Genomic DNA, 115,343 nt, shown 5'->3' with positions numbered 1-115,343 from the left:
AAAAAAAATATTCAGCGAACAGCATCTGGATCAGCATGAGGAGAGCCTAAGACCCGTCTACAGAAACGCAAAGCGCTTGCTGAGCCTCGTCGACCAGCTTCTCATCTTCCGCAAGGCCGAAGACGGTGCCGCGCAGTTGCAGCGGAGCCATTTCGATCTTCAGGCCTTTACGCGCGAAATCTACCTTTACTTTTCGGGACAGGCCCGACTCCAGCAGATCAACTACCAGCTGGAAAGTGACGGCAGCCCCCTTCTTGTTGATGCCGACAAAGAGAAAATAGAAATTATCTTATGCAACCTGATTTCCAATGCATTTAAATTTACACCTGACTATGGCACGGTATGTCTCCGGTTACAACAGCAGGAGAATAACGTCGTTATTGAGCTGCAGGATTCTGGTCCGGGGATCCCACCCGGCATTGGCGACCGCATTTTTGACAAGTATTTTTCAAGCTCGAGCCCCGGGCAGCGTGTTCTCACGGGGTTCGGCATCGGCATGTTTCTGGTCAGGACCTTCGTGGAAATGCATCAGGGCAGTATAACCTACGAGAGTTCGGCACAGCAGGGCACCATATTTCATATCCGCATGCCGATCCTTCTCCATTCCACCGATACCCTGAAAAGCAATTCTGAGCTCGAAAGTCCGGGATTCCTACAGGCATTATTCAGTAACCCGCCCACAGATCAGTTGACTTCGCCGTCCATTTCATTGAGTCCGATCAGCAATCATACAACGAGCCTGCTTCTCGTGGACGACGACATTCAGCTGCGCAGTTACCTTCATGAAATGTTTCAGGCAGACTACCAGGTTTACCTTGCCGCAAACGGAGCCGAAGCCCTGCAGATCATACGCAACAAACAGCCGGATCTGGTGATCAGCGACATCATGATGGATCAAATGGATGGGCTGAGCCTGTGCAAGACCGTGAAATCAGATCCGCAGGTCAATCATATTCCTTTTATTTTATTGACATCGAGTACCTCGGGACATAATCAGCTTACCGGCATTCAGTCTGGGGCCGACGATTATATCCTGAAACCCTTTGATGCTGATATTCTCCGCCTTAAGGTCAACACCTTGCTGCAGAACCGGAAAAATCTACAGGAATTTTTGTTTCATACGATCACTCATCAATCGCACGACGTCAAAATTACCGCACAGGACAAGGTGCTGATCGAACGTTGCATCCATGAAATCGAAGCTCATCTGCTGGAAGAATTTAATGTCCGGACACTGGCCGATAAAATTGGCATGAGCCATTCGGCACTCTATAAAAAGATCAAGGCCATTTCGGGTAAATCACTCAACGAATTTATCCGTTCAGTACGCCTCAAAAAAGCAGCTGAACTGCTGCTGCATTCCGACTTAAAAATCAACGAAGTCGCCCACCGGACAGGGTTTGACGACATCAAATATTTCCGCGAACAGTTCAACAAGCTGTTTGGTCTCAACCCGTCTACCTATGTCAAAAAATACCGAAAAGTCTTTCAGCACGACTACCGGATCGATAAGGACTAAAAAGACTTTGGCTGCCCTGCTATGCTGGGCAGCCAAAGTAATCAGGCCTAGCTGATGTAGATGTGCTAATCTGTTTCCAGGTATTTCAGGCGGATTCCTTCCGCTTTCCAGTATTGTCCGTTGCTGGCACTTCCGACCAGTGTGCACACAAATCCCATCGAAACCTGCTGTTCCTTGTCCAGCTTAAACTTGATCGAAGATACCCCCGATTTACCGGTAAAAGAGACATAGCCGATGGCCTCCTGCGCCAGATTCCCGATATCGGGCAGGGAGTTGCCAACTGCTGCTGCAAGATAAAAGCTGCCTGTGGAGCCTACAGAATTTACCGTGACCTCCAGTTCGTACTCGCCCGCCGGTAGCACAGGGCTCTGGTACATCTTTCCGTTGGTGATCGAAAGCAGCGTAGTGCTCCAGCCGGCCTCCATACTCAGGCGATAGCCTTGGTTAGCATCAACACCACCGTAACTGATGCCGTTCACGGTAAAATTTCGGGCCGCGGCATTCAATGTCCAGCCTGCCGGCGTACACCAGCGGGAACCGCTACATGCAGATGTAGCGAAAGGAAAAGCCGTATTTTCCAAGTACAAATCCGTTACATACCTCCTGACATTGATCCGGCTGTATTCGGTATAAAATGTGTCAATAGCCAAGGTATCAGGCAAGTATTTTGTCCGGTAGGCCAACGCAGTTCCAATCTTATAATCACTGGGCAGCTGCAGAGAAGCCTGCGATAGCGGAAGGCTGACCACGGCTTCGCCACCAGTGATCTTGGTATATTTGATTTCGGTGGACTGGGCACCGCTATTGGCATCCAGACTCGAAAACGAAATACTGGTGAGTCCGTTGCTGCCGGTATTGGCTTCCAGCGCCGGTCTGTTCAGCAAAGAAAGTTGATAATTTTCACCATACGAACGCCCAATAGCATACACACGCACCGATTTATTCTTCTGCTGATCGAAGGTGACAATTTCAAAATTGTAGACTCCATCCCCCAGATTATTGATATAAGCCTTTAAGGTATCCACACCAGCGCTCCGCTTGACCGGCACAACCAGCGAGTCTTGCCTGCTGTTCCAGTAGATGCGGACTTCCACAATCTTGGGGTCAGACACCAGCAGCCCCTTGATCATGACCCTGTTTTCTCCCGGATACACTTTCACGGAATCTACTTTTCCGGTGTACGTGATGACAGGACGATCGGCTATATATTTCTTATAGTCATCCATTTTTTTACAGGCCGCAGCAAGCACCATTACCAACAGCGCCACATACATAAAACTATATGTCCATTTTTTCATTGTTCGATTTATTTAAATTAACCTATCTCGGATCGCCATATGCCTGGATCTCGGCGATTGCCATATAAGACGAGCCATCCCAGTTTTTCTTACTCTTTATCCGGATATAACGGACCTTGGGTGCATTGATATCAAACTCCCAGCTAAAGCCGCTGTTGGCGGTCTGATAGTCTTCATCCGACTGCTGGCCGAACGGCAGCCCCGAAGGTTTCACCGCTACATACGAGCCTAGCAGGTGCCAGTTGTTCCAGGAGCCGTCTTCCGGCGGACTGTCCGAGCCCCAGATTTCAAATTCCTTCAGGTTACCCTTATAATAGTAAGTACGCCCATTATAGTATTCCGGATAATCCCAGATTACCAGCCGGCTCAAACGGGCTTTTACACCCAGGTCTACTGTGGTCGTGTGCACCCCCGAGACCGCAGCCTGCGTCATATAGATTCTTGGCCAGTCAATAATATTGCCGTCCCACATCCCCGCATGGGCGGTGGAGGTGTGATTGGGCGCATCGCCCGGCAACCGAAAACCACGGTATCCCGATTGCGGAATCTTGGTTTCAAACAGCGGGCTGATTGTTTGATATAGCGTATCGGTATAGTTTAACCATCTATCCCGGACGACAAAGGCAAAATCCCGCGCGGTCGTGTCCAGTCCCCGTTTTGAAGCTTTGATCTTATCCGTGGAGGTATAGATGCTGTTTGGATCTGCAACCCACTCACCATATTCGTTTTTCTGCATGATCAGGATCGCAATGTTGGCACGCTCTCTATTTTCCGCCGTCACCTGGATCCCACCGAAAGATGCATTGACCTTCATTGACCGATAGATATCCCAGATTGGCGATTCTTTGGGATGTATCGTGACCTCGACCGGCGCAGATACCGCCTCCGAACGATTTACGGCATAAAGCTTCACTGTATAATCGCCCGGCTGCGAAAATCCGTCCACAGTCAGCTGGTTGGAATAATAGGAGGCTTTGACCGTCCGCATTTTGCCATTGGGCAACATGTATTCAGCTTTGATATACGAGAGATCATCGTCTGAGGGGACCGTATAGGTCAGTACAGCACCGCCGTTCTTGTTTTCCACAGTCACATGACTTACCGTGCCCGGAGCTGTGCTGTTGGACTCCAGGGGCCTGAGCATATTCTCCTCCCGGCAGGCAGCAACCAGCGTTACCATACCTGTCAGAATGCTCAGCTTTTTCATTATTTTTTTCATCTGCATACGTATATTAATGAGTGTTAACATTACCAGCCATAGTTTTGGACGAGATTCAGATTCTGGATCACCGTATTCTCACTGATCGGCCAGAAATAATCCCGCGGTGCAATAAATCGCTGATTGAATACCGTACGAATCACATAGTACGCTGCGGTGGTTTCACCCTGCATATTCCATCCTGTAATCGGTTCGTTCAGATGGACAGCCGCAGTTTTCCAGCGGCGCAAGTCCCAAAACCGCTGCCCTTCGAAAGCAAGCTCAATGAGTCTCTCGCGGTGGATGATATCCCGAAACCCCTCCTTGGTCGTAAATTTTCCCGGATTTTTTGCGTAAGTCGTCCAGGACTCTTTCACCCCTTTCAATCCAGCCCGCGCCCGTACCCGGTCAATGTATTGGAATGCCGTTTCATTGGCCGGTCCATACGCCTCATTCAGGGCCTCAGCATACATCAGGTACAAGTCTGCCAGCCGGATCTTAGGCCAGGGATAATCTTTGTAGGTCACTCCTGTGGTCGTAGTCACCTGATTCCAGTCCACCAGTTTTTTGATAAAATAGCCCGTTTCATTAAAATGGAACGCATGTGTACTACCCGCATAGTCAGGACGTTTGCTGCGGACGACTTTTGAATTTTCATCACTATATCCCGGCGTGTCGTATTTAAACCAGCGCGCGCCGTCAAACGCCAATGAAGAATAGAAACGGGGTTCACGGTCAAAATGGAGCCGCGCGGTCGTAAATCCCGGCTCGATGTAAAAGCGTTCCTGACCTGTTGCCGTACGCAGTTCAGTATCGTTTGTAAAGCTCAGGGTTTTGTCTTCCGTGATCGGCACACCGTTTTTGGTGTAAAACATCTTCGCAATCTTCAGCGGTGGAGACAGGATCTTCCGGTTGTAATTGTGGTTTTCATCAGCGGTCAGGGGCGGCATGGCATTCTGCTGTATCGTCCACGAGCGGCTGTTGGGATCTGCCCAGATATGCTCCTCATTAAATTTTTCACAAACTGCCTGACGCAGCTTCAGCTCCAGCAAGGTTGTGTCTGAAATCGCCAGATTCCCAGCCTGTCTGAACGTAAAAAGTGCGTGCGTATTCGCTTCGGCCACCTCGATGGCCTCACGTGCTGCCGTGGCTGCCAGTTCCCATTTTTTGGTGTCGGCAGTCGGATTGAAAAGCGCTTTGCCATCCTTATTTTTCAGGCTTGAAAAATCGGCATTGCCGTTAAACAGCGGACTTGCAGCCAGTAGGAGCACCTGAGCCTTGACCGCCTTGGCAATAGGTATGGTGATCCTTCCCAGTTCCCGCTGCCGGTCAACGATCTGCGGCGGCAGGTCCGCAGCAGCCTGATCCAGCAGTCCGACAATATATTCCACACATTCATCCACTGTATTACGGGGCACATCCATCACTTCTTTGGGTTCACTCACGTCAATATCGTCATCCATGATCGGAACCGGCCCATACATGCGCAACAGATAGAAATGAAAATAAGCTTTTAAAAACCGGGCCTCCGCAATCCATCGTGCGCGTTCGCTGGCGGTGATATCAGGCACCAGCGCCGGGTTGGACATATTGTCAATAAAAATATTGCAGTGCCGGATTCCCTGATAGAGGCCGCGATTCGCGTCCTGGTCACCGTACCAGTAATTGACGTAAGGTTTGGAGATCTGCTGATTGCCGCGGGCGATCTCAAAAGCAAGCGGCGAGATGCTGGTCTGGTAAGGTATCCAGATTTCATCACCACCCAGAAAAGCTGGATTATTCCACAACGATCCCTCACTGGGCAGATAGTTGTATAAAGTAAACAGATATTTTTCCGCTTCCACTCGTAGCCGGAAGGCGTATTCGATCGTAGCCACGTTATCGGGCACGATATCCAGAAATTTCTTGCAGGATACCGACGACGACGCCAGTACTACACTCAGGGCTCCCAGAGCCATATATCTTTTGATTGCTTTCATGTCTAAAAATTCACTTGAATACCAAAATTATAGGTCCTCTGAATCGGATATCCGAGGCCATTCCCTCCCATTTCCACATCCCACATCTTGAAGTTGCTTATCGTGAACACATTCATCATGTTGAAGTACAGACGTAGCGATTTCAATTTGTAATGGTCTGCGACCGAACGGGGCAGATTATAGCCCAGTTCAATATTTTTGAGGCGTAGAAATTCGCCATTGCGCATCCACCAAGTAGACTGCCTATTATTATTATGGACAAAATAGTCGCTCAGCCTTGGAAAAAAGGCATAAATATTTCTGTTCTCTTCCGACCAGTAATCATTGGCTATCGCTGTCAGCAGGCCGTTCTGCGCCCCGCCGTTACGCACAAAAGGTGTAATGTTTTCGGGATTGATAAAAAACGAGGACTTGCCGGACCCCTGGAAAAAGAAAGAGAAGTCAAAGCCTTTATATCCGGTGGTACCACCAAATCCGTAGATGAGTTCGGGCGAAGTCGGATATCCGATCGGAACAGCATCGTTATCAGTGATGAGTTCATCTCCATTCATATCACGATATTTGATATCGCCCGCCATGTAGTCTCCAAACTGCTGGGCCGGAGCGTTGGCAACGTCATACTCATCGATAAACAGGCGTTCGGCGATCAGACCAAAAGACTGCGCCACCGAGTGTCCTACCTGATAGCGGTAGCTCATATTTTCCGGATACAGCAGTTCATCCCGCTTGGTGATCTTGGACTGTGCAAAGGTCACATTTCCGCGATACTGAAAAGACCAGCCAGTCGCCAGGCTTTTATTGAACGTCAGCGCCAGATCAAAGCCTTTCTTTTCCGCTTTGCCCGTATTGGCCATAGGTGTGGCCTGCAGACCAATAGTCGAACCAATGTAAGAGCGGCTCTCCAGAATATGCGACTTGTAATCCTTATAAAAATCGGCGATCAGCCCTATAGAATTGTTTAAAAATGAAAGGTCAAATCCGATATTCACCTGCCTGGACTGCTCCCAGGAAATCTGATGATTGGCGTAGCGGCTCACACTGACTCCGGGGCGGTAGTACCCATAGTCTTCGCCGAATGTCGAACCATAATCTGTATTGCCGATGTTGACTTCGGAGAGGTAAAAGAAGCGGTCCGAATCACTCCCGATGGCATCGTTACCGATAATTCCGTAAGTCGCCCGCAATTTAAAGTCCGACACCACCGAAGACAGCGGTTTGAAAAACCGTTCGTTCGACACCCGGTAGGCCAGGCCAAAAGAAGGGAAGAAACCAAATCGATTAGACTCGTGAAAGCGTTCGGAGCCGTTGTATCCGAAATTAAACTCCGCGAGGTAGCGGTTGTCATAACCGTAGGTAAAGCGGCCCGAAAGGCCATTATTTCGTTTTGGCAGCCCTAACTGCAGGGTCGTGATGTTGTCACGCGATATTTTATAATCCTGAAACAGCGTGATCAGCATAGCCGACACATCATGTTTGCCGAAGGTTCGTGCATAATTGGCCGACGCTTCAAAATACAAGGTTGAGTTGATATCCGATCCCGATGTACCATAGCTCAGAAACTCCTGTCCGGGTGTGCCCACCGAACCGGTGGATCCATCATTGATGACACTGAGCTGAATGGAATTGTCCGAAGGGTCCAGCCGTCCAGAATAATAAAATGGGTTATAAGACCTTGCAGTCTGCCCATAAGAATACCGCTTGGCGTAACCCATCATCCGGAAGTTGAGTCCTTGGGTCAGGAAATCAAGATTTTGTTTTAATTCAATCTGCGGCATCAGCGTGGAACGGTTGTACTGCTGGTATCCACGGACCAGATTGGCATATGGATTGGTCAGTAGAACGCCCTGCGGTGCACTGTCGTCCGTGACCACATATCCGCCAAAAAGCGGATGCTGAATATAAGGCAGATACTCCTGGGGGTATACGGCCGGAAACTGAACAGGATTGGACCATAGTGCTGCGCGGAAATGGTCGGCTCCCGAGCCGATAGGACCGTTGTAATCATCAAACTGTCCATATAGTTTGACACTGGCCTGCGTCGATTTGGTGAGCTGCAGATCCACATTTGACCGCAGCGAATAATTGATCAGCTTAATATTGTTATTAAAATTGTTGGTTCCCAGCTTTTTCAGTATGCCGTTATCAATATTGTAAGTTCCCGACACGTAGAACCGTGCCCGCTCTCCGCCACCGCTGGCGCTCAGATTAAAGCCCTGATTGAATGTATAATCTTTGATCAGCATATCGATCCAATCATTGTCCGGATACAGATACGGATTTGTGCGGCGGATGGTGTTTTCGATTTTGGATTGGGTGTAGGGTGTTGGTTTGGATAGTCCCCGCGTCAGTACCGCTTCGTTCGCCAGATTCATATAGGTGATGTTGTCTGTCAGTTCGATGCTTCTGGCGTTGGTGGAAATCTTTCCTTCCGCCCGGGCCATAAACTGCGTCTTCCCTGCCGAGCCGACTTTAGTGGTAATCAGAAGGACACCATTGGCGCCACGTGCCCCATACACCGCGGCAGCCGTGGCATCCTTTAGCACCGAAAAGCTGGCAATATCATCGGGCTGCAGCCGGGCCAGATCAGTCTGCGTGGACTCCACGCCGTCAATCAGAATCAGCGGATCGGTTTTTCCGGAACCAAAAGACCCCAGTCCCCGTACAAAAAAGGAGGCATTGTCGGCCCCTGGCTCACCCGAACGCTGATACGCGATCATACCCGGTATACGTCCCGCAAGCATAGTCGTCAGGTTGGAAGTCGGTCCTTTCAGCTCCTTCGGGTTGACCGCAGCAATCGAACTCACCAGTGAGGCCTTCTTCTGTGTACCGAAGCCCACGACCACCACCTCATCCAGGGAACTCTCACCGACAGGCTCAAGCCGGACCTCAAGCTGGAATACACCGGTAGCATCCGGTGAATAGTCCTTGAGCAAAAGCTCCTTTTCTTTAAATCCTATATATTTAAAAACCAGTGTGGCGCGCGCCGCCACCTCAAATTTAAACTCACCCTTTTCGTCGCTCGTGCCCAGTGCTTTGCCGTTTTTGACAGCTATCGTCACTCCGGCAATAGGGGTATCATTGGCAGACACGGTACCCCGGACTTTTTGTACACCCTCTTGAGCGAAGCCCACCATATTTGACAAAAACAGCAGCATAAGCGACCAGATCCACTTTTTAAAGTGTCTGCGTAATCTACATTCAGTATTCATAATTAATCAGTAATCGGTTAGCAATTTTATTCTCCCTCCTTGCCGCCATTCCTTGAATGCGACCGGATTTTATTCCATAGTTAGGGGTTAGTTCAACAGAAAAGCAGCTGCTTCATAATACATCAAGTTTTAATAATCGGTTTAATACATTTCATCGGTCCCACACTTCCGGATTCCCAAAGACATTCCGGACAGCAGGCTTGCCTTCGTCCCGGACCAGCGGGTTAGCGGCCGGCCACGGGGCATATAGATGCCCCAATCGAATGAGGTGAAATTAGGTATTGGACCAAACAACAGAGGGGGGAAAAACAATCTTTTTTGAGGGGTGAATTCGTCAGCGAAGGCATTCAGCTGATATTTTCCAGGCAATTGTACACATTTGGGCTGCGGCAATTGTCACTGTCCTCGACTTCGAAAAGAAAAAGGCCTGCCACAGTGTTGTCGGACAGGCCTTTTTGAATAATTTCCTTAGCGGCTTCTGCAGCGCAATAAAGGGATTGTAAGATTCGGATCAGTCAAAAACAGTCAGACTCCACTCCGGTTTCCAGGAGATGCTGACCTTTCCTTCCTGCATTTGTACAGGTAGCCAGATGTACCGGCTGTCCATTAAATTTTTGGGATTCCAGCGATCTGCCATAAAGATAAAGGCATCCTTTTTGCCTGCTACGGGTAATACGAAGGTCGACTGCCCGCCAAATGTCAATGCGGATTCCGGCCCTGACATCGGGTCCCCCAAGGAGGTCCATGGGCCAAAGGGAGCCGTGGCGCGGTGCAGTTCGGCCCTGTTGGGAGCCCATCCCGTGCATCCGCTGGTGATAAGATAATAATATTTACCCTGCTTAAACATGGCCGGAGCTTCCCGATGATTCCGGAAAAGCAGTGAATCCCTACGGGTTGGCTGTAAGAAATCGTCGGTCAGCTGTACCAGACGCAAGGCATAATTTTCATCTGAAGAATAAATCTGGTAAGCATGGCCATCCTCATCCACAAAGAGCCCCATATCACGGGACATATTTCCATTGGGCCGGAAGCTATGTACAAACTGAAAAGGTCCTATGGGCGAATCGCTCACGGCCACTGCAGCGCGGGCTGCCGCATAACCTTTACCCTTCAGCTCCAGATGGAACCACATCACATATTTTTTAGAACTGGCGTTATAGATAACCTTGGGTCTCTCCATCAGGCAGCCGCGGGCGATATCGCTTTGGTCGTCGTCGACCGGTGACAGCGCCAGATTTTCGAATGTCCAATGGTAGAGATCTTTGGAAGAGTACACATTCACTCCCTGTGATTCTTCGCGACCGCGCTTTTCGCCGTACCAATAATAGGTCCCCTGATCGTATAAAATGCCACCACCATGTGCATTGATCATCTGGCCTGCTTCATCGTACCAGCGTTCACCGGGCTTGAAAGCCGTCCGTTCGGTTTTCTGTTTTTTCTGGTAAACCCGCACATAATCTATTTCATACTTTGCAGGCAGCAGAGCCGGATCAATAGGTCCGCCATTCATACCGCCCAGAGCAAGGTTGAGCAATAGATAATGTGGTTGTCTGAACGGATTGAAGCCCGAGCCATCGCGGTTGTACAGCTGGTCCATTGGTACACGGTTGAGCAACATATCGTCCACATACAGGGCTATGCCCTGTTCGTCCCAGAGCATGCGCCAGGTATGAAATTCACGGGCCCAGGAGGCGCCCCCCAGATCGGCAACAGCTTTGCGCTGGCCAAACCAGTGTGCTTTCCAGCGCTGGTCTGTGCCTGTGGCAATATTGGCCAGGATGTCGCCCTTATAATATTCCATAATGTCAATTTCGCCGTTCGATGGCCACTCTTTATCCACTCCGAGGGTCCAGAAAGCCGGCCAGAGTCCACTGCCCACCGGTATCCGCGCCCGCATCTCAAACAAGCCAAACTGCCAGCTATGCTTGCCTGAGGTGTTGATCGATGCCGAGCTGTACCTGATTTTCCTGTCCGCATGCGGCCACTGTGTACGGCCGGCAACATATTGCGGATTAGGCCTATTTTCTTTTCTTGCCTCAATGACCAGCAGTCCATCCTTACAGTAGGCATTCTGCTTTTGATACCACTGCGCTTCCTGGTTACGTTTAAATCCTTCTTCAAAGTTCCAGTTGTCTTCACTGACCGCACCATCAATATTGAATTCGTCGGTCCAGACCAAGGTGTAGTCCGCGGGAACCGGACTTTGGCTCAGGACGTTCTGCGGAAGCAGGAAAAGATAAATGAGCAAACAGGTAAAGAGATTATTTTTCATTATTCAACAGCATTTAATGGATGATATCATTTTAGTTTTTACAAAACTATCTGCATCCACAAAAGAAATGGCGGGAGATATTCCGCAAAAAAAGGGGGTATTTTCGTATTTACGTCATTTTGCTTTTACAAATACCGCCTGTACCAGCCATCTGGTTGTCGCTTTATCAGTTGCTGCTCCACTGCCGTTATTTTTTCCTTGTCATCCAGCCAACATATATGGACGACTGAAAAAATCTGACAGGCTGTTCCAGGCCAGCTTCTTCACATAACTCAGAAAGACGACCCTCCGAAACATACTTTAGTTCATGGGTGATTCTATGCATCCTGTGCTGGATTTGTGCCTCTTCGAGACCATCAGGCAGCAAAAGCCTCAAGATCTTGAGATTCGCATCTATCTGATCCCCATCGCCTGTGATATCCAATAAGACAAGCGGAGCTTGTGGTAAAAGCCTCGTAGCGATATCACGAAGCAAAGTCAGTTTGTCACCGTTGTCTTCCAAAAAATGCAGCACCAGCAGTAATGTGGCAGCACCATATCGATTGCTAGACTCCAGGTCGCTCACCAAGCCTTCAAAAAAGGTCACATGATGATAGGTGTGGAATTTTTGCGTAGCCTGTCTGATCATGTCTGGAGAAGGGTCCACGCCAGTTATCTTCCATGAAGGCTCTACCCCGACAAAGCGACGGATTTCATTTCCTGTTCCACAGCCCACGATCAACAGTTGCTGCGAGACGGCCGTGCGCAGTAGTTTAGGCAGCTGGTCGAGGAAAATATGATAATTGGGTATCCACGTCTCTACAAATTGATCGTAGCCGAGCGCACGCTCATTTTCGAATAGTTCTACTTTACTCATGTCTGATAAATCTGTCTATTATAGCAATACCGATATTTAAAATACACGGCACGTTATGCCAGATCGTTGTCCGGATCAAGTTAATCCGGTGGCGACCAGCATACACAAATATATCCTTTCATTTTCGTTATTTAAAACAATTCTAAATAAAATACGATAAATAAGACAGCCCCACGCCTGTCCAGCATGTCGCCTGTCATTTTCCGAAGGGCTAATTAAGGTACCGCTGTTGTGCTGACGACCAGCCTACCCGATCTTAAGCCACCGCTTTTTGCTTTTATTGCAATCTTGCCAGCCTGTTGTCCTGACTGCACAATCAGCGTCAGCTGTCCACGAAACAGATGCATCTGCGGCAGATGAAAAGCCTCCAGATTGGTGGGATCACCATTGGCTACGGCCCTGAATGTACCGGCTCCGTCCACCTCAAACTGTACTTCGGCATCGGCATCCGGACATAAGTTGCCCTGTCTGTCCACTGCTCTGACACGGATGTAGGCTAGGCTACGGCCATCAGCAAGGATAGAATCCTGCATAGCTTCCAGCTCAATTTCATAGGGTTTGTCTGCCGTACGTACAATTTTCTCTGCCGCAGGTTTGCCCTTCTGGTCATAGGCTACGACTTTAATCTCTCCGGGTTCATAAACCGCATCCATCCACATCAGGCGGTACCGCTGTTGCAGGGAAGCATTACTTTTGTGCTGCCTGCCCTGGCTCTTCCCGTTGATAAACAGTTCGGCACTGGGATAATCCGTATATACGAATACAGGTGTCTGCTTTCCAACGCGGTCAGGCCAGGTCCAGTGTGGCAGTATATGCAGGGTATGTTCCTTTTTATTCCATTGGCTCCGGTATAGGTAGTATCGATCCTTGGGAATACTGGCTAGATCGATGATGCCAAACATCGAGCTATGGTTGGGCCAGGCATCCGTATCATAAGGAGACGGTTCACCGAGGTAGTCAAATCCGGTCCACACAAACTGTCCCATGGTCCAGTGGTGGTCGTCTGCCAGTGCAAAATCTTCATCCGGCAGGTTGGACCAGGAACAATATTCCATATCATAAGACGATGATTGATGATCAGCATAGCGCATGTCGCCCTTTTTTACGACGGGAAACTTATACACGCCGCGCGAACTCACGGTGGAGGCTGTTTCTGATCCGAGCACAACATTCTGTGGCAACTGAGTGTAGGCTTCTGCATAACGGTGGGTGCGGTAGTTGAGTCCCGGTACATCCAGGAGACTGGCGAAGCCGTTTTCCAGCACACAGCTGACTTGGTCCATACCGCAGGTGACCGGCCGTGTAGGATCCTCCCGATGGCAGATATCCTGCAAAAACGAAGCTACTTTGTACCCGTCCGGACTGCATTGTGTAGGCACTTCGTTGCCGATACTCCACATCACCACCGAGGGATGGTTTCTAAAGTGATGGATCATATTGACCATATCGCGCTCTGCCCATTCGGCAAAGAAGCGGTGATAGCCGTTTTTGCATTTGGCAATGTCCCATTCGTCAAATGGCTCGATCATCATCATCAGCCCCAGTTCATCGCAGAGTGCCACCAGTTCCGGCGCCGGCATATTGTGTGCCGTACGTATGGCATCACAGCCCATGTCTTTAAGCAGCTCCAGCTGATACCTTAAGGCTGAGACATTGATTGCTGCCCCTAGAGGCCCAAGGTCGTGGTGGTTGCACACCCCCTGAAACTTGCGGATCTGACCATTTAGCATAAACCCTTTATCCGCAATGATACGCACCTCGCGAATGCCAAAGCGGGTCTCGAAATTGTCTGTCAGTCTGCCGTCGACAAACACCTGCGTCAACGCCCGGTAGAGCGCCGGATGTTCAGGACTCCAGAGTGCAGGATTGCTGACCTCAAGATGCTGAACGAAAGGCTTACCATAATTTAATTTTTGCTGATTTTCCTTCTGTGCCACTACACGCCCCTCCCCATCCACTATTTCCGTCACCATACGTACAAGCTTCCCCTCCGCATGGCTGAGGCTGGTCTCCAACCGGACAGAGGCCATGCTGTCGGACACAAAAGGCGTGGTGACATAAGTCCCCCAGACCGGCACATGCACCTTTTCGGTCACAATGACATGCACATTGCGGTACAGTCCGGCCCCCGGGTACCAGCGCGAAGACTGAGGTTTATTTTCCAGTCGCACAGCAATTTTGTTGCCCATGCCGTCTGCATGCAGCAGTTTGGTCACGTCGCAGTGGAAAGCATTGTAGCCATAAGGCCAGAAACAGGCCTCCTTTCCGTTGACATAGACCCGGGCCTCGCTCATGGCGCCGTCAAATTTGAGCACGACGCGCTTACGCTCAGCGTCAAAATGAGGTATATCAAAGCTGTTTCGGTACCAGCCCACACCGACATAAGGCAGGCCGCCGGTACGTCCCGTTTTGACCGATGCTTTTTTTTCGCCGTTTTGCGTGATGGCGACATCCTGCAGATCATGCGCACGATCAAAAGGCCCATAGATTGCCCAGTCGTGCGGCACGGTTACCTTTTTCCAGGCCCTGTCATTCAGGTCAGTAGCCTGCCCTTGAGCCACATCTCCCTGATAAAAGCGCCAATTTTTCTCCAGCAGAAAGGCCTGTCGTAGTGTCTGCCCCCGCAGGCTGCAGGGCAGCCCCGAATACAGCAGACAGAAAATTATGGTCACATGCAGTAGTCTTTTCATCCGTTCAGGTGTTATTCGTTTCATCATTCAATGTTGTGCATCTCCCTGTAAGCCTCTAAATATACTATTATTTAAATGCATTCAATGCTTTTGTCGGCCGCCCATTAGTGTCAAAGGCACCTAGCGTGTAGCCGTTCCACCCATTATAAGCGAGCGGTTCCCAATAGAATATGCCGAGCACCTTCTGATCGGGGATGGCCCTGGCCGAGCGGAAAAGATCGTTGAGCCACTGCTCGGCAGCGTCGGCCTCATCCCAGCTCATACCCACTTCACAGATCATCACTTCGGAGCTGTAGCGCGCGATCATATCCTTGATGTTACTGATGCAGGCGGTGTTGCGCTCCTGCCAGTTGTCCTTGTCCGGATACAGCGACATACCGATGACGTCCCATTTCGCACCGTGGTTTTTGAGGCCATCAAACAGCCAGCGGAACAATGCGTTGTCATAGCCGTTGTGCAGATGGATGATCACTTTGGCCGCCGGAAAAACAGCTTTCACGGCATCATATCCTGCATTGCTCAGCGCCGCGTAACCCGCCATATTGGAGGAGGCTTTGCCCTCGTCCCAGAGCATGCCATTTCCGGTTTCATTGCCCACCTGTACCCATTCGGGAGCAATCCCATTGTCTTTCAGCAACTGAAGGACTTCCTGTGTATGCTGGCCCACAGCCGACTTCAGTTCATTCAGCGACATCCCTGTCCATGCCGCGGGCTTGCTCTGCTGTCCCGGATCCGCCCAGGTGTCACTGTAATGGAAGTCAATCAGCAGGCGCATACCCAAGTGATGGGCCCGCCGGGCTTTGACCAGTACATCATTTTTGTTGCACCAGCCACGCGCAGGATTTACCCAGACCCGCAGGCGTACAGCGTCCATCCCCAGTCCGTGCAACAGCTTCAGACCGTCCACTGCCGTTCCTCCCGCGTTATAAAACTGCACGCCGGCAGCTTCCATTTCCGTGATCCAGCTTACATCCGCTCCCCTAGCCAGAAGTATTGGCCCAGCCGCCGGTCCGAGGCTATCCTTGTCACTGCAGCCCGACAGATAGAGTCCGATCAGGCAGAGCAACATTCCTATATTCCATTTTTTCATCTGATATTATCGTTATAGAGCTCCCATTTTTATCTTTATACCTATTCTTAATTGCCCTTACTCCACGCGATACTTGAATGCTTTCGGATCGCTCAGATCCAGCACCAGCGTATGCGTACCCACCTGATTGTAGGCAAATCCATTACCGTCGGCCGTGTACAGGGCACAGCTGCCTTCGCTTTCGGAGGCTCCAAAAAACCAGGTCCAGCTGCCATTTATCAGCACTTTGATGCCCCATTTTTCGACTGCAGTGGTTGTGATCGTAGCTTTCCACACCTTGGTGCTCTGGTCATACTGCATCGGAGTCGCTGTGGCGCTCCAGCCATTAAAATCTCCGGCTACCGTCAGGGACTCCACAGCAGTTTCCTTCCATGTCATCTTGTTGACATCCGCACTGATATAGAGGTAACCGCCCTTGCTGGTCCAGCAGTTCCAGCGGTCGGCTCCACTGTACAGGATATACTGGCTACCATCAAGCGGATACGATCCATATATGACCGGAGCACTCGCACTTTCCTCATTGGTCAGATAGAAGTTATACCACTGATCCAGTTTGGCAAAGCCATCGTAAAAGCCGTCCTCTTTTCTTGAGCATAATTTCCAGGGAAACTGGGTCAGGTCTTTATTGGCGATATAGAGATAAGCCACTTCCTGAACAGGCTCATAGGGAGTAACCGCCACGGCCACCACATTGCTGTAGACCCAGTCCACGTTGGCCCCGAGGCGCGAAGCGATGCGCACATAGATATTTTTCTTTTCTCCCGGCACAAATCCCATTCCCAACACCAGGCTGTTCAATTGTTCGTGCGTATAGCTAAGGGAAGCTGCGACCTGCTCCGTGCTTTTTGCAATGGCCGCAAAAGAAGCGTCCGCAGCGATCTCCACTTTATTTTTTAAGGCCGACTGTGCCATTGGCAGCGCACTTTCAGGGCTAGCCTCGTCCCATATCAGCTGCAGGGCCAGCCCTTTGCGGTCATCCGGCCGCAGGCTGACCTCTGTCGCACTGCTATGCAATACTGCCGGAGCCATACCAGTCACAGCAGGTAGACCGCCCTCCTTTTTGCAGGCAAAAAAGAACAGGGCGAGGATATATAATGTCAGTTGTTTCATCATCGGTTGGTTATTTAAACGTTCAGCAATCAATATCCGGGGTTCTGTATCAGATTCGGGTTGGCGCTCATGTCCGTTGTCGGGATCGGATACAGGTTAAATTTGGCATCCACACTGCGGCCGTCCATGACCCCGCCCTTCCATTGCCACGTATAGGCATTTCCGGTAAAACGTCCAAACCGGATCAGGTCAGTACGGCGGGTACATTCCCAGAACAGCTCCCGTCCGCGCTCAGCGAGAATAAAGTCAAGTGTCAGCTGAGCCTGCGTGATGGCCCCCGAATCATTCCCATAAGCACGTCTACGGATACCGTTGACCAGCGTTATGGCTTCCTGTACCGAGCCGCCACCGCCCCGCAATACAGCCTCAGCATACATCAGATAGACATCCGCCAGACGGATCATCGGAAAGTCCGTACTGACCAGACCTTCGTCGGTTTTATAACTGCCGTCATCCTTCAGGTTGGTAAATTTGACCACGCCATAACCCTGGCTCGATACTGAGGGATCTTCCACATCCAGCGACTGCCCATCTGTCCAGAAATCACCCCTGCTGTCGGTCCCATCAAATAGCGCTACAAATTCACGCAGCGTCCGAAAGCTATTCCAGCCTGATACCACCCCGTAATCCGAGGATTTCATGCTGCCCACAATAGGTCCGTTGACAAGGTAAGTTGTAGCGCCCCATGTCGTTGTATGATCCACATCCGCCTGGATGGGAAATATAATTTCACTGCTGCGTTTATCGTTGTCCGCATTAAACAGCTGCTTATAATCTGCATGCAGGGTATATCCTGCATCGATAATTTTTCGTGCATAGTTGACACAGTCCCCATAACGGGCCGTGTCTGTATACACCTGTGCATTCAGGTAGTTTTTGGCCAGCAGGGCCCAGGCTGCAGCACGGCTTACCCGGCCATATTCATTCTGCCGGGCTTCGGGCAGCAGCTCCGCGATCTGGGTCAGTTCCTGTTCGATAAAAGCAAAAAGATCGCTGCGGCTTATGCGCGGTGGAAAAAATGCCTTTACCGGATCTTTTTCCGTCACAAAAGGTACATGACCATACAGGTCCATGGCATGGCTGTAGGCCAGTGCACGCAGAAAACGGGCTTCGGCCGCAAAAGCTGCGATCTGCGCCTGCTCGGCCGGACCAAATGTCGCTATTTTTTCTGCTGTGGCATTGCGCAAAAATTCGTTGCACAGGGCCACTGTGTAATAAATACGGTAATACATCGCATTGACCCAGGTATCTGACGCACCCCAGGTCATGTACTGTATGTCAGTCATGTTGTCACCACCCGCCCAGGTGTAAACCACTTCGTCAGTAGGTACTTCCTGTAGATTAAAATACACCCTGAGGTATCCCCAGGAAGCGGTGCTGCCCGCCATATCGGGATCAGCATCCCCCCTGCCATTGCCGGCGACCGCAAAAGACGCATATAGTTTGGCCAGCACCGACCGGTAGCCTTCCAGCGAGGTATACACCGATTCGGAAGTCGTCTCCACCGTAGGATACTGATTCAGGTCTTTTGTGCAGGACTGCCACAGCAACATCAGGCTCAGCAGTCCGAAACAATATCTCTTTATATTTTTCATTTCTATATCGTATTAAAAATCCATATTGACGCTTAGGGAGAAGGTTCTTGAGCGGGGATAAAACGAGCTGTCAAAGCCGTTTGGCACCTCTGGATCCACTCCGCTGTAGTTGCTGATGATAAAGACATTCTGGGCCACGGCACCCACCCGGAGGCTGGAAATCCTGCCGACCTTGCCAAAGCTGTAATTCAGCGTCAGATTCTCCATGCGCAGGAATGACGCATTTTCAACATAGTAATCCGAATAATACTGCCGGCTCTGAAAACCGGTATGAAAGTAGTCGCGGTGCAGGTTGTTGATCGCCGGATCCACATATTGGAGCGTTTCCCAGGCACTCAGGTTCATTTTTGTATTATTGAATACGTAATTGCCGAGGTTGGCGCGCAATGTGGTCGCTGCCGTCCATTTTTTGTAGGTCAGCTGTGTATTGAAGCCAAAAATCCATTTGGGTGCCGGCGACTGGTAGCGGTAGAGATCTTTTTCATCGATAGCACCGTCGCCGTTCAGGTCCGCATACACGCCTTCCAGCGGTTTGCCTGCTTCGTTGTACAGCTGCTTGTAGACATAAAACATATAAGGCTGATAGCCCGTAGTCAGGATCTGGATACCCCTACCGCTGACATTCGGTCCCACATAGCTGCCGACAGCAGTAGCGTCCTGCACCAGCGCAATATTGGTGACTTTCATATGTTGGTTGGTGGCATTGAAATTCACTTCCCAGCGCAGGTTGTCCTTCTGGATGGGCACGGTATTCAGCTGAAATTCAAAACCACGGCTTTCCACATTCCCCACATTGATGGTCGCGTTCTGATCAAAGTTGGTTCCCGCCGCCACCGGCACATTGGCCAGCAGGTCATGGGTCTTTCTACTGTAGTACTCAACAGCACCAGATACCCTATTTTTCCATAAAGCGAAATCCACACCGTAGTTAAAGGCTTTGGTCGTCTCCCAGCGCAGGTCCCGGTTGTACACCATGGGGCGGTACACCAGATGGTACTGTTCTCCAAAACGGTATTGTGCATAGGCCGTTCCCTGATTATACACAGGCAGATATCCGTAGTTGCCGATCCCCTCCTGCTGCCCCGTGACGCCATAACTGGCGCGGAGTTTCAGATCATCCAGAAAAGCGATGCTCTGCATAAAAGGCTCCTGTGAAAGCCGCCATGCCAGGGCTACCGAAGGAAATGTGCCCCAGCGGTTTTCCGGGCTAAAGCGAGAGGTGCCATCCCTACGGACGGTGGCTGTCAGCAGGTAACGGCTGTCGTAGTTGTAATTGAGGCGCCCGTACCAGGAGATCAGTGTGTGCCGCTCGTCCGATGCAATGGCTGTGGAGCGCACATCTCCAGCATCGTTGTAGTACACAATGGGCGGACGACGGGCGCTCCAGAATTGATAATCATGGCCCACCGTCAGGTCAAAGGTGCTCTTGATATCGGCAAACAGCTTATTGTAGTTCAGGTAGCCAGTAAACAGTTTGTTTTTGAGTGTCTGCTCATAGCTGTCATAGGCACCACCGATCGAAAAGTTGCTCGCGGCACTTGCCGGAATATGATTGTATCCGTCCCCCTTGGCATAGTCGTAGCCCAGGGTGAGGTGCGCTTTCAGTTCGGGGAGCACATGTAATTTGTAGTCAAGGTCAAGGTTTCCGACTGCACGGTTGACCGTGCTGCGGTGCTTTTCCTGGTTTAGCAGGCCCAGGGGATTGAGGTTGGCGCCCGTTGCCGGCAGGCCGGCGTTGTCCAGACTCTCGTAGTATCCACCATAGACATCTTTGCCCGAATAGATGGGCTGCGTCGGATTGAATGCCACTGCCGACCAGATGGCATCCGTGTTGGCAAAACGATTGTTGTTACGAGCTCCTTTGACATTCAAGCTAACGCTCAGGTGTTTATCGAAAAACGTAGGGCTAAGCACCAGGGCACCGGTCATGCGATCCGTTCTGTCGGTACGCAACGTCCCCTGCTGGTTATAATAGCCCACCGAAGCACGAAAGGGCAAAGCGGTGCCGATCTTGCCCTGCAGGCTCAGGTTGTTGTCGGTACCTATGGCATCCTGAAAAACCTCAGACAGCCAGTCCGTGGAAGCGTTGCCCAGCAGCGCCTTCTGCGCAGCAGTCCCCTTACTATTGATCAGTCCGGCGAATTCGTCCCGTGACATCATATCGGCTACACCCAGGGCCTGCTGCAGCGATACGATCGATGAGAACGAAAGCCGTAGTGCATCGCCTTTCCCTTTCTTTGTGGTGATCAGCAAGACCCCGTTGGATGCCCGGGACCCATAGATGGCCGTCGATGAGGCGTCTTTGAGCACGGTCATGCTTTCAATATCGTTGGGGTTGATCAGGCTCAGAAAATTGCCGCTGTTGCCACTGATTCCGCCTGTTTCCAACGGCACCCCATCGAGGACGATCAAAGGGTCATTGCTGGCACTTAGCGAAGCCCCCCCACGGATGCGGATCGTGCTGCCCGATGAGGGCGATCCACTGTTGGCCATCACTTGTACACCAGCAGTTTTTCCATTGATCAGCTGCTCCGGGGAGCCCACCAGTCCACCATTAAAATCCTTGCTGCTCACCGTATTGACAGCTCCAGTCAGGTCTTTTTTCGTGGTGCTACCATAGCCTACGACCACCAGCTCATCCAGCACCGTTCCCGCCTGCGCCATGCTGACATCCAGTGTGGAGCCTGTGACAGTCAATGTCTGGCTGCTGTAGCCGACCATCGAAAACTGGAGCTGTGTTTTACCTTTGGGGATTGCGATACGGTATGATCCGTCGGCAGCCGTGGATGTTCCGATGGTTGTGCCGGCCACCAGCACGGTGACACCTGCGATGCCCTGCCCCTGTTCGTTGCGTACCACACCGCGGACATCCTGTTGCTGCACCAGCCCTATCCACCGGCTATCCCCGCCCGGTGCTGCCTGCAGATGAGCAGTCCCCAGGCAGGATAGCAATGACAAGCCCAATACACTTGTTTTAAATGCCAAACCCTTCATATTTATCAGATTTATTCGTTTATAACTGTATTCTTTTTCCCTTTATATGTTGATTACACGCTGCGCATATACCGTGCAGCTTAGCGAAGCTCAGACAGCCCCGTTCTTCGCAGCTATTGCATCACTCCAGCCAGATGGCACCTACGCCCAACGATACGCTTTCCATGTCTGTCGCCGAAAGGATCAGCTTTTCGATGGTGCCCGGGACAAACTGCGGCCCAGCTTCCGGATGAAAAAAGCGGTCGAGAAACACCGGATAAGGTGCTGGCAGCAAGGGCGTGGGCATCAGTCGCAAATCCGCCAGAGGGATGCGCAGCACGGTTTCCGCCTGCGGCGCTGCTGTCACTCTGCTGGCATAGGTATACCCTTGGCTTGTCACAAAACCTATATTGAGCTTCGGATGACCGCTGCTGCTTTTCAGCTGTACACACAGCTGTGTGGCAGCTGCCACACCAGCGGGCCTGCCGAGGATAGTCTGTTTGATGTCCCTTACCCAGAAGTACTGCGCCCCTTTGTCTCTGGTACCGATCTTATAGGTCCAGTACGGTAACTGCCCCGGGCTGCGTTCTGCAACAGCCTGCACATGGGCAGTTTCCAGAATCGCATAGGTCTCCAGCACAGCTTCTCTGGCGACAGGATCAAACAAAGAAATTGCCGCTTTAGGCTCATACAAATCCACTGTCCAATAGTCTCCCACCCGGTAATCCCAGTCCAGAGGATTGCCTGCACGATTGTCGGGATAAGTATACCGTTGCCCGTCGATAAATACCGTCGCCGTATACTTCAGCTCACTGCCCTTCAGCATGGAAGCCGGCAGCTCCGCCGTGTAGCTGTAACCAGCATTGGGCATTAATTTAATATAGGGATTGTGCGCATTCCAGAAGGAGACCTCGTCCGTCTGCAGAATGATGGAATCAGGCTGCCTGTCAAAGACGAAGCGAAACTGCAGGGTGACTGGGTTTCCTTTTTCCAGCACCTCAGGCTTCTGGTGCACAAGGATAGGCTGCTGTAACCGCTGTACATGCGGTGCATGGTACTCACCCAGCAGGACATTGTTCCAGACGGTGGACGCTGTCCACCGATTTTTAGGTTGAAGACCCTTACGCTTCAGTAGGTAAACGCCGGGCGAGAGGGTGAGTTTGGTACCGTCTGCCGTGGCTGTGCCAGCCTCTCCGTCCTTTACCCCTAGCGGCTCCACGGTAAATGCACTGCCCAGGTCCGGAACACGAACATCCATATCCTGTCGCCGGTACAGGATATGTACCACTTCACGTCCGAGTGAAGGTTTGGCGAAAGGATCCGCAATTTTTTCCGCATCCGGCATGAGCTCAAGGCGCCATACGCCCGTCTCCAGGCGGTCCAGAAAGTAAGCCCCGGAGCCTGTATAACTGACTACCGGAGACCTGCCATGCCCTGCAATATGCTGCAGTCTGCGCGCGTCGACAGGATTTACATCCGTATGATTGCTATAATAATAGCGCTCGGCGGTATTCATCAATGACAAGTCCCGGCCGTAGCTGACCGTAAAGTCGCCAAAGACGGTATCCTGCGGGTAACGGCCAAATTTCTCATTACGCGGCACCCTATAGGCGACTTCCGCTGCGATCATCGTGCTCAGTGCCTTAGCAGGGGTGTAGGCCAGATTGAGGTAATGCGTCTGATATTCCGTATTGTACGCTGCAATATCCATCGGATCATAGGCAAACTGTGTGATCCACTGAAATCCTGCCGAACGAAAGGTGCGGCTCATGGCCGGATGCATATAACTGTAGAGGTTGTCTGCAGGATCATATTCATACACTGCCCGGGCCTTATTGTCAAAACCCTTCACATCTGAAAAAGGAATGCTGTACTGATCAATGTAAGGCAGAAAGTTGCCGTGGCGTTCCTTGCCGGCGACCAGCCCGACCGGGTACCATTGATAAGTAGTCCCCTGGATCGCCGAATCAAAGTACGCCCCCACATGATCCATGTTATGGCTGACATTGTAAAATATGGGCTTCTTATTCCCACTTTTCTTCATGGCAGCAACCATGCGGGCGATATAGGCTGACGTAGTCTGTACTGTACCCATGTGGCAAGGCTCATTGTTGATCTCAAAACCGATCACATAGGGATCGTCCTGATACGCATAACCTGTATAAGGGTTGACATGACGGAGCAGCTGACCGATATACCGTTCCTGTGCGGCAATAGCCTTCGGGTCGGCATGTACCTGACATTTATCATAATGATAGCTGAAAGCATCTGTATTTTCATTTTTTTCGGGATAGCCATTTCCGAAATTAGTCATCCCCGTGATCAGCATACGGATTCCTTTTTGCTGTAGCTTAAAAAATAGGTAATCAAGCAGATCCAGATGCACATTATTGATCAGATTGCCCTGCCGGTCTGATATCTCGACATCCCAGATATGGATACGGTAGGCATTATAGCCCAGACGGGCGAAGTGATAGACATCGCGGTCGATGGCCTGCTTATGGTCGATTCCCTTGTAGGCGAGTGCCCTGTATGCATGGGCAAACGGTACCGTATAATTGACGCCGTAGAAAGAAGCTTCGGCTCCTGAGTCCGACCAGCGCATCACACCCCGTTGGTCCACATATACTGTGGGTATCTTTTTACTGGCTTTCACCTGTGCCAGTAGATGGCCATAGCCAAAAAGAGCAAAGCAGCATAAAATAATTGCACGCATGGATTATCGATTTATAATTTTTGGTTATTCCTACCGCAAACCTATTCATCGACAACCTTTTTTAGCGCCACATATCGGACAAACAACAACACAAAATAGACATTTCGACCTATCCAATTTGGACATAGCAATATAAAACCCTAAATACCAACAAACTACCGATAGGTATCCATATACGATTTGGGAGACATGTCAAATTGTGCCTGAAAACATTTGGAAAAATAGGAGGCATTGGAAAAACCGACCATATACATCACTTCGGCTACGGTAAACTTCCGCTGCTGCAGTAGGAGAGCGGCCTTTTTGATCCGGATACTACGGATGTATTCCACCGGCGTATGTCCGGTGAGTTGTTTTATTTTTCTGTAGAGCTGTTTCGGGGCCACATCTGTCAGCTCGCTCAGGCGCTGTACCGAAAATTCTGAATCATCAATATTGTCTTCGATCAGCTGAGTCACCCGTGCGAGAAATTTTTCGTCGGGCGACTGTACCGGAACAGGCGTCGCAGGCTGGCTGATCTGGTCTATACGCAATTGGGCTGCGAGTCTCTCTTTTCGGTCGAGCAGCTGCAGCAGCTGCATATGGAGCAGCGCCATGTCGAAAGGTTTACTCATATATGCATCTATTCCGGCCGCTACCCACTCACGCTGGATCAGCTCATCATTTTGTGCTGTCAGCAGCATGATCGGTATGGTGGCGGTGGCCGTTTGCTGCCGGAGTTTCCGGACCATTTCAATTCCGCCCATATGGGGCATCATGGCATCCGTGATGATGATGTCCGGCACAAAAGCGTGTCCCTCTATCAATCGCAAGGCTTCACGGCCATCGCCCACGACGACGCAATCATATGTATCCTGCAGTGTATTGCGCAAGAAATCGGCAAGCTCAGCATTGTCTTCGACGATCAGCAGCTTACGTTTGTCGTTGCTACCGCCATCATCGGCCCGATCCGTTTCAGCCATGGTGCCCAGTTTCAGCTGCAACGTTACCTCTGTACCTTCAGGACTACTGTTGAGGCTGATCGGCCAGCCCAGCTGGTCGCAGTAGCTTTTGACGAGGTAGAGCCCCACCCCCGTGCCCTGTACTTCACTGACCTCCCTGACAGCAGAACGGTAAAATTTACTGAACACATAAGGCAGGTCATCCGGTGCGATGCCAACACCCGTATCCCGCACTGTCAGCTCCACCCCGCCTGCCGCGCTCCTGAGGATCAGCTCCACTCGTCCCCCCGGACGGTTATATTTACAGGCATTGACCAGCAGGTTGTTGACGATCGAGTCCAGCTTGGCCACATCCGTCTGTACAAACACATGTTCCAGTTCACTCACCAAGCAGATGCTGAGGTTATCGTATTCTGGGATCTGCCGCCAGTCGTGCACGATCTGCCGTACGTGGGCGACCAGATCGATCTGCGAGATCAGCAGTCCCTGCAACGGCATTTCACGCCCCTCGGTCTGATCAAAAGTCATCAGCTCATGAATCAAACTACTGATTTTTAACGCGTTGCGATGCACCCCATCTAGCTGTTTCTTCTTTTCGCTGTTTTTGGTCTGCCGCATCAGCTGACTTACCGGCGCCAGAATCAGGCTCAGCGGTGTTTTAATTTCATGCGATATCGCTGCCAGGAAATCCATTTTCATCTTGGTGAGCTCCATCACCTTCCGTCGCTCACGACGTTCCCATTTCAAGGTGTTGCGCACCCTAAAAAAGTTGATTATCCAAAGCAAAAGACATAAGGCACTCAGCGCATATAGGCTTTTGGCCCAATAGGAGGCATACCAGGGATGGCGGATCGTAATGTGATATTCGTGAATGTCGGACACCACATGCCCGGCTATATCCACTTTGGCCAGCTGCAGGTCGTAGCTACCGGGGTTCAAATTGGATAGCAGCACCTTATTGTCGCCACGTTCAAGCGGAATCCACGTCTCATTTTTGCCCTTAAAAGCATAGGCCAGGCGGTAGCCCAGCTGGTTCCCATAATCGAGTCCCGAAAACTCCAGCCGCAGGTTGTTCTGGTTGTGATCCAGGCTGATGGTATTGCGGTATCGCAGTCCATAGCCGTAGTCTCCAAACAGTGCGTTGTTGACATACATGGCGGTAAGGACGATCTTTTTTGCACGACCGTCTTCGGCCGGTGGCGTTCGGGCGGGCAGGACAACCAGTTCATCAATACCGCCCAAGATCACTTCATTCTGCGCTAGATCGTAGTACATCGACGAAATCCGCTGCCCATAGCGCAGCAATTCGGCTTTCAGACTCTGTTTAGCGATCTGCCATACCCCCGCGCTGGTGGCCACCCAGATATGGTCATCTACCTCTACCATGGCCGTCACCTCCCCTTTCCCTACGGGGTCAAACCGTATCATTCTGCTGCTCCCATCGGCAGAAAGGCGCCTGAGCCCACCATGTTCTCCGACCCATATGGTCTGCTGCTTGTCTTTGAGCATAAAGGTAGCCTGCCGTAGTGGCTGGCCGGCGCTATCTTTGAGTTCCATGACCCTTCCGGTGGCTGCGTCGATGCTGCTGATGCCCTTGTTGTAAAACAGCGCCAGGATCCTCCCTCTACCATTGTCGACAATCTGGTTGGCAAAATCTTCCAGTAGTCCATCCGCTTTACTGTAATTGCGCGCGGCCGTCACTGGACCGGACGACCCCAGCAGCGTATTCCGGTTTACGACAAAGATGCCCCCCATATAGGAGGCCACCCAGAGGTTGTCCTCAGCATCCTGCAGAATATCGTAGGCCCATTTTGCATTGCGTCTGCCGGAAGCATCGACGATCACAAAGTTGCGGAACTGCCGCGACCGCTCGTCAAAGACATTGACGCCCCCGTCGGAAGCAATCCATACCAGCCCCTTGTCGTCCATATAGATATCGCGGATGCGGTTGTGCGTCAGACGGTAGTTTCCGGCATCCATCCGGTACCAGTAGCTTTCCATATTTTTTTTATCCAGCCCATGCACGCGGATCAAGCCGTTGTCGCCGCCCAGCCAGTACCATCCGTTCCTGTCACTTGCTATTTTATAAAAACGGTTGCCGTCGCTGCTGCCCGTCAGCTGGTAAATCGGCCATATTTTTTCTGTCTGCCAGTGCGACCACAGAGAAAAGCCGAGGTCCGTGCCCAGCCAGATGTTTTGCGAACGGTCTTTGAAGATGCTCCAAACGATATTGTTGGCCAGGGAATTCCTATTGCGCGAATCGTGTTTGACCCGCGTGACCAGCTGCTGGTCGGGCTGATAGATAAAAAGACCATCGTCGGTGCCTACCAGCAGCGTATTCTGATCCGTGGAAGCGATGGACTTGATGGGATGGTTGAGCAGCACGGGTGCCCTCCGCAATTTACGGTTTCGGCTATCGTACAGATACAGTCCATATTCCGTGCCGATATATGTGATGGCGATGGCTGGGATCGTCAACATGGAATTCACAAACTGGTTGCTGCCCGGCTTGTAGTCAGGAAGCTGGAGCTGCACAAGCTTCTTTGCCGCGGGATCCAGTTCAAAAAGGCCGTTGTAAGCACCGATCAGGAGCCTATCCCCCACCCGGTCAAGCGCGTATACAACTAAGCTGGCCTTACGCTGCAGGGTAGACTGACCATAATCCGTCAATTTACCGGTTCTGATATCGTAGCAGTAAAGGCCGGCGATGGCACCTATCCACAACTTGTCGCCCAGGAGCAACATCGCCCTGACATCAGACGGCCCGCCCTCCGGAAAGGGTTCAAAACGATCAGCCCGATAATTATAGATCCGCACACCTTGACCCGTACCCAGCGCAAAGCGTTTGCTATCAATCAGTGTGATGCAGTATATAAAAGTCTGAAAAGGAGAACCGGCATCGGTAACAGCCTGCAACGAATAGCCATCGTAATTAAACAGACCATTGTTGCTACCGACCCACAACATGCCCAGGCTATCCTGCGCAAAGGAGTGTACCGTATTCGCGCTGGTCCCTAGGGAAATATTGCGAAAACGGGAATAGTCCGCAGATTGTCCAAAGACAGTACCGCTGAGCAGCGAACATAGCAACAAACAATAGAAATAGACAGATTGCATCATATACCGGTATGGTACAAACTTAATTATTTCCATTGACATACACACACCCGCCTGCCCTTTACAGATCATGCGCTAGCTTCGCCGGATGCCGTGGTGGCTCTCTGCGTCAGCTCCTGCATCCAGTTATTGAAATCTGCATCCGAGGGGATTACCAATTTCTTGCGTAGTCTATTTTTCCGCACCTGTACCGCCCTGACGGTCACGAAGGTATATTCGGCGATATTTTTGGTCGTAAAATTTAGAAAAGCCATGGCGCAGAACTCCAGTTCGGTACTTCTGATACTTGGATCCAAAGTTTTCAGGGCCTGTATAAACTCGGGATAAAGTTCAGTAAATAAAGCCAGGAACTGCGGATTATTGCTTTTGGCCAGCTCGAGCAGGGTGGCGAATTTGTTTTCCCCGATCTGTTCGCTCAGCTCCCTGTTGATCGTTTCCGTTTCCTGCAGGGCCTCTTCCTTTTGGCCCAGCAACTTGCGGTTGTGTCTGACACGCCAGACAAAAAATGAGATCGCCACGACAAGCGATACCAGTGCAATGATTGAAATGGTAAGTGATTTAGTAACTTTCGTGGCAGATTCCTGATCTTTTAATTTCAGGATCTGGTTGAGCACCATATCCACGACCTGCCTATTTTCATTTTCCAGCGAATCATTGAGGCGGCTAAAAGCCAGTTCATATTCATTCGCTTTACCTTTATCCAACTTATTGGTGCGGTAAAAATCCGCTAACTGCCTGTAAGAATTCTTCATCCCATTTCTGCTGCCCATTTCCCGTTTACTTGCCAGGCTCTTTTCGTAAAAGGTTGCAGCTTTTTCTAAATTTCCTTTCTTTTCTTCCAAGTTACCCAACAAACTATACGTATTCAGAACAACTGGGATGTTATATTTCTTAACGAGGGCTAAGGACTTATCGAGATATTGTTGTGCCTGCTCAAAATCACCCCGCTTAATATACAACCGGCCCAGGTTATCATACACCACCAAATAGCGGAAGACTTCCTTCTTTTCGTCATCCCCCCGCAACAGGTCCAGCTGAAGGCGGTTATATTTCTCTACGGAATCAAGCTGTCCGATCTGATCAAAAACAGTACTAAGATTTTCATAGGTAAACTGATAGGATTTTTTTTGCTTTTCGCCTGTCAGATTCCTGATCAGTCCTAGTTGCAAGCGAAACTCCCGAATTGCCTGCTGATACAACTTGAGCTCACCGTAGGCTCTACCCCGCACCCGGTGTACTTCGGATTGCGCGAGAATATTTTCCCTGTAATATCTGGTGGTTTCAGTACGTTCAAGATGTTTCAGTCCCTCCTTAAACAGGCCCACATGCACCAGGCCTTCTGCAATCCAGGAATGCGCTTTTGCTTTACCAGCGTCATAGTTAGCTTCCTCGGACAAATTAAGGGCTTTAATGGCCGTCTCAATATATGGTAACAGCTGGCCAGCATTAAATAGTTCTCTGGTTTTATTCAAAAGTGAGTCCACCTCATGCTGCCTGCTGTCCACTGCGGAAGCCTTGATCGCAAATAAGAATAGAATAAAAAATAGAAATTGCTTTTTCATCGATTTCGTTAGGCTAATCCCGTCGGGTTGTTTTTATCAGAATATCCCAGCCGGTTATCTCAGCTTCAAAAATAGCGATTTTTCTGTCTAGTGCATGCAGTTTTACTATTTTAAACCCTTATAAAAAATATCAGCTGGACGGCAACAGGAGCAGGCTTTAAGGATTGGCTTTGCAGAGCAGCCGAGTGACCATTAAGCGCCTAGCTTTCACTGGACGATGGGCTATTTTTCTGCGCCAGCTCCTGCATCCAGTTATTGAAATCCGCATCCGAAGGGATTCCCAGTTTCTTTCGCAGTCTATTTTTCCGCACCTGTACTGCCCTGACGGTCACAAAGGTATATTCGGCAATATTTTTGGCCGTAAAATTCAGAAAAGCCATGGCGCAAAACTCCAGTTCTGTACTTCTGATACTTGGATCCAAAGTTTTCAGGGCCTGTATAAACTCGGGATACAGTTCAGTAAATAAAGCCAGGAACTCCGGATTATTGCTTTTTGCCAGCTCGAGCAGAGTAGCGAATTTATTTTCTCCGATCTGCTCGCTCAGTTCCCTGTTGATCGTTTCCGTTTCCTGCAGGGCCTCTTCCTTTTGGCCCAGCAGCTTGCGGTTGCGTCTGACACGCCATACAAAAAAGATGGTAACCGCCACCAATAGAGCAAAAATAACGATTGAAATATTTACGGAACTTGTGATCTTTTTCGCAGATACCTTTTCGTTGGCTTTCACCAATTGGATCATCACACTGTCGATTACCGCCTTATCTTGCTTTTCCAGAGAATCTCTAAGCCAGGCATGTTCGAGCTCATACTCACGGGCTTGCTCGTCCCCAAGCTTGTAGTATCGATAAAAATAGGCTAAATATTTATATTTTCTACTCACCGCCCCCCAAGCTCCGACTTCCCTCATATTCGCTAAGCTCCTTTGATTCCACATTACGGATTTTTTAATGTTTCCTTTCTCCTGCTCCAAACTCGACAAATAGGTCATGGTATTAAAGAATATCGGAACTTTATATCGCTCAATCAAATCCAGCGATTTGTTAAGGTAGTATTCTGCTTTTACAAGATCAGCTTTTTTGATATAAAAACTACCGAGATGATCGTAAAGACCCACGTACATTAATACATTTTCTTTTTCATCCAGATCCCGAAGTCCTTCCAATTCTAGCTGCAGATACTTTTGCACAGAATCTAATTTTCCTAGCCTATCGTACACAGTACTTAAATTCCCAAAGGCGTACATATACGACTTCTTTTGGTTTTCCCCCTTTAGCTTGGCCGTACAGGCCAACTGCAAACGATATTCCGCTATTGCCTGCTGATATAATTCGAGCCCTTGGTATCCCCTGCCTTTCTCCCGGTGCGTCTCGGATTGCATTTCTATATCATCGTCATGGTATTTTGTATTTTCGAGACCTTCGATATGTTTGAACCCTTCCTTAAACAGCCCTAAGCTAAATAGTGCATCTGCCGCCCAATAATGTGCTCGTGCCTTGCCTTCATCATAGTTATAAGTATCGGATAGATCAAGCGCTTTCAGTGCAGATTCCAGCTGTGCCGATATTTTGACCGTGCGCTGGAGTTCCCTAGTTTTGTCCAGGATGGTATCTATCTCTTTCTTCTTACTATCCCAGGCGATTGTCTTAATCGCAAAAAACAACAGGAGTAGAAGCAGGAATGAGATGGCGATAAGAAGTTTTTTTTTCATCTAAGGGATTTTTTTATTGAACACGTTCACTACTACGATTGACGGCCGTTTTCTAAGAGAGAAAGATTCGGCGGACTAAAATTAGGAATATTTCATAGCACAGACAAAAAAAAAGATAGCTATCAGTCGCCACTGATAACTATCCCATTTACTATTATTTATCCAAATAATCTGCAATTACATCAGACTGTCGTTATTTGCTTCTCATACACCGTATACCGACCTGGTTGTTTTGGTGTATTGGCATCACGTAGACGTCAGAAGCAGTTAAAATAACGGCAGGTTTGGCAGTCTCCTGAACAGTGCCGTCAGTCCAATAAACCCCGACAGCATCCGTCGGAATAGGAGTACTGGTATTTCCTGATCCCCTTCTTACGACCACTGACATGTTATCCGGCAAAAACATATAGTGTCCAGATTGTCGTAGGCAGTGTCGATGTACACAATTAGGGATATCCAACGTTAATGGTAGCACAAAGATGCTTTTTTATCAAAACCACACAAAAAAACAGGGTATCACATTGCTATCACACTTATCCACACCATACCATAATCTACTTATTTCAACTATTTAAACCGTAAACGAATCATTAAACACGATTACAGACCTTAAAAAGAAAACATACTATTATTAACTAATGAATTAAATCCCGCATGTTTCTGAAGGAGAGGCTGCCCTTAAGTAGATAAACATGGCTTCTGTGGATCTTTGGCGTGCTCGGTACCTAAAATATGGGTAACCGGCAGCGATTGCTTACAGGAAGTACAAAATAACGTATATTAGAGCAGGAGAAATACACGCTTAAAATTGGAACACCAAAACATGGACAAACGCGTAAAATTTGATTTTGAAATATCCTTTACTAATGGTGGATGCATCAAGGGGGAAGACTTTAGGCTCGACATCGCAGGCGACAGTATCTCGGATAAAGAACTTGCAGACTATATTGTTGCCGATATGAGGCTTCTGATGGTGGGGCAGACCAAAATTACGAACAAAGTGATCTTTACGGAACCCCACAAACGCAAGCCGATCAACCTATCCCCAACCCGCGATCTATTTGTCGATCTCAGTCATACCATCGAGGATGGACTGGTGACCTACAAAGGTCTCCCCGCACCAATCATCTGTGATTACCTGAGCAGGGAAAACTCCAGGCAATTTTATGCGGAGGGAACCGAGTTTCAAATCGGTAAAATCGAGATGGTCTCTAACACTGGAACGTATATTGACTGTTCTTTTCACCGTTTCGAGGACGGCAAAGACCTTTCCGAAATCGGACTCGAGTGTTTTGCAGACCTAGAAGCGACTGTGATACGTATCCCCTATTCGAGCAGCCTTGAAATTACACGGGAGCATTTGATCAACCACGAGATCCGAAACAAAGCCGTATTAATCCATACCGGCTGGGATCAATTCTGGAATAGCGAGCAGTATTATGAGAATCATCCGTATCTGACAGAGGATGCAGCGCTATTTCTGAAAGAGTGCGCTGTCAAATTGGTCGGCATCGATTCGCATAACATCGACAGCACCTCGGGCAAGACGCGACCTGTCCATACGACGCTTTTAGGTGCCGGGATTCTGATTGTGGAACATCTCTGCAACCTGTACCTTTTGCCAGAAGATGGATTTACCTTTAGCGCTGTGCCGCCCAAGTTTAAGGGGGTGGGAACATTCCCCGTGCGCGCGATGGCGAAAATACCACAACCTGATTGAACCGTGTTCACCGCAGATAGCGTAAAAAAAGGCTGAGCCCATTACCTGACCCAGCCTTAAAAACTACCCATTACCTATGTTTTAACTAACCTATGATTACAATCAATTAAAAAACAATTTTTAAGCAAAATAGTTTTGACTTTTTCAGACAAAAATCAAAACACTTTCTCCACCCTCCGATCCGGTAAAAAAACAGCAACCACCCCTATGAGTGGTAAGAATGCACATATACGATAGACAAGGTCTATACCAGAACTGTCGGCGATTTTTCCCAATACAGCTGATCCAATCCCTGCCATTCCGAAAGAGAGTCCAAAAAAGAGTCCCGACACCATTCCCACGTTTCCGGGTAAAAGCTCCTGTGCATACACCACGATTGCTGAAAAGGCCGACGCTATAATTAAACCAATGATGACAGTTAATATGACCGTGCAGATTAAATTTGAATGGGGTAAAACTAACGTAAAGGGCGATGCCCCGAATATTGAAAATAAAATAACATTCTTTCGGCCTATCCGGTCGGCCAAGACTCCTCCAATCATCGTACCGACGGCTAGCGCCAATAAGTAAACGAACAGATAAACCTGAGATTCCCTCACTGAAAGCGCAAATTTATCCATCAGGTAAAATGTGTAGTAGCTCGACAGGCTTGCCGAATAAAAATACTTTGAGAAGATCAATAGCAACAAAATAGCCAGGGGAACAACAATCCTCTTTCCCCGGCTCTCTACCATTTCAGTATACTGCGATCCATTTTTGTCCTCCGTAGGCGCCGTTCTGCTCTTTGGTTTGTACCAAGATGCTATTCGGTACAATATCCCCATTGCCAGCAATGCTACCGGCAACAGCCACAGTACATTTTTTTTACCATATGGAGCGATCAACACCGCAGCAAGTATAGGGCCCATTGCCGTTCCGACATTACCGCCGAGCTGAAAAAGAGACTGGGCAAACCCGCGTTTTGCTCCTGATGCCACATACGCAATTCTCGATGCTACTGGATGAAAAATAGCGGATCCTGCACCGACTGTCACCACAGCCATAAGTAACCAGCCATAACTGCTGGCCAAAGCCAACGTGACTAAGCCCAGGAGACTAAACAGCATACTCACCGGAAATAGATATGGATAAGGTTTCCTATCGGTGATAAATCCGATCAGCGGCTGCATGATCGAGGAAGATAGCTGGAAGACAAAGACAATCAGCCCGATCTGAGAAAAATTCAGTTGAAATGATTCTTTGACGACCGGATGGATCGCTGGTATGAGCGATTGAATGGTATCGTTAAACAAGTGGCAGCAACTCAACATAAAGAGAATGGGATAGGCTGTCCCGTTCCCCTGGTTGAAGAGACTTATCTTTCGGTCCAGTGCATCCTTTTTCAAACTTGTCATGTTTAGCCGTCAGAAAGGTTATCTTCCATGAAATATTCGCCAGCCGTGCGCTCAATGGCTAAACCCTGCTTATACCGGTTCATAAAAACAGTGAAACCTTCTACATCTCTGGGCTCCGGAGCAATAATCTGTTCTTCTAACCGTACAAAAACGCGGTCAGACAAGTAGCTAGATAATGTTTCCGCATCCTTTCTGTTGACCATAAAGGATGCCAGAACTGCCATCCCCCAAGCGCCCGCCTCTCCGGCCGTAGCCATCACCGAAACGGGTGTATCGAGTGCCGCCGCGCATATTTTTTGCGCGGGAAGACGGGTTTTGAACAGACCGCCATGTGCTTTAATCTGTTCGATCCGGATGTGCTCTCCATTTGTTAAAATATCCATTCCCAAGCGGAGTGCAGCAAAAGCAGAAAATAGATGTGTGCGCATAAAGTTGGATAAATTAAAGCGGCTTTCAGGGCACCGGACAAAAAGCGGCCGGCCGACATCGACACCGGTGATACTTTCTGCGGAATAATAGCCGTAGCTCAACAATGCTCCTCCGTCGGGTTCTGCATCCATAGCTTTGTTAAATAGCGTTTCATAAATCCTATCCATGTCCGGCGCGAGTCCCATCGCCTGATAAAACTCACGGAATAAATTTACCCATGCGTTGATATCGCCGGAGCAGTTATTGGCAAGGATGATACCGACCGGCTTCCCATCTGGGGTTGCCATGATATCAATCTCAGGATATATCTTAAACAGTTCTTTTTCCAGTACAAACTGGGCAAAAATGGATGTACCTACAGAGATATTCCCCGCGCGTATATTCACGCTATTTGTAGCCACAGTCCCGGTACCACCATCTCCTTCCGGAGGACACATCGGAATACCCGCCTCCAGCGTGCCAGAAGGATCCAATAACTGGGCTCCTTCGACACTAAGGTGCCCCGCAGATTCACCTGCAACGCGAATAGTAGGCAAGATATCGATCAGGTTCCAGGAATATTCCCTTTGGGCAATCAGGTTATCAAAAACCGCTAACTTATTCTCATCAAACTTTCTTTTAGTCAGGTCAACAGGAAACATACCGGAAGCATCACCAATTCCCAAGTACCTTTCTCCGGTGAGGCGCCAGTGGATATAGCCAGCCAGTGTCGTTACATAATCTATCTGAGCAACATGCTCCTCCCGGTTCAGAACGGCCTGAAACAGATGAGCTATGCTCCACCTCTGCGGGATTTTAAACTGGAAGCGCTCAGTCAGCTGCGCTGCCGCGGCTGCTGTGGTCATATTCCTCCAGGTGCGGAACGGCACCAGCAGTTTTCCGGTTTTGTCGACAGCAATATAGCCCTGCATCATCGCCGAACAGCCTATGGCCGCCACCCGTGTTAATAACACACCGTAGCGATTTTTGACTTCCATAGCCAATCTCGCATACGCTTTTTGAAGTCCGTTAACTATCTCGTCCTGGCTATATGTCCAATACCCAGCTATCAGCTGATTTTCCCAATCATATAGGCCTGACGCTAGCTGTTCACATGTATCATTAACCAATACAGCTTTAATTCTCGTCGAACCCAATTCTATGCCAAGATAAGTTCTGCCCTGAATTATCGCCGCCTTCATGTTATTATCCATATTTTGTAAAACAAATTTCCACGGTTAAAAAATCACCAGCTGTCGGTCCGGAACGGAGAGGCCAGCAGCTGTTGCCTGTTGATCAGATTAGCATCCTCCGGATTATCACTCCAGGCATAGCGTACCGCCACGGGGTGGGCTATATCCCTATGACTGACCACGACGGTATTGCCCTTAACAACAGCGTCCGCCCAGACAAACTGGCGGTCCTGCCCAGCGATGGCAAAGTGTCTCAATGGCTGCCCGTCCCTGCTTGCCAGTCCAGTGCCGACCTCCTTAAAAAAGAGCACGATCCTGCTGTCCTTGATTTCCATACGCTCATAGACGGGTCCTGAGCTTACCAGCTTTTCACCGTACACCAGTTTGCGGGCAGCCAGCAGCAACCGTGCAGCAAGGTCTTTTTTATTCAGAGGATGAATATCGTTCCACTCGCCAATATCATAGTTGACCGTCAACGCTGTATAGGGAACGTCACGGGATACCTTAAACTGCGCTTCCCGTACACCCGCCCATCCCGATGCAGACGGACGCTCCTGTTTGCGCATATAATTAGGTAGCTGCACCAGCAAAAAAGGCAGCTGCGGGCGCTCCAACGTCAGGCGCCAGTCTTTGATCAGCAGACGCAGATACTGTTCGTAGGTCTGCGGACTGCCCGTATTGGCCTCCCCCTGGTACCAGATCACGCCGCTCACGGCCACATCTTTTATCGGATAGATCATGCCGTTATAGAGCTTTGATCCCACTTCATTTACATTTTGAAGTCGCGGCAGATAGCTTTTGGCAAGATCGGGATCCATGCCTACCTGATATTTCCAGGGTCCAGCCAGATTGATCTCCTGGTCATTCACCAGCAGCTTATAAGCCTTGCCTTCCACAAATCCCCCATTACCTGTAGTAGACCGCAGGCGTACCGTCACGGTATTGTGCCCAGCGCGCAGGATACCTGCCCGTACGGGGTACTTGCGGGGCGGATACATATAGCCGGTGGCACCCACAAAGTGGCCATTGACAAATACCGAATCACTGTCGATCAGGGTCCCCAGGTACAACATGCCATACCGCCCCGCCAGCTCGCCCGGCAATTCAAATGATTTTCTAAAATAGACCACTCCCTTGTTATGCAGTTGCTGGTCCCGCCACCATCCCGGCACGGTAAAGGTAGGCCAGCTTCTGTCGTTCCAGTCTGGCTTTATCCAGTCCCGGATACCGCGGTCCTGCTGCGCCAGATGCATGCTGTCCAGTGCGGGGCGGTCGAGCAGCAGCCGCGGAAATTCTTTTAGCTGATCCTGGCTGATCCAGCTTTCTATATTCGAGCCGCCGAGGCTCGACACGAGCATGCCCACGGGTACACCGGTATGAGCATAGCTCTGCTGTGCATAGAAATAGGCCAATGCCGTCCAGTTCATCACTTCTGAGGCTACAGCGGAGTACCAGCGACCGCCGGTTATTTCGCTGCGGCGGTCCAGTGCACTCTGTGTCGGCACCTTAAAATAACGGATCATATGGTTATTGGATTCATTGATCTCCGGAAAGCGTTCTACCAGCCTTTCTATCGGTGTCTCCATATTGGACTGCCCCGAGCAAAGCCATACATCGCCGATCAGGACATCTCGGATAGCGATCTCATTCACCTGCAGCAGATAGGGACCTCCGGCTTTCTGTGCCGGTAGCCTGATGGCCCAGTTACCTGCCGCATCCGCCTCAGTCAGGTAGCTTTGGCCACGAAAACGTACGGTTATTTTTTCACCGCTGTCGGCCCAGCCCCAGATTTTCAGTTCGGTATCACGCTGCAGCACCATACGATCTGCTATCAGCGCAGGCAGCCGCACCGCTGCGGACGACAATCCAGCATACAGCAGACCAAAGGTCAGCACAAGAAAATAATGTAATCTTCTTTTCATTTTCATAAAGTAACTCATGTTTACTAAATCAGGGACTAAGCATACTTAACCAACGAATCGTTTAAAGCGGACATTGTCCTCCTCAGAGAGACCGTCCCGGAGGATAGAGAATGGTTAAAATTGCCCTGTCCATATGCATGTTTATAATGTAGTCGCCCGTCGCCCTGCCGTAAATTAGACGGCGTTCAAAGGGCTCAGAACCCAAGTTAGCTAATCTGACAACATATAGATTTGGCCCTTAGGCTGAAATAAATAAATTAATATAATTTCATATGAATCAGACAACTATTGAAACAATTTGAAATTGATTTGCAACTACAGTTCCAGGTGTCCGTAACAAAATTAAGAGTAACACGACAGTGCTTCTTACAGCACAAAAAGGAAACTTTTCATTCTGTATAACAAGACGTTAAACAAGATGTAACAAAAAATAATCATAATGTAACAGCAAAATTTCCGGCGGAAATACCTTATCACGACCTTTGATTCCAATAGCCGGCTATTGCCAGATCGACTGCGTGCGCAAGCATTCGGTCTTATAACCAATTTATAAATTCTATACAGTTCAAATTATGAAAAACACCCTATCAGGATTAAGCAATCCTATCCACGAATCAATACCTTACGATGTGCTGATCACGCGGGCGGCCTTCCGACAGTTTACAAGTCAGTACTCGTTGACCTGTCTTTTATGCGCGGCAGCGTCTCATGCCCTATAAACAGAACAATAAATAAACGCCGATTATAATACTTGGTAAAAATCGGCTCAATACGTTAACCTATATCAACTATGAGAATTCAACTAGTCATCATTCTCTTTCTCTCCAATTGTATATACGCATTTGGACAAACCACACAGGTCGACGGCTCCGTTAAGAACATAACGGGAGAACCGCTCGTCGGCGTTACTGTGGGAATAGACAATTCCAGCACGGTAACCAAGACAAATAAAGATGGATTTTATACGATCAAAGTGCCCAAAAATGCAAACCTGAGCTTTTCGAGCGTAGGATATATAACGGTCACTGTAGCGACTTCCAATCGGAAAACCATAGACATCATCCTACAGGAAGACACCAAAAAGATCGAAGAAGTGGTTGTGAACGTCGGTTATGGCACGATGAAAAAAAGCGACCTGACCGGAGCAGTATCCTCCATCACCTCTGAAAGTATTCAGCAATCTGTCCCGACGACTATAGACCAGGTCTTTCAGGGGCGTATTGCCGGCCTACAGATGGCCTCCAATTCGGGACTGCCGGGTGGAGGTAGTTCCATTCAGATCCGCGGTATAAACTCCATCAACGCCACCAACGAACCTATTTATGTGGTCGATGGAGTCATTATGAGCGGACAGACCGGCAACAACGATGTCAATGCCCTCGCCGGCATCAATCCCAATGACATCGAAAGCATTGAGGTGCTTAAAGATGCTTCCGCATCAGCAATCTATGGAGCCCAAGGGGCAAATGGAGTCATTATCATCACGATGAAAAAAGGCAAAAACGCTCGGCCGATCATTAATTTCAACACCAAATATGGTTTAGAAGAGCTCCCTAAACAGATAAAAATGATGAACCTGCGGGAGTATGCCGTACACCACAACGCCTTTTCGGATGTGCTGGGCTACGGGCACAGAGCAGACTTCGCACATCCCGAATATCTGGGCGAAGGTACAAACTGGCAGGACGAGCTCTACCGGGTGGGTGCTCTACAGACCTATGATGTAGCTGTGAGAGGCGGAAACAAGGTTTCCAACTATGCGGTCTCCGCCGGTTACCTAAATCAAAACGGTATGATCTATGGATCTGGATTTAAACGGTTTACCTTGCGGTTAAACCAGGAGACCGAACTGCGTCCCTGGTTAAAAATGGGGGCGGTGATCAATGGAAATTACACCAAGCAGGCCACGGCAGTCTCATCATGGAGCGTGGTCGGGAGCTCCCTCCTGCAGACACCGTCCATTCCCGTCCGCAATGCGGATGGCTCATTTGGAGGACCTTCATCCGAATACGATGCCAACAATCTCGGTTTTTCAAATCCCCTGGCGATTGCACAGCTCAACCAGCGTAACCGCGCACAGTTTGGAGGAAGAGGTAATTTTTATCTGGAATTTAAACCCACTTCCTGGATGAACTTCAGATCGGAAGTCACCGGCGAAGGGAACACAAATAACTATCAGCAGTTTTTACCGGCTTATGCCTTTGGAGCATCCATCAAATCCAACGCCGAAACCAGACATGAAAAATCCTTCAACACCTTCTGGTCGCTTAAAAACCTTCTGAATTTCAACAAAGATTTTGGTAAAAAACACAAAACCACACTCATGCTCGGTCATGAACTAATCGCGACCCGATATGAATTTTTAATGGGTGAACGACAATATGGATCCAGCGAGCTTCCCGGGCTTGATGCCGGGGATGCGGAGTACGATTCGAATGCAGGTAATTCCAGTGAGACCAAACGGGTCTCGTTTCTGGCACGGGGTACCTATAATTACGATGACCGTTACCTGTTTACTGCAACATTCCGGCGCGACGGATCGCACAACTTCGCAAGAGGCCATCGATGGGGAAATTTCCCTTCCGCAGCTCTTGCATGGCGGGTATCCCAGGAACGATTTTTCTCACCTTTGAAAAATGCCATAGACGATCTGAAATTTAGAGTCAGCTACGGTGCCGTAGGTAATGCCAACGTGGACGCTTTTGCTTATCAGGCTATCCTGTCCAATGCCCTGACCAATAACTGGGGTGTGGCTTATTCGACCTCCAATATTCCCAACGAGAATATCACCTGGGAGACGACCAGGTCATGGAACATCGGTTTTGACCTCAGTTTCTTGAAACGGCGTGTCGAATTGGTTTTTGATGCCTACCATAAGGTTACCGATGATCTCCTGCTCCGCCTGTCACTGCCTTCATTCACAGGTACACGTGGCAATACACCCGGCTCGGCGGCTCCCCCTTATTATAATATCGGCGCCATTGAAAATAAAGGAATTGAATTTTCCCTCAATACGCATAACATCAAAAAACCGGATTTTAACTGGCGGAGCGGGCTTGTGTTTACACTCAACCGGAATAAGGTGACCCGGATGAATACCAGCACCGCGACCATTCAGCAGATTGACTACTCCAATGGGACCAATATCATTACGCAGACCATGCAGGGCCAGCCTATCTCGCAGTTCTATGGCTACAAACAGATCGGCCGCATCAACAGCGCTGCCGATTACCTGAAAGATAACGGCGACGGAACCAGCACCGTCATCACAGCAACTTTTAAAAATAGAATTGGCGACGTCGTCAATAACGATGGCCTCGCGACATCCACCTATGTCGGTGATCTATTATACGCAGACCTCAATAATGACGGCATCATCAACGACGCCGACATGACATTGATCGGCAGTCCGCTACCCAAATTTACCTTTGGTCTGAACAATACGTTCAACTATAAAAACTTTGATCTCACGGTCTTCCTGAACGGCTCTTTCGGCCATAAGATCTTTAATATTTTCAGGACCAGACTGGATAATCCCAGGACGTTCAGCAATGTCCGTAAAGAAGTGGCCAATTACGCAAAAATCGGATATTACGACGGTGATGCAACCAACACCAACGTGTGGAATGCTTATGTACTGCCCGGATCAGATCCTGAACTGGGCCGCATATCGGTCAGAGATGCACAAAACAGTATCTTCAGTGACCGCTTTGTAGAAGATGGCAGCTTCCTGAGAGTACAGAATATCGCGCTGGGATACCGTTTTCCGACAAAATTTCTGTCCCGATATAATATCAGCAATATTCGCGTGTATTCGAATTTACAGAATGTCTTCATCTTCAGTAAATATAAGGGCTACACGCCTGAAGTAGGTTCCAGTTCGGGACAAAGTATGCTCCGTTACGGTGTTGACGGCGGTTTTGTCCCCTCACCACGTACTTACACCTTAGGTTTAGATATTACTTTTTAACGATCCGATCATGAAAAAAACATTCTATTATATCCCTTTGATCTGCGCGATGTTTGGTCTTTCCAGCTGTGAAAAATACCTTACCGTGACCTCCGATACACAGAAGGAGGCGACACAATCATTTAAAAATATTGCAGACCTGCGTGGTGCGACAGCATTTCTTTACTGTCGTCCCTGGTACACGACCAACACGGCTGTACGCGAAATCACTGAAGCAAGGGCCGGAAATTTATACGTCGACGGCGTCACAGGCGAACTGATCACCACGGCGCTGTTCGCTGAGGTGGCCAATTACAATAATATCGCCAACTCATGGGCATCACTGTATCTTGTCATCACACAGGCCGATTACATCATCAATGACTATGTAAAAATAGCCATCGGCAACGGAGTGGATGAAACCGAGGCTAAGGCATGTGAAGCTGAAGCGCGTTTTATGCGTGCCACAGCATACTGGTACCTGGCGAATCTCTGGCATGACGTACCCATTATTGACGACCCAAGAAACCATACCTTAAATCCGCTTACGCCCCCACATCGCTTTGAAGACGTCGTGCAATACGCCATCAACGATCTTATTTTTGCAACGGAAAATCTGAAGGACACAGATACAAAAGGGCGTGTTACCAAAGATAGTGCCCGCGGGATGCTGGCACGGCTTTATCTGATGGCGGCAAATTACGCGATGGGCGATCGCTTCTCTGCCGAATATATCAGCAGGAACAACGCCGGTAGCAACAGCGCGTTGGCAGACAGCTATTTCACGCAGGTGAAGAAACTTTGTCAGCAGATCGTCGAGGGAGGCTATTACTCCATGTTACCTGACTTCGAACAACTATGGCGCACTCAAAACAACAATAACGCCGAATGTCTGTTTGGCATACAGTTCATTCCGGGCATCACCGAATGGGGATATACCAGCCCCCTGAATGATCTGGCGTACAACCGCGAACTTACCGGCAATTTAAATGGTGGTGGAACGATCTTCGTATCCTACGATATGCTGAAATCGTTTGTTGATGATGGCGCACTGGCACGGATGCGGGGAAGTGTGGCGGTACCGGGACAAAATTACAATTATATCGGCACGCATTTAAGTGCGGGCAGCTGGACTGTGCCCAGTGGAAAGACCAAGGTGAATCTAAAAAAATTCGTCGTTGGCAGCAGCAAAGATACCGATGGCGCAGCTGTTCAGGGCAATACCGGACTCGTGTCACCGATGTTGCGGATGTCGGAAATCTATCTCATGTATGCCGAGGCTGCGATGGGAAAACAACAGCAGACCGCAGATGCGGTCGCCCTGGCTTACTTTAATAAAGTAAGGGAAAGGGCGTTCAGCAAAAACCTCCAGAACTACGTGCCGGCAACTGTCATCACCCGTAACCAGCTTTTTATAGAGAGGAGACTAGAGTTTTTCTACGAGACCCTCTACTGGACTGATCTCAAAAGACGTTCATTTTATGATATGGATTGGGTGCTTAACTTCCTGAATAATAAACTAAAAGATAGCGACGCGGAGACACCATTCACCAATTATGCTTCCTGGGCCTACACTTATGATCCGCTGCTTTATCCTGCAGGTAAAGGCTGGACCAACTCGCCCCGCGCACAGAGCGGTTACAAACCACAGGCCGTGGTACACAATGTGCCGGCAGGGTCCTATGTACACGCCGTGGGAGCATCATCCAATATCTGGTGTCTCCCCTACCCATCTGCGGATGTCACTACTGACCCTGAACTGACCTCAGCTCCGATAAATTATGACTTTAAATAATCTGAAATGAAAAATTTGAGAATTCCATATGTATTTATTTTAGCACTGCTGATGTACAGTCTCTTTTCCTGCAAAAAAGATGCATCCAGCAGTACGATACAAATAACGGGGCTCTGGTCCCATAGCAGAGACGCGGAAAGCATCCAGATATCGTCTGTTTTTTTCAACAACTGGATCCGTATTCACGGCACTGGCTTTACGGGACTGCAGCGTGTTTATTTTAACGGAACGCAGGTGCCCTTTATACCAATTTATGTGACCGACAACGACATCATCATCAATGTGCCGGCCACGGTGCCGACAGGCAGTGACGTGACGGACCAAAGTCTGCTGAACACCATACAGCTTGTTACCACAACGGGCCAGACCAGCTTTGCGGGATTCATTTTCCGGGACCCTAACAAGATTCCATCCGTCAGCGCTGTTTCCTACACCATGCCGTTTGCCGGAGACCTTATTGAAATCTACGGTAAAAATCTGAAAGAAACCAGTACCGTCACTTTTCCAGATTCTACAAAAGGCACTATAAAATCGGCCAATGATTCGATCTTACAGGTGATTGTCCCTGCCAGCATCGATAGACACAAACACGGACGCATCACCATTGAGGTCAATGACGAGAAATATTCTTCGGCTCCTTACATGTTTTTTCAGGATGGAACATTTCTAAAAACTTTTGCGGAAGAGGCCATGGTCCCCGGAGGAAACAACGGGATCAAAATATACGCCAACCCCGCGGACATTAAAGCATTGACAGGTTTGCCGAACAATCCCGAATATGTGCTTGCTATTCCGGCCATCAAAACCGATATCCCCGTGGCAACAGGCAATGGCATAAGTGGCAATTTCTTTAAATTTTATGCCTATAAAGCCTTTAATACGCTGATTGAAAAAAATGGTAGCATAAAAGGCACAACCTCGATAGAAAATCTGGCCATCCAATTTGATCTCTATATGCCAACGCCATGGATATCAGGTGCCATTCCTTTTAAAATGAATAAAAATAGAAGCGGCGTCAACTACGCCTATCTGTATAATATCACGCCATGGGAATGGAAAAAAAACAGCTCCGGCGGACTGGAATTAAGTCCATTTAGATTCGACAACGGATGGAAAACCATCACATTAAAGTTTAGTGATTTCCCGACACTGGCGATGAGCTCGCTACAGGAGTATGCGGCATCGCTGCAAACAAATGCCTTTGAATCTTTGGTCGGCTATGCGAATTACGATCTCAATGAAGATGGCCATACGCCGCAGGCCGTTAACAATTTCCAGATGTACCTGGCAAACTTCAGGCTTGTGCCGCTGACAAATTTAGAATAAAGAACAAGATACGTTTATCCCTTCCTTACAATCAATTCATTCCGCCCAGAATTAGCCCTAATTCCTGGGCGGATTACTTTAGCTCCCTTTCTTCTTCTATCTGTACTGATCAAATATAGTTCAGCATATACATAAATTATAAACATCCACTTGGCCGGATCAATAGATTTTATCGCAGATCCCGCTGTGGCGAACGGGATCTAGCTTCAGCATGAACAGGATCAGCGACAGAATATCCCTAGATACCTATAAAAAGAGCGAACCAGCAAAGACCACTAAACGATCTTGCTGGTTCGCTTTTAAGAATGCCTTCCGGCCGGATGATAGCGCTTAGTTATATCCGGGATTCTGGTAGGCTGCTTTTTCGGCTGCCGACATATCCATGGCATCCAGCTGTCCTTGCGGGATAGGCCGCAGGTAGTGGAAGGGTTGTATTGACCGAGTGAAGGTTGCTGCCGTGTGGTCACCTACATTCGAACCGGCAATACGATAGGTTTTAGCGATGTCGGACCAAGTCTGTGTACGCACGAGGTCATACCAGCGGTAGCCCTCACCATAATACTCACGCGAACGTTCGGCCAAGATGTAATTGAGCGTAATCTGAGCCGGCGTCGCAGCCAGCATTTCGGCACGGCGGTTGGCTTCCTTGGCCGTGTTGCCGTTGTTGTCCCAGCGCCATACCCCCGCGCGGCCGCGGATTACGTTGACCAGGTCGCGTGCGCTCTTGCCGGCTTTGGCCGTCGCACCCTTCACTGCCGCCTCGGCAGCGATAAAGTACAGCTCGGAAAACTTGGCAATATTGAACGGCCGGGTGCTGCCCGCATTGGGTTGTCCCAAGCCATTGCCGTTGTCGGTGCGGTAAGGGCCCAGCTTCCACAGTCCAGGATAGACACGGCGGCTGATGCCCTCCGGAGAGATCACATAGTCGGCCCTGCCGGGGAGTACCCCCGCCCCGATACTGCTCTTATAGGTTTTGTTGTCATAGTTGATCGGCGTCTGTGGCTCCTCATTCAAGAAAGTGAGAATGGCCTCTCCCGGTTTGACGGGCATGTTATTGGCGTTAAACAACGAAGGGTCGCTGATATTTGCCTTGTTCCAGTTGCCGCGGTACACCGTCGTGAAGGTACCGTCGTAGCGCGAGTCGTTGGTTTTGTCGGCAAAGGTTTCGGTCACCACGTTGATCGTCGGTGCCATCCGTGTCCATGGGCGCCCCAGTGCCTGGGCGGCCTCCCGCTGCACCGAATTCACCAGATCGGCGGTATTCCAGGCCGTTGTTTTGGAGCTCGTGATCGACGTGTAATTCCAGGTCATCATCCAGCCCGCAAAGTTGTCGGGTGCACCGCCACTGCCATAGCTCAGACTACCGCCATTATACAGCTCGCTGTCTTCGGTATGGTCAGCAAAGAGCAGGATCTCGTTGTTGCGGTCATTAGTCCCGACGTTGACATCGTAAAAGGTGGGCTGCAGGCCATACGGTCCCGGGTTTTCAATAGCAGCCACGGCTATGTCGTAAGCCTGCTGGAAATACCAGGCGCTGGTCTTGCCATCAGGATCCGTCCGTGCGGTCTCCGGATAAGTCGGTATATTTTTCGGATTTTCCAGCCACCAGGCGTAGGTCAGGTAGGCCTTTGCCAAATATAAGCGGGCCACCGTCTTGCTCACGGCCCCCTTTAAGCGCGGTGCATCGGGCAGATCGCTAATGGCCTTAGTCAGGTCCGGGAAAATAGCTCGTGTATACACTTCAGCCACGGTATTGCGTTTGGATTTACGCTCCACAGAAGTGCTGTATTTGAGTTCGCCCCCACCCAGGTCTAGCGGCACGCCACCAAAAGTCTGTACCAGCAGGAAATAATCAAATGCCCGGAAAAAGTGTGCTTCGGCGATGATCGCGGGCGAGGTGCCCACTGCCGGTGCATTCTCGATGATGCCCGAGGCCATGTTGATGTTGGGCAGGGCGGCCTGCCATGCCACATCCGCCCTGCTATTTACAGCCGTCATCGTACTGAGACCTGTAAAGTCCATCACCTGAAAGTTTTCGTCCGCACTCTGCGCATAGGTCACCTCATCGGTCCCCGTCAGGCAGGCATTGTAATAATAGGCCTGTCCATAGATATAGCGCAGGTGGGCATAGAGTCCCACAATACTGTTGTTGATACCGTTTGGTGTCTTAAAATCCCCCGGCGTAAAGATTCCTCTGGGCTGTTCATCCAAAAATTTGGAGCAGCTGTTCATGCCGAGCATCAGTGAACCAAGGCAGAGCCCTATGATAAGTTTTGAATTGAAAGTTTTCATGCCTGAATGTTTTAAAATGAAAGATTGAGCCCCAGAATATAACTTCTCATTGCCGGTGTATTTGTACCGACCACCAGTATCCGTCTCAGGCCACCCACGGCGACGTTCTCGTCGCCATAGGAGTTTGGTTCCGGATCACCGCCTGATTCCTTGTGGTAGGGCGAGAAGAGGACGAATGGATTTTCCACCGTCGCATAGAGGCGCAGGCGGCCAATACCCATGCGTTCCACCCACTTCTGTTTAAAGTTGTATCCCATCGTAATCGTACGCACCTTTAGATACGACGCATCGAAATAGCCCAGCGTACTGCCATATTTGGGATTATCACCACTCTGTATGCCTCCCGGTTTCGGATATTTGGCATCCGTACGGTCTTCACGCCAGTATTCGACGCTCACGTTGTTGCCCGCGCGGGTATTCAGCTGGTTGAGGTAGCCGGTACTTCCGTAGAGCGAACTGATCAGCGTACCGCCATTCTGGAAGGTACCTACCACATTCAGGTCGACATTTTTGTAGGCCAGACGCGTATTGAAGCCTCCCAGAAAATTGGGCTGGATATTGATGATCTGCCGGTCCGCAGCACCGATCGCCCGTGTAGGCACACCATTTGCGTCGTACTCTCCGGTATATTCCACTTTGATCATTCCCACGTTACCTCCCGGCTCCAGGATATCCCGATAGGGGTCATCGGCCTGCCACAAGCCAATTTTCTTGTAGTCATAGATCACATCGATCGGATGGCCGACAAACCATTGATTACCTTCATCACGCTGGCTTCCGGAGGTCAGTTCAACGAGCTTATTGCGGTTGGCATAGAGGTTGACTCCCACATCCCATTTCCAGCCGTTTTCATTGTCGATCACCGCGCCGTTGAGGGAGAGTTCAAAGCCTTTGTTCTGCGTCTTTCCGATATTGGCCATGTAGCTGCCGCCACCGTTTGTCGGTGGCAGTCCCACGCGCAGCAATATATTGTCGGTATTCTGCACATAGTATTCCATAGTACCGCTGACCCTGTTGTTGAAGAGACCGAAGTCCAGACCGTAGTTGTAGGTCTTGGAAAACTCCCAGCCCAGCGAAGGATTGGGCAATTCGGACATGTAGTAGCCGGTCAGGAACTGCGTATCGAAATTATACGGTCTTGTACTCAGCAAGCCCAGGGTCTTGTACGGATCGACCGCCTGATTGGACGTCTGACCGTAGCCCAGGCGCAGCTTAAGCTGGTTTATCCATGGCACGGCTGACATGAACTTCTCGTTGTGGATATTCCATCCTGCCGAAATCGCCGGATAGGCATGCCACTTGTGCCCCGGTGCCAGTCGCGAGGAGCCGTCGCGGCGCATGGTCATCGTCAGCATGTAGCGGTTGTCAAAGGTATACATGGCGCGGCCCATAAAAGACATCAGGCTGCTTTTGGCATAGCCCTGCTGGTCAGGGTTGACAATGATCTCCCCCTGGGCGCGGCCGATGTTATAGAACTGGAACGCATCGATCGGAATATCGCGGGCCGATATCAGCGTGCTGTTGGTGGTGTTCTGCTCCGCCGAATAAAGAGCCACCAAATTGAGGTTATGTTTTTGCGCAAAGGTACGATCGTAAGTCAGCAGATTTTCCATTACCCATTGTACCGTTCTGCCGTTTGCGACCGAAGCTGTGGACACATTGTCCGGGGTGCCACTGAATACACCCTGTCCAGTATAGCTGCCATCATTGTTCTGACGGAAGTTGAGTCCAAGGTTGGTGCGGTAGGTCAGGCCCTCCACGCCGGGAATCCGGATCTCGCCGTACATGTTGTTGTACGAACCGAATACGCGCTGCTGATTAATATAGCTGTCCCCCAGCGCCTCATAGGACTCGCGGGTATGCACCCATTGCTGACCCGATGTCTGCTGCTGGATACGGGATTTGAGTGTGCCATCCGCATTAAAGGGATTGGCTATCGGCGAGGCGCTCAGCACGCCGTACAGGCCTAGGTTGTTGCCATTGGTGATGCTGTAGCTCTGATTGAGGTTGAACCCAAATTTAAATATCTTGCCCACCTGCTGGTCGAGTGCAGCACGCAGATTGTAGCGGGTATAGTTCTGCAGGGGAACCACGCCCTCATCGCGGAAGTAACCGGCGCCGAAGTTGTAGTTTCCTTTCTCTGCCCCACCGTTGACGCTGATATCGTGGCTGTTGACCATTCCATTTTTGTAGAAAAGGTCCTGCCAGTCTGTATTGGTATCGTCTGACTCGTCGAGGGTGTTCTGAAACTGTCCCACATAGCGGCGCATTTCGGCAAACTCCGGACCGGACATCATTGGATATTTGGCAAATACGGTACGCAATCCGGTAAAACCGTTGTACGCCAGCTGTGCCTGCTGCCCCATGCGCCCCTTGTTGGTGGTCACGAGAATCACGCCGTTGGCACCACGCGAACCGTAGATTGCCGTTGCCGAAGCATCTTTGAGCACATCCACACTCTTGATGTCCGCGGGATTGATATCCGAGATGGAACCCGCAAACGGAATTCCGTCGAGCACGATCAGCGGATTGTTGTCGGCGGTCAGGGAGCGTGTACCGCGGATCCGGATCTGCATCGGAGAGCCCGGCTTAGACGAATTCTGCTGCATATTGACCCCTGCAATACGGCCCTGCAGGGCACGGCTGATGTTGGCTGCAGGCACTTCGTTCATCGTCGTACCGCTTACCGAGGCCACCGAACCCGTCACAGCTTCTTTGCGCTGCGTACCATAACCGATGACCACCACCTCTTCCATGGCAATATCATCGGATTGCAGCGTCACCTGCACGCTGTTATTGGCGCCCACCGGCACTTCGGCTGTTTTGTAGCCTACATTGGTGAAGACCAGCACAGCGCCGTTGCCGGCCTCAATGGTAAATGTGCCCTTACTGTCTGTTGTCGTGCTCCTGGTGCCGCCCTTGACGGATACGGTCACCCCTTCAATGGGCTGTTTCTGCTGGTCTGAGACCAGCCCCTTGACCAGTTTATCCTGTGCAAAGGCCAGCTGTAGAGCTGCCAGCAAAAAGAGCAAGGGCAGTATTCCATACTGTAGCCATCGTTGTCGTTGCACAGGAATCGTAAACTTCATCATTCTCATAACTTAGGGATTTAAGAAAATTTTGTTTTCAGTTCTGTTTATAATCGTCATTTCAATATTCTTTACACATTCAGCACAGTTTATCTGATCCTGTTCGCTGTGGTGCTGTACAGGCCGATCAGCGCGCCCGTGAATCCACCGGCTACGTCCGTCGATAGGATGTCGCCCGACACGGTGTTGCCGATATTGCGGAAGGCTCCTTTCCCCACGGCATAAGCAAACTGGTAGGCGTCGCCGGCTGCTTTAACCTGCAGCTGCACCTTGGCGTTCAGATGGATTTTCTCTTTGGCCAGGATCCGCGTGCTGCCGTTTTCGCTTCTGGCAAGGACGATATGGTCCTCGTTATCCAGCTTGGTGACACCCAGCACGTAATGGTATTTTTCACTTTGCAGACAGGTGATGCCCGCCAGGTGTGAATCCGAGGCCGGCACGTAGTCCAGCGATACACTGCTCTCAAAATTTTTGTGCTGCTGCCGATAAAATAAGGCCGAAATTGGTTTTTGCTCACTGATATCCACGGCGTACGGCCTGAAGACCATGCCCTTGTCCGTGGCCTGCAAAAATTTCTCACGGGCACCGCGCAGGGCGACCCAGCGGTGATCCAGCGCTGCGGCGGTCAGCGGATCGGTGAACGTAAAATTGCCGTTGGGAAAGTAGCCCCGAGCATGGGTCTTGTTGTTGACGCCCGCAGGCATTCGCACGCTGGGTTTGAGGGCCTTCATTCCCCCTTCAAAGACCGGCCATTCACCCGACCAGTCGACCGGCAGGATAAAAGTTTCGCGGCCCGTGTTGACCCGTTTTACTTCATTGGGCCTGACACCCAGAAACACGCCATACCAGGATCCGTCCGGACCTTCGACCAGATCCGCGTGTCCAGCCCATTCCACTGGGTTGGGCCTATTTTTGTCCAGATGGCGCTGGGAGAGTATCGGATTTTTGGTCGCAGGGCTGTAAGGTCCTGCGACATGGTCGCTCGAGAAGATCACTTCACTGTGATCGCTGCCCGTGCCGCCCTCGGCACACATCAGGTAGTACTTGCCATCTTTTTTGTAAATATGCGGTCCTTCGATCCAGATGGGATTTTCAGCCGGATGCACGCCACCGTCCACCAGGATCCGGTCACTTCCCGGGATGACCTGATCCTTTTCGGTATCATATGCCCAGAGTTTGATCACGCGGTGGCCCTCATAGCGCTGTTTGCCTTTATCCGGCGCATCGTTATGCACGACATAAGCTTTGCCGTCATCATCAAAAAACAGGGCCGGATCAATGCCGTCAAAATCCAGCTTGACCGGATCGGACCAGTTTCCCGCTTTGGGGTCTTTGGTCTTGACAACCATATTCCCGATGCCCGAGGCGATCTGTGTCGTGATCATGTAAAACGCGTCGTTGTGCCGGTTGTACACGATATCTGGCGCGTATATTCCGGCACTGATGCCTGCCGTCTGCACTTTCAGCTGCGATTCACGGTCCAGGACATGGCCCAGCTGCGTCCAGTTGACCAGATCCACAGAGTGGAAAATAGGCACCCCCGGAAACATCGAAAAGGATGAATTCACCAGGTAATAGTCATTACCTTTGCGTGTAATGCTCGGATCGGGATAACATCCCTGTAAAATGGGCGAATAGAACTGCCCCGGTTTTAATGGATTTTCGTTGTAAACTGCATCTTCGCCTTTATAGACAAAATCCGAAAATACAGGTTCAGAGAGGCGATCTCCCTGCAACTTTCGTTTATGCTGTTTTGTATTGAATGCTGTTAATGTAGCCAGTATCACTACAGACATGCCCAGCATCGTTTTCCCCTTCCGCTTTAACATGATTGGTTTATTTATAATTTGGTGTATTTGCCTACAAACATAGTTTGAAGTGTATAGGCAACAATTAAAATTTGTAACAAAAACATTTCAATTTGTTACCACATCCTTTCTTCTTTCTCCATTGCGCTTTAACGGCCCTCTGGACCCTCTCGCAGTAAAAAAAATTGCGCCCCGGTCCTGCTAATTATGATGCTTGAGATCCAGCCTGATTTTTTTCAGTTCGTCCAGTTCATGTACAGGGCGTTCCAGTGCAGCCGGAATCGGCCTCTTGGAAAAGGTCTGAAAATACAGCAGGCAGGCATCGCGCCACCATACCGCGTCCCGCGCCTGAATTTTTAGTTTGGACTGCACCTCTTTGAAGCGCTGTGTATCCATCTTTCCTTCCAGGCTATCCCATACTCGCTGAAAACCCCGCACCTGATCCACACCCTGCTGATACGCATAGCAGAGGTTGTCCCATAGGGATCGTCCGTTTTTCATGCGTTGGCTCCAGGGAACATGGTGAAACCAGAGCAGGTATTGTTCGGGGCAGCTGCCGATCTGGCCAAACTGCTCGCGGAGGGGGCTGTGGTATTGTGCCACGGCATTGCTCCCTGTGGCCGTCCGGTCAAATCCGATTCCCAGCGAATCCGCGTTATGATAGTACCAGGGCATCCAGTCCGGCCTGCCGCCGGGAATATCGCCCCAAGGCTCCGGTCCATAATGATGCTCAAAAGCAAAAATATGGTGCAGACCCAGCGGCATCATATAGTTGACCACGGCCTCACGCGATTCCACCATCAGCTCCGACATCGGATTGACTAGGGCGGGATCCGGCGAGAAGGTCATCGAAAGCCACTCCCGCGCCAGGCTATCGCTGGACAGGTCAGTATTCCAGGCCAGCCTTCCAAAGGCGTACCAGTTGGCCTGGGCAAAATGATGGCCGCACCAGTTGCGGTCCTCGCCGATATTGGCCACCCCCGCAATGGCCGATATCGGATGCGGCCCCCGCTGCGTTATTCCCGCTACTGTGCCTGCCTCGGCGCGGGTATAGGTCTGGGCATCCAGTGTTTCCTTAAACAGGGGTGCCAGGTACACCAGGTGGTTGGAGAAGCCCAGGTATTCCTGCGTAATCTGGAATTCGACCATCTGGCTGGTTTTGGGCATTGCGCCAAACAGCGGGTTGAACGGTTCACGCGGCTGGAAATCGATGGGCCCATTTTTGATCTGAAGGATCACGTTGTCGTCAAACTGGCCATCCAGGGGTACAAACTCCTGATACGCCTGTTTGGCCCGGTCCTCCGCCGTGGGGTTGTATACAAACGCCCGCCATAGCACGAGGCCCCGGTGCGGTCGGAGTGCTGCGGCCAGCATATTGGCTCCATCGGCATGCGTACGGCCATAGTCCTGCGGTCCGGGCTGCCCCTCCGAGTTGGCTTTGACCAGAAAGCCGCCAAAGTCCGGTATCAACCGGTAGATCTCGTCGGCCTTGTCCTTCCACCAGCCTGCCACCACAGGACGGAGCGGATCCGAATCCGGCAGATTTCCCAGCAGTGCGGGAGCGGAAAAATTAATGGACAGAAACACGCGGATCCCGTAGGGCCGGAAAATATCGGCCAGAGTCTTTACCTTTTCCAGGTAGTCGGCACGCAGGATCAGCGGTGATGCATTGACATTGTTGAGCACAACGGCGTTGATCCCGATCGAGGCATTTGCCCGTGCATACTCGCGGTACCGCGGTGAAATTACACCGGGGAGCTCTTGCCATTTCCAGAGCGAATGCCCTGCATACCCACGCTCGACCGTGCCATCCAGATTATCCCAGTGGTTGAGCATCCGTAGTGCATAGCTGGGCTTTTCGCTGATGTCGAGTCCCTGCAGCGCCACGTCCTGCTGCTGTAGCCGCAGCAGGTGAAAAGCCCCGTACAGGAGCCCAGTGCTGCTGCCCGCACTGATCACCGTTTTGCTGCCCAGCGAGCGGATCCGGTATCCGTCCGGCTGGCACTTTGGCCACTTTTTGTCCAGCTGCAGATCCACATCTCCCCGGCGCCAGTAGTCCTGCAGCTCCGCCGCTGCCGTACTGGCCACCGCATCCCTGTACGGGCAGTGGATCTTGCGGAGTGCGGCCTCACTGGTGGTTACCCTGGCATAGCGCAGCCACAGCTGGCTGCCGTCCTCGGCTTGGCACAGCTGATGGCAGAGGACCCCCAGTAGACATACGATATACCAGACGACATTCCCCATCAGCTGCCCTCCACGGTTAGGATACGACCATCCGCATCGTAGTCGATCTCCACCACTTTCATGCTGCGCAGCCATGTCCGCCCGCCCGAAGGCACCGAATCGTGGTGAAACAGATACCAGCGTCCCTCAAATTCGAGGATACTGTGGTGTGTGGTCCAGCCCACTACCGGCGTCAGAATGACGCCCTGATAGGTAAAAGGGCCATAAGGGTTGTCCCCTATCGCGTAGCACAGCAGGTGGCTGTCGCCCGTAGAATAAGAAAAATAGTATTTACCCTGATAGCAGTGCATCCACGAAGCCTCAAAAAAACGGCGGTCGATATCACCCTGCAACAGGGGCTGGCCCTTTTCGTCGAGGATCAGCAGGTCCCGCGGCTCCTCGGCAAACTGCAGCATATCGTCCGACAGGCGCACGACCTTGGGACATAGCGCCGGTTGCCCTGCCTCCGGTAGTTGCCCGGGCATGGTCAGCTTGTTGTTGCGGTAATTCTGCAGCTGGCCACCCCAAATGCCGCCAAAGTACAGATAGTGCTGTCCATTGTCCTCAAAAGCGCAGGGATCGATACTATAGCTGCCGCGGATGGGATCCGGGCAAGGCACAAATGGTCCCTCCGGCCGATCGCTGACGGCCACGCCAAGGCGGAAGATATCATTTTTGTCTTTTAGCGAAAAGTAGAGGTAGTACTTTCCGTCCTTATGGGCCACATCCGAATCCCAGAGCTGCCTTCCGCCCCAAGGGATGTCGTCCACGGACAGTATACGCCCATGGTCCGTCGCTTCGGCATCTACCGAGCTCAGTGAAAAGGCATGGTAATCCTGCATGTCAAAATGGTCGCCATTATCGTTTTCGGCGATGCCACTTTCACGGTCGTGGGACGGATAAATATAGATTTTACCCTCAAATACATGCGCTGACGGGTCAGCCATATAATCTTTAGGAAATAAGTAACGTGCTTGCTTTTTCATGTTTATATCTGTTCAGTTCATTTATATTTATTTGGTGGCCATATCCATCAAGTCCTGCACAAAAGGCTTGGGCTGATAGCTGCGGTCAAACAACAAGGGATAGTCCGTACGTCCGGGCACCGGCCAGTTATTTTTCCAGGAGTCGCCATCTGTGACACCCCAGACCGTGACGCGGTCGATTTTGTCTCGGTGTTTGAGAAACAGCGCAAAGAAGTCCTTGTAGCGCTGCGCCAGCTGCTGTTCCTTATCCGCGGGTAATCCCTTGGCGTATGGGTTCAGCTGTTTGTCGTATTTGAAATGGGTGCTGACCTCGGCTCCCATGGTCTGCCGCGGCGAGGGAAGCACCGAGATATCCATTTCGGTGATCATGACCTTCACACCGAGGGCGGCAAAAGCCAGGAGGCTATCTTCAAAGTCCGACACCTTGGGATGATCGATATTCAGATGGCCCTGCATGCCGATGCCATCGACCCTGACCCCTTGCTGCTGCAGCTGGCGAACCATGCTGACCACGCCTTTCCGCTTTCCTTCCAGGAACATGGAGTAATCGTTGTAATAGAGCTGTGCCTGAGGGTCTGCCTCACGGGCAAACTGGAAGGCCAGGCGCACAAAGTCCTCGCCGATGATGTCATAAAACTTGCTCCTACGCCATTCGCCGTTGTCGAGAATAGCCTCGTTGACCACATCCCAGCCTTTGATCCGTCCCTTGTAGCGGGACACGACGGTATGGATATGCTTGCGCATACGTTCGATCAGCACCTCGCGGGATACGTCCCGACCGTCTTTGCCTTTAAAAAACCAGGCCGGTGCCTGCGAATGCCAGATCAGCGTATGACCGATCAGGCGCATGCCATGTTTTTCGCCATATTCCACAAAGCGGTCGGCATCCTTGAAGTTAAACTCGCCCTCACGGGGCTGCAGGTACATGGCTTTCATGCAATTTTCGGCGGTGAGCGCGTTAAACTGACTTTCGATCAGTGGCCTGGCCTTCTTGTCCCGCTCATAAATCTGTTTGAGGCTGAGCGCTGTGCCGATGTCAAACTTGTCTGCAAAAGCAGCTTTTAACGTTCCGCGCTGCACGGCCTGCTGTGCCAACAGGCCCGGGCCCGACAGCAGCATACATCCCGCGATCAGCATCGCCAGCTTTTTTGTTGTATTCATACGTAAATTAGCTATTTGATCAGGTGTCCGCTTTCTAGTGTATTCATGAAACGTCCACCTTGTTATTCAATTCAGTTCATTTCAAATGATTTTCCGGGCGCATAGTCCAGCTATTTTTTTAAGATTGTTCAGGGCTTTTGCTGGCTGATGTGCGCCGCAGGTGGAGCTCCGCCTGTAAATCTTCATTAACCTGCTTGGTGATCGGATAAAACAACAGGGCCACCACCCCGACCAGAAAAGTCAGTGCCGGAATCACGCTGGCACTCAACCGGATGCCCAGTATCGCCTGTTCATTCTGAACCGTGTTTGCCACAAAACCGAATGCGTCGATAAACGAGCCACAGAGCGCCCCGCCGATACCCAGTCCGGCTTTTAACGCAAAGACAATTCCGGCAAACACGAATCCCGTTGCCCGGCGGTGGTTTTTCCATTCCGAGAAATCCGCCACGTCCCCCATCATCGCCCAGAGCAGTGGTATGGTCGGTGCATAGGCCAAGCTTTTCAGGATATTGATCACAAACAGGCTGCCGATAGCATCCGCAGGCACCAGAAAGAGCATAGCCGTAAAAACGGCGGTCAATGCCAGGCAGACAATAAAGACATTGCGCTTACCGAAGATACCCGACAGCCAGCGGGACAAGAAGATCACGCCCAGCAGCGTGACCAGCTGGCCCACCATATTGAAAAAGCTAAAGCCTACAGCAAATACCTGCTCTGGACTATAAACAATCAACCCGAAGGCATCCAATATGCGGTGTCCAAGCCCCGTTTCAGCCGCCGCATCCCTGGCCAGGCCAAACTGTGCCATAAAGGCAAACAGCGCTTCCTTATCCACATAATAATTGAAGAAATAAGACATGCTGCTTCCCCATAGCGCCAGGGTGATGAACAGGAATAAAGTCAGCACAAACATCGCTTTCCAGGGGCGGCAGGAGAAGATGTCGCGAAAGTCCTGACGGACCGAACTCGTCTGTCCCACCGGTGGGGTGATGCGTTCGCGTGCCGACAAAAAGGCCACCAGCAGCAGGACGAAGGCCACAGCTGCATAGATCATGATGGTATACATCCAGCCACTGGCCGCGTCGCCATTACCGAGCTTGGCCACCAGGGGCAGGGTGAGTCCCTGGACCACAAAGGTCGCGATGGTCGCCGTCACAAAACGTATGGACGATATGCTCGTACGCTCCTTGATGTCGCTGGTCATTACGCCACCCAGCGAAGCATACGGCGTGTTGTTGAACGAATAGATCGACATCAGCAGCGTGTAGGTAATACCCGCATACCATATTTTTCCACGTTCCTCCAAGTCAGGTGTTGTAAAAGAAAGGACAAAAAACACCGCAAAAGGCAGCGCAGTCCAGAGCACCCAGGGACGGTACTTGCCCCAGCGGGTATGCGTACGGTCGGCGAGAATACCCGCCAGAGGGTCCACAAAGGCATCGAAGACCCTTGCAAACAGCAGTATAAAACCAGCTGTGGTCGCTTTTATGCCGAATACATCGGTATAAAAGAACAGCTGAAACATCATCATCATCTGGAAGACGAGGTTGGCCGAGCCGTCCCCCATGCTGTAACCTACCTTTTCCCAGAAACCAACCTTTTGTGTTTTTGCATTCATATATTAAATCATGTGTATAATCATTCATTTTTTGGCAGGCATTTTCGCTGCCTGTGCTGTTTATCCCTATCGGTCCCTAGTTCGCGGGACTTTGCGCCGCACTCTGCCGCGGCCCCAGGTACGAAGGCTTGAGCCCGCCCAGGTCGATGAGGATGCGCTGCAGGACAATGCCCTGATCCAGAAAGCGGATTTTAAGCGTATGCTCCCCCGGCAGCAGGCTGTGGACCGAAACACTTTCGATGATGCGGCGTGCCTGCCACTGGCCCAGTTCCCCTTTGTAGTGGCCGTTAAAGTTGACCAGCGTTTCGGGACCGCCGTCTATGGATATGGCATAGCGCAGCCCGCGGTTTCCATTGAAGTTCAGCGTGGGCGACAGCAGTGCGATGATTTTCGCTTCGCGCTTTTCCTTCACGAGAATCCTGTATTCCAAAGCCGTATTGTCCCCCAAGCTGGCTGTGACCGGCAGCGTTGTCATGGCCGACACGGTCTTTCCGAGGTCAGGGATTTCCGTCCATTGAATGCCCGGAGCGCTGCTTGCTGCCGCATAGCTTGCCGCTTCCATGGCGATATAGCCGTCTGCCTCGACAAATACCCTTGATACAGAAGCAGTAGCGGGTTCCGGCAGATAGCGAACCGCGGGCATGATCGCCCGTGGTGGCTCGTTCCAGCTGCTGTAGCCGATACGCACCTGATCCATCATGTGCTGCCATTTGCCGCCGGCGATCTTATGGTTGTAGTGGTCGCTGAACAGTGAATCACGCCGGAAGCAGGCTTTTACCTTGTCGGCCCAGTCATTTGCCTTACGGTCATTTCTTGCGTAGCAGTACTCGTTCATGGCTTTGGCATGGTACATTTCATACAGGTTGGCGCAGGCATTGATCGGAAATACCACGAGCTGGTCGAACGCATCCTTCAGCGAATCCGGCAGCAGGTAATAAAGGCGCGAGGCTTCCATGGCCAGCGTTTTATAGTCGTTGACGACGCTGTCAAACTCGTTATAATGTGTGAGACTAAATGTCTTTTCGTTCAGCAGTTCGGGTGTGACCCGATGGTTATATTTGCTGTAGCGGTTGATCAGTCCGGCGGCATCGGCCGCATAAGCCTCGCCAAACTGCTGCCGGCACCACTGCTCGGTATACGCCATCAGGTTGCCGGCATCAAAGCGGTCCGGATCCCAGGCCATATCCAGAAAAAATGAGATAGGAAATTCCATCGGCTTGAGATCGCCGACATTGACGATCCAGATCCGGTCCACGCCGTGCCGGTAGGTCAGGTTCATCTGCTCCCAGACACGCTGTATCTGCGACACATTGATCCATTTGGAATTGCGGGGGCCGCCTACATAGTCAAAGTGGTAGTACATACCATAACCGCCCGGGCGTGGCTTAGCGTCCCGTTCGGGTAGCTTGCGGACATTGCCCCAGTTGTCGTCACAGAGCAGCAGCGTCACATCGTCCGGTACGCGCATTCCCTTATCATAATAGTCTTGCACTTCTTTGTAGAGAGCCCATAGTTGCGGTGTTTCAGCAGCCGGCCGGCCCGTTGCCTTGCCGATCAGGCGGCGCTGGTCTCTGACGATCTGCTCGAGCAGCCCGACATTCTGCTCTTCGCTCATGGGCTCATCTCCGTCGCCGCGCATGGCGATGGTAATGATGGACTCCCAGGCCCGCGCGCGCTGCATGCCGCCGTGCCAGAATTCCTGCAGCCCCGCTTTATTCTTGGTATAATCCCAGCTGCCCCCATTTCCGTAGCGTTTCCATTCGGCCTGGGCCCTTGCCATCGGTTCGTGATGCGAGGTTCCCATCACGATGCCCATTTCATCTGCTAGCGGCCCATTGCGGGGATCATCATCGTAAAAGGCGCTCCCCCACATGGCCGGCCAGAGGTAATTGGCCTTGAGCCGTAGCAGCAGTTCGAACACCTTTTCATAGAAATCCGCGTTAAACCCACCGAAAGTCGCTTTGGACCAGCCACTCAGCGCCGGAGCCTCATCGTTAAGGAAAATACCGCGGTACCTGACCTTCGGCTCCCCCTGTGTATAGACGCCGGGCTTGACATACAGCTGTGCCGCTTTGCGGACCGGCACATCCGCCCAGTAATACCAGGGCGACACGCCGATCTGGGCCGACAGTTCGTAAATGCCGTAGATGGTGCCGCGCTTGTCGCTGCCGGCGATGACCAGGGCCGATTCAAGCCCATCCAAGGGCTGCCTGACCACCGTCATGACAAACTTTTCCCGCTTTCCAGCCAGCTCTTTACTGTCCAGAAGACCTTTACGGACAAGGCTGTCGATCAGCGCCGATGTGCCATAGGTACCGATAATTATTTTGGAGCGGCTCTGTTGCTGCTGGCCTGGATTATGGCCCGTGACGCGCACAAAGTCTTTTTTTAGATTATCGAAGGCCCGAAGTACCCCCTTATAGTCCTGAGGATCGACGAGCATGGGCAGCGGCAGGCCATCTTTGACCAGCGGCAGATAACCCGGCTGGGCATCTTGGACCACCAAGCCCGTCTTTACCGTATCCACTGCGTTGTAGGACACAGCCCGGGTATTGCCTGCACAACAAAGTAGCACCGTCGCAGCCAGCAGCGCCTTGCCGTAGCGGTACCCGGTCAAAAGACCGGTACAGATCCGTGTAGCGGATAACTCCATTTTATTCAATAATAACATGATGACCTTATTTACAATTGGTATTTTTCCCTTTCCCGGGCTCAGCACATACAGCAACCTATCCCTGCGCAAGGCGGGCCCCTAGGCTGCGGTACATTCCCCTATTCTGGAAAATCTAAAATTAGTGGTCCCGGGCAGTAGCGACGTTCGTATCTGTTACATTCCCTTTGGCCTTTGTTGCGGAAGAGCCCAGCCATGTTTCATATTTATTTCAATTTGTTACATCAGGACCAAAAACAGCGTTTACCGGGCCGCAAACGTTTTTTTCTTTTCAAGGTTGCGCAATAATATGTATCTTCAACACATAAACCAATAAAACCAATGCGGAGGGATTTTTTTTCGACAGTCATCCTACTATTTGCTTTTGTGCTCTATGCACATGGACAGGCCACACGTATTTACGACAATCGGGACTATGGCTTTGGCGAACTTTCTTCCAACCTGACCAGCAGTATCAGTCAGGACAAGCACGGTTACATCTGGACCGGCACCGAATATGGACTCAACAAATTTGACGGTACCCGTTTTGTGCAGTATCTGCATGACGTACAGGACAGCACCTCCATATCGAGCAACAATATAATCATTCTTTATCTGGACCGTGACAAAAGGCTGTGGGTAGGCTGTAACAACGGTTTGCAGTACTATGATGAAAGCAGCGATCAGTTTGTCCGCATCCATTTTCCCAACCAGATTGCACCGCACATCACGGATATCGTCCATAAAAAAGACGGCCACATCTGGGTGGCCACTTCGGGCTGGGGCATCTTCGATATCCAGGTCGGCCGCAGACAGGCTGTATCGTTGCCGCGAATCAATTCGCAGGTAGGTGGCATGTTTGCCCGCAGCATCTTTGAAGACCAGCACCGCGCGATCTGGGTAGCGGTAGACCGCGTGGGCGTATCGCGGATCTCGCCGGACCAGAAGCAAGCCATGCGACTTGTATCCGACCTGCTGCCGCAGCCCAAGGGTGGCAATTACGACATCGTCGAGCAGGCCGATGGCAGGCTGTTATTTGCCTCCCCCTCCAGAATATGCCGTTATGATGCGGCGAAAAACAGTTTTGAAGCGGTGGACTTCAAGGAAAAACTCCGGTCTACCGTAACGGACATCCAGCTTTCCAAAACCATAAAAAACCATCTGCTGATCAGTACTGAGGGGGACGGTCTCTGGTATCTGGATCTGGGACGGGCACCGTTGATCGCGGCCCCTGCCGAACTGCCTAATCTGGACAACGACTACCGGCAGGGGCGCATCCGTACGATTCTACAGGACCGCGAAAACAACCTCTGGCTCGGCTGGTTTCAGCGGGGACTGGTCTTTATTCCTGGGCAGAGCAAGCAGTTTGAATTCTGGCGCATCCTGAGCCGTGAAAAAACCGATCAAAAGAACATCACCGCGATCACCCGCGACCGGGAGGGCATCATCTGGTATGCCCTGGAGCACGGCGGTATATTCAAAACTGATGCGCAAGGCAGCTCACACCAGCAAATAAATACCATTCAGGATGTCACCCAACTCGAAACGGGGACAGACGGCACGATCTGGTTCAGCTCATATGAAAAAGGTCTTGGGCGCATCGATCCGCATACCGGTAACACCGATAATCTAAATATCTGCTCCAACAAACAGGTGAAAGCATTTGCCCTGGGCAGAAATAATAAAATCTATATCGCTACTTTCGGTGCCGGATTTGTCGAGTACGACAGTCAGACCGGAGTGTCGCGAATTTTCAGCATGAACACCGCCAATTCGACAAAAGGTGCACTGGCAAACGACTGGATTTCGGCTGTCCTGTGCGATCAGGATGGCCTCGTGTGGCTGGGACACCACAAAGGCATCAGCTGCTATGATCCTGTCCGCAACAGCTTCTCCGAACAATTTACCGATCATAGGCTCTCCGAGCAGATCACGATCTCACTCCTCGAGGACCGAGCGGGCCATATCTGGGCGGGGACCTACAATGGGCTCTATCAAATTAATAAAAAAAATGGCAAGATCAACAGTTATACCAGCAACAATGGACTGTCCAGCAATGTGATATCAGGTTTGGGCTGGGACCGCAAGGGCCATATCTGGTGCAGCACCTTCAAGGGAATCAACTGTCTGAATCCAAGGTCGGGAAAAATCGTCAGCTATTATACAGGGGATGGACTAGTTGACCGGTCCTACAACCGCGGCGTTTTCTTCCAGGATAATGAGGGGAAAATATACTATGGCGGCAGACAGGGCATTACCTCTTTTTTTCCCGAAAAGATTCAGCTGCAAACCTACTCCTACCCAGTGCTGATTACCAATCTCTATGTCAAAAATCAGCCGATCAAGCCGGGCATGTCACCCAGCGGCAGCGTCATCTATCAGGGTGACCTGATGGCTGCAAACGCGTTCTTTTTTCACAACAACGACGACAGTTTTACCTTTGAACTGTCCACTATGGACTTCAACAGCCCCGAAAACGTCCATTACGAGTACCGCATTAAAGGCATCAACAAGAGCTGGAACGCCACACTGCCCGGGGTCAACCTGATTACCTACAACAACCTGTCTTCGGGGGAGCACGAGCTCGAGATACGGGCCTGTAAATTCGGTGCCTATTCGCCCAGCCGAACGGTGCTACTGCATATCCTGCCGCCCTGGTACCTCAGCGGCACGGCCTATTGCATTTATTTCCTGCTGATTGCTGGCCTCGTCTTCCTGATCAGCAAATACCTACGCGAGCGGCGGCTCGAGCGCCTGCATGCGTTCAGGCTGCAGCTCTTTACGGACATCTCCCATGAGATCCGCTCACCGCTGACCTTGGTAATGAGCCCGATCGACAAGCTGATCAAGCATGCTCCGGATGCCCAGACGAGCTCGACGCTACAGAATATGAACCGCAATGCACAGCGGATCCTCAGCCTGGTCAATCAGTTGCTCGACATCCGCAAGCTCGAAAGTGGACACCTGAACCTCAAGTTTGCCCGTGTCAATGCCGTGGACTATGTGAAGCAGGTCGTCAGGGCCTTTGAAGATCAGGCGCTGGCCCATCAAATCCAGCTATTGGTGCAAAGCGAAGCCGATGAGATACCCCTGTGGATCGATGCGGGCAGCTTTGAAAAGATCATCCACAATATTGTGTCCAATGCGTTTAAGTTTACACCGGACGGTGGGCAGATCAGCCTTTCACTAGCTGTCCAAGCAGGGAAAAACGGAGGTGAAAGCCTGCAGCTCGTGGTCAGCGATACCGGCACCGGTATTGCCGAGAGTGATATCCGCCATGTGTTCAAGCGGTATTACCAGTCCACTGCGGGTGGGGCCACTCAGCGACAGGGCTCCGGCATCGGCCTGCATCTGACCAAAGTGCTGGTCGAGTTGCATGGTGGACGGGTACATGCCGAAAATAGAAAGGACAGCAGCGGCTGCCGCTTTGTGGTCAGCCTTCCGATGGGCCATAGACACCTGCGCAAGGAAGACATGGTCGCGTTTCAGCCGTTGCATGCGCCTATTGAACAACAGTCTGAAAAAGCCGTCGTTGGTGATCAGCCGTTGCCCAAAAACGGCTACCAGAAAACAGGCTATAAGGTTCTGGTGGTCGATGACGACCGGGACATCCTGCAGTTTTTGCGTCAGGAGCTGGCCTGTGGCTATAAGGTTCTGGTTGCCGAAAATGGCAGTGAGGGATTTCAGCTCGCCTTGGCAGAGCAGCCCGACCTGATTATTTCTGACGTCGCCATGCCGGCCATGGACGGCTATACCTTAGTCAAGAAGATCAAGAGCAACAGTACCACCAACCATATACCGGTGATCCTGCTGACGGCACGCACCAATGCAGAAGATCGTATGGAGGGCATCGGCCTGGGTGCAGACGCCTACCTGACCAAGCCCTTTATGGTCGATGAACTGCATCTGGTGGCGGGCAACCTGATCAAAAACCGCATGAAGGTGAAAGGCAAGTTTTCGGGAGCGCAGCAGCAGGATGGTAAGGTGAAGACCATCAGCTTCAAATCCAGTGATGAGCAGCTGATGGAACGTATCCTCAAGACGGTCAACCAATATCTGGAAAATCCCGAGTTCAATGTGCAGTTTCTGGCCGACGAGGTCGGGCTGAGCCGCGTACAGCTGCACCGCAAGGTGAAGTCGCTGACCGGCATCTCAACCGGCGAATTTATCCGCAACATCAGGCTGCAGCAGGCCGAAAAGCTGCTGCTGGAAAAGAAGATGAATATCTCACAGGTGGCCTATGCGCTTGGCTTTACCAATCAGACGCATTTCACCACCCTATTCAAGAAGATGTATGGGCTGAGCCCGACCGACTATATTCAGCGGCACAGTTACAAAGAAAATTGAGGACGGTGAGCCGTTTATATCTTTTTATATTCGTAAACCGTACCCTCCTGCTTCAATATTACCCGGCCGTCGTCGGGGATAAACTGCAGCGAGACGGCTCCTTCTGCATATTCAAAGCTGTTGTTTCCTTTAGAATTAAACGGAGCATACATCTGCCCCATAGCGGAAGACTGGAAGATTAAATTTTTGCCGTCCGAGGAAATGGTTATGCTATCGGTGCTGTCCACGTTCACATAGGTCCCCTTTATCCGGCTGAACTGATCCGGTGTCAGATCTTTTGTTTTATTGAAATCAGGCAACACCGGCTGTTGGTGAAAAGCATACAGCGCGAGGGTATTCTGAATGGATGACAGATCGATATTTACGGCGTTGCATAGTGTCACCACCCCCAGCTTTTCGTTGGGGAAGTACCAGTAATCGGCGAAATAATTCTCGACCCGTCCGCTATGCATATAACCCACGGGATTCTTAAAACCGGCTTTTTCGATCCCCATGCCATACTCACCCTTGTTTGCGGGGAGCATAAGCGCAAGACTTTGCGCTGAGATTAACTGACCCTCAAACAGGGCATAGAGAAATTTATTCAGCTCAATAGCTGTGGAGACCATCCCGCCACTGGCCGGATGATTCGAAAAGTTTACTTTAGCATTTTGGATGTATTCCTGCTGGATGTTATAGGATGCCGCCTCATTGCGGCTTAGATCCCGCTCTGTTGAGAAATAGGTATGATTGAGCTGAAGCGGTATACATATGTTCTCCTGCAAGATCTCCCCAAACGGCTTATGGCAGACTTTTTCCAGGATAAACCCCAGCAGCGCATAGTTGGTATTGCTGTATGCATAAGCTGTGCCCGGCTCAAAATCACTTTCTCTATTTTCAATGTATCGGATAAATTCTGCTTCCGTGTGGTATGACTGCTCCCAGATTTCCTCACCCTCGATATCTGTGAAGTTAACTATACCACTACGATGCTTAAGCATTTGTTCGACGGTAATCTTTTCTGCATTTTTAATCTGGGGATAATAGGCAGCAAGGTAGGTATCCAGACGCAATTTCCCTTTCTCGACAGCTTGTAGTACCATTACTGCTGTATAGGTCTTGGTGATCGATCCGATGCGAAATTTAGTGTTATTATCATTTTTGTGCCGCGTCGCGACATCGGCATAGCCAACTGATTTCGCGTACAATATACTGTCTCTATGAATGATAGCCACACTTCCCATCATTTTTCTGTTTTGACAAAGGTGGTCAAAATAAGCATCCAGCTCTTGCTGGGCCATGGTCAAATGGCTGCTGCAGACAGCCATCAGTAAAAAAAAAGATAGAGAGATACTTCTGGTTAACATCTATATGCTTCATACTTTTCAACGATTGCGAGGTAAAGTTAACACTTCGTATACCTATTACAACAAAAAAGTTATACACGCCTATTTGTAGGCAAATAGCTTCTCATGATAAAAACGAAGACGTGCACCAAGAGAACATCAAACGCCAAAATAAAGCATTTTCATTTGATTCCAACTTTATTTTAATTTATTTTCTTTTGTTTTCGAGATGCTATAAATTTGTATAGATGAACGCTATAAAGGATATATCGCAAATCTTTCCCAAGTACTTATTTTGGGATGTAGATCCAAGGAATTTAGTCTTTTGCCTGTTTTGATGGCTCAGCTTTGGGCGGCGGCAGTATTCCCCGGTCCTTCCTCTTCGGATGTAAAAGAAAAACGCTTATAGTTGCCGGCTGGTCGAATTAATGGGCTGAAACCGTTTGGGCCGTTCATTTTTTGCGGCATGTGCCACGATCTCCTCTATTCGTTTTTGGCGCGTCTCGGGGCGCCGGGCGAGCACGATCCAGTGTAACATCATCTTCCTGATGGATTTACTCAAGCTCAGAAAATAGGCTTTTGAACCTTTATATTGCGCAAAGGCCGCCTCCAGATCGCTTGGGATGGTCAATGCCTCCACTGTATCAAGGATCGTCCAGGAGCCATTCTCCTTGGCGATTTGGATACACTCCAGTCCTGCCGCTGACATCAACTTGCTGTCGATCAGCTGCTGCACTTTCTCCTGGTTGATCTTTGACCAGGTACTGTTCGGCTTACGGCGGCTAAACAATTGCTTGAAGGTATGCGTGTCGATCGTCTTGCGGGTACTGTCGATCCATCCAAAACAAAGCGCCTCATCCACCAGCTCCGACCAGCCGACAGCCGGTAGCCCGGACTTTTTCGTATGGCAGATCACCCATACGGACTGTTCCTTCCTATGGTTGTTTTCTAACCAGTACCGCCATTCCTCCCGTGTGTAGATGGTTATGGATAACTTCTCTGCTGTGGTTTTCATTGGTTTGCCTTTCTTTATTTTCGTTGACCTCCATACAAAGATAGCCATTCCTCGTGACAGCTGTATGTCCAGACCATCTGCTATCTTTTGTTAAAATTGCACTGAACTATCGTTGATCACATAGGTATTCTTTTTGATCAGTTCATATAGTTCAGCTCCCGCCAGGATCACCGGTCCGTACCCATGTGCGGCAAATTTATTGACAGGACGATAATAATAAAATGCCGGATCGAAGCCCATGCCTGTGCCTACACAGGTACCCTCCACCTGCCCCTCGCTGTTGATTTTAGTGTGCACAGCATTCCATGCCTGCAGCACCATCGGGCCATAGGCTTTGATATCCACCCAGCCCGCATTGATCCCTCTGGCGATGCAATAAGCGTAGATCGCTGTGGCGGATGTTTCCAGATAAGAATCATTACGGTCCAGCAACTGATGCCAGAAGCCGGTACCATGCTGCAACGCTGCAATTCCGGCGACGTGTTTCTTAAATTGCGCCAGCAGCCTGGCCCGGGCGGGATGGGTCTCGGGCAGCACATTCAACAATTCGACTTTGGTCAGCAGTGCCCAGCCATTTGCCCGGGCCCAGTGAAATGCAGGGTGGGGATCCATACCCTCTACCCAACCGTGCCGATACAACCCCTTTTCGGACACAAACATTTTATCGGCAAAGAGCCAGAATTGTTTTATAGCCTCATCTAAGTATCTGCTGTCTCCAGTAAGCTGGGTCATCTGTGCCAGTGCGGGGAGGCTCATATACAAGTCATCCAGCCAGAGCGTGTTTGGCTGTGGCCTGTTTCGGGCCAACGTGCTATCCTTCAGGCGGAATTCTTTGGTCAGGATGTAATCGATATAATTGGCAATTGCAGGCTTCATATCCACAGGCAATGTTCTTCCATGCTGTGCCTTGATCATCGCGGCGCACATGGATCCAGCATCATCCAATGCATGCGGCTGCATGACCGAATGTACTGGAGACCGATATCCGGGCTGAGCAGATTCGAGTTTTTGAAAGTACGGCAATACCTTTCCGATAAATCCCAGCCGGTCGATCGTATAAGCCGCATATCGGGGATCCCCAATCACCTCTGAGGCCCGCAGCATAGCACCGTAAGTAACACCCCACTCATAGCTGATCAGCCGAAAATCGCCTTTTTTAAATAGCGTATTGGTATCGATTTTAGCCATGTCCATGACCGGTGCATGGTCCGTTTTCTGTTCCAGCACCATAGGCGTCACCCGATTTAGATACGCATATACCCGTTCTACATCCGCACGGATGCTGTCCAGTGTCGTCTCCCCATACAGTACGGGATATTCCGGCTTCATCAGGTGCAGCGGCGTGTTGGAATCATTGATCTCGGCTTTATCTTTCTGCGAATAGGACTGACATCCATGGATAGCCAGCAAGGCAAAGGGTATGAGCGAAAATTTTCTCAGGTTTATCATGATCAATTGGTTATGTATCCGTTTGTGATACAAGATACACTGTCAGCCCGACATAACCGTTCTGTGGTGTCATGCTCTGCTCCGCCCGCCAGTTTCAGCCCGACCGGGCCAGCCCGATCCGCCCTGATACCTGCACAGCATATGAACTGTAACACATAGCAATCCCCGCCTTGGTCAATCAGCTGCTCAACATCAGCAAGACAGCTGCATCGCAAGGTGAAATCGCTGACCGATATTTCAACCGGTGAATTTATCCGCAATATTAGGTTGCAGCAAGCTTTTCGGCTTGCTGCTGGATCCGTCCTAAGTTATCGGATGGTACAGACCAGCCCTAAGATCTTTATTTTCAAAATGAACCTACGAAGTGGAAGGTAATGAGATACAACTTTCGTTTTTTATTTTTGAGAACAATATCCTAAATTAGCTAGACAAACTATCAAGTCAACAACCCAGTGCAATACGATTATAAGAATTTAAAAGAAGATATGCTCTTCCATCTTGTAAAGGCGGATGACGGGCTGGCGTACAAGGAATTATTTGATCGTTATAAAGAGCTTCTCTTTCGCCACGCTTATCGGATGACTCAAGATAGCGAACTTAGCAAAGATATGGTTCAGGATGTATTCTTAATCATCTGGAATAAGAGAACCGCTATCGAAGTCAGTCATTCATTGGAGTCTTATTTAATCAAAGCTATACGAAATAAAATATTGGACTATTTCAGCCATCAGGAGGTGGTGGAAAAATATCGGGAGGACACCCTATCTTTTGTCGAGGAGGGTATCAGCTATACGGACGACTTCCTGCTGGAAAAAGAACTTGCAGCTATAATTGAAGACGAAAAGAGCAAACTGTCGCCCCGTACACGGGAGGTTTTTGAACTCAATCGCGAGCAGGGTCATAGTTACAAAGAAATCAGCGAACTCCTTTCTACTTCCGAAAAAACAATTAAAAAACAGGTTCATAACGCCTTGCGGATATTGCGCACAAAATTTGGCTCCTTCTTTTTTTTCTAATCATTTTTTTTATTTTTTTATACTCCCTTTTTCCAGTTTGCCCGTCATTACAAGTAGATAGCCCTCTTATGGCTGTCGGCCTAAAGAATGGAGAAAGACACAATACAGGAACTATTCCAAAAATATAAAGCGGGGACAGCGTCTCCGGAAGAACTGCGGATCATACACAGCTTCTATCTGCATAAAGCAAAGCGTTCTTCCAAAGCGCTGGACGATCAATTTGTTCAGGAGCAGCTTAATGCAATGGAGAGGAATTTATTTCCACAAAAAACCAAACATATTTCGATATGGAAATATGCTGCTGCAGCGATCGTCATTCTCAGCGCATCATTCGGACTATATCAGTATACTCAGCAGCATGCTGAAAATAAAGCCCAACAGGCAACCGAACTATTGGCTGCCATAAAGCCAGGGCACGACCAGGCCACACTCCGTCTGCCCAATGGCGAAGTCATCGCATTGGATCAACAGGACAAACTGATCAATAAGGATGGCGTCGTGCAACTGAATATAGGCAATATCGATCTCAGCAAAGCTGGAGGTAATCAATTGATCACGCTGGAAACACCGCGCGGTGGACAATTTCAGGTTCAGCTGGAAGATGGCACCAACGTATGGCTCAATGCGGGTTCAACCATCAGCTATCCAGCTAAATTTGTCGGTAACGAACGATCTGTGTTTTTAAAAGGTGAAGCTTATTTTGAAGTTGCACACAATGCTAAAAAGCCATTTAAGGTGAACGTTGGGAACGATGAAATCCAAGTACTGGGTACGGGATTTAACATCCAAAGTTACGCGGACAACGCCACGCCAATCACCACACTGGTCCATGGAAAGGTAAAAGTGACCCGCAAAAATAAGCTGCAACAATCACTGATCCTACAGCCCGGACAGCAAACCCTGCCACAAGCAGATCTACAAAAGGCAAACACGGATATCAGCGGTATTACCGCCTGGAAAAATGGACTTTTCAGCTTCAGACGGAGCTCGGTAAAAAATATTGTCCGCGAACTGGAACGCTGGTATAATATTGATTTTGTCGTTGACCAAACAGCAGCCGAAAACCGCCTGATAACAGGAGAAATCCCTAGAAATGTCAATCTTGACGATGTCATGCAGATCCTTTCTTATTTTGATATCCAAGGCCACATGAAAAACAACAAAGTGTATTTAACCATCAAAAAACAATAGCATAAACAGATAACTTAACCCAACACCTATATGAAAAAAACCTATTCGTCCAGGCTGAACAAAAAAGCCAGGGCCGTGCTACTCTATGGCTTTTCGGTACTAAGCAGTTCCTACGCTTTGGGCCAGATCAACATCCAGGCCAACAACGAATCTGCACTTGCAGTCATGAAACAGATCGAAAAACAATCGACCTACCATTTTGTCTATGACGAGACACAACTGACGATTCCTAAAGTTAAACTTCGCCTCAACGATGTCTCGCTTAAGGAAGCGCTGGATGCGACATTTACTGCCCATAACATCCAGTACAAGATTGTCAAAAACACCATTTTACTGAAAAATGCGCCTGCAGGAAGGAGCATCTCCACTGCGCCCTCAACGGCCGCTCAACAGTACACCTTGCGCGGCACGATTTCCAATACCGAGGGGAAGCCATTAAATGGAGCCACCATCAGCATTAAAAACAGCAATATTTCCACAAAGTCTGATCAAAATGGACAATTTGAATTGACTTCTCCTACGCGTAGCGCAACGCTGATTGTCTCCTTCTTGGGGTACGAGACCCTTGAATTTAATGCCAATGATGAACCGGCAGCGATCCTACTCACGCCGAGTATGACCAGCCTGGCGGAAGTTGATGTGACCATCAACACAGGCTATCAGACCATTGCTAAGGAACGCGCTACCGGCGCATTCTCCGGCCTGCCTAAAAACAGCCTGCAACAGCAGCGGCTCAACAATTTGGGAACCCTGCTGGAAGGTCGCATTGCGGGATACCATAATGGCTTGCTCCGTGGGACAACCTCCATGAGAGGAGTAACCTCGCCCTTGTACGTGATCGATGGTTTCCCGGTAGATAATGCCAACATAGATTTCAATGGCCGCGTAGTCGAGAACCTTCCGGACCTCAACCTCGAAGATATCGAGTCCATTACCATCTTAAAAGATGCGGCGGCAGCCTCCATTTATGGTGCCAGGGCGGCCAATGGGGTTGTGATTATTGTCACCAAAAAAGGAAAAAACAAAGGTACCGAAATCAACGTATCGGCTACGTTGACGCATACCCCCTATTATTTCAATACCGACCGATTGGCATCTGCCGCAGACATGATCGCCATTGAACGGGAGTGGGCAGCGAAAAACCCCAATTTAAAAACAATGACCGCGGAGCAGGCACAAAGTACCTTAAACGATATGTCTTACCAAAGCCTCGGTATCCGGACCATCCTTAAAAAATATGCCGGTCAGATCACTGAATCCGAAATGAATGCCGAGCTGGACCGCCTTTCCCAACAAGGCTATCGTTTTTATGATGATATCGCCAAGTATGCCAAACGGAATCCGTTTTCGCAACAGTACAATCTGAACCTTTCCAACGGTACGGAAAAAAGTAAATTCTACTTTTCGACGACCTATAAAAAGGAGATACTGGAAGACCGTTTCAGCAAAAACCAGAATCTAGGCATCAACCTCCGCAACATCACCCAGATCAACAAATGGTTAACAGCCGAGATGAGCTCATTTCTCAATTATGTGGATGATGACAGGCAGACCTATGATGTGCTAAACCCCGGCTTTTCTTTTCTGCCTTACAATAGGTTAAAAAATGATGACGGCAGTAATTATACGGCTTACATGGCCGATTATATGAGTCTAGCAAATATCAACACGATTAAACAATATGGCCTGAATACACTGGACATCACGCCATTGGACGAGATAAAAAACAATATCGAACAGTCAAATGGTTTTTCGAACCGAAGTTTCCTCAAATTGAATGCGAAGATTGCAGACTGGCTCAGCTATTCGGCCTCTTTTCAGTATGAAATCAGCAATAAAAAGTTTGAGCTTCTCTATGGTAAAAATTCGTATTATACACGATCGAGAGTCAATCAGTTTGCATTAATCGCTGACGGAAAAGCCAAACTGATGATGCCCAATGGGAATATCAATAAAACAACAGATCTCAAGAATAATGCGTTCAATTTTAGGCAACAGGTCAATATCGACAAGGATTTTGGCGAAAAGCATAGCCTAAACGCCATATTGGGCAGCGAGCTTAAAAACAACCGCATGCGTTCTCAACTTCAAAATCTCTATAATTTTGATCCCGACGCGCTTACCTATACCATGCTGGATCCAGCCATAGGAACTGTGGGTTCTTTCAACCAAAATTATGATAATGCCAGTCAGTACGAATCCACCAATCGCTTTGTATCTTTTTATGGCAATGTCGGCTATGCCTATTCGAGAAAATACCTCCTTACGGGAAGCTTGCGCTGGGATAGATCCAATTTATGGGGAACAAGTTCAAAATATCAAAACAAACCAATCTGGTCTATGGGTGCCGGATGGAATCTGCATGAGGAAAATTTCGTGCAGCTGGACTGGCTAGATCAACTTAAGCTACGCACTTCCTACGGTATCGGTGGCAATATCTTGCAGAATGTCGCCCCCTTTATGACAGCTTATTATAATACCAACTCCCATGTAGGAGGAACCCAAGGTACGGTGTCGGACCGTCCCAACCCATCTCTTTCGTGGGAAAAAACAACGACCACGAATATCGGATTAGATTTTGCTGTGTTCAGAAACCGTCTATCGGGAAGCGTGGATTACTATAGAAAACAAGGAAAAGATCTCTTCGCCTCCACCATGGGCGTACCGACTGAAGGCTTCGGCTATTCGACCTACGCCATCAACAATGGGGAGATGACCAACCATGGTCTGGAACTGACGCTGAATGCCGACATACTACAGAAGAATGATTTTAGCTGGAACAGCAGTATCCTATATGCCTATAACAAAAACAAAGTGACGTATGTCAATGTCAAAGCGCCATTTTATATCCTACAATTGGATTACCCCGACGCTTATCCTCGCATAGGCAATCCATACCAGGCGATTTATGCCTACAAATGGGCTGGACTCGATCAGCAAGGCATACCGCAGGTATATGATGAACATGGGAACAAAAGTACACAAACGCCAACAACATTGGAGTCCATTGTCTATGCTGGAACAAAAGTGCCTACGCACACCCTTTCGTGGACAAATAGCCTCTCCTACAAAAACTTCGATTTTTCGATGATGCTCACATACGAAGGAGGACATAAAATCAGAAATAAGGATCTACCTTATATGGGTATCGGCAACTATCTGACATTCACGACTCTTGCTCCGATGAACAAAGACATCCGTAACCGTTGGCAACAGGAAGGCGATGAATCGAGAACCGATATTCCCCGCCTGGTGTTTCCCGAAGAGACAAATCTTTACAACTCGGCAAGCGGCACCGTCTACCAATATGCCGATATCAATGTGCTTGATGCCCGCAATGTACGCATCCGTAATATCAGTCTTGCCTATCGGCTACCGGCCGACTGGATAAAAAAAATGCGGCTGGCGCAGGCCCGTTTGCAATTCAATGCTGAAAATGTAGCCATGTTCACCAAATCGAGCAACGCAAAATTTATGCTGGAAGGCTATCGGGCCCCGAGTTATGTTTTTGGCGCTTACCTAACTTTTTAATTTAAAATTCTTATGAAAAAATTAATATACCTACTTTCGATCATTCCCCTGCTGTTCTTCGCATCTTGCAATAAATACCTGGACATATTGCCCAAAGGCAAGAAAATCCCACAAACCTACGCGGACTTCGAAGCGCTATTGCGCGATGAAGCAACTGTTCACCAGGTTCCTATTCCCCAGGCTATTATTTTGCCCAACGATCGTTTTGTGTCCCCAGCCAATCTTAATTATTATAAATTATGGGATATTAACTATAACTGGAAGGAACAAGAAGACCGCAAGATCTACAATAACTCGGATGAGAGCACCTATTACTATGCCTATTCGAGCATATCCGTCTGCAATCTCCTCCTAGAACATGGCCCCGCAATGACCGAGGCAACGGCCCAACAGCGGGATGAATTGATGGCTACCGCCAAGGTACTAAGGGCTATCAGTTATTTTACGTTGGCAAATTACTATGCTGCGGATTATGACCCTAAAACGGCCGGTCAATTGCTATCGGTTCCATGGATTGAAAGTGCCGATATCGGCGCCCCTTCAAAGCAAGTTACGATTGCCGAAATATACGACTATATGATTAAGGATATCAAAGATGCACTACCTAACCTGCCTGCTACGGGACTAACTATCCTGCACCCGGGCAAAGGAGCGGCCTATGCATTATTGGCACGGATTTACCTCCAAATGGACAACTACGCCGATGCGCTGGAAAATAGTGAAAAAGCATTGGGATACAACGATAAATTATACGACTGGACCGCCTACTATGCGGCCAATAAAACGCAGATCGAGGATCCTGATAACTATACACTGAAGAAGACGCCCATGGATTTTGCCTATGTGGAGAATTACTATTTCAGACATGGCCAATCGCCAAATTATACCGCTGCAGAGTTATCGTTGCAGGTAGAACGTGCAACGCGATTTGAAAAAGGGGACAGTAAATTCGCCTCACGCTGGAAGTTGCGTACCGTCGTACCCAACACCTATTTTGCGAGCACTATGACCGGATTCTACAACACCCAGGGTTTGACGACCGTGGAAGTCTATCTGATTGCTGCAGAATGCCAGGCAAGGCAGGGAAATATTCAAAAGGCAATGGACCTCGTCAACAAAGTCCGCAAGACAAGGATCCTTGCAGCAGACTATAAAGACTTAACCGCACAAAATGTAACCGATGCCATCAAAAAAATACAGGGGCTTAAACAAAATGAACTGATCCATTCCATTATCCCCTTTGCGGATTATAAACGTCTCAACAAAGAAAGTGCTTTTGCAACCACACTGACGAAGGTGATCGACGGCAAGACCATTCAATTGAGCCCAACATCGCACCTCTGGATTATGCCTTTTCCGTTAGGAGCAACAGAAAACCCAGGCAATGGATCCATTAAACAGAATGTTGAAAAATAAAATAAAAATACATGAAAGTAAACGCATTGACACTTGCCCTCCTGCTTGCAACTACAGTAGGTTATGCGCAACAAAAAAAAGCAGATCGATACGGACAATACCTACCGATTATTGAGAAAGGCACATTGGCGCAAAAGGATTCGCTTGCGAAAGCATTAGTAACAGAGCTAAAAACTTACAAAACGGAAGCGGATTACCGGACGACCATCAACATCCTCCGGTCGCTGGGCAAAGAAGAGGAAATGACCAACGTGGAAAGCATCGCCAAGAAAAAATACCCAAAGGGCACATTGACGCGGGATGCCTTTATTACGAATGTTTTCTACAATGCAGAAACGTCAACGGCGAAAGAAAAGGCGTATACTGAACTCATCAAAAAATGGCCCGTCAAAAATTTCAGTGAAGAACCCTTGACTTATGATTACGTTTTGGGGAGTTTGGCGCTGAGTTTTGCCAATGAAGGAAATGCCCAAAAGGCGGTTCATTACCTGGGTGAAATGAAAGAGCGGTTCTGGCGAGGCAATGGTTATATCCCAGTTGGCCAAGCCCTTTTGCAAGCTGGTGATACAACGACTGCAGCCCCACTTTTGAAGACTGCCATGGATGACAGTTATTATTACCTCACATTGCCCGAAGAACAAAAGGACAATAAAGCCCGCTTTGCGGCAATGGGCTATGCCAGTGCGATGTCGGCCTACGTGAATATCCGTGTTGCACAGAAAAAATATGATGAAGCGCTTAAGGATATCGAAAATGCATTGAAAGCAGCACCAGATCAGGCGGACCGACTTGCCAATGTATACTATAAATCTTTGATGGGAACAGGAAGAAAGCTCGAAGCGTACAATATCTTAACAAAGATATACACGAAGGGGGATTTCACCGTGGAAAACGATCTCAAAAGATTATATACAGAATTGAATGGGTCTGCCCAGGGCTACGATAACTTCAATGCCTCTTTAAAAACTGAATTAATACAAAATATTCGCAGCCACATCAAAGAAATGGCTACATTCAAACCGGCGCCTAACTTTGAGCTTATCAACCTTAAAGGTGAAAAAGTATCTTTGGCCAGTTTAAAAGGAAAAGTTGTGGTGTTGGATTTTTGGGCAACTTGGTGTCAGCCTTGTATACGCTCATTTCCAGGGATGAAAGCCGCGCAAGAATCCTACGCAAATGATAAAGAGGTCCAATTCTTGTTTATGAATACTTGGGAGCGGGATAAAAACTACAAGGAGAATGTTGTTTCTTTCATCACAAAAAACAACTATCCTTTTGAGGTGCTCTACGATGACCAAAAAGATCCGCAGACAGGCGAAGTCATGGCCGCAAAATTTGGTGTTAAAGGTATTCCGGCGAAATTTATTATCGACAAAGAAGGAAATATACGCTATTTTCTTACTGGATCGACTTCCAATGTGGACTATATCAAACTAGAGATGAAGGAGCTCATAGAAGCCGCTAAAAAACCGTATAAAGGTTAATGGTGTTCAAAAAGTGAAATCAAACCCCTTGAGAATTGCTATCTGCAATGATGTTGCAGGCCGATAGGTATAAAATTGTATAAAGCAGGGGCTATCCAAAAGAATGGATAGCCCCTGCTTTATACATCTTGAATTTTGCCTGATGTGAAAAAGGACATCCATCCGAGGTTTATATGACTACTGCAGTCTTTTCGATGATCGACAAGAAACTGGGCAAGTCCTGCATCGATCAACGGGTGTTTTAACAGTCCCGCAATAGCAGCTAAAGGAGATGTAATCACATCTGCTCCAGAGCACATGGACAACGTGTGTCGCATGCCGTACCAAAGCGGCCAGCAACAGCTACTACCACCCTACTACATCACTCAGATCACCACGATCCAGAGCCATTCCTATGCAGATAAAAGACCTTTCCTGTGTCTGTTGCTTCATGGAAGAAGCCTATGAACTATGAACGAATTCCGGAGACCGCTCGGTCCCTACCGGTCACAGGCAACATCACTGGGACTAACGCATAAAAAAATGTAGTATCTAAGTCGTATACTAAAAAACAACATATCCTGAAGATTATAACTTTATTTGCGGCGAAAAATTTAACCGAATAGAGATATTTAATTACTTACCAAACAAAAGCAACAGCAATATTAATCAAATAACACCATAAAAAAAACAATTAAAAACAAGAACATGACTTCAAAATTTAAAACTGTAAGCAGCTGGACAACACTGTCTTTGGTAGCATTGGCCTGTGGCTCTTTTTATTCCTGTAAAGAAAGCAAAGACAGTGTTGCATCCATGAACACAGCGAGTGTTAAAGTGCGATTACTGGGCGTTGAAAATCCGGTCTCCATCAACAAAAAAGGAAGCACGCAAACGACAAGCCGTTCGGGGTCGCAATCCGTCGTTATCCCCTTTACGGAGACAAGTTCTTTTGAAGCCACATTGACAAGTGCGTCCGCTCCGGCCAACGGTATTTCCTTACGCGCTGCCTCCGCAACCAAGGCTGCCACAGTTGAAGAAAGAACACCGCTGGACGCTAATATAAAATATAAAGTCGTAGTCTACGATAGCAATGGAGATTATGTAAAAGAGCAGATTTATACCAATACGGTAGACAACGCTGCCGAACTCGAACTAGAGGCTGGCGAAACCTATACCTTCGTGGCCTACTCCATCAATAGCACCTCCACTGTTCCTACGGTGAGCAATCCGCAAAGCCTATCGGCTGCAACTTTGGAAGATGTTAGTGCCGACCTTATGTATTTCAAAGGAGACCTGACTGTCCAGACAGGCACCAACAATCTGGACGTCGTCCTTGCGCACAAATACAGCCAGATAACGACCAGTCTGAGCATGGCTACAGACATGACAGGATATATTACCAACCTTGTCAATCCCACAATCACGCCGACTTATACAAGTGCAGATCTAAAACTATCCGACGATACGATCACACAATGGAACTTACCGACTGCATCAGCACCGGTAGCTTTTCCGCTATTGGGCACTGGTCTGAGAACCGTGGCAAGCAATCCCACCCTATTGCTCAACCCCGGTGAGACGAACGGTACTTTCAACATCGGTACCATCACAATCGATGGTGAAACGAAGAATAATGTATCTGTCGCTGGATTGCAGATTGTGCCGGGACAACGATATAATCTCAATCTGAACTTCAAAACCTGTACACAGGAAGTCACCGGCGGAGCTGACCTGAACTGGAATTATCCTGCCACAAACGGAGGAGCAACTGTCAATGGCCAATTTAGGCCAAACGGCAGTGTTGTTGAGCAAACACTACAGGCGCCTGGCGCGGATTATGGATTTGTTTTCGATATTTTACGTCTCGACAACTCCTTCAATATGGAGGTGAACGGGCAACCGTTAGCAACTCAGGAAATTCAGTTTGAAGCGACGAGCAACAGCCTTGCTCCCAAAAATGTGGAGTTTGAAGATGGTAGTCAATATGCCGGCGTGAATACAGAAGGCGGCAGCAATATTTCACAGATTTACTCCCTGACCGGAACTGCAGCCGCGCCAATACTTCGCGTCGTCATCAGCCGTACAGGTGAGGTTAAGCTGTACGGTAGTAAGGTTTCCGGTGGTGCGCTCTATCCGCTGCGCCTGACAGCCGGATCATTCAACCAGGTTAACTGGAGCCCGACCTCCAATACAGTGAAAATTACACAGATCGTGCAGGGTAAAACGGAAATGGTCGGCGCCGGCAGTGGAAGAAAGAAGATATCGTGCAACTAACCCAGCAGCAATAACATATAAATTAGTCAACAATTATAATCACATGAAAACAGATCACTCAAAAAACGTCTATATCAGCCCACGTATAGAGACAATCAACGTAGAACTTGAGCAAGGCATTGCGGCAGGTTCGGCAGGTGACACAACAACAAACAACCCCGAACAATCATGGAATAAGACCGATGATATCAATCAGACGATAGACTGGTAAGCTATATGTCCTGTAGCGTAGCTTACCTACGCGCAACCGAACAAAATCATGGACAGAAGAGACTGCTCAATACAGGGCAGTCTTCTTTTTTTGTAAGTCATCTGCCCAGCTATTTTAGTCTCCACAGAGCTGATCCATAAAGACGTTCAAATCTACGTCCGAAGGAATATTTAGCTGTTTTCTTAGCCTGCTTTTCCTTGTCTGGACACTTCTGACTTCAATATGTGTGTAGAGAGAGATATCTTTCGTGGAAAAATTCAGCTTCAGAAGGGCGCAAAATTTTAATGTTTCATTGCTGATTTTAGGATCTATCGATCTCAACCGCTCAAAGAATTCAGGATAGATTCCCTGAAAAACGATAAAAAATTTCGGATCATTTTCCTTGGCCAGTTCAATCAGATGATCAACTTTCCGGCTGAAAAGCTCTTCGCTTTCATTATTCACCTGATCCAGCAATGCTCCATGCTCCAGGTCCCGCTCCTGTATTTTGGTCTGCATTTTTTTGCGGTAACCGAAAAGGAAAAAAGCCCCCAGCAACAGGATAACCAAACATACAGCAAGCGTGAGGCCCAATTTTACCCGCTGTCGGTCCAGCGACTGCTGAAAAGTTCTGTTGTCTGCAAAAAGCTTGTCCACTGACACCGCAAGCCCCCTGTTTCTCGCCATGATCAGACTGTCTTCCAGTATTTTGGCCCGCTGCAGGAAATCCGTTCCCTTTTTGGTGTTACCTAGCTGTCGGTAAGCTCTGGCTATGCCCCTATAGGCTTCCAGAACCATGTCCCGACTGACAAAATTTTTCGATAATTCGAACACTTCCCTGAAACAGACTATCGCTTCGCGGTACTGATGACTATGCATTAAAAAGTCTGCCTTCGTCAGCAAAACAGCAGATCGGTGATAACTGTTGTTTTTAAAGGCCGGGCTATCGAGGAGTTCGAAAGATCGTTTGAGATACAGCTGAATCGAATCTTCGTTGTATTCAAATTTTAGATAGTGCGTAGCAATATTACTCAACGCAATCGGAGTCGGATCCAGCTCCACTGCTTTACGGAGGCTAGCCAATGCCCTTCTGGGATCTAACTCCTGATAATATGCCCCCCGACACCCATAGGCATATCGCAATGCTTTCCTGTACCGTTCAGCAGGCTTCAATTTCGTATAATGCGCGATCCCTATGTCACAGTATTTAACAGCTGTTTCGAAAAGTCCGAGCTGATTAAACACCTGCGCATATTCGATATATAAACGTCCTTTTACAAAATTATCGTCTACATTTTTGGAGAGGTCTTCAGCAATATGCAGGTATTTTAAACTCTCCTTAAGGTCAAAATTCTGCCGAAGAATCCGCCCCACGTTCGTGTAACCTAGCACCTCCCCTTTTTGATAATTCATCTTATGCGCAAGATCAATGATCTTTTTGTTCCATAAAATCCGCTCCATGCCCGAAGCCTTCCGCCCGGCCGGTTTTTCGCTTATCAACAGGGTGTCGATTTCCCTGGTACTGTACTGCGCAAAGTTGTAAATAGGTAAGCTAAGCAAACATAAAATGGCAAAAATCTTCATCGATCAAGGATAATATAGACAAGGCAAAAATTCGATTTTCCCGCGATACAACAAAAAAAATCAAATAAAGCAAAAAAAATAGATACTACATACGTACGACAAACATAAAGAACACAAACAAAAAGACAGGAAACAAATAAATATACCCGTTAATAATAGTGAGCAAACAACACAAAAAAACTGATAAACAACACTATACACAACACCAAAAGATCAAAAAGAATTTGTCGTACGCATGTAGCAGGACGAATTTGGAGACCACTTCCAATAATATTTACCTTCTCACCATAGATTTTTAATCATCGAATCAGCTACCTATTCATCGTTACAATGTACTGGCGTAGGCATTGATGACTTTCACTCTCTGGCGTAAAAACGTCTTCAGCTTTGCTTTGTTCAGCGCGTGATTATTATCACCTATTTTCCAGACATTAAAGTCTTTTTTCTGCGAATCACGGATTTGTGCGGCATACACTTCAATGAAATACATCAGTTCCTCAAACTTTTGAGTGCGGTATGTATTCCATGTCTTGATAAACAAGCTTCTGATCTCCGGATCCCGTAAAATATGCTGATAAAATAATGACCCCACACGCTCATCCCCTTCACGAATCAGCTGCATATCCACAAAATGGAAGTACGTCCGGCCATGCTCCTCGCTAAAACCAAATCCATAGTCAAAATCCCAGAGCGGTCCCATCGTGTACTTCCCGTTCGCTTTCTTATACATAAAGACACTCTTCGGATGGTTTACCTCATTGTTCAAGGCCAGCATGTTGACAATCAAGAAATTGACAAATTGCTGTTTATCAAAAAGTTCGCCATAATTATTATTCGGAAAATTTTGCTGGTACAACCTGTCTTCAAAGGACTGAAATTCGGCTTTCCATTGATCAAACTGAGCCTGGGATTCCGGATCCGGATCTTTTAACATCATCGGCAGCTTCGCATGCGCACTGGTAAACTTATAGGTTTCGTCGAAGTATTTATCGACTTCCCATAAGACACCCCCTTCTCCCAGATCCACTCTGTTTTCTTTCACTTCCACCTGCTGGGTCAAATTGTAGTTTCCACGGTATTCGCCGTTTACCGTCAGATCCACTGCAATAATATCGTTTGTATAAGGCATCCCCAACTGTTTTCCCATTTTCATCGCTACCGCATTGGTCATTAACGTATAATCGTTGTAGTTGGCCAACAGTACCCAATCCTTAGCAGCAGGAAGCCCCAGCACAACAGCTTTTTTATCCAATTTTAATCGATAAGGCTTTTTAGGTTTCGACCAGGTGGAGTTTCCTCTGCCTTTTATTTTTGTCTTTACTTTGTCCATATCGGCAAAACGTCCATTTCCGGCAATCCGGATTTCGGCGTTTAGGTAAGTTTCCTTATCGACAACCTCTGCATCGCCTTCGATGTCGATATAAATATGCGGCACATTCGCCTCAATGCTCGTGTCGAGAACCGGCAGTTCTTCAATTTCTTGTTCACCCGGAATTTCTACGGGTTTCTTTGTACAACCTGACAGTGTAAACGCCCCCAGCAGAATCCCCAGAATTCCGAGTTTCAAATTTCCCTTCATTTTTTTAACGTTATTTTTATTTACAATTTATTTTGACATCTTAGGTTAAACATCTCTTCACAACGTTCCATTCGTTTAAATAGGTTAGCGGAAACAGATTTGACAGCTAAAATAGGTAAACCGGGCAGTTAAATATATCGGACCGCCCCGGACTTATTTTTTCTGTAGCTGTTCAATTACAAAGCGATTACAAGGCCCATCCTATCGCGACAAGATCAAGTATACAGCGTGAAAAAATAACCGAAGATTCAGATTTTGATTTATTGGTCCATTTGTCCTTCAAGCTCCTTTTTGGTAAAATGAACAAAAGCTGAAGGGGGCAGCCCGGTTTGATTTTTGAATGCTGTGGAGAATGTACTCAAGGACGAAAATCCGCACATCTCCGCGAGATGGGCCAGCTTAAAATCAAGTAGTGTCGGGTCTTTTTTAATGCGGTCGATAATATAGTTTATCCGATACGTCTGCAGATACGTATAAAAGTCCATATTTCGGTACTTCTGTACGATATAACTTGCATAGCGCTGATTGGTTCCGATACTGGTCGCCAGTTTTACCAGCGACGTATTCTTATCAATATAAAACTGATCCTGTTCTTCAAAAAGAAATTGCTGGTACAATCTTTCTTCCGTTTCTTTCGAAATATTGATATCCTTTGCTTCTTTTTTCAGTTCGCTGTCCCCTTTCGACAATGATGGAGACTGCAGATGAACCACCGGCAAATTGCGTTCTGCTGTTTGCCTCAGCGCATCCAACTCTTTCAATTGATAATACCGCTTTTTATAATGGCGCTTCAACAAAAATAAATACCCACCGAAAACCGTAAAACACAATACCAGCAGCAGCAGTCCCACGACCGCCATCATATATTTACTTTGATACGCTTCTTTTGTACTGCCAAATTCCTCGATCAGATCATCGCTGATACGCTGCGCCAGTTTGTTGCTATTTTCCTTGATGCTTGTCGCCTTAGCGAGATAATCATGGGATTTGGCCAGGTCACCTCTTAGTTTGTAATAGGCCGCTTTTGTCTGATAAGTCAACATCTCCAGCTCTTCGACGTTCTTTTCCTTTAAATATGGCTCAATCAAACCGAGACATTCCGCTGCCTTATCCAGATCTTTCCGGACCAGAGCGGATTCGGCCATGACGCGGTAGATATACGGTTTTAAATTGGTTTCCATATTTCCGAGCTTCTGCAATGAAGCCTCGAGCAGCGAATCTGTCCTGTTGGTGTTACCGAAGTAAAGTTCACAGGTTGCATGAAGCTGATCATTGGTGGCTTTGATCAGCAGTGCCTTTTTATCCTCTGTCCCGTCCATCTTGATATGGGAAGCCGCTTGCAGAACATATTTTTTTGCCCTATGGAAATCGTTTTCGGCAACTGCATGAAAATACCACTCATGCGCGATATTAATCCGGGTCAACAGCTGTCTTTGCGGATCAGTTTGCTTTTCATTGGCCTTTTCAGCCTGAAGGAGGTATCGCTCTGAGACCTTCATCAGGCCCAATCTGCGAAAAGTTGTAGACAATAAGCCCGAAGTGACCGCCTGCCAGGAATAATTAAGTGTCAGTTCAGCGAGCGAATTTGCTTTCATCGCATGTTTTATCGACCGGCTCATATCCCCTTTATTTTCGTATATCTTGGCCAGAAGCATATGTGATTTTATCTTCTGCTCATCATTGGAAGCCACGGCAAGCAACGAATCAGCCACACGCTGAGCCTCCACCACGTTGGTGGCCACCAGTGAGACGTTGGTTTCCACATATCGCCTGTCAAATTCGTTTTCTTTCTTCTGACCAAAAATAAAAGAAGGACAGGAGATCAGAAAACAACATATAATCAGTACTTTTTTCATAGTTTCAAAACTTTGCTCCAATAGGTCAATGCTTTGTTTTAAAAACATGAACTCGTCAGATAATAAGCGATAATGCGGCTATGGTCAATAAGATTCCGGCAATAATGCCCCCAAAAATCAGGAGTCCCGAAGACAGACCTTGTTCAACGGCTTTGGGCCCCTTTCCCTCAGTCTCCCGAAATCGTATAAAATCATAATATGCCCGAAGCTGATTGGAATCTACGACCACTTCAATTGCCTTCTTTACCTCCCTTTTCAATTGATATAAGGCTAATTGCGAAGAAAGATAGCCCACTTCATTTCCCTTCAGATCATGGCTCTGAAAAAAATTCTCAAAAGCGAGATCGATATCTTCAGCAATTGAAATCCCTTCACTGGAAAAATGTTTCTCGATTTCAAGGGTCAAATGTTTCTCCGTATCAATAAGCGTCAAAAGCAAGGCCTTCGGATCATAGATATGTGAACTCATCGAAAGATTATGTGTATACCAATAGCCCGCAATCTACTAAATATCTTAATTATGACAAATTATTTCGCGTTCATATTAAAAAAAACAAAAAACAAATCTATAAATCAATTTATTACATAGTAAGTATCATTCAGCTGCCACGATCAATCTTTACTATTTATTATCATGGATACTCTTTCGGAAATCCTCATCCATATAATACCCTTTGTTATTTTCACCACCATCTACCCAACGTCTGACTCCCCCTTCGGTATCCATTTCTTCAGTATATAATTCTTCATAATCTTTCGTATACATCGCATTGGGCACCACGTTGATATCAAAAACGATCTCCTGAAAATGTGCTTTTTCAAAATTGCCATACAAGGTCACGAAGTGTTTGACATAACCGACATTTTTTGCACTGTTATAACTCAGTGTGAGCAAACGTTCCTTTCCCGGAGGAATAGAAAACGTATTAGACTCACCATTGACCTTCAGACAACCACATGAGGTAATGATATCGGTTATTATCAACGGGTTTTTTCCCGTGTTTTTTAAATTGAAGGATAGATCCTTTTGCTGACCGGCCAATATGGGATAATAATGCCGCTGATTATCCTCGATTTCCATGCTGGTCTTTTTATTTTTAATATCCAGGCAACCTGAAATCAGCAGCGTCAATGCGACCAAGAGTATCGTTTTAGAATAACTGTATTTCATCGCAGGCGATAACTGCATGTTTGATTTTTCTATTTTTATAAATTTTAATATGTAATTTTTCATTTTGCGTGATTCTTAAGTCCTTGTTTAATACCATTACGCCATTATCATTGGTAAGATCTGCTGGTGTAAAACGGTCCGCGAACTGGTCGTTTACGAATAGCTCTATCGCTTCCGGCGGAAGCATGCGATGACGTTCCTGCACGAGAAAACGAATGCTCAACTGTTGCGTCTGTCTGAAGGGCTGCAGCCTGATGTCCTCGATCAGCAGATCTTCTGCGGAGAGAAACCAGCCCTGGTGAAAGTCGGACCCGAATCCCAGCACGTTATCGAACAGTACATCGGCATCTTTGGGCGGTTCAGAAGAACCAGAAGCCTGCACTTTCAATCCCCTGATTTTGTTTTTCTTTAAAGGATGCTGCATCAGATTACGCCATTCGCCGCAGTACCGATCCAGCTGTCCCTGATCTTCCTTGTAGATCGAAATACCGGAATGTCCCTGATTGTTCTCCAGACGTTCCAGCGACTCTTTGATAGCAGACGAGATGGTAAACATCTCACCATCGGCATGTAGAAAGCCCCCTGCGGCGGCGCCGCGTGAGTACGAAATCTGCAGATCGGTATAACTCATCGCAGTGATTAATCTATCTAGACGCGATCTTTCGGTCCCTTTTGTCCTTGCCACCAGCTTTTTCAGTTCTTTAAACAGCGTTAAGAATTTTTCAGCATCAAAATAGCGTTGCGATGCTTCCCGAAAACCAGTATACATTCCAGTATCCATATTCCCTTTCACGACCTTTCCTTCCATTTGAAGGTAGTAGGTCGCGAGCAGATCACCGGTGACAGGATAGAACCTTGAACAGTAGTTTCTCACCAAACGGTCAACAGGTAGCAACGGATTGATCATAAGCGCGCTGAGCACATACGTTTTGACATCATCAAATGAAGTATAATCATAGCCACTGCCATTCATAAAAATTCCCTTAACACCGAGTGACTGAAAAAACTGCAGCTGTGATCTTGTTCTAAACAGCGCAGGATATGGCGTCAGATAGTCATCAAAGTTAGCGACATAGTTCCAGAGGAATAGCTGATCCGTTTTACCCTGCCATTGTTTCACCAGATCCAGAAAAGCCAGCACCTGCTGATCAGCAGGGTTAAGGTCGACGGTTGTGGGCAAATCTATCGTACTGATAAAAACGCCAACATTGTTTTTGGTGTGTTGTTGCGGCGCATTTTTCGTTGTCCGGTAAGCTGTCGTAAAAAAATGATGTTCCGGAAAGCGTTCCGCCAACCTATTCAACAGGTACACATTCGCAGCTGTTGCATCGCCGGGCCTGTTGCCCTGTTTCTCACATGTGGCACAGGTACAGGCTAAGTCGTTGTCATTCGGTGCGATCATAAACCATTTGGGGTCCCTGTCTCCATATTGGTCCCCAATATAGCTTTCCAAGGCCTTATAGATCTGGTCAGAAGACAGGCAATATTGCCGTCTGTCCCGCTGGCCGGCGATCAGCGCGTAGGCATCCGCCGGCAGATCCTCAGGCAATACCTTATACAAGTTGTGTCCCCAGATTCCCCAGTCACGGTCGATGCTATGGGTATGGTATATACCGAGATGATCTTCATTCAGATTGGGCACAAAATGAGGTTCACGGTAACTGAATGCAAACGTCCCTTTGCTGTCTTCAAAATCGATATACCCCGGAGGCAAGTCAGCAACCTCGATCGGGTGGAACTGGCTGATGTGGTCGATCAGCATATAGCTGAGCCATTTCAGCACATCTCTGTCCCGTCCAAAAATGGCAAGCATGTGCTCCGAATTTTTTATTTCATAATCCTGTTTTAGATCTGGCACGACTTCAAGGTAGATGCGGGCGCCCGTATCGTCTTTCATGCTGTAGTCCGATCGTGTGACCCGGAGGCTTCTGGCAGACTTGATACGCCTGCTAATATGCTCGTAAAGATAATCCGCGGCCGCACTGCTGGCCTGATCCCCGTTGGAAGTGATCAAAAATTCAGTCTTCGAAAAGTCCATACCTTTAGCTTTGCATGCCAGATACACCGGGCAGAACAGCAGGAGCAGCAGGACAAGCTTAGAACGACACGTGCAGCTGAACATAGAGGTTATATAAATTTTTGTAATTGTTTCCATTCGCTGCTCCGTCCGTTCGAAAATTGTACCATGTACCGATCACGCTGCCGCTGACATGTCTCGAAAATGACCTGCCGATCCCCGCACCGACCATGGCATTGAAGACATTGAAACTATTATATAACTGATTGTTCAGCAGGTCTGCATCTGGCGCGCTACCTATACTTGCCGTTGCTAAAAGGTAGTTTTTGCGGTTGTTCATAAAGTACTGCCCTTTAGCTACCAAGCTGTAGAGATAAATGCGTTCACCTTCACTGTCCAGCAGATAATTGCTCCATTTGGCACCAAGACGAAAATCCTCCAGATCTTTTGTCAGGCCCAGACTGAGGTTGTAGAGTTGCTGGCCGCTGAAAAACCGCCTATAGCCCAGACCCAGTTCAGCCTCCCAGCCCGGTTTCCATTCGTAAAATCCGCTCGCATTCACCGCCAGCTTTGCAAAGTACTTGTTGGCCAGGGCAATATCGATCCGCGTAGCAAAAGCAGTGCTCCAGGGGCGGCTCCATTCCAGCTGGCCCTGTATCCCTTTTCCTTCTTCCCTTCCGGCATAGTGGATGCGCCCGACATAGGCGGAACCACCCTGCTGGAGACGACCGTATTCGAAGGAAGAGATCGAGGTAATCCGGTTATCGTCCCCAAATCTCGCGCGCAGGTGCGAAATGGCTACATAATTCTGATCACTTTTTTGCGCCAGAGCACGGAGATGGGCTTTGAAATCGTCGAGTTCGATCAATGAAGGTTCATAAAATTTTTGATAATAGTAAGCAGAATCGAACTTGCGCAGCCCTTCATAAGCGAGTCCTTTCATATATCTGAGGTCTTTGTTGTCTTTATAAACCAAACCACTATCAATCACAGTGAGCGCTTCTTCATGATTCTTTTCGTTGAGCAGCTGCTTTGCATAGAGCTCGGTTGTGCTTAAATAAGTATTGACCAGCGGTTGATGATATGGGCTTTTCTGCACCTGCTCATGCAACATTTTCCAGGACTGCGGTATCTGTCTGGCCTGATGATTCATGGCCTCGGCTAATTTGATTTTGAAGACAGGATCGTCATGCTGCTCCCCGGCGATCTGTGCATAATGATACATAGCCTCCTGGTCCTTCAGCATAGTACTGATATTGATCATATTCAGGAGCGCTTCCTGACTGGCCGGATCAATGACAAGCCAGCGTTTGACCAGTTGCCGGGCTTCAGGCAGTCTGTATTCTTCACGCATGGTTCTGACAATGGGAGCGATCATTTCGCCGTACCCGGCGACAAAATACGGACGGTTTTCGGGCGATGCCTTTGCCAGCACCTGCTCATACACGTCCATTGCACGCTCATAATCCCCTTGTTTCAGAAAGATATCAGATTTTTTTAACAGCAAATCAGGATTATCAGGATCCCCGGCCAGCAGGTCGGTCAAAGATGACATCGCCTCCTTATAGCGGCCCGACGTCATATAAGCATTGAAGAGCCCCCGTTTTGCCACCCTGATAGCTGCAGCATCACCATAACGTATCGCCTCCTGCCAGTCCAGAATAGCTTCAGCGACATTGCTGTCCTGCATATTATCCCTGGCCTCCTGCAGGCTGATTCCGACAAAGGATTCCCTCAGTTCGGTATCCCCAGGATATTTATTAAAAAAGTCCTTTGTCAGTGTCACCACTTTGGACGAGTTCCCCATTCTTTTATAGACCATCAGCTCCATCATATCATTCTGCTTAGTGGAACCCACGTGGCTTTTATATTTCTTTAATACAGCCAGAGCCTCTTCATATTGCTCTTTTGCCAACAGATCGTTGAACACATAATTAAAGGCCTCTTTATTTTTGGGCGATTCGGCAAAGAGCTTACCATAGAGCGCTGCAGGATCATTGTTTCTGGCGTTTCGGGCCGATTCCGTCAAAAAATAACGGTATTGCTGTTTCCACAATGCCTGATTGCCCTGTCCCTTTTTGATGCGAGCATCCAAAAGGGAGAGAATTTCAGCATAGCGCTGTTCGCGTTCGAGAATGGTGATTTTCTTTTGGAAAAAGTGGTCACTGGCCGGAAATTGATTTATTGCCCTTTCCGTATAGACCAGCGCATTGGCAAAATCTCCGGCTTTGATGTAACTATCAATTAAAGGCGTGTAATTCCAGTACTGAAGAGGCCGTTCGTCAACCATCTTTTTGATAGCTTCAATGGACTGATCCAGTTTACCTTCCTTTTTTACCTGAAGATAGCGTTGCTCAGCCATATATTCCCGGTCTTTTTTCAGCTCACTATCCTCCGGATAGATCTGTGAGATACGCTTGAGCAGGCGGTCCGCTTCCACATGGTTGCCCATATGGCGGTAGAGCTCTATCTTTTTCCGCCACAGTCCTTTCCAGTAAGGGTTTACCTCCAATAATTCGTTGACATAGCAGATGGCACTTGAATATCGCTGGGTTTCGGTTTCGACCGTCACCAGCATATGCTTTGATTCTACATTTGCAGGTGCAGATTTGAGGGATTTGACAAGCTCATAGCGGGCCCGGTCATAATCCTTGCGATGGATATAATATTTGCCGACAAGCATGCGCATATCGGAGTCTTCGGGATTTTTCCTGAGGACATCATCTGCTATTTTCTTCCCTGCTTCCCATTTGCCCTGTTTATAGAGTTCATTGATTTCGTACGCTGTTTCATTTCGATCTATGGTGGTGGTTGCCCGTTGCGCATGCACGGCCTGCGTGAAATAAATTGACGCCGAAAGAGTTAAAAATAATTTCGTTTTATGGATATTTTTAAACATTATTTATTCTTTTAAGCACTTTTAGTTTTAGAAAATCCCCTGCGGGTCATCGTTCCCCATTTCATATCTTTTCGTGTCAGATACTGGACATATCCCCGCAAAGTAAAAATGACGACAAAGGGATGATAGAGTATAGGTTCGAGCGCTGAGAATAGAATCAACTTGAGGTATTCCCAGAAATTTTTATAGAGCTTGGCCAGTACCAGATCATAGGAAACGGTGATCACGGAGACCGAGAAGCCAATCAGATAAGCATAGAGCAACATCATCCAGAAAGTATCAAAGTTTATCTGATGGGTAATCAGCAGAAAGATCATGAACAGCAGACCGACAAATTCAATGATCGGGGCAAGGAACTCAAAAAATATCATGTAAGGTAATACCAGGAGGCCTAGGCGCCCATAGTCTTTGTTGAAGACCATTTTGCGGTGATCGACCAGAAACTGGAAGAGTCCTCTTCCCCAGCGGCTCCGCTGCCGGTTCAAGATGCTGAGGTTTGGGGGGCCCTCTGTCCAGCACAAGCTATAGGGGCATTGCGCGATCCTATATTCACGTTTATTTTCGAGCATATAAGCAGCGATACGGGTCGTGATATCCATGTCTTCGGCGTGGGAAGCAGAGTCGAAGCCTCCGACGGCAATGATGATTTTGGTGTCGAACAGACCGAATCCGCCAGAGACGTTTGGTACCGCATTGATCATATCCCAGCCCATTTTTCCGACCAGATAAGATCTCAGGTATTCGGTCTCCTGAAATAAGGGGATCAGGCCTCCGGGTGGTTTGACCCGTGTGATATTGCCCTTCTCGATATGGCAGCTATTGACCATCCGCATAGTGGCCCCCACGGCGATGACGTGCTTTTCCGAATCCAGTATGGGCAGTACGATCTTGCCCAGGCTGTCCTTGGCGAGGATACAATCGACATCCGTATTGATAAAATAATCGTTCTGAGCGACATTGACCCCTGCGTTGATCGCGTCGGCTTTGGTGCCGCCATTTTCTTTATCCAATACGATCAGTCTATGGTATTCCGGATTTTTGGATCGGAAAACCCGTTTAATGGGTTTACAATACACCTTATACACCAGGTAATAGGGCACCTCTTCGAGCTCAAATTCTTTGACTAGAATATCCAGGGTCCTGTCTTTGCTGCCGTCATTGACCACAACCACTTCAAAATTGGGATAGTCGAGATTCAGGAGCGAGTTGACGCTGTCCAGAATGATCACCTCCTCATTGAAAGCAGGTGCGACGATAGAAACTCCCGGCGCCTTCTCCGGAAAATCCCGCAGATAGTTCTCTTCCCGTTTTGTGTACCGGTAGCGATAACGCAGGGTATTGTAATAACTCATCACCATGAGGGCTACATAACACAGCCCCAATGCTGTGGCATAGAAATAGATGAGATAGGTAAAAAAATAGACCATTATAATAAAATTTTAAGCTGATATAACGAACCGTTCGGCAAACACTTGATTGAGCAATATCTTCTCCTTATCCCGGGACTGTAAAATGGCCTCCTCCTGGAGGCGGAGAAGCAGTATTTCCCCTTCCTTTCCATGTGCTTTAATCGACCGCGCTATCGCTATTTTGAGGTCGTCATCATCCGAAAAGGAATAGGTATCCGTCAAGAAAGGGATGACCTGATCGGACCTTAACCTAGCCATCGCTTTAACGATAGCTTCACGGACGGCTGCAGACTCGAGCGGAAAACGCGCCACGAGTTCCTTCACCCCTTCGTTATATTGCAAATCCCCGAGTGTAAGGATAATCTGTGCACGGATATCCCTATTTTCCTGGGTACTCAGCATCTCCAGCAGGGCCGGACAAGCTTCTAGCTGCTTAAAAAAACCGATTTCCTGTATAATAAATTGGATATAATTGACATGTCTGGAATTATTGATCCAGCGGAGCAGATTTGGCAGCTTAATTTCCTGCGAACGCTTCACCAGCGTCGCGTGCAAGCGCAGTTTGTCCAGTTGCGTAAAGGCCTCATCAAAATTTTCCTCCATAAAACGAAATGGATTGTAACTTTCTTGGCTGGCGTACAGATCTCTGGCGGTCTTTCGTAAATCCTTATCTTTATGGAACATGGATTTGGAGAGGATACCACTGTTGACCCCGTTGTTTATATCCCCGACCACCTGCAGCGCCTCTCTCCTTTTGGGCAATACCGGCGTGCGCATGCGTTTTTCCCAGAATCCCATCAATCGCAGTGCTTCCAGACAATTTCTGTAATTGAGTTCATTGAGATTACCATTTTTAACCGATTCATTTTTCACGGTCAGGACGATATCCGTCAGTACATCTGCTTTCCATTTTTTGGATCTGGTCACGTCGTAGTGAAGCAGTTCCCTGATTTCGTCGACATCGTAATTGTTCTTTGCCGTCATTACGAAGACTAATCTTTCATCAAAATGTGCACGTATTTTTTTCCGCTGTTTTTCTGACCTGCTGATCCGGTAGCCGATATACAATAATCGGGCGATGCCAAAAAGGACAATGGTCAACAAGGCCAGGACCATGACGGCCGTGATCCTGACGACCAATGGATAACCATTGTACAAAGCTCCCAGGTAGCTTACATAATAGAGATAGTAATCATAGTACATTGTTGCTGTTGTTTAAATTTTTAAAAGATTGTTTTATTGTTAATTCTGTTCACAGGTGACCTTTCCCAAACACGTCGGCAAAATTGCTTAACCCGTCATGGAAAACTGTCTCAGTTTCAAACAGGGGAAACTTTCCGTCAAAACAAAAACAGGACATTCAACAAAAAAACACTATTCAATTACTTGATAATAAAGAGATTAACCAAGAAACAAGGTGTCAAAAAAATTCATTTCAGAACCGATGATTTTCAATCAAACCAAAATTTTAAATCGGCTAAAATTTTATACTCGTTGAAAAAGAGACAGCATCCCGGCCGATTAATAAAGGGGGGGGTGGACATTCTGGCGATAATGTCCCCCATGCAGTCCACGTTGATCAGGCACATACTGCTTTTGCTGTAGCATCCCTGCGGTCGGCTTTACTAAATAGCCCAGATTCCGGTCTTGCCATGCAGGATTGCAACGATTCATTTTAGGAACAGCTTTCCTGCTCCGATACCGGGCCAAGACGCAATGAAAGCGCATTTGAATGCCGTCACCGAGACTTGCCCGCGGCATGCCAAAAGCAGCTATAGACGGGACCACAGAAGCAGAGCCCCCATATCAAATGAATACTGATAAAAACGTGTTGCTGTATAGCTTATGCAATGGTTTTGCAGAACTGAGATGGCGTACAGCCAAATTCCGACTGGAAGCTCCGGTAGAAGGAGGCCCGGGAGTTAAATCCGCAGACAAAACTCAAATCGTCGACGGTGGTGCGCAGCGCTGTATTCTTCAGCTGGGCCGCTGCGTATTTTACGCGCAGATGGTTGATAAAGGCATTATATCCCTTACCGAATTCCTTTTTCAGGAACGGAGAAATATTGTTTACAGGAATTCCAAGCTGCTGACAGAATTTTTCTTTGTTGAGTTCTGTATCCAGGTAGGCTTTGGTATCGATAAACTGTTGTAGACGTTGCCGGTACAGACGTTCGCGCTTATCCGAGGAGGATCGGACAGGCAGCCTATCCGTCCTGTCAGCCACAACGGTCACCGAAACAGATCTATGTATAGCCCGTTTCTTTCGTTTTGTCTGGACAGCACGATGGCGGCTGGGGCGATAAAATAGCGAAAGCACCGAAAGAAAAGTCAGAAAAAACGACAGGACGAAGACCTCGTGAATGAGCACATTGTCGTGGCTGACCATGATAAACATCTCCACAATGAGCGTGGCAAACATGAGTACCAACAAGTACGCTTTGGGTCCAGACCGCTTCATCAGCACGAAGATATCCGCGCCCGTTTCCAGCTGATTTTTTAGGCCTATCAAGGTGATATAAATGCAGAAATGCACAAAAGAAAACAAGTGGATAAACAACATGCTTTCGATATGATAGCGGTACAGCATCCACTGTTTCAAACCAATCATTCCAAAAAGGAAGGTCCCCAGCAGGGAGGGCAAAAAATGAAGCAGCGATTTCAGTGTGGTGGCTTTACCTTTTGAGCTGTTTACCAAAAATAATACTGCAGGTCCGTACAATAAACCGAATGGCAGGAATAATCCCAGATACAGCTCATCCCTGGACCAGAGCTTGAGCCCCCCGATGAGAATCTGCTGAGATGCGGCCACAAGTACAAAGACCATCAGCAATTTATTGCCTTGCTGCTTCCTTTTTGAATAATTCAAAAAGAAAAAATAGCCTGCGCAAAAAAGCGTTATGATGGTTAAGATTGTAGCAAACATATCCTCTGAATTATCTGTCTTGATTCCATTCTTGTAAATAGGTTAGTGGAAACAGATTGATGGCTAAAAATAGGTAAATCGAGCAGTTAAATATATCAAAGCGCTCTGGACTTGTTTTTTCTGTAGCTATCCAACTACAACGCTACACAAATCAACCCGGATTATAACCTCATTAACTATGCCTGGGGTAAAAATAACTTGTCGTTCAAAAAAGGCCAAATCATCGCTGACTGGCCTTTCCCAAAAACCGCTCTTGATCCCATGCTTACTTTAACCCTTTGTCGCTATCGCCAGAAGCATTCTGTATCAAGATGAGCATAGTTTTGTCCATTTTTTTCTAATGCCATACAGAAACAACAGCACCAGAACCAACAATGCACCCCATCGATAAGGGAGTTTGTACGTAGTATTTTCCATCTGCGCCACACGATCTTTGTTGTCCTTGGAAAGTTCTGAATCCATGGACGTTTTCTGCTGCAGCACACTGTTGCTCGCCCTTGACTCTTTCAGCAGCAAGCGTCCGCCCTGACTGCTAAGTCCACTATCCGGATGAAAGCGGAGACCACTATCTGTCCAGAAGTACCAGGAACGTGTAAGACTATCCCGACTCTGCGTATATAGCCACTGGGCGAAGGTATTCTTTTGCTGCTCGCTCGTAGAAGACTGCTGCTCGCTTTTGCTCTTGTGCTGAAAGAGCCTACAGGCCGTCAATACCGTGAGGAGCAACAGAACCCATGCTCTCTTTTCCATCACATCCCTCCTTTCAGTCCAGCCAGTTCGCGAAAGCATGTATGGTCACGAGGGAGCGCCGCTTTGAAAGTACCCGGTCGTCGACGTTCCCCTCGATGGTCAGCAGCCAGGGTCCCTGCCGATCGCGGACGAGGCCCACATGGTCGATGCGGTGTAGGCTGCTATTGTAGATGCCGAACAGATCGGCAGGCCGTACGAGCCTCCGGCTGATCTGCTCAGCAGTATAGCGCCGGGCCATGGGGAATAAAGCCGGGCTCCAGGGACTGCGTGGCGCGGAGAGCCCCGCCTGCCCGTAACACCAGGAGACGAAGGCCGCACACCAGGCATAGCCCTTGCCCAGCCCAGTATACGCCAGATACGCCTCGACGCGGGGACCGTCATTGTTGCCTGTCGCTTCGCTGACACCGAGCTGGCCGGCGGCAATGTCGATGATCCTGTCGCGCAGACCGGGGGCGAGCCCACATTTCTGGGAGTTGTGGGCCAGCACAGCTTCGAAGGCTGCTACGATACGTTGCTGTGGGTGGGCCGCAGCGAATACCCTATAGCTGTCAGCAAGGTGCCGCTGTGTTACAGCAGGATGGCCAGTGTGCCCAATACCGTGCAGAGCGACAAGAAGAAGACCGAAAAATAAATAATGCATTGTTGCCATGATGTCAATTGATTAAAGTGATAACTAAAATCCTCGCGGAAGAATTTAAAGGGTTTCCATAGGATCTCCTGCAGCCAGCAGCAACAGTAGATGGCCAGCAGTGCGGCCAGCACGGCAAAGAGCAGTACCGACAGCACACCGATATCCAGTATACCAGCCGTCGGATCCAAAGCTTGCAGCAGGATCCCAGCAGCGATAAAAAAGACCAGCAGACAGGCAACGACGACGCCGAGCAGCTGCTTTGTGCTTAAAGGCCAAGCCATATCCTCGATAGGCCAGGCGGTGTGTTTTTGTAGTGTGTTCATTTTCTTTAATTAAATTCGTATTTACCTAAATATTGACTTCGGGCGTATTTGATCCCGTCGCGATCATGACACGTTAGATAAAGCAACAACGGCCTCTCCAATAGCGAGGGCGGAATATCGATGACTACCCGCTCCTGATGCCTCAGCGCCAGCTCTCGGCTTCGTATGGCGACCCCTTCGTCAACCTGATAGGCAATCATTTTGACATGATCATCCCAGGAACTGAAATCTGATCTGTTTACGAAATGAACCGTTAGTCTAGCATTTTCCTTTAGGATGTCCTTGACTATGAGCCCCGGAAGGTTACCGTCGCTAAGCCATACTTTTTCGGGGTCTATAGTCGGTTCGCCCGACGTGTCAGTAATCGCTACCCGAAGTACCTGAGACATGGCCAAGTTAAAAGGATAAACGAAACGCTTTTTACGACGGGCCACGGCCTTGAATCCCTCTGCAATAATCTCTTTGAGGGGCGACAGGAAACTGACTGCCAGTGCAAATCGCTTTTGCTGGGCAAGCTGTGCCGCCGTTTTCTTATTTTTTCGAGTTCTTTTCATACTTTTTAAATCAAATGAATAAAGTAGGACGCCGTCCAGGTCGGACGGCATCCCCACATCAACCATCAACTGAGCTGTATCAATCCCAGATAACCACTTTTAGATACACGCTTTTTCTTACGGTCGGCCATAAACATCCACACATGTACTTCACCTCCGAGCAGGTGGGCCGGCACTCCGAAAGTGACCGTGCCCATACTGCGGGTCGGAACCGTGGCCGGCGCCAAGAATTCATCGAGCTCCGGATGATAACAGATGATATACACGCCGTCGTCATCAGCCGATTTATAGACATCATTGTTGGCGACATCCCAGCTTACGGTGAGCTCCTCGTTGGCATAAACCGGTGTTTGTGCTGGCGCCAGGTAGAACGTCCCGTCCGAAATCCGTATCTTGCTATAATCAAGTACGAAATTTGGATAAGCTCCCTGAACGACCAAGGGCAAGTTGAACTGAAAGGCCGCATTGACCGGTGTCTGCCGGTCAGCTTTTTTCTGTCCAAATCCGATCTGCAGATACGAGGTGATCGGCAGCAGAAAACGCATGACCAATTTGAATTTAGCCTGATTAATGAGCTGTTCTTCCGTTGCGGGCTTGTTGCTCTTCTTATAAAGCCCTTTCAGGTAATTGATGCTCTTCCAGCTCGAGCCGATCACGGAGCCGGTCTTACCGCTTACTCCTCCGTTGATCCCATTTACAATTGTTCCCATTTTACTTGTTTTTAAAAAATTAAACCATCGTCAGTGGCTAAGACATACCGGTATTTAAGCCTGACAACACAAACATAAAAACCTATAAATCAAAAACATATACATAAATCAAGAGTGACAGTGTCTTGGCAGGCATGCTTCAGGAAATTGGCAGGAGTCTGGCAGTACAGCAGATAAGCCATCCCCTACAACCCACCATCAACTGACCAATGCCGGCCCAAATGCTGCCTTTACCATTGCAGTGCGTCAGGGTTGTTCGACCCTTCTTCGGGTCTGCCCCGAACAAGCCCAAAGTGCCACCCGAACAGCAGCAACAGGATGGTCGTACGGCGGCAGGCATAAGGTAGAAGTTAGGGAGGTATTGGTCAGATATTGATCCGAATAAAAACAAAAAGGGTCTCCGAAATGGAAGACCCCTATACTATAATCTCTTCGTTTTACCGATGCTCACAGGCGCCAGTACGCCCGCTTGAAACGCTCAACCGCAGTTTGCAGAAACAAGCGTTTTCCATTTTCCTTACGTACAGTGCCCAGCAGCCCCTTATGCTGATAACGGTAAAGCGTCCGTTCGCTGATACCTACAAATTCCTGTACATAAGCCGCATCCCACCATGCAGCTTCCATATCGGCGGCGTCACTGGCTGTTTTCTGCATGCTATGCAGCTGTTTGTACAGTGCATGCAGTGCAAATAATATCGCAGCATCGTTACTTCTGCGCATACTATTTCGCGTTCGATTTAAAATTAGTTTCATCTGTTTACGTTTTTTATAAGTTTGACTATCGTTCCATTCCGTAACTGCGCAGCTTACCGGTGACTGTATTCTCCTCGACCCATTCATCAAAATACCTGTACTTGCCTTTCTCTCCCCTTTTGATCTTTATTTCCGTCAGATACACATGTTTGACGTCGACGGCCGTTATGTGATTGAGTGAGACCGCAAAACTACGGTGCACCTGCGCAAAATTGGCCTTGGGCAGCCAGGAGATCATATCACCAAAACTTTCATTGACTTCGATATACATTTTTTGATCGGTCCATATCCATGTCTGCTCGTTTTTGGCCTCGACATACAGTATTTTATTATAGTCAAGCCTCGTCTTTGCAGCACCGCGCTCGCCGTAGAAAAAGCACTTATTCTCTTCATCTAAGTTGTTCAGGCCAAATCCTCTGATTTTATCTTTCACTTTTTCGATGGCCCGGTAATAACGCTCCCTTTCAAAAGGCTTCAAGAAATAGTCGGTCACCTCATAATGAAACATTTTGTCCCCCACCTCCCTGTTGGTACTGCATACCACCACCTGCAGGTTAGCAATACCGGGATTGCTCCGCTTTAGACCGCCAAGTTGCCCCAGTATATCCAGTCCACCGACAATGGGCATTTCAATATCCAGAAACAGTACATCCAGTTTCAGGGTACGCAATGCAATCAAAGCTTCTTTGGGATTCGTGGTCGCATAAACACATTCCACCCCGTCCGTCAGCTCCACATATCCTTTCAGATCTTCAACCACATCGGGGTCATCATCCACGATTGCGACAGCAATTTTTCTACGTCTCTTCTCTTGCTTCAATATTCGTTTTATTGTATCCATGTCTAAAATTTATTTCCAGCTTCAAGTAAAATATGCCGTTAGTCGTATGTTTCGTCAACGAAAATGCATTACCATATTCCATGCGCAGCAATCTGATCAATTGTTCAATCCCCGTACCACCGGACTGGAAGATCCAGGCCGACTGCTCCGCTACTTTATTGGCACTGCTGACCATCAGTTTTTGATCATCCGCACAAACCGTCAATACGGCCGGTCGATCCAGATTGCTGAAATCCCCATGCTTGACCATGTTTTTATATACACTCAGCAGCAGCATGGGCAGGATGGGAATGGAGGAATCGCTTACGTCTATCCGCAATAAGATCTGTCTCTCATCGTACAAGTTCATCAGCTGTTGCAGATAATGTATTTCGTCCTCCAGCCTGCCCAGAATGGTATCCCTACCGCCCAGCTGTCGTATCCCGTACGTTTCCAGTTTTAGAAAAACATCAAATCTGGTCAATGCTGAAGGCGACCTGCGGACCAGCCGAATCAAACTCTGCGTCAGATTGCCCATAAAATGCGTGACCCAGTTACGGAACAGGCGGACTTTGCTGGAAGCAAGCGACTCAGCACGCATCAGCCCCAAATGGCGGAACAGTCCGACCGTCAAATTATAGAGGATCTCAGCAGCCAATATCATCATCCCTTTGAGTGCAAATGACAGATAGAAGGTCAGCGCGTCGATTGCAAAGTCAGCAAAGCGAAACAGCTCAGGATTTTTGAGGATCTTCCTGCTCAAACTCGTAGGAAACTGGTAGAGGGTCAGATACACCAGCAATGCAGTCAGCAGAAAATAGGCTATCAAAGTCAATACATGCCGGGCAATCAATTTCTTGAACAGCATGTGCCGCAACCAGGCCCTATTGACGTAGCTGATGACCAACATGACAATCGCTACGAAAAACATAACGACCAGATGCCCCCATCCATATCTATAAACATTGACTGCTGTGATCCATCCAAAGTAAACCGTCCAAAACGCTAAATGAACACGTATAAAGGCTTAAGAATGTTGTCCTTGATCATAATCGGTGTAGGTTATTAATCACACAAATCTTAATTTTAACAACTGAAAGTTGTTTAAAATGACAATTTATATATTATAGAAGAGCTTTACAAACTTAAGTGGCAAAATTTATTTTCCAATGACCTGCAATAATGCCTTCAGTTTGGTAGAAACCACTTCAAACTGAGTGGCAGTTACAAGCACCGAACGCCCGGTCGCGATGTCTAGCAGCAGCCGTCTGTCTCCGGCAAGAACGGGGAACCAGAGTGCATTTTGCGCATCATTATCCGGCGGGCCGAGCTGCTTTTGATCGAAGATAGCCGGTAAGCACTCCCATTGGATCAGCTCATGCGGTTCAAGCAACTGTACCAAATCAGCTACTTGCTGCAGCACCTTCACATAGTCCGCTTTGCTGTTGACAAAATGCTCCTTTGAAAACCTCCATTTGATCTTGCCATCGACCAAAGTTAAGACGAGTGCTTTGACCGGTGCGCCGGTCCACTGCGCCAATGCAGGTACTCCTTCACGAAGGAGCAAAGTGGACCCATGCAGCCCCAGCGCGGCCCAGCCTTTACCCGGTTCGCCTAACGCGATCTGACCGTCAATGAAAACAACCACGTGAAAACCGTTTCGAATGGTGTCCCGGAGTTTTAGTAGCGGATTGCCCACATCGGAGCGGATAAAGAGCAGCGTGCTTTCGTCCGGCTCCCGGCCAAATGAACGGCGGTATTGCTCCCGATAGATTTTGCCCTGTTCGTCAAAGACGTCCGAACGAAGCAAAATAGCCAGCCTACATCCCTTTAAAATCAGTGTTCTGACGATCAGCGCATAGGGACCGATGTGCATACAGGCCCATATTCGGGGACGCTGATCTGTCATAGGCCAGGCAGTGCTCAACGCCGTCAACAGATGAGCATCCGACTTATACTCCCGCTGTGCCGACCAGTGCTGGTGCAGCTGTAATAAGCGCAGCACCTCAGTATCGTTGCGGATGAGTTTCCACTGGTATAAGAGTGCAACAGATTTGAGGCTTCGGTACCAACTGTCGGAGTCAAAATTGGGTTCATGATAAGTTACATCCAAGTTAAACCCAGATTGTGAAAAATAGGTATTCATGGTCATCAAAATAAATTGGTTCGCAAAAAAAGGGTGTCCGGATCACCCGTTGTCTTTAAACGCAGCAGGACTACAAGTAATACAAGCTACATTTCTGCTCAGCAGAGTCGATCATCAATTTCACTGTTTCCATATTCGAAAATGTGTGGATCGCCTGATCAGCCAAGCGCTGCATTTCCATAAAAAGCTGTTCCATTTCTTTTACATCTTTTTTTGTTACTATCCAGCACCAAACTCGCCTCGTTTGGTCACTTTGCTTCCTTGGCCAGGGAAGCGTGGTGATCACGTCGGCTAAAATGGTAGAAATACAAGAATTTGGTTCTATTTTCGGGTACTTTGGCTCCTAGTACCTGCGAACAGCTTTTTACAACATCTTTTAAAATTCACAGTGCCTTAGCTGGTGTTCACCCGCTGCCAGACCCGATCCACATTTATATTTGGCCAAAAAAATAGTTTTTTGTAGAATCTCAGACGAAAAACATTTACAATCAGTAAATCAATCAGTTAAAAGAAAGCCATATTCCTAAATCTGTTTTATCATGGAAAGAAGTTATGACTTTAATTTACCACAGGATTATCAGTCCGTTGACTTGCCTAAGCAGCATGTGAGCTATCCAATACGGAATGCTCAGCAGCGACATTGGGAGTCGTCCTGCAATTACATCAGCGAACAAGTTTTTGATGGTCGCTATGCCTACCTCTATTATTATGAATTCTGGATGGAACATGAGGAGCGTATCCCCGTATATACCGTATTACCCGATCTCCATCTTAGCTATACCTTGCTGAGCACCGCGCCCTTATGTCAGCAGCATGCCCAACAAAAGTTCACAATAGACTTTGTCGAGGGAAGAGGCAGCTATCTCTATCTGGCCAAAGGCGAATACACGATTACCATACCTAAAGGCCATCATATCTTAGTGGGGTTTATTCTGGATGCCGGTCTATTCAGGCCACCAGCCAATCGGCATTTCAATTTTCTACAGCATCTGGTCAAGGCGAAAAAGGAGCGATCCCCCCTGTCGGACAAGAGCATTACCTTTCGGGTCGGTGATATCACCAAAGATCAGCTTCAGCTGCTTTTCAGTAAGATCAATCCCAATATCCTCGACAATGAGCACATGCTGCTCAAGCACCTGATTTTTCTGATCCAACTGAGCCGGTTTAAGCTATTGGAAGATCAGCCCAAGGAACAGTTGGTCGAGCAAGCACGCGATCTCTTGCAGATTACTATTTTCCATAAGGGGGCCAAAGCACGGCTGTCGGATATTGCCAGTGTGCTCCTAGTCTCAAGAGACCGTATCACCAGGGAGCATAAAGAACATTATGGCTGCACCTTTCAACGCTACCGCAACAATTTGTTGCTGGCGTATATCGCCTCCGTAATAGCCGGTCACGAAAAACTAGCCATTACAGCCGAAGAATGCGGGTTTAGCAGTATCAATGAACTGGCCACCTTTATTAAAAATGAGACCGGTCTTACTGCGTTAGGCTTTAAGCGGCAGCAATTAAGTGACGGCAACATCGGTACATCAATTCCAGATCCTAAAGCCCCTCTCTCCTAGCCCACCAAATTTTCTACCTATACGGAGATCGGTTTCTGCCTAACGCTAAGCACAGTATTGCAGTAATTTAGCATAATAATCAAAACACTTTAGTTATGATGAAACATATTTTTTCAGTGAAGTCATCACTCTTCACTTTAATCTTGGCACTAATTGCATTCGGTACGATTGCAGTAGCTGCAGTGATGAACAAAAAACCAAACGTGGAAATAGCTCCATCGATCAAACTCGAAAACGAGACATGGTATTTCCAAGGAAGCGACAGCCCCAGTAATATTGTGGATCCTAATCTCTACTCAAGCACACCGCATCCTACAAAATCATGTGGCGTACCACAAACGATCTGTTCCATCAATGCACCGGAAGATCCTTTAAATCCAGGACATCCAAAAATGGATGAAGTCGTGTCAGGTAGCGAAACCGTCGCTGATAGAATCGAAGCTGCAATCGCAAACAGCCACACAGAAAATGAAACAGTTACTGCTTTCAGAGAATATTAGTGGTGAATAGTTGCTGATATTCTCCTTTCTCAAATCCCCTAAATTAAAAAAGACCAGATTTTATTTTCTGGTCTTTTCATTTTTCATTATTTATCGCTCATTTTGAGCAATTCCGCTCAACTCGACTACAGGCAAAGGGATAGGGTAAATATATCGTTTATCATTTGGTGCCAGACTGATCAGTTGGTTTTTCCCGTTCACAGTCAAACTGCGATAAAGCGTCGTTGTATAGCGTCTCTCCCTATTCAACCGTCTCAGATCGCTCCACCGTGTCCCTCTAAAAATGAGTTCTTTTCTTCTTTCTTTAAGAATATATCCCAACAAATCATCGTTGCCAATATCATCGATAAATCCCACTTTTCCGTCTTTAAATCTGTTTTTCAATAACGTTTTTAGCTCATTTTTGGCCTCGTTGTAAAGCCCTTTACGGGCTAGGCACTCCGCTTTTGTTAGATAGTTTTCAGCGGTATTGATCCCCAAAAACGGGCAATTATTTATACCGGAATACCATCCTCTAAAAGTGGCAGCTCCCTCAGCATCAAATTCAAAGAAAAAAGCCCTTCGCAGATCATCTGGCCCATATTGTTTCACTAAGGTACTATCCACATTTGTCGTATAAGAGATCAACATATCAGTTGCCCCTGTATAGGCAAAATAAACTATCTCATCGCTCAATGTCTTAAACGGTTGGGCTACATTTGCATCCAGCTTATTATAATCGCTCAAATAAGAATAGTGCTCCAAAGAACTACTTGCCCATTTTTCAGCCATTCCAAAATCTCCCATAAGCAGGTAAACCTTAGCCAGAAGACCTTCTACTGCAGGCAAAGTGGGTCTTGTTTTATATTCGACCAACGGCGACAATAGATCTTTTGCCAGCATGAGATCATCAATTATCCGTTGATAAGTCTGACCAACTGTGGAGCGATACACCTTCTCATTGATATCCGAGCTGAGCTTTAAGGGTATCCCAAGCCCATCGTTAGCTGTCTTGGGGTCATATGTATCCATAAATAATTGTGAAAATTGGAAAAATGCGAGACTACGGATAAACAGGGCTTCTCCTTTCAACCGGTTCGCTTTGTTCTGATCCGATATGTCGATTGAGCCTAATTTGTCCAAAACAACATTAGCTGTCAGCACCCGCTTATATGTAGATCCCCAGTGCTGGTTGATATTGGAATTGGTGATTTCCAATCCCTTTTCCCATGTATACAGCTGCTGGCTAAATATTCCCAACCCGTCAAATACAGATTGTTTTAAATAATAGTCGTCCGTTCCCATTTCGATCAGTCCGCTGGCACCACCGTTTAATCCATATCCATCCCAAAGCATCGCATCCAGATCCTCCAATGTGCTGGGAATAACTTTGGAAGTATCCGGAACAGCTTCCAAAAATTTATTACAGGCCAATATTGTCGTTGCAAGCACTGTCATCAGCGCAAGACCAAGTAAATAGTTTTTATTTCTTTTCATCATCTTAAAATTGAAGGTTAACACCACAATTAATTGTCCTCGCGCTGGGTAAACCCGTGAAATCAGGATCATAGCCCGACTTTGTCGCTGACCATAGCAGCCCTAGATTGTTTGCGGATAAGTAAAGCGTAGCTCTTGTAAGCCGCAGGCGCTCCAGTAATCTGCCGCTCTGTACTGTATAACCTAACCGTACATTCTGCAGCCGCAAAAGATCCCCTTTCTCCACATTGGCCGACGAATAGGAATAGAAATTATCCCGGTTCTGATTGCCCGGATACATGAAAGAAGGTACGGTCGTGGCCAATTCATCACCGGGCTTTTGCCAACGTTTGCTATAGTCCGCATGGGTCGTCCAATAGTTCATCAAGTCCATGTAACGGATTGTGGGCTTCATAAAATAGGAAGAAAACTTAAACGCGACTGTCCACGAAAACTCGAATCCCTTCCAAGAAAGGGAATTAGTCCAAGCCCCATGCCCCAATGGTAAGCCCGATCCATGGTAGACCAGCTGCTCCACAGAGTCCTTGAGCAATTGTGTATAGTTATCACTTGGGCCATCCATGGTATAACCTAATGGATTTCCATTAACAGGATCTAATCCTTCAAAACGATAAGAAAATACCGGATACATGACATACCCCACTATTGGAGAAATGGACTTACCTCCAGCTGATGCATAGTTGAGCCCCAGGAGTTTATTGCCGTTGAATTTATCGACTTTATCTTTTGTATACGATATAAATAAATTGCTATTCCATCTGAAAGGTTTATTTATGATCAACGCATTCAATTGCAGATCTACGCCTCTTCCTTTTATGGAAGCTACGTTCCTATTGATGGATGCAAATCCAACGGTGGGATCTATTGGATCGACTGATATTAAATCTGTCGTATGTTTTTTGAATACGTCTATCGAACCCGACAGCCTGTTCCTAAAAAAGCCAAAGTCCAGACCTATATTCAGCTGTGCCACATCCTCCCATTTTAAATTTGTATTGGGGGGTGATATAATACGGGCATACTGTTTTCCATAATAGGTATCAGGGGCAGTAGAGTACTGTAGGATGACATCTGTGAACACTTGTCCAGCCGAATTCCCGCTATGACCATAAGTCATTCTCAGTTTAAGTGTATTTAGCTGTCCGTTTTCCCTCAACCATTTTTCCTGCTTCATATTCCATGCTAATCCAGCGGACCAAAGTGGCTTCCATCTGTTGTTGGTATTTACACCAAAGTAGTTGGACGCATCCCTACGCGCAGAAAAGGACAGCATATACCGGCCTTTGTAAGTATATCCAACATTCATATAAGTGGATATGAAACGGTTCAGACCTTTTGAAAAACCATCTGTAAAAGGTATGGTGGATGCGCTCGCTAAGCCAGCATAAATCGGAAATCTGGTCAGGTAATCTATTGGGGACTGCGTCAATCGGATACCGTCATACCCATACAGACGTCGGGATTCACCAGATATTGTGTTGTTTGTAAGCTCCATTCCAAGTAAAGCATTGATCTGATGTTCGACAGCGATAGTTTTGTCCACAGTACCCTGAATTCTAAATTTATGGCTGGTCAAGGTATTGTTACTTACATTGGCAATAGCCCCTTTGGGCAGGTTATATTTCGGTACCCCATTAACGATCTGTGTATAACGGTTGACCATATTGCGTACATAAAAAGAAGCTTCGTCATATTCGCCAAAGATCCGAGTATCCTGATGTTCATAATTGTACATCAACGATAAGGTGAGACCATCAAATGGCCGTACCTGTACGGTGGGAGAAAATGATAAATAACGGTTAGCCATATTACTTCTGCTTTTATCGATATCCGAGAGAGGTGCATAATGCCAATCGAGTAAATTTCCCCGGCCAGCTGTATCCACAAACTCGGAGTTGTATTGATAAGGTATAATCAATGGATTGCCATTTTTGTCCGCCAGTTGTGCGTAAGGATACAATGATGACTTCCCTCCGCCTACATTGAGCGGGTAATTTGGAACACCAAGGCTCGCTTTACGGCTACTGTTGCTGTACCTACTATTTAATTCTAGCCGAATTAGCCGATTAGGTTCATATTTGACAGAGGAAGCTACTGTAAGACGATCCGATTTTTCGCCGACAGTATTCCCCTTGCTACGGTCGTAGCCCAATGAGATACGGTACCCTAGAGCTCCCAAATTTGCCCCCGTACTTAGGTTATACTGCTGATTGAGTGCAGTTCGATAGAGATACTTATCATAATCACGCCGATAATCCAGGCCTTCAAAAGACCGGATCTTCGCTTCAGCCTCTTCTGTCGTAATCAATTTTTTGTCCACCTGATCCAACAAGGTTACCACAGGGGACATCACAAACAACCTTGCATTTGTACTTGTGAGATAAGGCTTATAGAAACCTTTTTCATACAAAAAGCGCTCAGCCGAAATAAAATCTTTACTAGACATTTCCTGCAAATACATCAGATCAGGTTTGTCAGTAAAGGTTGTAGTAGCAGTAAAACTAAGTTCTTTTCGTTCCTTGGGCTTTTTCATATTAATCACCAATACCCCGTTACCAGCTCTTGCACCCCATATTGAGGTCGCAGCAGCATCCTTGAGCAGGTTTACTGATTCGACGTCGTTAGGGTTAATATTGTTCAAATCACCAGTATACGGAAAGTTATCCACAATGATCAACGGTGCGATGCCCCCAGAGCCGAAGCTATTAATGCCACGGATATTCATGATGGTAGATCCCGACCGTTTATCAAATTGCAATCCGGGAGCGATTCCTTCGAGCCTATCCAAGATAGTTGGTGAAATACGCTCTTGGAGCTGTTTATTTGTAACCACAGAAAACGCACCTGTGCTCCTTTCTTTTGGCAAGAGCTGATAGCCCGTATTCACCTGCACTTCGCTTATGGTATTGACCAAAGGGGACATGCTGATCATCACTTCTTTTCTACCTACCACGACTTTCAATCGCAAAATATAAGGCTGATAGCCTAGACGAGAAAACTGTAGATTATCATTAATCACTTCCATAGGGATCCACGCGATCCCGGCGTTGTCCGTATGCCCTATATTTTGCTGCTTGCCATTATTAATATTCACATATGGGATCGGTTTATCGGTCAGGCTATCCTGTATGATAAATTTAACTCTCTCTTGTGCTATAGCAACAGATGCCAAAACACTCAGCATATACAGCATGATTACGTTTCTCATTGCGCAGCTCCTTCCCTTTCGACGATTGTTGCTATTTGTTCCCTATTGACAAAATCGGTAGATATGAAGGCCTTCACCATTCCGCTCGGCTTAATCCATACGTAATGAGGCAGTATTTTAATAGGAAACAGCTGATCAAAGTAAGTATCATAGATAATATTGGGTAGTTTCAAGGGCTTGGGCATGGCGCGGGTGCCGTGTTTGAAAAAGTTCAGAAAACGCTCGTAACTATTGCGTTTGCGTTGACTATTTACAGGAAGGATAACAAGGGTATCAGCGAATTCCACCTGCAACGTTTCCATATGCGGTAGACTAGCGATACAGGCGCCGCAGTCTAAGCTCCAAAAGTCCAAAATAACATGTTTGCCTTTGTAGGCACTAAGATCCCGTCTGATGGTATCACCATTTTGATAAAATAAGTGCTGTCGATTCCAAAAATCTTCGGGCACAAAGTCTCCCATTCGCAATTCACTGGGATGAAGCCCATCGGCCCCGCTGTCCTTGCGGGGCGTCTGGGCTGATAAACTAAACATAGAAACTAGTACGTAAAAGATCACAAGTACGGTGATCTTAAGTATTTGAATATATAGCAGTGCGCTATTATTGGACTGTAGGTTTAATTTTTTCATCATTTTAGGAATTGGTATTGTGAGAGGAAACTCTATTAAAGAAATCCGAGATTGCTTTAGAAGTATCTATGGCTTCTTTGTTTACCTCTAGTGAAATAGATACCTTACCGAGATCCAATTGAGTCATATGGATCATAAGATAAGCTATCAATGTGCGGAGAAGTTCGACGGAAAATTCAGTCAATTGCGGATTATCTCTCATTTTTTCGTTATCAACCGTGTCGGGCTGTAGTGCAACGATATAGTCTTGAATTGTACTTAGGGGATACCTGTCCCAAAAGTCTTGAACATTCTTAACAGGATTATATCCTGATCGATGGGTTTCATAAATCACCAAATCCAGGAGGACTAGGTTGGCGTAATTAGATTTCATTCTTAAGGCTTTAATGGTGAGCTTAAGGCATAGCTATTCCAGTCCGACTGAATCAGCTACTTTTTCAGGCCATAAGCCATGTGTAATAAAATTGATTAATTGGGGAGCTAGAATTCTTTTGAATGAGAATCACTAGGTAAATAATTGGGTGCCTCGAATTCCATAGCTGATGTGACCAGTTCATTGCTGGCTGAATCGCGCCGAGCTACTCGGGGGATTTAATAATGTTTTTGTAGTTCGCTTGTTTTTGTTTCATAACCCACTCTGTTTGGAATTTATAAAAGTGAGCTTCATTGGCGATAAAAAGCGTCTATAAAAGGCTCCTACCTACCGCGCTGCAGGCTTCCGACGGCCAAACGGAACGGATTTACAGTAGGAGCCCAAGAAGTTTAAGTATACCAAAGGTACACAAAATATCCACTTGGGCATTAAACCTACCTCTTCGTCCGTTGCAATTGTCGGAATTTGCAGCCGAAGCTCTTAAGTCTAATACTCAATATATCACTAGATCAACTTATCTGATAATGATACCACAAATATAATAAAATGAATTATAAAAAAGAAATCATTTTCACTTTTATAATTCATTTAAAAAATTCTTTTGTGTATATGAAGGTATACGACGCTCAAATTGCAAAAGAGAATATTCTAAACTATTTAGAGAAAAGTGGAATTACAATTGAGGATTTCGCCAATATTCTTGGAGTCTCGGATCGCTGGATAAAATATATACGAGCGCGAGAAAATTATACATTTAACGTTGAGCTAGTAAAAAAAGCTAGTGCTTTCTTTGGGGTAGACTATATCAAGATGTCTTCCACTCTTCTCACCCCACCAGATAACTTACGTCAAATCCTTCAAAAAAAACATTACAAAAACCTCGAATATAGCAAGATATTGAATGATACTCCTTCAATTGCATTTATTATCGAGCACATCTTAGCAATTGACGAAGACTTTAAAGATTCAGAGGGCGTCGAACTTAAACAAATTAAAAAGATTATTAGGAAATACTACCCACATATGAAGCTTACAACTCTTTCTTCAGAGCTTCAAAAATCAAAAGTGATAGAATCATCGAAGAGTCCAGTCAAAATCAATACAAATCTTTATAAGCTAAAATAAATAGCCGAAACCTTGATCTTCCTTGTAACGAAAAGCCATCTTTTAAACTACACTTAATTTTTAAAAAAAAATAATACTATCTTCATACAGCAGCTATCGCTAGCCTAAATAGTTGCTATTCAAACAATACTAATTATTTTTTTTATGAGAAAAACAATTTCTATAGCACTTTTATGTGCTGTTTTGATGTATTCAACATCTTGTAGTAAACACCCTAATGTTTTAAATGACGAGGGTAGCAAAGTTGAATTATCTAGCGATTTGAGGACTTCGATGAGTTCAAATATTCAAAACATCATAGCCTTAAAAAGTAAAAGCAACAATTTATCTACAATAAGCCTTGCCATACAAGTGAATGAAAATATTTCATCATCTATAAAACAAGATAGGATGAAGCTTTTAGAAGAAATATCGACACAAACAAATACTACTGATATTATCAATATCCTATCTCAAAATGGTGTGATAGGCGAGAAGGAAAAAGAATTATTTATTAATCTTTCCAATGAACTTTATTATTCTGCTGCCGCCCCACAACAAACACTTGATAAATACAGTGGTATTTTCAAAGAGAACGGAATATACAGTAAATACGAAAGTGTATTTTTAGCATTAACTTACACTGCAGAAGTTCATCCAGAATTTTTATCTTTAAAAGAGAAAAATATATTTGTTAAATCTGCATCAAATAACAAATTAGCAAAAAGCTTTTTATCATCCTGTGCTGGAGCATCTGTTGGCCTTGCTTTGGCTTTTGTTGGATTAGCTGCTAGTGGAGCTTCTGTGGTGGGAGCTGGAATTGGTGCTGCGGGTTTTATATATGCAAGTGCTCAATGGGGAGAAGCTTGTAGATAAATTATAATGATATGTTCAAAATAAATAAAAAAGTAATCTTTATCGCTTTTGTAGTGTGCCTGTTTTTTTTAGGTTTAGGGGTGAATGATATAACTCGTATCTACAGAGACACAAATCAATTGAAATTTGCTGATTTTTCACCACTTATACCATATATCATTTCAGGCTCTATATTTTTCTATATTCTTTATATAAAGAAAGATAAAACATCTGCTTAAGGAAAGTAGTAGCTAGTAACTAGCGGAATCTCTTTCCCTAGTTACTTACATTCTTTTGCCTCATCTCGTTAAAACCCTGGATCTCTTGGCTTTTACTTCGATGAGAAAAGCTCGATTTAGTTGTTTTGAACAATGACTTAAACGATTATAATTGCACGGATTTTGCGATAGATGTCTTTAACGCGTCGCAAGTGGGAGCAATAAGTTAAATGTGCCTAATAGCAATATTGGTTTTACGACTCCGGCGGGGCTTTACAACACATTGGACAATCTCAGAATCAGTGGCAATACGAATATATCGAATGTAGGTGGAAAACCTCCGGTTAGTACTAACTGTAATTAGTATAAGATGAAAAAAATATTGAAATGGTCTTGTATAGGTTTACTTGCAGCGATCGTAATTACGAATCTTCCGTTTATTAATACAAATTTTATGATCCTATTCGACGGGAATGAGTATTTCAGATATTCAAACAACAATACTTCATGTACTATTGCAGATAATATAGGGTTTAAAAACGGAAATCTTACTCCAACAGTAATGGATTTCTTTAATCAGGAAAAGAATCCCGCGCCTGAAAACAGAGAACTATTTAGGCTATATCGCATAAATCCATTTTGTTTCTGGCGATGGACCTATTACATTGCGATAAGCACCAATTTTAGGTATAAGTCGTGGAAAGAGATCGAACCTAATAGAGCACCGTACAATCCTGAAGACCGTTGGCAGGATTTTTAAAGTTGTAATTGACCATATCCTCCACTCCCCTAAATTTTTAGGTCTGTCAGGATGCCCAAACAAAAGCTGGGATATAGCAGACTTTATCCGTTAATTGATAATCCCAAGAATTTACATGTATTTAAGGCAGGTGCAACCCTCGGCATGGCATTTAACATGAATTGTTTTGATTGTAAAGTTTTTTCAGGACGAGACAGAGAGCTGCGTAAGCTGGTATCCGCTGAACTCAAAAAGATAGAAGTCGCAATCAGAGCAAAAATGATTTATATATTGTCTCATCAATATGGTCCTTTATAATATCCCTAATCTGATAAAAAAATAGTCGATGTTAACCTGTAAATACCATTGGGGTAAATACAATATTAAAATCTGATGGATATTTAGGATCTCCAAGCCCTGATTTCCCAAATGATCAAATAACCATCAAATAAAAAAGAAGTGGCTAATATTGACCTCCGATTGCGATAGGTTCCCATCTTCCTTGAGATTGAGGGTGTTATATGGAAAAAAGACTGCGCTCTGGCGAGGCAGTCTTTTAAACTAACTATTACATAATATTACCGGAGAATGGTAAACCTTTTTTTATTTTTCTTCAGGACTTAGCGTCACAATAATCTTGTTATTCAGGTTCAACAGTTTATCCACAGCGTCATTCAAATCTCCTAATTTTTGCTTTTTTAATCGCTCCGGATAAGTTAATACCGACTGCATGGGCTCGTGATTATTCAATTGCCCTTTCAGATAGCTGAGCCAAAACTGATTGGTTTTAGAGCTCAATTCGTAACTACGGCTCTCTTCTGCAATAAATTTATCCAATTCCTCTTGGACCAAACCGTCCGTTTTAATTTTTAAAAGCTCCTCCTCAACCGCCTTAATAAGAGCATCTTTGCGATTAGGATCACATTCGAAGTTAATAACGATAGCATAGAATCCGAATGGTTGTTTTGTTTTCGTCAATTGTACCATTGGCGAATAAACGCCACTTTCTTGTTTACGTAAACGTTTCATCAGTCGAAAGTCAATACAAGCCTTTAAAGCATCCAGATACTGATTATTCTGTTCATTGAAACTATATTTTCCACTGTAAACCAACTGAACAATTCCCTTGTCTCCCTTTCCAATCTTTAAATCTCGTCTTATACTTCCTTCTGGTACACGAATTCCTAAGTCTTTTGCTTTTTCAGTTGCTTTGCTTGAAGAAAGAGACCCAAGATATTTTTCAGTCAATAACTTCAAAGAATCTAAATTAAAATTTCCAACAAAAACAAATGTAAAGTCTGCTGCATTGGAAAACCGCTCTTTAAAAATTGGATGTATTCGGTCAACTTTTATCTGTTCTAAAGTGGACAAAGAGGTCGGTTGTCGGCGGAAATGATAATTTCCTAGGATATTTCCTAATGTATCAGCAAATGCGCGTTTCGGATCATCAACTCTATTTTTTAGAGCTTCTGTGGATCTCTCCATGATAACACGAAAACGTGCTGTATCCAAATTTGAATCGGTCATATAAAGATGTAACAAGCCAAGGCCCGTGTCCAGATCTTTTCCTATACTCGCCCCATTGATTCCTTCTTCCCGCTCACTGATATAGGGCATTACTTGAACAGCTTTTGCATTTAAAAATTGGCTCAGTTGCGAAGAATTCATTTTTCCTAACCCACTGTTGACAACGAAAGCTACGGCATTAGCACTCGAATAATAATCGTTATCAGAATACAGTGAACTTCCTCCGGGACTGAACGCAGTGAAAAGGATTTCATCATTTTTAAATGTAGTTGGTTTCGCGTAAACCTTTACTCCATTGGAAAGTTTCCAGTGATACAACGCTAATGCAGGTACATTTTGTTCTTGAGCGATCTTACCCGATTGTGGCATTTTATCAAATAATTGAACATCCTTTCTGTCTTGTTGATAGGGTTTTATCTCTGCCTCGGATACGCCG

The 115,343-nt window shown here is 47.8% G+C and carries 76 protein-coding genes (2 of these 76 running past the window's edge); 19 read left to right on the top strand and 57 right to left on the bottom strand.

Going from position 1 to position 115,343, the window contains the following annotated elements; all coding sequences use genetic code 11:
• A protein-coding gene (locus tag K7A41_RS22125) for a hybrid sensor histidine kinase/response regulator transcription factor (RefSeq protein ID WP_265715607.1) crosses the window boundary here: on the top strand, nt 1–1,519 show its end. 2,519 nt of this gene lie to the left of the window's left edge; only the last 1,519 of its 4,038 coding nucleotides appear in the window; the start codon falls outside the window, past its left edge; its stop codon occupies nt 1,517–1,519.
• A gap of 65 nt (nt 1,520–1,584) precedes the next feature.
• Here K7A41_RS22125 and K7A41_RS22120 read toward each other — a convergent pair whose 3' ends face one another.
• The 16 genes from K7A41_RS22120 to K7A41_RS22045 form a co-directional block, all read right to left on the bottom strand.
• Nucleotides 1,585–2,817 carry a DUF4998 domain-containing protein gene (locus K7A41_RS22120; RefSeq protein WP_265715606.1) on the bottom strand — a complete coding sequence of 411 codons (1,233 nt, stop codon included), beginning with the start codon at nt 2,815–2,817 and terminating at the stop codon, nt 1,585–1,587.
• Between the two features lie 22 nt (nt 2,818–2,839).
• On the bottom strand, nt 2,840–4,036 hold the full coding sequence (locus tag K7A41_RS22115; RefSeq protein ID WP_265715605.1) for a DUF5000 domain-containing lipoprotein: 1,197 nt from the start codon (nt 4,034–4,036) through the stop codon (nt 2,840–2,842).
• A gap of 29 nt (nt 4,037–4,065) precedes the next feature.
• Entirely contained in the window at nt 4,066–5,994 is a 1,929-nt protein-coding gene (locus K7A41_RS22110) for a RagB/SusD family nutrient uptake outer membrane protein (RefSeq protein WP_265715604.1), read from the bottom strand.
• A gap of 2 nt (nt 5,995–5,996) precedes the next feature.
• Nucleotides 5,997–9,203: a SusC/RagA family TonB-linked outer membrane protein gene (locus K7A41_RS22105; RefSeq protein ID WP_265715603.1), complete on the bottom strand. Its 3,207-nt coding sequence runs from the start codon at nt 9,201–9,203 to the stop codon at nt 5,997–5,999.
• A 511-nt stretch (nt 9,204–9,714) separates the two neighbouring features.
• Complete coding sequence (locus tag K7A41_RS22100) at nt 9,715–11,475, bottom strand: family 43 glycosylhydrolase (RefSeq protein WP_265715602.1); 1,761 nt, start codon at nt 11,473–11,475, stop codon at nt 9,715–9,717.
• Nucleotides 11,476–11,662: 187 nt separating this feature from the next.
• Nucleotides 11,663–12,331, bottom strand: a complete 669-nt coding sequence (locus K7A41_RS22095; protein ID WP_265715601.1) for a class I SAM-dependent methyltransferase — start codon at nt 12,329–12,331, stop codon at nt 11,663–11,665.
• 215 nt (nt 12,332–12,546) lie between these two features.
• The gene (locus K7A41_RS22090; protein ID WP_265715600.1) at nt 12,547–15,021 is read right to left on the bottom strand and encodes a glycoside hydrolase family 2 TIM barrel-domain containing protein; all 2,475 of its coding nucleotides are present in this window, start codon (nt 15,019–15,021) and stop codon (nt 12,547–12,549) included.
• Nucleotides 15,022–15,088: 67 nt separating this feature from the next.
• Nucleotides 15,089–16,111 (bottom strand): glycoside hydrolase family 53 protein, encoded by a 1,023-nt coding sequence (locus K7A41_RS22085; protein ID WP_265715599.1) that lies wholly within the window; start codon nt 16,109–16,111, stop codon nt 15,089–15,091.
• A gap of 57 nt (nt 16,112–16,168) precedes the next feature.
• Complete coding sequence (locus K7A41_RS22080) at nt 16,169–17,224, bottom strand: DUF5111 domain-containing protein (protein WP_265715598.1); 1,056 nt, start codon at nt 17,222–17,224, stop codon at nt 16,169–16,171.
• A 26-nt stretch (nt 17,225–17,250) separates the two neighbouring features.
• Nucleotides 17,251–18,816, bottom strand: a complete 1,566-nt coding sequence (locus K7A41_RS22075) for a RagB/SusD family nutrient uptake outer membrane protein (protein WP_265715597.1) — start codon at nt 18,814–18,816, stop codon at nt 17,251–17,253.
• 12 nt (nt 18,817–18,828) lie between these two features.
• Entirely contained in the window at nt 18,829–21,810 is a 2,982-nt protein-coding gene (locus K7A41_RS22070) for a SusC/RagA family TonB-linked outer membrane protein (RefSeq protein ID WP_265715596.1), read from the bottom strand.
• Nucleotides 21,811–21,931: 121 nt separating this feature from the next.
• Complete coding sequence (locus tag K7A41_RS22065) at nt 21,932–24,505, bottom strand: hypothetical protein (RefSeq protein WP_265715595.1); 2,574 nt, start codon at nt 24,503–24,505, stop codon at nt 21,932–21,934.
• 155 nt (nt 24,506–24,660) lie between these two features.
• The gene (locus K7A41_RS22060) at nt 24,661–28,599 is read right to left on the bottom strand and encodes a hybrid sensor histidine kinase/response regulator (protein WP_265715594.1); all 3,939 of its coding nucleotides are present in this window, start codon (nt 28,597–28,599) and stop codon (nt 24,661–24,663) included.
• Between the two features lie 32 nt (nt 28,600–28,631).
• Nucleotides 28,632–30,125, bottom strand: a complete 1,494-nt coding sequence (locus K7A41_RS22055) for a tetratricopeptide repeat protein (protein ID WP_265715593.1) — start codon at nt 30,123–30,125, stop codon at nt 28,632–28,634.
• A 200-nt stretch (nt 30,126–30,325) separates the two neighbouring features.
• Nucleotides 30,326–31,831, bottom strand: coding sequence for a helix-turn-helix transcriptional regulator (locus K7A41_RS22050; RefSeq protein ID WP_265715592.1), 1,506 nt, complete (start codon nt 31,829–31,831; stop codon nt 30,326–30,328).
• 193 nt (nt 31,832–32,024) lie between these two features.
• Nucleotides 32,025–32,219 carry a hypothetical protein gene (locus K7A41_RS22045; protein WP_265715591.1) on the bottom strand — a complete coding sequence of 65 codons (195 nt, stop codon included), beginning with the start codon at nt 32,217–32,219 and terminating at the stop codon, nt 32,025–32,027.
• A gap of 435 nt (nt 32,220–32,654) precedes the next feature.
• Here K7A41_RS22045 and K7A41_RS22040 point away from each other — a divergent pair, with 435 nt between their 5' ends.
• Complete coding sequence (locus tag K7A41_RS22040) at nt 32,655–33,551, top strand: cyclase family protein (RefSeq protein ID WP_265715590.1); 897 nt, start codon at nt 32,655–32,657, stop codon at nt 33,549–33,551.
• Nucleotides 33,552–33,706: 155 nt separating this feature from the next.
• Here K7A41_RS22040 and K7A41_RS22035 read toward each other — a convergent pair whose 3' ends face one another.
• The 3 genes from K7A41_RS22035 to K7A41_RS22025 are packed head-to-tail and all read right to left on the bottom strand — an operon-like array spanning nt 33,707 to nt 38,468.
• On the bottom strand, nt 33,707–34,945 hold the full coding sequence (locus K7A41_RS22035) for an MFS transporter (RefSeq protein WP_265715589.1): 1,239 nt from the start codon (nt 34,943–34,945) through the stop codon (nt 33,707–33,709).
• Between the two features lie 2 nt (nt 34,946–34,947).
• A complete protein-coding gene (locus K7A41_RS22030; protein ID WP_265715588.1) occupies nt 34,948–36,567 on the bottom strand; it encodes a xylulokinase in 1,620 nt (539 codons plus the stop codon).
• 32 nt (nt 36,568–36,599) lie between these two features.
• Nucleotides 36,600–38,468, bottom strand: a complete 1,869-nt coding sequence (locus tag K7A41_RS22025) for a sialate O-acetylesterase (RefSeq protein ID WP_265715586.1) — start codon at nt 38,466–38,468, stop codon at nt 36,600–36,602.
• Between the two features lie 572 nt (nt 38,469–39,040).
• Here K7A41_RS22025 and K7A41_RS22020 point away from each other — a divergent pair.
• From K7A41_RS22020 to K7A41_RS22005, 4 genes are all read left to right on the top strand, one after another.
• Nucleotides 39,041–39,187 (top strand): hypothetical protein, encoded by a 147-nt coding sequence (locus tag K7A41_RS22020; RefSeq protein ID WP_265715585.1) that lies wholly within the window; start codon nt 39,041–39,043, stop codon nt 39,185–39,187.
• A gap of 71 nt (nt 39,188–39,258) precedes the next feature.
• Nucleotides 39,259–42,438 (top strand): SusC/RagA family TonB-linked outer membrane protein, encoded by a 3,180-nt coding sequence (locus K7A41_RS22015; RefSeq protein WP_265715584.1) that lies wholly within the window; start codon nt 39,259–39,261, stop codon nt 42,436–42,438.
• A gap of 10 nt (nt 42,439–42,448) precedes the next feature.
• The gene (locus K7A41_RS22010) at nt 42,449–44,212 is read left to right on the top strand and encodes a RagB/SusD family nutrient uptake outer membrane protein (protein WP_265715583.1); all 1,764 of its coding nucleotides are present in this window, start codon (nt 42,449–42,451) and stop codon (nt 44,210–44,212) included.
• Nucleotides 44,213–44,218: 6 nt separating this feature from the next.
• Nucleotides 44,219–45,538, top strand: coding sequence for a glycan-binding surface protein (locus K7A41_RS22005; RefSeq protein ID WP_265715582.1), 1,320 nt, complete (start codon nt 44,219–44,221; stop codon nt 45,536–45,538).
• 330 nt (nt 45,539–45,868) lie between these two features.
• Here K7A41_RS22005 and K7A41_RS22000 read toward each other — a convergent pair whose 3' ends face one another.
• From K7A41_RS22000 to K7A41_RS21960, 9 genes are all read right to left on the bottom strand, one after another.
• Nucleotides 45,869–47,770, bottom strand: a complete 1,902-nt coding sequence (locus K7A41_RS22000; RefSeq protein ID WP_265715581.1) for a RagB/SusD family nutrient uptake outer membrane protein — start codon at nt 47,768–47,770, stop codon at nt 45,869–45,871.
• Between the two features lie 71 nt (nt 47,771–47,841).
• Nucleotides 47,842–50,928 (bottom strand): SusC/RagA family TonB-linked outer membrane protein, encoded by a 3,087-nt coding sequence (locus tag K7A41_RS21995; protein WP_265715580.1) that lies wholly within the window; start codon nt 50,926–50,928, stop codon nt 47,842–47,844.
• An 80-nt stretch (nt 50,929–51,008) separates the two neighbouring features.
• Entirely contained in the window at nt 51,009–52,748 is a 1,740-nt protein-coding gene (locus tag K7A41_RS21990) for a glycoside hydrolase family 43 protein (RefSeq protein WP_265715579.1), read from the bottom strand.
• Nucleotides 52,749–52,928: 180 nt separating this feature from the next.
• Nucleotides 52,929–54,563 (bottom strand): alpha-glucuronidase, encoded by a 1,635-nt coding sequence (locus K7A41_RS21985; RefSeq protein ID WP_265715836.1) that lies wholly within the window; start codon nt 54,561–54,563, stop codon nt 52,929–52,931.
• Nucleotides 54,544–54,741, bottom strand: a complete 198-nt coding sequence (locus K7A41_RS21980) for a hypothetical protein (RefSeq protein ID WP_232048802.1) — start codon at nt 54,739–54,741, stop codon at nt 54,544–54,546. Before K7A41_RS21980 ends, K7A41_RS21985 begins: the two co-directional genes overlap by 20 nt.
• A 229-nt stretch (nt 54,742–54,970) precedes the next feature.
• The gene (locus tag K7A41_RS21975; protein ID WP_265715578.1) at nt 54,971–55,936 is read right to left on the bottom strand and encodes a glycoside hydrolase family 43 protein; all 966 of its coding nucleotides are present in this window, start codon (nt 55,934–55,936) and stop codon (nt 54,971–54,973) included.
• A gap of 27 nt (nt 55,937–55,963) precedes the next feature.
• Complete coding sequence (locus K7A41_RS21970) at nt 55,964–57,097, bottom strand: endo-1,4-beta-xylanase (RefSeq protein ID WP_265715576.1); 1,134 nt, start codon at nt 57,095–57,097, stop codon at nt 55,964–55,966.
• Between the two features lie 118 nt (nt 57,098–57,215).
• The gene (locus K7A41_RS21965) at nt 57,216–58,715 is read right to left on the bottom strand and encodes an MFS transporter (RefSeq protein WP_265715575.1); all 1,500 of its coding nucleotides are present in this window, start codon (nt 58,713–58,715) and stop codon (nt 57,216–57,218) included.
• Nucleotides 58,716–58,791: 76 nt separating this feature from the next.
• The gene (locus K7A41_RS21960) at nt 58,792–61,386 is read right to left on the bottom strand and encodes a glycosyl hydrolase 115 family protein (RefSeq protein ID WP_265715574.1); all 2,595 of its coding nucleotides are present in this window, start codon (nt 61,384–61,386) and stop codon (nt 58,792–58,794) included.
• Nucleotides 61,387–61,707: 321 nt separating this feature from the next.
• Between K7A41_RS21960 and K7A41_RS21955 the strand changes: the two genes are divergently transcribed.
• Nucleotides 61,708–65,712 carry a hybrid sensor histidine kinase/response regulator transcription factor gene (locus K7A41_RS21955; RefSeq protein WP_265715573.1) on the top strand — a complete coding sequence of 1,335 codons (4,005 nt, stop codon included), beginning with the start codon at nt 61,708–61,710 and terminating at the stop codon, nt 65,710–65,712.
• Nucleotides 65,713–65,726: 14 nt separating this feature from the next.
• On the opposite strand, the gene K7A41_RS21950 is transcribed toward K7A41_RS21955, so the two are convergent.
• The 3 genes from K7A41_RS21950 to K7A41_RS21940 form a co-directional block, all read right to left on the bottom strand.
• Nucleotides 65,727–67,058 (bottom strand): serine hydrolase domain-containing protein, encoded by a 1,332-nt coding sequence (locus K7A41_RS21950; protein ID WP_265715572.1) that lies wholly within the window; start codon nt 67,056–67,058, stop codon nt 65,727–65,729.
• 382 nt (nt 67,059–67,440) lie between these two features.
• Nucleotides 67,441–68,052 (bottom strand): YdeI/OmpD-associated family protein, encoded by a 612-nt coding sequence (locus K7A41_RS21945; RefSeq protein ID WP_265715571.1) that lies wholly within the window; start codon nt 68,050–68,052, stop codon nt 67,441–67,443.
• Nucleotides 68,053–68,142: 90 nt separating this feature from the next.
• On the bottom strand, nt 68,143–69,501 hold the full coding sequence (locus K7A41_RS21940) for a glycoside hydrolase family 88/105 protein (protein ID WP_265715570.1): 1,359 nt from the start codon (nt 69,499–69,501) through the stop codon (nt 68,143–68,145).
• Nucleotides 69,502–69,986: 485 nt separating this feature from the next.
• On the opposite strand from K7A41_RS21940, the gene K7A41_RS21935 reads away from it, so the two are divergent.
• The 7 genes from K7A41_RS21935 (at nt 69,987) to K7A41_RS21905 (ending at nt 80,606) form a co-directional block, all read left to right on the top strand.
• Nucleotides 69,987–70,517 carry an RNA polymerase sigma-70 factor gene (locus K7A41_RS21935; protein WP_265715569.1) on the top strand — a complete coding sequence of 177 codons (531 nt, stop codon included), beginning with the start codon at nt 69,987–69,989 and terminating at the stop codon, nt 70,515–70,517.
• 87 nt (nt 70,518–70,604) lie between these two features.
• On the top strand, nt 70,605–71,708 hold the full coding sequence (locus K7A41_RS21930) for a FecR family protein (RefSeq protein ID WP_265715567.1): 1,104 nt from the start codon (nt 70,605–70,607) through the stop codon (nt 71,706–71,708).
• A 30-nt stretch (nt 71,709–71,738) separates the two neighbouring features.
• Nucleotides 71,739–75,239, top strand: coding sequence for a SusC/RagA family TonB-linked outer membrane protein (locus K7A41_RS21925; RefSeq protein WP_265715566.1), 3,501 nt, complete (start codon nt 71,739–71,741; stop codon nt 75,237–75,239).
• A 12-nt stretch (nt 75,240–75,251) separates the two neighbouring features.
• A complete protein-coding gene (locus K7A41_RS21920; RefSeq protein ID WP_265715565.1) occupies nt 75,252–76,655 on the top strand; it encodes a RagB/SusD family nutrient uptake outer membrane protein in 1,404 nt (467 codons plus the stop codon).
• A gap of 11 nt (nt 76,656–76,666) precedes the next feature.
• Nucleotides 76,667–78,139 (top strand): redoxin domain-containing protein, encoded by a 1,473-nt coding sequence (locus K7A41_RS21915; protein WP_265715564.1) that lies wholly within the window; start codon nt 76,667–76,669, stop codon nt 78,137–78,139.
• Between the two features lie 687 nt (nt 78,140–78,826).
• Nucleotides 78,827–80,395, top strand: coding sequence for a fimbrillin family protein (locus tag K7A41_RS21910; protein ID WP_265715563.1), 1,569 nt, complete (start codon nt 78,827–78,829; stop codon nt 80,393–80,395).
• Nucleotides 80,396–80,438: 43 nt separating this feature from the next.
• Entirely contained in the window at nt 80,439–80,606 is a 168-nt protein-coding gene (locus tag K7A41_RS21905; RefSeq protein ID WP_265715562.1) for a hypothetical protein, read from the top strand.
• Between the two features lie 114 nt (nt 80,607–80,720).
• Here K7A41_RS21905 and K7A41_RS21900 read toward each other — a convergent pair whose 3' ends face one another.
• The 21 genes from K7A41_RS21900 to K7A41_RS21800 all read right to left on the bottom strand — a co-directional run bounded on the left by K7A41_RS21900 (nt 80,721) and on the right by K7A41_RS21800 (nt 102,909).
• On the bottom strand, nt 80,721–82,169 hold the full coding sequence (locus K7A41_RS21900) for a tetratricopeptide repeat protein (protein WP_265715561.1): 1,449 nt from the start codon (nt 82,167–82,169) through the stop codon (nt 80,721–80,723).
• Between the two features lie 325 nt (nt 82,170–82,494).
• Nucleotides 82,495–83,748: a CotH kinase family protein gene (locus K7A41_RS21895; protein ID WP_265715560.1), complete on the bottom strand. Its 1,254-nt coding sequence runs from the start codon at nt 83,746–83,748 to the stop codon at nt 82,495–82,497.
• A gap of 260 nt (nt 83,749–84,008) precedes the next feature.
• Nucleotides 84,009–85,604, bottom strand: a complete 1,596-nt coding sequence (locus K7A41_RS21890; RefSeq protein WP_265715559.1) for a helix-turn-helix domain-containing protein — start codon at nt 85,602–85,604, stop codon at nt 84,009–84,011.
• A 55-nt stretch (nt 85,605–85,659) separates the two neighbouring features.
• Entirely contained in the window at nt 85,660–86,073 is a 414-nt protein-coding gene (locus K7A41_RS21885; RefSeq protein WP_265715558.1) for a hypothetical protein, read from the bottom strand.
• Nucleotides 86,074–86,226: 153 nt separating this feature from the next.
• A complete protein-coding gene (locus K7A41_RS21880; protein ID WP_265715556.1) occupies nt 86,227–86,793 on the bottom strand; it encodes a DUF1573 domain-containing protein in 567 nt (188 codons plus the stop codon).
• The gene (locus K7A41_RS21875) at nt 86,756–88,813 is read right to left on the bottom strand and encodes a DUF4838 domain-containing protein (RefSeq protein WP_265715555.1); all 2,058 of its coding nucleotides are present in this window, start codon (nt 88,811–88,813) and stop codon (nt 86,756–86,758) included. Before K7A41_RS21875 ends, K7A41_RS21880 begins: the two co-directional genes overlap by 38 nt.
• Nucleotides 88,814–88,871: 58 nt before the next feature.
• The gene (locus K7A41_RS21870) at nt 88,872–91,691 is read right to left on the bottom strand and encodes a tetratricopeptide repeat protein (RefSeq protein ID WP_265715554.1); all 2,820 of its coding nucleotides are present in this window, start codon (nt 91,689–91,691) and stop codon (nt 88,872–88,874) included.
• An 11-nt stretch (nt 91,692–91,702) separates the two neighbouring features.
• On the bottom strand, nt 91,703–93,118 hold the full coding sequence (locus K7A41_RS21865; RefSeq protein WP_265715552.1) for a glycosyltransferase family 2 protein: 1,416 nt from the start codon (nt 93,116–93,118) through the stop codon (nt 91,703–91,705).
• Between the two features lie 12 nt (nt 93,119–93,130).
• Nucleotides 93,131–94,303: a HEAT repeat domain-containing protein gene (locus tag K7A41_RS21860; protein WP_265715551.1), complete on the bottom strand. Its 1,173-nt coding sequence runs from the start codon at nt 94,301–94,303 to the stop codon at nt 93,131–93,133.
• 318 nt (nt 94,304–94,621) lie between these two features.
• A complete protein-coding gene (locus tag K7A41_RS21855; RefSeq protein ID WP_265715550.1) occupies nt 94,622–94,774 on the bottom strand; it encodes a hypothetical protein in 153 nt (50 codons plus the stop codon).
• 169 nt (nt 94,775–94,943) lie between these two features.
• Nucleotides 94,944–96,026 (bottom strand): helix-turn-helix domain-containing protein, encoded by a 1,083-nt coding sequence (locus tag K7A41_RS21850; protein ID WP_265715549.1) that lies wholly within the window; start codon nt 96,024–96,026, stop codon nt 94,944–94,946.
• A gap of 306 nt (nt 96,027–96,332) precedes the next feature.
• Nucleotides 96,333–96,776 carry a hypothetical protein gene (locus K7A41_RS21845; RefSeq protein WP_265715548.1) on the bottom strand — a complete coding sequence of 148 codons (444 nt, stop codon included), beginning with the start codon at nt 96,774–96,776 and terminating at the stop codon, nt 96,333–96,335.
• A gap of 13 nt (nt 96,777–96,789) precedes the next feature.
• Complete coding sequence (locus K7A41_RS21840; protein ID WP_265715547.1) at nt 96,790–97,425, bottom strand: CHAP domain-containing protein; 636 nt, start codon at nt 97,423–97,425, stop codon at nt 96,790–96,792.
• Nucleotides 97,344–97,730: a hypothetical protein gene (locus K7A41_RS21835; RefSeq protein ID WP_265715545.1), complete on the bottom strand. Its 387-nt coding sequence runs from the start codon at nt 97,728–97,730 to the stop codon at nt 97,344–97,346. Before K7A41_RS21835 ends, K7A41_RS21840 begins: the two co-directional genes overlap by 82 nt.
• A 5-nt stretch (nt 97,731–97,735) precedes the next feature.
• Nucleotides 97,736–98,284, bottom strand: a complete 549-nt coding sequence (locus K7A41_RS21830) for a DUF6266 family protein (protein ID WP_265715543.1) — start codon at nt 98,282–98,284, stop codon at nt 97,736–97,738.
• A 65-nt stretch (nt 98,285–98,349) separates the two neighbouring features.
• Nucleotides 98,350–98,994 (bottom strand): DUF6266 family protein, encoded by a 645-nt coding sequence (locus K7A41_RS21825; RefSeq protein ID WP_265715542.1) that lies wholly within the window; start codon nt 98,992–98,994, stop codon nt 98,350–98,352.
• A 447-nt stretch (nt 98,995–99,441) separates the two neighbouring features.
• On the bottom strand, nt 99,442–99,747 hold the full coding sequence (locus tag K7A41_RS21820; RefSeq protein ID WP_265715541.1) for a helix-turn-helix domain-containing protein: 306 nt from the start codon (nt 99,745–99,747) through the stop codon (nt 99,442–99,444).
• A 25-nt stretch (nt 99,748–99,772) separates the two neighbouring features.
• Nucleotides 99,773–100,588: a LytR/AlgR family response regulator transcription factor gene (locus tag K7A41_RS21815; protein WP_265715540.1), complete on the bottom strand. Its 816-nt coding sequence runs from the start codon at nt 100,586–100,588 to the stop codon at nt 99,773–99,775.
• Complete coding sequence (locus K7A41_RS21810) at nt 100,545–101,498, bottom strand: hypothetical protein (protein WP_265715539.1); 954 nt, start codon at nt 101,496–101,498, stop codon at nt 100,545–100,547. Before K7A41_RS21810 ends, K7A41_RS21815 begins: the two co-directional genes overlap by 44 nt.
• A gap of 228 nt (nt 101,499–101,726) precedes the next feature.
• Nucleotides 101,727–102,713, bottom strand: coding sequence for a hypothetical protein (locus K7A41_RS21805; protein ID WP_265715538.1), 987 nt, complete (start codon nt 102,711–102,713; stop codon nt 101,727–101,729).
• 70 nt (nt 102,714–102,783) lie between these two features.
• On the bottom strand, nt 102,784–102,909 hold the full coding sequence (locus K7A41_RS21800; RefSeq protein ID WP_265715537.1) for a hypothetical protein: 126 nt from the start codon (nt 102,907–102,909) through the stop codon (nt 102,784–102,786).
• Between the two features lie 343 nt (nt 102,910–103,252).
• Here K7A41_RS21800 and K7A41_RS21795 point away from each other — a divergent pair, with 343 nt between their 5' ends.
• Entirely contained in the window at nt 103,253–104,278 is a 1,026-nt protein-coding gene (locus tag K7A41_RS21795; protein ID WP_265715536.1) for a helix-turn-helix domain-containing protein, read from the top strand.
• 95 nt (nt 104,279–104,373) lie between these two features.
• Nucleotides 104,374–104,778, top strand: a complete 405-nt coding sequence (locus K7A41_RS21790) for a hypothetical protein (protein WP_265715535.1) — start codon at nt 104,374–104,376, stop codon at nt 104,776–104,778.
• Between the two features lie 90 nt (nt 104,779–104,868).
• On the opposite strand, the gene K7A41_RS21785 is transcribed toward K7A41_RS21790, so the two are convergent.
• Genes K7A41_RS21785 through K7A41_RS21770 form a run of 4 tightly spaced genes read right to left on the bottom strand, consistent with a single transcriptional unit; the run spans nt 104,869 to nt 110,464 of the window.
• Nucleotides 104,869–106,257 carry a RagB/SusD family nutrient uptake outer membrane protein gene (locus K7A41_RS21785; RefSeq protein WP_265715534.1) on the bottom strand — a complete coding sequence of 463 codons (1,389 nt, stop codon included), beginning with the start codon at nt 106,255–106,257 and terminating at the stop codon, nt 104,869–104,871.
• A 1-nt stretch (nt 106,258) separates the two neighbouring features.
• Nucleotides 106,259–109,462 (bottom strand): SusC/RagA family TonB-linked outer membrane protein, encoded by a 3,204-nt coding sequence (locus tag K7A41_RS21780; RefSeq protein WP_265715533.1) that lies wholly within the window; start codon nt 109,460–109,462, stop codon nt 106,259–106,261.
• Complete coding sequence (locus tag K7A41_RS21775) at nt 109,459–110,094, bottom strand: TlpA family protein disulfide reductase (RefSeq protein WP_265715531.1); 636 nt, start codon at nt 110,092–110,094, stop codon at nt 109,459–109,461. Before K7A41_RS21775 ends, K7A41_RS21780 begins: the two co-directional genes overlap by 4 nt.
• 1 nt (nt 110,095) lies before the next feature.
• Complete coding sequence (locus K7A41_RS21770) at nt 110,096–110,464, bottom strand: hypothetical protein (protein ID WP_265715529.1); 369 nt, start codon at nt 110,462–110,464, stop codon at nt 110,096–110,098.
• Between the two features lie 546 nt (nt 110,465–111,010).
• Between K7A41_RS21770 and K7A41_RS21765 the strand changes: the two genes are divergently transcribed.
• The 3 genes from K7A41_RS21765 to K7A41_RS21755 all read left to right on the top strand — a co-directional run bounded on the left by K7A41_RS21765 (nt 111,011) and on the right by K7A41_RS21755 (nt 113,401).
• The gene (locus K7A41_RS21765; RefSeq protein ID WP_265715528.1) at nt 111,011–111,589 is read left to right on the top strand and encodes a helix-turn-helix domain-containing protein; all 579 of its coding nucleotides are present in this window, start codon (nt 111,011–111,013) and stop codon (nt 111,587–111,589) included.
• A 144-nt stretch (nt 111,590–111,733) separates the two neighbouring features.
• Nucleotides 111,734–112,444 (top strand): hypothetical protein, encoded by a 711-nt coding sequence (locus tag K7A41_RS21760; protein ID WP_265715527.1) that lies wholly within the window; start codon nt 111,734–111,736, stop codon nt 112,442–112,444.
• 567 nt (nt 112,445–113,011) lie between these two features.
• On the top strand, nt 113,012–113,401 hold the full coding sequence (locus K7A41_RS21755) for a hypothetical protein (RefSeq protein ID WP_265715526.1): 390 nt from the start codon (nt 113,012–113,014) through the stop codon (nt 113,399–113,401).
• Nucleotides 113,402–113,983: 582 nt separating this feature from the next.
• Here the strand turns inward: K7A41_RS21755 and K7A41_RS21750 are convergent.
• Nucleotides 113,984–115,343, bottom strand: partial view of a M16 family metallopeptidase gene (locus K7A41_RS21750; protein WP_265715525.1) — the end only. It continues 1,430 nt past the right edge of the window; only the last 1,360 of its 2,790 coding nucleotides appear in the window; its start codon lies off the right edge, out of view — the gene reads right to left on this strand; its stop codon occupies nt 113,984–113,986.

The organism is Sphingobacterium sp. InxBP1, from assembly GCF_026191775.1.
GTDB lineage: Bacteria > Bacteroidota > Bacteroidia > Sphingobacteriales > Sphingobacteriaceae > Sphingobacterium > Sphingobacterium thalpophilum.
Note: the sequence above shows the minus strand (reverse complement) of the source record. Positions and strands in the feature narration are given on the sequence as shown.

What these genes read in the sequence shown, in the direction of transcription:
- K7A41_RS21800 (WP_265715537.1), bottom strand. Translation starts at nt 102,909, where the DNA reads ATGGAACAGCTTTTTATGGAAATGCAGCGCTTGGCTGATCAGGCGATC.
- K7A41_RS22090 (WP_265715600.1), bottom strand. Translation starts at nt 15,021, where the DNA reads ATGAAAAGACTACTGCATGTGACCATAATTTTCTGTCTGCTGTATTCG.
- K7A41_RS22025 (WP_265715586.1), bottom strand. Translation starts at nt 38,468, where the DNA reads ATGAAAAGAAGATTACATTATTTTCTTGTGCTGACCTTTGGTCTGCTG.
- K7A41_RS22100 (WP_265715602.1), bottom strand. Translation starts at nt 11,475, where the DNA reads ATGAAAAATAATCTCTTTACCTGTTTGCTCATTTATCTTTTCCTGCTT.
- K7A41_RS21910 (WP_265715563.1), top strand. Translation starts at nt 78,827, where the DNA reads ATGACTTCAAAATTTAAAACTGTAAGCAGCTGGACAACACTGTCTTTG.
- K7A41_RS21890 (WP_265715559.1), bottom strand. Translation starts at nt 85,604, where the DNA reads ATGAAAAAAGTACTGATTATATGTTGTTTTCTGATCTCCTGTCCTTCT.
- K7A41_RS22035 (WP_265715589.1), bottom strand. Translation starts at nt 34,945, where the DNA reads ATGACAAGTTTGAAAAAGGATGCACTGGACCGAAAGATAAGTCTCTTC.
- K7A41_RS21935 (WP_265715569.1), top strand. Translation starts at nt 69,987, where the DNA reads ATGCTCTTCCATCTTGTAAAGGCGGATGACGGGCTGGCGTACAAGGAA.
- K7A41_RS21930 (WP_265715567.1), top strand. Translation starts at nt 70,605, where the DNA reads ATGGAGAAAGACACAATACAGGAACTATTCCAAAAATATAAAGCGGGG.
- K7A41_RS22120 (WP_265715606.1), bottom strand. Translation starts at nt 2,817, where the DNA reads ATGAAAAAATGGACATATAGTTTTATGTATGTGGCGCTGTTGGTAATG.
- K7A41_RS21920 (WP_265715565.1), top strand. Translation starts at nt 75,252, where the DNA reads ATGAAAAAATTAATATACCTACTTTCGATCATTCCCCTGCTGTTCTTC.
- K7A41_RS21955 (WP_265715573.1), top strand. Translation starts at nt 61,708, where the DNA reads ATGCGGAGGGATTTTTTTTCGACAGTCATCCTACTATTTGCTTTTGTG.
- K7A41_RS21880 (WP_265715556.1), bottom strand. Translation starts at nt 86,793, where the DNA reads ATGCAGTTATCGCCTGCGATGAAATACAGTTATTCTAAAACGATACTC.
- K7A41_RS22060 (WP_265715594.1), bottom strand. Translation starts at nt 28,599, where the DNA reads ATGGAAATAATTAAGTTTGTACCATACCGGTATATGATGCAATCTGTC.
- K7A41_RS22010 (WP_265715583.1), top strand. Translation starts at nt 42,449, where the DNA reads ATGAAAAAAACATTCTATTATATCCCTTTGATCTGCGCGATGTTTGGT.
- K7A41_RS21820 (WP_265715541.1), bottom strand. Translation starts at nt 99,747, where the DNA reads ATGAAACTAATTTTAAATCGAACGCGAAATAGTATGCGCAGAAGTAAC.
- K7A41_RS21790 (WP_265715535.1), top strand. Translation starts at nt 104,374, where the DNA reads ATGATGAAACATATTTTTTCAGTGAAGTCATCACTCTTCACTTTAATC.
- K7A41_RS21765 (WP_265715528.1), top strand. Translation starts at nt 111,011, where the DNA reads ATGAATTATAAAAAAGAAATCATTTTCACTTTTATAATTCATTTAAAA.
- K7A41_RS21905 (WP_265715562.1), top strand. Translation starts at nt 80,439, where the DNA reads ATGAAAACAGATCACTCAAAAAACGTCTATATCAGCCCACGTATAGAG.
- K7A41_RS22055 (WP_265715593.1), bottom strand. Translation starts at nt 30,125, where the DNA reads ATGAAAAAGCAATTTCTATTTTTTATTCTATTCTTATTTGCGATCAAG.
- K7A41_RS21840 (WP_265715547.1), bottom strand. Translation starts at nt 97,425, where the DNA reads ATGGCAACAATGCATTATTTATTTTTCGGTCTTCTTCTTGTCGCTCTG.
- K7A41_RS22105 (WP_265715603.1), bottom strand. Translation starts at nt 9,203, where the DNA reads ATGAATACTGAATGTAGATTACGCAGACACTTTAAAAAGTGGATCTGG.
- K7A41_RS21970 (WP_265715576.1), bottom strand. Translation starts at nt 57,097, where the DNA reads ATGAATACAACAAAAAAGCTGGCGATGCTGATCGCGGGATGTATGCTG.
- K7A41_RS22015 (WP_265715584.1), top strand. Translation starts at nt 39,259, where the DNA reads ATGAGAATTCAACTAGTCATCATTCTCTTTCTCTCCAATTGTATATAC.
- K7A41_RS21950 (WP_265715572.1), bottom strand. Translation starts at nt 67,058, where the DNA reads ATGTTAACCAGAAGTATCTCTCTATCTTTTTTTTTACTGATGGCTGTC.
- K7A41_RS21810 (WP_265715539.1), bottom strand. Translation starts at nt 101,498, where the DNA reads ATGTTTTTCGTAGCGATTGTCATGTTGGTCATCAGCTACGTCAATAGG.
- K7A41_RS22115 (WP_265715605.1), bottom strand. Translation starts at nt 4,036, where the DNA reads ATGAAAAAAATAATGAAAAAGCTGAGCATTCTGACAGGTATGGTAACG.
- K7A41_RS21960 (WP_265715574.1), bottom strand. Translation starts at nt 61,386, where the DNA reads ATGTTATTATTGAATAAAATGGAGTTATCCGCTACACGGATCTGTACC.
- K7A41_RS21815 (WP_265715540.1), bottom strand. Translation starts at nt 100,588, where the DNA reads ATGGATACAATAAAACGAATATTGAAGCAAGAGAAGAGACGTAGAAAA.
- K7A41_RS21900 (WP_265715561.1), bottom strand. Translation starts at nt 82,169, where the DNA reads ATGAAGATTTTTGCCATTTTATGTTTGCTTAGCTTACCTATTTACAAC.
- K7A41_RS21825 (WP_265715542.1), bottom strand. Translation starts at nt 98,994, where the DNA reads ATGGGAACAATTGTAAATGGGATCAACGGAGGAGTAAGCGGTAAGACC.
- K7A41_RS22070 (WP_265715596.1), bottom strand. Translation starts at nt 21,810, where the DNA reads ATGAAGGGTTTGGCATTTAAAACAAGTGTATTGGGCTTGTCATTGCTA.
- K7A41_RS21990 (WP_265715579.1), bottom strand. Translation starts at nt 52,748, where the DNA reads ATGTTAAAGCGGAAGGGGAAAACGATGCTGGGCATGTCTGTAGTGATA.
- K7A41_RS21975 (WP_265715578.1), bottom strand. Translation starts at nt 55,936, where the DNA reads ATGAAAAAGCAAGCACGTTACTTATTTCCTAAAGATTATATGGCTGAC.
- K7A41_RS21865 (WP_265715552.1), bottom strand. Translation starts at nt 93,118, where the DNA reads ATGGTCTATTTTTTTACCTATCTCATCTATTTCTATGCCACAGCATTG.
- K7A41_RS21875 (WP_265715555.1), bottom strand. Translation starts at nt 88,813, where the DNA reads ATGGACTTTTCGAAGACTGAATTTTTGATCACTTCCAACGGGGATCAG.
- K7A41_RS21775 (WP_265715531.1), bottom strand. Translation starts at nt 110,094, where the DNA reads ATGATGAAAAAATTAAACCTACAGTCCAATAATAGCGCACTGCTATAT.
- K7A41_RS21940 (WP_265715570.1), bottom strand. Translation starts at nt 69,501, where the DNA reads ATGATAAACCTGAGAAAATTTTCGCTCATACCCTTTGCCTTGCTGGCT.
- K7A41_RS22085 (WP_265715599.1), bottom strand. Translation starts at nt 16,111, where the DNA reads ATGAAAAAATGGAATATAGGAATGTTGCTCTGCCTGATCGGACTCTAT.
- K7A41_RS22040 (WP_265715590.1), top strand. Translation starts at nt 32,655, where the DNA reads ATGGACAAACGCGTAAAATTTGATTTTGAAATATCCTTTACTAATGGT.
- K7A41_RS21870 (WP_265715554.1), bottom strand. Translation starts at nt 91,691, where the DNA reads ATGTTTAAAAATATCCATAAAACGAAATTATTTTTAACTCTTTCGGCG.
- K7A41_RS21855 (WP_265715550.1), bottom strand. Translation starts at nt 94,774, where the DNA reads ATGAATCGTTGCAATCCTGCATGGCAAGACCGGAATCTGGGCTATTTA.
- K7A41_RS22095 (WP_265715601.1), bottom strand. Translation starts at nt 12,331, where the DNA reads ATGAGTAAAGTAGAACTATTCGAAAATGAGCGTGCGCTCGGCTACGAT.
- K7A41_RS21985 (WP_265715836.1), bottom strand. Translation starts at nt 54,563, where the DNA reads ATGCTCAACCACTGGGATAATCTGGATGGCACGGTCGAGCGTGGGTAT.
- K7A41_RS21925 (WP_265715566.1), top strand. Translation starts at nt 71,739, where the DNA reads ATGAAAAAAACCTATTCGTCCAGGCTGAACAAAAAAGCCAGGGCCGTG.
- K7A41_RS22050 (WP_265715592.1), bottom strand. Translation starts at nt 31,831, where the DNA reads ATGAAAAAAAAACTTCTTATCGCCATCTCATTCCTGCTTCTACTCCTG.
- K7A41_RS22065 (WP_265715595.1), bottom strand. Translation starts at nt 24,505, where the DNA reads ATGCGTGCAATTATTTTATGCTGCTTTGCTCTTTTTGGCTATGGCCAT.
- K7A41_RS21755 (WP_265715526.1), top strand. Translation starts at nt 113,012, where the DNA reads ATGAAAAAAATATTGAAATGGTCTTGTATAGGTTTACTTGCAGCGATC.
- K7A41_RS21760 (WP_265715527.1), top strand. Translation starts at nt 111,734, where the DNA reads ATGAGAAAAACAATTTCTATAGCACTTTTATGTGCTGTTTTGATGTAT.
- K7A41_RS22075 (WP_265715597.1), bottom strand. Translation starts at nt 18,816, where the DNA reads ATGAAAAATATAAAGAGATATTGTTTCGGACTGCTGAGCCTGATGTTG.
- K7A41_RS21850 (WP_265715549.1), bottom strand. Translation starts at nt 96,026, where the DNA reads ATGTTTGCTACAATCTTAACCATCATAACGCTTTTTTGCGCAGGCTAT.
- K7A41_RS21830 (WP_265715543.1), bottom strand. Translation starts at nt 98,284, where the DNA reads ATGAAAAGAACTCGAAAAAATAAGAAAACGGCGGCACAGCTTGCCCAG.
- K7A41_RS22110 (WP_265715604.1), bottom strand. Translation starts at nt 5,994, where the DNA reads ATGAAAGCAATCAAAAGATATATGGCTCTGGGAGCCCTGAGTGTAGTA.
- K7A41_RS21780 (WP_265715533.1), bottom strand. Translation starts at nt 109,462, where the DNA reads ATGAGAAACGTAATCATGCTGTATATGCTGAGTGTTTTGGCATCTGTT.
- K7A41_RS21995 (WP_265715580.1), bottom strand. Translation starts at nt 50,928, where the DNA reads ATGAGAATGATGAAGTTTACGATTCCTGTGCAACGACAACGATGGCTA.
- K7A41_RS22000 (WP_265715581.1), bottom strand. Translation starts at nt 47,770, where the DNA reads ATGAACAGCTGCTCCAAATTTTTGGATGAACAGCCCAGAGGAATCTTT.
- K7A41_RS22020 (WP_265715585.1), top strand. Translation starts at nt 39,041, where the DNA reads ATGAAAAACACCCTATCAGGATTAAGCAATCCTATCCACGAATCAATA.
- K7A41_RS21915 (WP_265715564.1), top strand. Translation starts at nt 76,667, where the DNA reads ATGAAAGTAAACGCATTGACACTTGCCCTCCTGCTTGCAACTACAGTA.
- K7A41_RS21795 (WP_265715536.1), top strand. Translation starts at nt 103,253, where the DNA reads ATGGAAAGAAGTTATGACTTTAATTTACCACAGGATTATCAGTCCGTT.
- K7A41_RS21770 (WP_265715529.1), bottom strand. Translation starts at nt 110,464, where the DNA reads ATGAAATCTAATTACGCCAACCTAGTCCTCCTGGATTTGGTGATTTAT.
- K7A41_RS22030 (WP_265715588.1), bottom strand. Translation starts at nt 36,567, where the DNA reads ATGGATAATAACATGAAGGCGGCGATAATTCAGGGCAGAACTTATCTT.
- K7A41_RS21845 (WP_265715548.1), bottom strand. Translation starts at nt 96,776, where the DNA reads ATGGAAAAGAGAGCATGGGTTCTGTTGCTCCTCACGGTATTGACGGCC.
- K7A41_RS21965 (WP_265715575.1), bottom strand. Translation starts at nt 58,715, where the DNA reads ATGAATGCAAAAACACAAAAGGTTGGTTTCTGGGAAAAGGTAGGTTAC.
- K7A41_RS21945 (WP_265715571.1), bottom strand. Translation starts at nt 68,052, where the DNA reads ATGAAAACCACAGCAGAGAAGTTATCCATAACCATCTACACACGGGAG.
- K7A41_RS22080 (WP_265715598.1), bottom strand. Translation starts at nt 17,224, where the DNA reads ATGATGAAACAACTGACATTATATATCCTCGCCCTGTTCTTTTTTGCC.
- K7A41_RS21785 (WP_265715534.1), bottom strand. Translation starts at nt 106,257, where the DNA reads ATGATGAAAAGAAATAAAAACTATTTACTTGGTCTTGCGCTGATGACA.
- K7A41_RS21805 (WP_265715538.1), bottom strand. Translation starts at nt 102,713, where the DNA reads ATGAATACCTATTTTTCACAATCTGGGTTTAACTTGGATGTAACTTAT.
- K7A41_RS21885 (WP_265715558.1), bottom strand. Translation starts at nt 86,073, where the DNA reads ATGAGTTCACATATCTATGATCCGAAGGCCTTGCTTTTGACGCTTATT.
- K7A41_RS22005 (WP_265715582.1), top strand. Translation starts at nt 44,219, where the DNA reads ATGAAAAATTTGAGAATTCCATATGTATTTATTTTAGCACTGCTGATG.
- K7A41_RS21835 (WP_265715545.1), bottom strand. Translation starts at nt 97,730, where the DNA reads ATGAACACACTACAAAAACACACCGCCTGGCCTATCGAGGATATGGCT.
- K7A41_RS22045 (WP_265715591.1), bottom strand. Translation starts at nt 32,219, where the DNA reads ATGTCAGTGGTCGTAAGAAGGGGATCAGGAAATACCAGTACTCCTATT.
- K7A41_RS21895 (WP_265715560.1), bottom strand. Translation starts at nt 83,748, where the DNA reads ATGAAGGGAAATTTGAAACTCGGAATTCTGGGGATTCTGCTGGGGGCG.
- K7A41_RS21860 (WP_265715551.1), bottom strand. Translation starts at nt 94,303, where the DNA reads ATGTACTATGATTACTATCTCTATTATGTAAGCTACCTGGGAGCTTTG.